Genomic DNA, 111,101 nt, shown 5'->3' with positions numbered 1-111,101 from the left:
CAGTTGTGGTGGAACCAGAGCGCGGCCCCGTGGTCGATCAGCCAGGTGTCGCGGTGCCAGATCAGCAGATTCGGGTTGCGCCAGCTCCTGTCGATGTTGTGGATGAGCCCGTCGAACCACACCACCCGCGCCGCGAACAGCGGATCCGCCGCCCACGCCAGCGGCTCGAACCCGAGCGCGCCCGGCAGGAAGTCGACCGCCAGGTTGAGCCCGGTGCTGGCCTTGAGCAGGTCCTGCACCTCCTCGTCGGGCTCGCGGACGCCGAGCTGCGGGTCGAGGTCGATGAGCTTCAGCTCAGGAGTCCTGAACCCGAGGCGGCGGCCCAGCTCGGCGCAGACGATCTCGGCGACCAGCACCCGCCTGCCCTGGCCGGCCTCGCGGAACTTCACGACGTACGTGCCCAGGTCGTCGGCCTCGACGACGCCGGGCAACGACCCGCCCTCCCGCAGCGGGGTGACGTAACGGGTCGCTGCGATCTTTTCCAGCACGAGACGAGGCTATCGCCCCCGGCCACCTGCCCTGATCGGGGCGAAATGGACACGGCTGTCGGATGGTCGCGCGTCACCGTAAAGTGGGCCCCGATGAGGGGATCGAGGGATCGATGCTCAGGATTCACTTCACCGGCGACGACCTACGGCGCACCCGTGTGGCGGAGACCGCCGACCCGTTCTGGGAGATGGTGTTCAGCAGGCACCGGCTCGCCGACCCCGCTCCACCGGCGACCCTGCGCCCCTGGCTGGAGAGCATGCGGCGCGAGGGGCCCATGCTGCACCGCTACGAGCGGGTGGTGGCGGCGCTGACGCCGTTCGGCCCCTACTTCCCCGACTTCATCACACCCGTCGAAGGGCTCCAGGGGCTCGACGCCGGCCTGCAGTCGATACTCGCCACCCCTCGCACGCGGCTGCGCCGCGAGATGGAGACGATGGCCCGCACCTCGCCGCTGCCCGGATGGGGCAGGCGGCTGGCCGAGGGGGAGACGGCGACGCTGATGAACCTGGCGGCCACGCTCCGGTCGTACCATGCCATCGCCGTCGAGCCCTACCGCGCCACGATCGGTGCCGCCATCTCGGCGGAGGCCGCACGCAGGCGCCGCGACCTGGCGGAAGGCGGCGCCGACGGCCTGCTGCGCGGGCTGGCGCCGCTCATGCGCTGGCGGCCGCCGCTGCTCGAGGTCGACTACGACGTCGAACGCGACCTGCACCTCGGCGGTCGCGGGCTGCTGCTGATCCCGTCGTACTTCTGCAGGCGTGTCCCCGTCGCCCTGGCGGACCCCGACCTGCCGCCGACGCTGGTGTACCCCATCGACTGCCACTCCCACTGGGAGGCGCGGCGCACGGAGTCGCTGATCGCCCTGCTCGGCGCCACCCGCGCCACGGTGCTGGCCGCCATCGACGGCGGCGCGACCACCACGCAACTGGCCGAGCGCGCCGCCACCTCGCCCGCCTCCGTCAGCCGCCACACCCGGGTGCTGCGCGACGCCGGCCTGATCGAGACGCACCGCCACGGCACGGCCGTGCTGCACGTGACGACCCCGCTGGGACGGAACCTGCTGTCGGCCGGCCGGTAGGCGTGTCCACCCTTTTCACCCACGTGCAAAGGCTGGCCGCGCTCCCGGCCCCGCCTCGATACTGAACTCCTCGCTGCGGAGCCTTCCATACGGTCACGTATGGAAGGCTGAGCGCGTGGACGGCGGGCCGCCGGCGCGGTGCGGCCGGGAGTGGGCCCTACTGGGGCGGGCCTTCGGTGATCGGGCTCACATCTTCCCGATGACCTCCTCGGCGAAGCGCTCCATGGTGGCGAGCTTCAGTTCGAGCGTGCCCTCGCCGTACCTCGACTTCTCCTCGGGGGTGGCCAGCCACCACGGCGCGGCCATCGTGCCCGTCACGCCCTTGGCCTCGAAGCGGCGGTAGGTGTCCGCGTCGGGGAGCACCGCGAGCGGGGCGATCACCTCGAAACCGTCCAGGGACCTGCCGTTGGCGTCGAGATGACCGCGCAGGGCCTCCAGGACCTCGTCGAACTGCTCCTCGGTGTAGATGCGGTTGCCGATCCAGCCGTCGCCCAGCCGGGCCGCGCGGCGCAGGGCCGCCTCGCTGTCACCGCCCACGTAGACCGGGATCGGCCGGGCGGGAGTGGGGGAGATCGACAGCGGCGGCAGGCCGTCGAGCGCGACCGTCTCGCCCGCCCACAGCGAGCGCAGGACGGGCAGCATCCCGTCCAGGCGGCGGCCCCGCGTGTGGAAGTCCTGCCCGGTGCCGACGAACTCCTCCTTGCACCAGCCCACCCCGACCCCGAACGTCACCCGGTCGCCCGACAGCACCGCCGCCGTGGAGACCTGCTTGGCCACGGTGAACAGGTCGCGGGCGGGGGCGATGTAGACGTTCGGGGAGAAGCGCAGGGTGGTGGTGACGGCCGCCATGGCGCCGATCGTCACCCAGACGTCCGGCCAGTGCGTGCCGGCGTCCCAGCGGGGCCTGCCCGACTTCGAGTACGGGTACGGCGAGGCGAAGTCGGCGTAGAAGAGGTGGTCGGAGAGCGTGAGCGTGTCGAACCCGCACCGCTCGGCCGCCCGCGCCAACTCCACGAACTGCCCGGTGTCGACGAACGAGGCTCCCAGCCAGAATCTCATCGGAACTCCGGGGCTACCTTGGTGGCGAACAGTTCCAGGTTGCGCTTGACCGTGTCGAGCGGCAGGACGCCCTGCTGGCCCTGCATGTACAGGCCGAACCACTCCAGGTCGGGCATGCGGTCGAGCATGCGCTGGATGCCGCGCTTGACGTCGTCGGGGGTGCCGAACAGGGCCATCTCGACGTCGTTCATGCGCTTGGCGTCGCCCTTCTCGGGGGAGATGGGCTTGTGCTTCTCGTCCTCCTTCTTGCGCAGCACCTCCAGGTAGCCGAACGGGCCGAAGAAGGCGGCGAAGTCCTTGGGGATGCTGCGGCCGAAGGTGTTGATGGCCTCCTCGGTGGTGTCGGCGATGCCGACGATCTTGAGGATGCCGGTGTGCTCGCCCAGCTTGTAGTGGCGGCCCTGCTTGGCGGACTCCTCCTGGTACAGCTTCGCCTTCTGGGCGTGGTCGTCCGGGTTGGGGGTGAACATCCACGGCATGATGTCCTCCTGGGCGGCCCTGATGACCGACCGGTCGGAGATCGTGAACGGCTGCCACAGCTCGGGGTGCGGGTTCTGGTACGGCCTGGGGCAGACGGAGACGGCCTTGATGGTGCCGCTCTCGTCCATCTCGTCCGGGGCGCCGAACGTGCGGGTCCACTCCTGCGCCGGCCAGCCCTCGATGCCCTCGTACGGGTAGGGCACCTGGTAGTCGAGCACGTCGGACCTGTAGCGGAGGGTCTCCTGTGTCCACGCCAGCTTCATGATCTTCAGCACCTCGCCGAAGACGTCGAAGTTGCGCGTGTCGGACGCCGAGCCGTCGGAGCGGGCGGCGGCGGCGTGCCAGCGCTGGCCCAGGACGTTCATCCAGCGGTTCTGGTAGCCCCGCGCCACGCCCAGCCGCAGCCGTCCCCTGCTGAACTGGTCGAGCAGCGCCACGTCCTCGGCCGCTCTGATCGGGTCCCACGCGGGCAGCACGAGGCCGAGTGGCGCGAGCAGGATGCGCTCGGTCCTGGCGGCCAGGTCGGTGAGGAACATCAGCGGGTTGACCGAGAACTCCATGCCTTCCGAATGGAAGTGGTGCTCGGTCATCATCAGCGCGTCGAACCCGATCTGGTCGGCGTGGACGGCTATCTCCCGTACCTCGTGCAGCAGTCTCTGGTACGACTCGGTGTCCCGCCCGATCGGGCGCTTGGCCCTGGCGTTCTCCTCGGCGGCGTAACCAGAGCCTGGAATTTGCGGATTCAGGAAGATAGAAAACTTCACCGGGGACCTCTTTCCGCGGGATGGTCTTCTGCAAGGTACTCTGGAAATCTTAACCGAGCAATCGCTTGGTTCGCTGTGGGGAGTGTCATATGAGGCTCGGCGTCACGATGTTCGCGACCGATCTGGCCATGCCCGTCCACGAGCTGGCCAGGGCGGCCGAGGAGCGCGGCTTCGACTCGCTGTACGTGCCCGAGCACACCCACATCCCCGTCTCGCGCCGCACCCCGTACCCGGGCGGGGGCGAGCTGCCCGAGGAGTACAGGCGCACGCTCGACCCCCTGGTCGCCCTCTCCTACGCGGCGGCGGTGACCAGCACGCTGCGGGTCGGGACCGGCATCCTGCTCGCCGCCCAGCGCGACCCCATCGTCACCGCCAAGGCCCTGGCGTCCCTGGACCACCTCTCCGGCGGGCGGGTGGTCGTCGGGGTCGGGTTCGGCTGGAACGTGGAGGAGATCGAGAACCACGGTGTCCCGTACGGGCGGCGCCGCGAGGTCGCCCGGCGGAACGTGCTGGCCATGCAGGCGCTGTGGCGTGACGAGGTGGCGGACTTCGAAGGGGCCGAGCCGGCCTGGTCGTGGCCCAAGCCCCTCCGGATGCCGCCCGTCTACCTGGGCGGAGCCCCTGGGCCGAAGCTGTTCGCGCAGGTGGCCGAGTACGCCGACGGGTGGATGCCGATCGGCGGGCACGGCATCAAGGCGGCGCTGCCGGCGCTGCGGGAGGCCTGCGAGAAGGCGGGGCGGCCGCAGGCGGGCGAGGTGATCCCCTTCGGCACCCGGCCCACCCGGGACAAGCTGGACTACTACGCCTCGCTCGGGATCGGCCAGGTGGTGGCCAACCTGCCGAGCGGGCCCGCGGACGTGGTGCTGCCTCTGCTGGACGAGTACGCCGCACTGCTCTGACGAAACGACGAAACGACGAATGGCGGAGCGAGGCCGCCGATTCGGGGAAGGTCTTCCATGGTTCCTGAGCAGGAGCGCCCTGGCCGAGCGGCATAATGGGAGGATATGTCCGAGCTACGTGCCGATGACCCACAGCAGTTGGGTGCGTACCGGCTGACACGCAGGCTCGGTCAGGGCGGCCAGGGCATCGTCTACCTGGGCGAGTCACCGCACGGGCCGCCGGTCGCGGTCAAACTGCTGCATGCCAGCCTCTCCGGGGATCCGGACGCCAGGCGGCGGTTCCTGGGCGAGGTCGAGGCGGTCAGGAAGGTGGCCGCGTTCTGCACGGCGCAGCTCCTGGACGCCGACCTCGACGGGGACCGGCCGTACCTGGTCAGCGAGTACGTCGACGGGCCCTCGCTGCGCGAGCTCGTGGTCGAGGAGGGGCCCAGGCAGGGCGGCTCCCTCGAACGGCTGGCCATCGGCACCGCCACCGCCCTGGGGGCCATCCACCGGGCCGGGGTGGTGCACCGCGACTTCAAGCCGGGCAACGTGCTCCTCGGCATCGACGGGCCCAGGGTGATCGACTTCGGGGTGTCGCGGCTGATGGACACCGCCACCACCACGACCCACCTGCCCATGGGGACGCCCGCCTACATGGCGCCCGAGCGGATGAAGGGCGAGCCCGCCGGGCCGCCCGCCGACCTGTGGGCCTGGGGGCTGACCGTCGCCTACACGGCCACGGGGCGGCCCGCGTACTCGGCCGACACCCATCAGGAGGTGCTGGCCCGCGTCCTGTACGGCAAGCCCGATCTCGGGTCGCTGAGCGGGCGGCTGCGGGAGATCGTGGAGGCCTGCCTGGCCGCCGAGCCGGGGGAGCGGCCGGACGCCGAGGAGGTGCTGCGGCGGCTGCTCGGGCAGGACGCGGCCGAGGGGGACGTGCTGTCCACGGGGGCGATGGCCGCCGTCGGCGAGGCGGGCCGCAGGGCGGACGGGCGGGCGCGCAGGCCGTCCGGCACGGGCTCGCTGAGTGCTGTCGTGGGGCTGGGGGCGGCCGAGGCCGAGCCGGGTGTGATCACCGATCCCGATCCGACGACCAGCTTTCCCGCGATCACCGCGCCGCTGCTGGCGGCGCGCGCCGAGGCGAAGGCCCGCGAGCAGGCCACCGCGTCCGAGGAGACGCGTGACCAGGCGGGCGCGTCCGAGAAGGCGCGCGAGCGGGCCGCCGCGTCCGGGGCGCCGGCCGAGGGCGGGGACGGAGCGAGCGCTGACGGCGACGGCGACGGCGTCGGAGGTGGAGACGACGACGGAGGCCGATCCGGCGGGACCAGGCCTGCGGCCCGGGCCGCGGGGGCCGTCGAGCCCGAGGGACTCACCCGTGAGGTGGGGCGGCGGCGGGTCCGCCGGTGGCAGGTGGCCGTGGTGGCGGCGGGGGTGGCGATGGCCGTGGCCGGCTTCCTGCTCTGGATGCGCGGGACGGCGGCGCGGGGGCTGGAGGGCACGTGGACGGGCTCGGCCGAGCACTTCACCGCCGGCCGGGTCTTCGCCGTCGAGCTGCACCTGACCAGCGACGACGGCGGGGCGATGCGCTGGGGCGCCGACCTGCACTGCTCGGGCCGCCTCGGCCGGACGGGCGGCGGCATGGTGTTCGCCCTCGACCAGGTCCAGGGCGAGGAGTGCCATCCCGGGACACTCCGGATGTTCCCCACCGCCGACGCGAACCAGATGGACATCAAGGTCACACGCCAGGGTGAGGACGAAGTGACGTATTCGGGCAAGGTCGCACGTACGTCCTGACCGGCTGTGTCACGTTCAGGCGGCGATTGGCCTGAGCACCGTTGACTGTTCGCGGCCCGTTGCTTTCAGTAGAGAGCAGAAAGAGTGGCGGCGAGGGGAGGCGCCTGTGCCAACGGCGCAGCCGCTCAGAACGGGGGACCCGCAGCGACTCGGCGATTACGCCCTCTCCGGGCGCCTGGGTGAGGGTGGACAGGGCGCTGTGTTCCTCGGTTCGCGGGGCGGGGAGACGTACGCGGTCAAGCTTCTGCACGGGCCCGTGGGGGATGAGCGGGCGGCGTTCCTGCGGGAGGTGGAGCTGGCCAAGCACGTGGCGAGGTTCTGCACGGCGCAGGTGATCGACGCCGGGTTCGACGAGGGGCGACCGTACATCGTGAGCGAGTACGTGGACGGCCCTTCGCTGGCGCGCGAGGTCGCGCTCACGGGCCCCCGGCACGGCGGGGCGCTGGAGCGGCTGGCGGTGAGCACGGCGACGGCGCTCGCGGCCATCCACCGGGCGGGCATCGTCCACCGCGACTTCAAGCCGCAGAACGTGCTGCTCGGCTCCGACGGCCCCCGCGTGATCGACTTCGGCCTGGCCAAGGCTCTGGACGCGGCGGCCACGGTGAGCGGGCGCGGGGTGGGCACGCCCGCGTACATGGCGCCCGAGCAGATCACCGCCTCGGCGGTCACGGGCGCGGCCGACGTCTTCTCGTGGGGCGCGACCATGTGCTTCGCCGCCAACGCCACGGCCCCGTTCGGCCAGGACTCCGTGGCGCCCGTGCTGCACCGCATCCTCACCGCCCCGCCCGAGCTGGGACGGCTGGACGGGCGGCTGCGCACGCTGGTGGCGGCCTGCCTGGACAAGGACGCCCGCAACCGGCCCAGCAGCCGGGAGTTGCTGTTCGAGCTGCTGGGGGAGTCGACCGAGGGCGTGCCGCCGGAGGTGCTCCGCTCGCCGCCGCCGCCGCACATCCTGCGGGCGCCGCCGCTGATCCCGGAGCAGCGCTCGCCCGAGCCGGGGCGCTCCGGCGACGAGCCGCCGGGCGTCCCGATGGCCGAGCCGGAGGCGACCGGAGCGGCGGGCGGCGCCTACCGTCTGCCCCAGGCCGCGTCCGTCCCGCAACCCGCCGGCGACCACCACTTACCGGCTGCTTCCGGACCGGGCGGCACAGCCCCCCGCTTCGGCACCGGCCCGCCGGCGGAACAGGACCCGGCCCGGGGCCGGGGCTGGCCGAGGGCGGCCGTCGCGGTCTGCGCGGCCCTGCTGGCGACCGCCGCCGTGCTGCTCGTCGTGATCATCCCCACGATGAGCGGGAACGACGCCGAGACTCCGGCCCCGCAGGCAGGCGGCGGCCCGCTGACCTCCCTGCCCACGCTCCCCTCCTCCGCCCCACCGGCTCGGGAGTCCCCGCCGCGGAGCACCGCACCCGAGCAACGATCCCAGGGCCCGCAGCAGCCCACCACCAACCCGCCGTCGGTGGCCCGCCCGGCCACGGTGGCCATCCCCCCGCTGGTCGGCATGGACAAGGCGGCCGCCACCAAGGCGCTCAGGCGAGCCGGGCTCGCCGTCGGCGCCGTCACCGAGCGCGACGCCCCCCAGAGGATCGGCCAGGTCCTGACCGCCAAGCCGGCTCCCGGAACGGTCGTGAACCAGGGCAGCAAGGTGTCCCTCCAGGTGTCGGCGGGCCTGACGGTGCCGGAGCTGACCGGCATGCAGCGCAAGGCCGCCCAGGCGGCGCTCACCGGCGCGGGCCTCAAGCCGGGGGCCGTCACCCGCTCCTGCTCCCAGCAGCCGAACGGCCAGGTGCTCGCCACCCGGCCCGAGGCGGGCAGCCGCGTCCAGGGCGGCACCACGGTGGCGCTCACCGTGGCCCGCAACGGCACCCCCGTCCCCTCGGTCGTCGGCCGGTCGCGCGAGGACGCCCGTTCCGCGCTCGCCGCCGCGGGCCTGTCGGTCCAGGTGCGGGAGCAGATGGTGGAGGACGAGTCCCGCGTCGGCACCGTCCTGGCCCAGAGCCTCGCGCCGGGGACCTGCGCGGGAGGCGCCGCGCAGATCACCATCACGACCGGCGTGGCCCCGCAGTCGGGCCCCGACCCCGGCGAGTCCCCGCCGACCCAGACCCCGACCGGCCCCGTCGCCGGCGACTGACCGCGTCCGTCGCCCCGGGAAGGCGTGGGCCGCGCTGCCAAGGGAGAGGCGTGGACCGCGCTGCCAAGGGAGAGGCGTGGGCCGGTCCTGTCCGGGGGAGGCGTGGGCCGCGTTGCCCGGGAGAGAGGCGTGGGCCGGTCCTGTCCGGGCAGTGGCGAGTGCATGAAGAACCTGTTCAAGCTGCTGCTCGCCCGCCGCATGGCCGGGACACCCCTCGGCCTGGCCGCCCTGGTCCTCGGCTGGTTCCTGGCCCGCCGCAGGAAGCGCCGGCACGCCCATGAGGCTGAGCGCGAGACCGAGCGCGTGGGCCGTCGCTCCGGCGTCGCCCCGCCCGCCCGCGGCGCGGGCCGCCCGGGGGTCGCTCCGCGCAGGTAGGCGGCGACCGTCACCATGGCGCCGCCTATGATCGGGCCATGCCCCTGACCGCGAACGACGTCGACCGGTTCGTCACCTCCAGGCCGCGGCTGGAGGCCATCGCCTACCGCCTGCTCGGCTCCGCCGCGGAGGCCGAGGACGCCGTGCAGGAGACGTTCCTGCGCTGGCAGGCCGCCGACGTCGAGCGCATCGAGGTGCCCGAGGCGTGGCTGACGAAGGTGCTCACCAACCTGTGCCTCAACCAGCTCGGCTCCGCGCGGGCGCGCCGCGAGACCTACGTCGGCCGGTGGCTGCCCGAGCCGCTGCTCGCCGGCGACCCGATGCTCGGGCCGGCCGACACCGCCGAGCAGCGCGAATCGGTCTCGTACGCGGTCCTCACCCTGATGGAGCGGCTGTCGCCGAACGAGCGGGCGGTGTACGTGCTGCGGGAGGCGTTCGACTACCCGCACCGGGAGATCGCCGAGATCCTCGACATCACCGAGGCCGCCAGCCAGCAGATCTTCCACCGCGCCAGGAGGCACGTCGCCGACGGCAGGGCCCGCACCGAGATCGACGAGGCCGCCGCCCGGCGGATCGTCGAGGAGTTCCTGGCGGCGGCCACGAGCGGCCAGACCGAGCCGCTGGTGCGGCTGCTGACCGAGGACGCCGTCTCGGTCGGCGACGGCGGCGGGAAGATCCCGGCCCGGGTCAAGCCGTTCGAGGGCGCCGCCGCGGTCGCCACGTTCCTGCGGGGCCTGTTCAAGCCCGCGGAAGCCAAGCGGACCATGATCGGCGGGAGACCCGAGATCCACATCACGACCGCCAACGGTGACCCCGCCGTGGTGGCCGTGCTGGACGGCCGGGTCGTCGCCGTCATGTGCCTGGAGATCACCCCCGAGGGCATCGCCGCGTGCCGCAACCAGGTCAACCCCGACAAGCTCGTCCGCGCGAGCGCCCAGTGGGCGGCGGCCGAGCACGGGGAGCCCCTGTTCACGGCGTTGTGACAAGGTGTGACGCGGATCACATCGCCTTCCTGTCAGGAAACGGCGGGCCGCCCGGTTCAAGGGGCGAAACCGCGCAAGACAGGAGCGAGCACATGCAGCACCGCATCGTCGTCCTCGGAGCCGGATACACCGGAGCCTTCGCCGCCGGCCGCCTCGCCAGGCGGCTCCACCGCCAGGATGTCGCCATCACGCTCGTCAACGCCGAGCCCGACTTCGTGGAACGCGTCCGCATGCACCAGCTCGCGACCGGCCGGCAGCTCAAGCCGCGGCCCTTCAGCGAGATGTTCGCGGGCACGGGCGTCGACGTGAAACTGGCCAAGGTCACCGGCGTCGACGCCGACCGCAAGATCGTCACCGTCGGCGACGTCCACGGCGCGGGCACGACCGAGGAGCTTCCCTACGACACGCTCGTCTACGCCCTCGGCAGCGCCTGGAACCCCCAGGACGTCCCCGGAACCGCCGAGCACGCCTACGAGATCGCCGGCCGCCCCGGAGCGACCCGCCTGCGCGAGCGCCTGGCGAGCCTCGACGCCGGCCGGACCGTGGTCGTCGTCGGGGGCGGCCTCACCGGTGTGGAGGCGGCGACCGAGATCGCCGAGACCCGTCCTGACCTCGACGTCGCCCTCGTCGCCCGGGGCGCCTTCGGCGACTGGCTCTCCCCCAGGGGCCGCGGGCACCTGCGCAAGGTCGCCCGCAACCTCAGGATCACCGTGCACGAGCACGCCGCCGTCGCCGCCGTCGAGCCCGGCCGCGTCACCACCGCCGACGGCCGGGCCATCCCGGCGGAGGTCACCGTCTGGACCGCAGGCTTCGCGGTCCACCCGATCGCGCAGGCGACCACCCTGGAGCTGGGCGGCAACGGCCAGATCGTGGTGGACGGCACCATGCGCTCGGTCTCGCACCCGGACGTCTACGCCATCGGCGACGCGGCCCTGGTGGCGGGCCCCGGCGGCAAGCCGCTGCGGATGTCGTGCGCCTCGGGCATCCCCACCGCCCAGCACGCCGCCGACGCGATCGCGGCCCGCCTGACCGGCGGCAAGCTCCCGCACGGGTCGCCGCGCTACTTCAATCAGTGCATCTCGCTGGGCCGCAAGGAGGGCCTGATCCAGTACGTCACCGCCGACGACCGCGCCGTGCCGGCGGCCCTGACCGGCAGGTTCGCCGCCGTCTACAAGGAGCTGATCTGCAAGGGCGCCGCCTGGAGCGTCGCCAACCCGATGTTCGGGCTGCCCGCCCGGCGCCGCCGCGTCGCGCGGGACCGCGCCGCGGCGGGCTCGGCCGTCAAGGCGGCGGCGTAGGCCACGATTCCCTGCCGGGAATTGCCAGGTCTCCGTACGTCTTCGGAGGATTCCGGCATGCGTACCTATCGACTGCAGCGGCCGGAGATCGTGCCCGTGGAGGCGCCGGTGCCCGAGCCCGGGCCCGGTGAGGTCCTGGTCCGGGTGCACGCGGTCTCGCTCAACAAGCGCGACCTGCTCATCCTGGACGGCTCCTACTCGCTGCCCGCCCGGCCGGGCGTGATCCCCCCCGGCGCGGGCCGGGGACCTGACCGGCCTGCCGCCGGCCTACATCGCCACCGCCGAGTTCGACCCGCTGCGCGACGAGGCCATCGAGTACGCGCTGCGGCTGCTCCGGGCGGGAGTGTCCGTCGAGCTGCACCAGTGGCCGGGCACCTTCCACGGGTCGCAGGCGATCGTGTCGGCCGAGGTGTCGCAGCGGCAGGTCGCCGAGCTCGCGGGAGCGCTGCGCCGGGCGCTCGCCGCCTGACCCGCTGAACGGTCTCTACAGCCGGCGCTTCCTGCGGGCGGGCCGGGCGCCCGTGCCGGTGCCGGGGATGAGGCGCAGGAGACGGCCGCGCAGGGGCTCGGCCACCAGCTCACGCAGCTCCGCCAGGCCGGCCACGTCGTGGTGGCCCGAGTCCAGGATCGCCGCCGCGAGCTCGTAGGCGTCGTCGCCCGCCATCGACCTGAGCTGCTCGACGAGGACCCGGGGGCCGCCGAGCTCCAGCAGGGTCAGGAAGTTCTCCGCGCCCAGCAGCAGATGCTCGCGCCGGTCGAGCGCCGCCGGGTCCACCTCGCCCGCGTCCACCAGGAAGGTCAGCGCGGTGGGGGCGAGCACGGGGTCGTGGCGCAGGTCCCGGACCAGAGCCCGGCCCTGGGGGAGGACCTCCGCGAGCACGGCGAGCATGGCGGCGGCGCGGGTGCGGAAGGGGCAGTCGCGGATCGCCCGCAGCAGCGTCTCCACGTCCTGGCCCGGATGGGAGAGCCACGAGTTCAGCTCGACGGCCGCCTCACGGGGCGGGTAGTGCTGGCTGAGGACGCCGAGCAGCTCCGCCGCCGGACAGTCGGCCAGCTCGCCGATCAGCGGGGCGTCGCGGCCCTGCGCCAGAAGACGCTCGCGTACGGACCGCAGGGCCAGCGGGGTGAGCCGGGCCAGCAGGAGGCCGGGCTCGGCCAGACGGCGGCGCAGGCGTTCCACGGCGTCCGGCGGCAGCGCCTGGTCGTCGTGGCCGAGGTCGCTGGAGCAGAGCTCGTCCGCGGGGCCGCGGGTGAGCTCGACCGCGCCCAGAGCGGCCAGCACCTCCAGGGCGCACTCCAGGTCGAGGGCGCTGCGGCGGCGCCAGAGGTCCTTGAGCCGCTCCGGCGCGCCGTCCATGACCACGTGCTCCTGGCATGCCAGCCAGACCGTCTCAGCCAGGCGGGCCACGGGCAGGTCGTCCATGCCGTACAGGGCGTTGAGCACGTCGGTGAGGACGTCGTCGAAGCAGCGGCCGAGCACGGCGGCCCGGCCGCTCATCGTGATCGATTCGCCCAGGCCGGGAAGAACCTCGAAGGCGCGCGCCCACAGCGCCGGCGGGTCGCGCAGCAGCGGGGCGGCCCTGGCCACCTGGAGGAGGCGGCCCCTGCCGGTGCGGACCAGGCCCAGCCGCCCGGCCCAGGCCAGCAGCAGGCTGAGCTGCGGCAGGTCGGCGGAGCTGCGGACCTGCAGCGCCTCCTCGCCGGTGCCCAGGAGGACCGACAGCTCGCGGGCGTCGGCGAGCGTGAGGTGGCCCTGCCTGGTGAGGGGGCGGCCCACCTCGCCCGCCCAGCCGGCCAGCGCGCCGAGGCGCCGCACCGTCGTGCTGCGGGCGGCGGCCACCGCCAGGTCCGCCGGCGCGGGCAACTCGACGGGCGGCTGGAGGAAGTCGCGCTCCTCCTCCAGGTCCGGCTCCGTCCGGGTGAAGCGGGCCTCCAGGAGCTTGCCGAGCAGCTCCTGGTCGTAGCGGATGCGGCCGGCGTCGAGATCGAGCTGGAAGTCCCGCAGCGCGCCCGGCCCGGCGAGGTCGTTGCCGTGGTCGAGGGCCGTCTGGGCCCAGAACTTGGCCAGCCCCAGCAAGGACGGGTCGTCGAGGGCCTTGCGGAAGTCGGGCAGGGCGCGGGTGATGGCGTCGTCCGCCTCCGCCGGTGTGGCGCCCCGCGGGTCGCGCAGGCCGGCCGCGGAGAGGTAGTGCAGGAACGTGCGCAGGATCTCCGGCGCGATCTCCACGATCTCCCTGGGGGTCACGACGTACTTCGGGATCCAGGCCAGCAGGTAGCGCCTGATCTGGTGCTCGTCCCAGTAGGCGAGGCGGCCGTCGCGGCTGTGGTGGCGGGCGTCCAGGGCGGCGGCGAGCAGGAGGTCGTCGGCGGGGCGGCCGTGCTCGTCCGCCCAGGTGAGACAGCGCCTGATCAGGACGTTCCTGGTCGCCTCGTACTCCTCCGTCTCCTCGGGTTCGAACCACGTACGCAACGTGGCCCCCCTCCGTCGGTGAGGTCTGGCACTTCAGTATTCCGGGTGCCGTGCCGCTAATGGGGCTACTTGCGCTACTTCAGCGCTCCCGCCGTCAGCCCCGCCACGATCCGGCGCTGGAAGAACAGCACCAGCAGCACGAGGGGAAGGGTGACCAGCACCCCGGCGGCCATCTGCGTGCCGAAGGGGGTGTCGAACTTGGCGGCGCCCGTGAACTGCGCGATCCGGACGGTCGCCGTCTGCCGCGCCTGATCGTTGATCATGGTGACCGCGATGATGAACTCGTTCCAGGTCGCGATGAACGCCAGGATCGCCGTGGTGAAGACGCCGGGCGCGGCCAGGGGCAGCATGACGCGGCAGAAGGCGGCGAACGCCGTGCAGCCGTCGATCATGGCGGCCTGCTCCAGCTCGTACGGCAGCTGCCGGAAGAACGTCGTCAGGTTCCAGATGGTCAGCGGCAGCGCGAACGACATCGACGGGACGATCATCGCCTGGTACGTGTTGATCCACCCGATCGTCGTGAACAGCTCCAGCAGCGGCACGATGAGCAGCGCCCCCGGGAACATGGAAACGGCGATGACCAGGGCGAGGACGACGTTCTTGCCGCGGAAGGCCAGCCGGGCCAGCGCGTAGGCGGCCAGGGTGCCCACGACCAGGGTCACCGTGGTGGTGACGCCGGCCACGACGAGGCTGTTGAGGAGCGACTGCCCGAAGCCGAGGTCCGGGGCGAACACCGCCTCGTACGACTCCAGCGACCACGGGCTAGGAAATGGCGATTTGTCGTAAATATCGGCGGTGCGGCGGAAGCTCGACACCACCATCCAGTAGAACGGCACCAGGCAGTACAGCGCGATGCCGATCATTCCCGCCCTACGCCACACGGGCGCTCCCCTCCCGCCGCCGCACCCGCACGTCACTCAGCAGGTCGGCCCCGAGCAGCTTCACGAACACGAACGCGATCACCGCGATGTAGACGAACAACGCCGTCCCGTAGGCCGACGCGGGCCCGTAGTGCACCCGGGTCGCCTCGTCCCAGATCAGCCCGGACAGCGTCTCCACGGACTGCTTGCGCGGCCCCACCATCACGTACGGCAGGTCGAAGACGCGCAGCGCGTCCATCAGCCGGAACAGCACGGCCACCAGCAGAGCGGGCTTGACCAGCGGCAACGTGACCCGCCAGAACGTCTGCCACGCCCTGGCCCCGTCCACCCGGGCCGCCTCGTACACCTCTGCGGGGATGATCTGCAGGCCGGCCAGCACGAGCAGCCCCACGAACGGGGCCGTCTTCCAGGTGTCGGCGAGGACCACCGCGAGCTTGGCCCAGGGGCCGTCGGCCGTCCAGAGGATCCCGGTGCCGAGCAGCGCGTTGGCCACCCCGTCCGCCTGGAAGATCCACTTCCACATCAGGCCCGCCACGGCGGTCGGCACCGCCCACGGGATGAGGATGCTGGCCCGCAGGAGCGCCCGCCCCCTGAACGCGCGCCGCATGACCAGCGCCATCGCCACCCCGAGCACGACCTCCAGGCAGACCGTCACCACGGTGAAGAGCGTGGTGTTGAGCGCGGCGTTCAGGAAGCGCTGCTCCACCACGCCGGCGTAGTTCGCCAGCCCCGCGAACCACTCGCCCTCCACCACGAACCCGTCGGCGTCCAGGCGCTGCCCGCTCTCGTAGAACGACTGCCGCAGGGCCGCGACCAGCGGGTAGAAGACCACGAGAGCGAGCACGAGCATGGTGGGCGACAGCAGGGCGGCGGCCGGCCACCACGACGATCGGGGCCTCACTTGAGCAGGGGCCCGAGCGCGGCCTGGAGCTCCGACAGGCCCTGCTCGACCGGCTTGGCGCCGGTGACGATGGCGTACGCGGACTCCTGGATGGCGGCGGTGACGTCACCGTACCGGACCGCCGCGGGGCGGGGCCTGGCCGCGAGGATGCCCTCCTTCAGCGCGGGCAGGTACGGATACTTCTCGATCATCGCCGGGTCCTCGTAGATCGCGGTGCGGGGCACCGGCATCGAGCTCGTCCGCGCGAACGCCGCGATCTGCTCGGCGCTGGTCATGAACGCGACGAAGTCCTGCGCCGTCTGCTTGTGCTTGGAGAAGGCGGAGACGGCCAGGTTGTTCCCGCCGAGCGTGCCCGCGCCCGGCCCGTCGAGCCCGGGGATGGGGGCGACGTCGAACCTGCCGTTCACCTTGCTGGAGCCGTCGGTCTTCTGCGCGGCCTCGTAGCCGTAGGCCCAGTTGCGGTAGAAGAGCAGCTTGCCCTCCTGGAAGGCGACCCGTCCCTCCTCCTCCTTGTACGTGATCGCCTCCTTCGGGATCATCCCGCTCCTGAACCCGTCGGCCAGGAACCGTGCGGCCTGCTTGGCCGCCTCGCTCGTGAGCTGCGGCTGCCCGGAGGAGTCGAGGAGCTCGCCGCCGGCCGAGGCGACGGCCTCGGAGAAGTTCACGGTCAGGCCCTCGTACTTGTCGAACTGGCCGCCGTAGCAGCTCATGCCCTTCTGCTTCGGCAGGACCTCGTCGCAGATCCGCTTCATCTCGGCCCAGGTCCTGGGGGGCTCCTTGACCAGGTCGGTGCGGTAGTAGAGCAGGCCGGTGCCGGTGAAGACGGGCATCGCGTACAGCTTGTCGCGATATTTCGCCGTCTCGATGGTGGTGGGCAGGAAGCCGGTGGTGTCCAGCTTCAGCTCCTCCACCCACCGGTTCGCGGCGAACTCGCTGGTCCACACCGCGTCGATGAGCATGACGTCCCCGGCGTCGGACTTGGTCTGCGCGTTCTGGATGAGCTTGCGGCGCTGCTCGTCGGCGCTCTCCGGCAGCAGCACGACACTGGCCTTCTCGTCCGGGTGGGCGGCGTTCCAGGCATCGACGATCTTCTGCACGGACTCGGCCTCGAACTTGCCGCCGAGGAACGTGATGGGTCCACGGGCCTGTGCCGGCGCTTCCGGCGCCGGCGAGCCGCAGGCGACCAGGCCCGCGCCGAGTGCCAGCGCGGCGGCGGTGACGTGCATGGCCTTCATTGGGGGGTTCCTTCCAGGGGTACGGTCTCGCCGGTCAGCCGCGAGCGCTCCGCGGCCCAGGCGATGAGGTGGCTGTGCAGGCTCTCGGCCGGCGAGGAGAGGATCGGCGTGCGGTCGCGCGTGGCCACCGCCGTCAGGAACGCCTCCACCAGCGCTTCGTCGCCGCCCCCGTGCCCGCCCCTGGCCGTGCCGTCGCCGCTCGGGCGGGTGTCGACGACGGAGGAGCGGCCGGTGACGAAGTCGTGGACGGTCAGGCGGTCGCCGTCGCCGTCGATGGAGCCGCGGGTGCCGAAGATCCGGGTCTGCCGGTGCTGCGCCGGCGTGAACCCGGTCATCGTGAACGACGCGGTCGTGCCGCCCTCGAACTCCAGGTTCACCACCTGGTGGTCCACCACGTCGTTGTCGCAGGCGTAGACGCACCTGCCGTACGGGCCGGTCCTGAGCGCCTCCCGCACCCCGGCCTCGGAGACGTCGTCCGTGAGCACGGACAGCGGCCAGGCGTGCTCGCCGGCGAGCGGGAGGTAGATGCGCGCGGCCGAGTACGGGCAGCCGGGCTCGACGGAGCAGTCCAGGCAGCGGTCCGCGGCGCCCGCCGGGCGGTTCTCAGGCCGGAAGTGGTGCAGGCCGCCGAACGAGGAGACGCGCCTGACCTGCTTGCCCGTGAGGTGGACCAGCCAGTCGAGGTCGTGGCACGACTTGGCCAGCAGCATGAACGTGGCCTCGTCGGCCCGCCGCCAGTTCCCCCGCACGTACGAGTGCGCCTGGTGCCACCATCCGACCGGCTCCAGGTGCTGGACGCTGACGATCTCCCCGATCCGCCCCGCGTCGAGCAGGCCCTTCAGAGCCCGCGTGTACGGGGTGTAACGCAGCACGTGGCACACCGCGAACACCGCGCCCGAGCGCTCGGCCGCCGTCACGATGGCGCGGCAGTCGTCCTCGGAGACGGCCATCGGCTTCTCCAGCAGGATGTCGTAACCCAGTGCGGCGAAGCGCACCGCGGGCTCGACGTGATCGCGATCCTGCGTGGCGATGACCACCGCGTCCGCCTGCCGGGGCAGCGCGGCCAGCTCCCGCCAGTCCGCGTACGGCACGGCGTCCGGGAACCTGTCGCGACGGTTGCCGAGCGGATCGGCCACCGCGACCACCCGGGCCCTGCCGGTCGCGGTGGCGTGGCGGCCGTAGGAGGTCCCCCGCGAACCCGCCCCGACGACGGCGAGCGTCACCATCCGAGTGCCTCCCACATATGTAACCAATTCACGTATGTCGGCCGATGCTAGGATCCACGCTGGTAGCCGTCAATAGGGAAGTTATGGGAAAGGGTCTCATAAGTGACCGAGCTCCGGCCGGGTGACGCGTCGCTGCTGCGGAAGGTGAACACCCAGGTCACCCTCGCGGCGCTGCGCCGCGCCGGCGTGGCCACGCTGACCCAGCTCGGCCGAGTCACCGGCCTGTCCCGGCAGACGGTGGAGGCGGTGCTCGACGAGCTGGGCGAACGTGGCTACGTCCGCGAGGTGCCGCCCGACGAGGGCGTGATGGGGCGGCCGGCGCGCAGGTTCGGCTTCCGGGCGGACGCCGGGTACGTCGTGGGCGTGGAGGTCGGCGGCGAGGCCATCGTGGCGGCGCTGGCCGACCTCAACGGCGAGGTGATCGCCTGGGAGCGGGCCGAGGTCTCCGGCGACGCCGCGGCCCACGAGCGGCTGGAGGCCGCCGAGCGCGCGGCGCTGAGGTGCGTGGACGGCGCGGGCGTCGCACGCAGGCGGATCTGGACGGTGGCCGCCGGCACCTCCGGCATCGTGGACAGGACGGGCCGCGTGTCACTGTCGATCACCCTGCCCGGCTGGACGGGCGTGGACCTGGCCGGGCTGGCCGGCCGCTGGTTCGGCTGCACCGCGCTCGCCGCCAACGACGCGAACCTGGCCGCGCTCGCCGAGCACTGGCGCGGCAGCGCCCAGCACGCCGCGGACGTCGTGTACGTGCTGATCGGCCACCGGGCGGGCGCCGGCATCCTGATCGGCGGCCGGCTGCATCCCGGGCGTAGCGGCGCGGCCGGCGAGATCGGCACGCTGCGGCAGGTCGGCTGGGAGGACGCCGCCCGCGAGCTGGTCAAGGACGCCTCGGCGGCGGAGGTCTTCGAGGCGGCGCTGGGGGGTGAGCGCGACGCGGTGCGCCGGGTGGACCGCTACGCCGAGAACCTGGCCATCGGCGCCTCGGCGCTCGTCCTGGCCGTCGACCCCGACCTGCTGGTCCTCGGCGGGGGGTACGCGCGCGCCGGCGACGTGCTGCTCGAACCGCTGCGCCGGCACCTGGCCGAGCTGTGCGTGAGCGCGCCGGAGGTGGTGACCTCCACGTTCGGCGACGAGGGGGTGGCGATCGGCGCGGTACGCCTGGCGCTCGACCACGTCGAACGCGAGATCCTGGGGCTCTGAAGGCTCCGGCGATCCTTCGAGCTCCGGGGCACCAGAAGGCTCCGGTGATCCTTCGAGCTCCGGGGCACCAGAAGGCTCCGGTGATCCTTCGAGCTCCTGGGCACTAGAAGGCTCCGGCGATCCTGAGGAGGACGTCGCGCACCTGCTCCTCCGGCAGGTCCATCGTCTTGACCGCCCCCCACTGCAACGCGCCGAGCAGGGCCCAGCTCTTGAGCCTGATCTCGGGGCCGGGGTCGTCGCCGACGAGCTTGGCGTAGATGGTGTCCCTGAACGTCCTGATCTGGTCGCGTTCGGAGCCGGGCGCCGTCGTGGCGTCGTCCGCGGCCAGGTCCTCCATGAACAGCCGGATCACCGACCGGTAACGCACCGCGAACTCCACCAGCGCCTCGACGAACTCGGCCCGGCTCGCGTACGGCGCGTCGAGCAGCGCCAGCATGTCGCCCGCCACCGGGGACAGCAGCTCCAGCGCCAGCCGGTCCTTCGGATGGAAGTGGTAGGCGACCGCGGTCTTGGTCAGCCCGACCGCGGCGGCGATGTCGGACAGGGAGGTGGCCGCGTAGCCGCGCTCGGCGAACAGCTCTCGGGCGGCCGCCAGGATCCGGGTGCGGGTGTCGTCGGATGATGTGGTCATCGTCTCATTTCCCTGCGGGAGCGAGCCTTCCGGACACCTCCCGTTTTATCGTATGGCCTGTACGACCGTACAGGACGGCCGTCGAGTGGGGGCTGAGCGATGACGCGGTTGCTGGGACGGCTGGGCGGCTGGTGCGCGCGGCACGGTTGGATCGTGCTGGTCACCTGGGTGATCGCCGCAGCGGCCCTGATGGGCGGCAGCCTCGCCTTCCCCAGCCCCACGAACAGCGACGCCAGCATCCCCGGCACCGACGCCCAGCGCGCCCACGACCTCATGAAGGAGGGCTTCGGCGCCGGCTACGCCACCGGCGGCACGGTGCAGCTCCTGCTCTACTCCGCCGACGGGCCGCTCATCGAGGACGAGCGCAAGCAGGCCGTGGAGCGTGCCATGGACCGGCTGCGCACCATGCCGCACGTCACCAAGGTGGAGACCCCGTTCCGCGCCGGCGGCATCTCCTCCAACCTGCAGATCGGCCTCATCACCGTCCGCATGGAGGGCAACGACAGCGACAAGATCGCCCAGACCACCCAGGAGCTGTCGAAGGCCGCGCAGCCGGCGCGGGAGGCCGGGCTCGAAGTGGTGCCCGCCGACAGCTCGACCCCCGCCGACAAGGAGATCAAGACGGGGCCGAGCGAGATCATCGGCATCGTCTGCGCGCTGCTCGTGCTCGTGTTCGCCTTCGGCACGCTCGTCGCCGCCACCGTCCCCATCTTCGCCGCGCTGATCAGCGTGGCCTCGGGGCTCGGCGTCATCGGGCTGCTCGGCTGGGTCGTGGACATGCCCAAGCAGGCCGGCATCATGGCCACGATGATCGGCCTCGGCGTCGGCATCGACTACGCGCTGTTCCTGCTGTCGCGCCACCGCCGCCTGCTCGCCGAAGGGGTGCCGGTGGTGGAGTCCGTACGCCGCACCGTGGCCAGCTCGGGCGGGGCCGTCGTGTTCGCGGGCGGCACCGTCATCATCGCGTTGAGCGCGCTGCTGCTGGCCGGGTTCCCGCTGCTGGCCACGCTCGGCTGGGTCACCGGCATCTCCGTCGTGGCCGCCGTGCTCACCTCGGTCACGCTCGTGCCCGCCCTGCTCGGGCTGCTCGGCCACCGCATCAACTCGCTCAAGGTCCCGCTCCTGCGCAGTGCGGGAGGATCCCACGCCGCCGGCTCCGGCTGGGCGGGCCTCGGCGCGTGGGTGGCGCGCCGCCCGTGGCGGGTCCTCATCGGCAGCACCATCGTGCTCGGCGCGCTCGCCGCTCCCGCGCTGGCGCTGCAGCTCGGCGCGCTCGACGAGGGCTACGGCACGCAGGGCTCGGAGCCGCGGCGCGCCTACGAGCTCATGGCCACCGGCTTCGGCCCCGGCTTCAACGGGCCGCTCATCGTGGTCGCCGAGCTGCCCGCCAAGGTGCCCGACGCCGACGACCCCCGGGTGAAGGACCTCGCCCGTGAGGTGGAGGACGTCGACGGCGTGAAGTTCGTCTCCGACCCCAAGCTCAACACCTCCGGCCGCTCGGTGCTCATCCAGGCCATCCCCGAGTACGCGCCCAGCGACGAACGCTCCGCCCAGGTGGTCAGGGACGTGCGCGCCATCTCCCTGCCCGGGGTCGACGTGCACGTCGGCGGCAAGGTCGCCGGCCTGACCGACGCCGGCGACCGCATGAACGAGCGCACCCCGCTGGTCATCGGCGTCGTGGTGCTGCTCAGCGCGCTGCTCCTGCTGCTGGCCTTCCGCGCGCCGATCGTCGCCGTCAAGGCGGCGGTGATGAACCTGGTGTCGCTGGGGGCCGCCTTCGGGGCGCTGGCCATGGTGTTCTCGATCGGGCTCGGCAGCGGGCTCGTGGGCATGGACCCGCCGGTCAACTCCTCGTTCGTGCAGACGATCTTCTTCTCGGTGCCCATCGAGAGCTACGTGCCGCTGATGCTGTTCGCGGTGTTGTTCGGGCTGTCGATGGACTACGAGGTGTTCCTGCTGACGGCGGTGCGGCAGTCGTACCTGCGGCACGGGAACAACGCGCGGGCGGTCGCCGAGGGGCTGGGCTCCACCGGGCGCGTCATCACCTCGGCCGCCCTGATCATGGTGGCGGTGTTCGTGGCGTTCATCGCCTATCCGGACGCCATGGTCAAGACGTTCGGCGTGGGGCTGGCCGTGGCCATCGCCGTGGACGCCACCATCATCCGCGGGTTTCTGGTGCCGGCCACGATGGTGCTGCTGGGCCGGCTCAACTGGTGGTGCCCGCGGTGGCTCGACCGGATCCTGCCCAACCTGTCGGTGGAGGGGCACGAGGAGGACGAGCCCGCGGAGGTGGAGCGGCGCGAGCCGGTCACGGCCGGGGTGTAGAGCGGCGCCGGCACCCGGCGGGCCCGCCGGCTCTCCGGGAGGCTCCTCCAGCATCCGGACGAGCTGCGCGGCCAGATCTCCGGCGCCCCGGGGCACCGCGGCCCGGGAGGCGTGGGCGCGGTCAGCCGGTCTGGACGCAGTCCTGGAGGGTGACCTCCCCGGGCACGTCGGCCGCCCCGCCGCCCGTGCACCTGATCCTGAGCGGGACCCGGCGGGCGACGCCGACCGCCTCGCCGGTGAAGCCGCCGTTGGTGACGGCGCCCAGCGAGGCCGAGCAGTCGCCGAACAGCACCGTGCGGCCCGGGTCGCCGCGGACGGAGTCGCAGGTGTAGGTGGGAAGGAGGATCGGCGGCAGCACGCCCGCGCCGCTCGCGTGGGCGGGGAGTGGTGCGTACAGGGTGAGGGCGAGGGCGGCGGTGGAACCGAGGCTGATCAACGGCGGTGCCTCCGTCAGTCGGAGTCGGTGAGGTTGCAGGCGGGGACCCAGCCGACGATGCCGGTGGTCGCGTTGGTGCCGTGATGCCACAGCGTGCTCTCGAAGGGCCCGCAGCGGTAGAGCCCGTGCTCCTCCGACCGGTCGGACTCGAAGCCCTGCCCCGCGTAGCCGAGCCCGTTGCGGCCGGAACCGGCCCGCGGCTCGCTCCAGATGATCACGCCTTGCGCGCCGAAGTCGTACGGGCGCCTGGCCTGCGCCTGCGTGGCCCCGGCGGCGACCAGGCCGCTCAGCGCGACGAGCGTGAGCAGGCCGGCCGTGGTGGCTCGTGTGATGCGCACCGTGCCTCCTTCCATGAGTTGCCTTGCTCACGGTAAGGGTCCGATCACTCAACGTGCCAGCGATTTTCCGCCGCGTCGCCAGCCGAGGTAACCGCCGTCCAGCGGGCGCGCGTCGAAGCCGTGCTCGCGCAGCAGCCGTACCGCCTCGGGAGAGACCACGCAGTAGGGCCCGCCGCAGTACGCCACGATCCGCGCGCCGGCTGGCAGCTCGTCCAGCCGGTCGCGCAGCTCCTCCATGGGCACCGAGATCGCCCCCGGCACGTGCCCGGCGGCGTGGTCGGCCGCCGGGCGCACGTCCACGACGATCGTGCCGGGGTCCTCCAGCCGGGCGGCCAGCTCCTCGACGCCCACCCCTTCGAGGCTCCCCAGCCGGTCGCGCACGGCGTCGCGGAGCTCGGCCAGCCGCCCGCCCGCGAACGCCTGGAGCTCCCCGAGAAAGCGCGACACCCCCTCGTCGGCCAGCCGGTAGTAGATCCGCGTGCCCTCCCGCCTGCCGCTCACCAGCCGCGCGGCGCGAAGCTGCTGGAGCTGGGCCGAGGTGTTCTTGAGCGGGATCCCGGCCGCCTGTGCCAGCTCCTCCACCGTGCGCTCCCGCTGGTCGAGCACGTCCAGCAGGCGCAGCCGCACCGGGCTGGCCAGCGCCTTGCCGACGCGGGCGAGCTGCGCGTAGATCGGCTCCTCCGGGAACATCAGACCATGTACTGGTCGTGCCGCAGGTACACGTCCGTCCACTCCTCCGGGCTGAGCTGCCTGCCGCTCTCGGCGATCGCCGCCAGCTCCTCGAAGTACGACTCGCGCGGGGCGCCCGGGGTGAACAGGATGAGCATCGTGGCCGGCTCGCCCGACTCGTTGCGGAAGGCGTGCACGCCGCCCTCCGGCACGAACAGGAAGTCGCCCGGCTTGCCCTCGGCCCACCTGTCGCCGTTGAAGAGCCTGATGGTGCCGGACAGGACGTAGAACGACTCGGTCATGGTGCGGTGGAAGTGCGCGCCGGGCCCGCCCGGCTTCGGGCCCATCTCCCAGCGGTACAGGCCGTAGGCGCCGTTGGTGGAGCCGCCGGTGGCCAGGTAGTGGACCTGCGTGTTGGTGCCGATCGTGAGGTCGGGGGCGCGGTCCGCCAGGGCGAAGGTGCCGCTGTGCTCGCCGTGCTCGGCGAAGTAGCGGGGCTCGGGGTAGGACATGATTCCTCCTGATCTAATATCCTAAGGAACCTTAGAACAGAAGGGCCGGGATGTGAAGCGAGCGGTCGCCGCCCCATGCGCGCTGAAAGAGCGGGGCTGGACGGAAACCGGTTCAGGTGCGACTCGCCTCACCACGAGGCCCGCCAAGTGGGACGACCTTCAGCCCGACGCCGGCATCCCGAGCCTGCTCTCACCATTTCCCATGGCGGGCATGTCAGCGTCGCGCGCCCGCGGATGGTGAAGCGCGGGACAGCGGGCGCGCGACGGTCGTAGGATTCCGGTCCTGTCCGGAATGGCGGGCGACCGGGACGAGTGAGGACTACGCCATGCACATGCGGGCCAAGGTGCTGGGGCCGTGGGAGCTGACCGCGGGAGGCGAGGCTCTGCCGCTGCACGGCAGCCGGCGCGTGAGCCTCCTGGCCAGGCTGGCGCTGAGCGCGGGGCAGGTGGTCACCGCCAGGCAGCTGCTGGCGGACGTCTGGGGTGACGGTCCGGCGGCGACGGCGCCCAAGCAACTGCACATCGTGGTGTCCAAGATCCGCGAACATCTCTCGCCGTACGTCGGCGACGACGTCCTGGTGACCACGGCCGGCGGCTACCGCCTGGACCTGCCACGCGATCACGTCGACGCGATCGAGTTCCCGCGCCTGGTCCGCGCCGCGCGCGCCGCCCGGCGGCAGGGCGAGCTCGCCGCCGCCGACCGGACGTTCCGGCAGGCGCTGGCCCTGTGGCGCGGGGAGGCGCTGACCGACGTGACGGGTGGATGGGTGCAGATCGAGGCCGCCCGCCTCACCGAGGAGCGCCTCACCGCGATGGAGGATCACGTCGACGTGCGGCTGGCGCGGGGTGACCACAACGCTGTGGTGCCGGAACTGATCGCCCATCTCACGGAACACCGGCTGCGGGAGCGTCCGTCCGGCCAGCTGATGCTGGCGTTGTACCGGGCCGGACGCGCGTCGGAGGCGCTGGAGGCCTATCAGGAGACCCGGCGCGTCATGCTCGCCGAGCTCGGCCTGGAGCCGGGGGTGGCGCTACGGCGCCTCCAGCAGGCGGTGCTCCGCCGCGATCCCGCCCTCGACCTGACCACGCCCGTCCAGCGGGTCACGCTCGGCAGGCCCGCCACGCCCGCCGAGCTGCCCGCCGGCACCCCCGCCTTCACCGCGCGCGACCTGGAGGTGGAGCAGCTCGCGAAGGCGCTGTCCAGCGTCCCGGCGATCGTGGCCGTCGACGGTCCTGGCGGGATCGGGAAGTCGGCGCTGGCCGTGCACCTGGCGCACACCGTGGCCGACCGCTTCCCCGACGGCACGATCTACCTGGATCTGCGCGGTTCGACTCCCGGCCTGCAGCCGCTGTCGGCGCTCGACTGCCTCGGGAGGCTGCTGCGATCGCTCGGTGTGGGCGGCTCGGCCGTGCCGAGTGACGTGGACGAGGCCGCGGCCCGCTTCCGCTCCCTCACCGCGACGCGGGAGCTGCTGCTCATCCTGGACAACGCGCTGGATGCCCGCCAGGTGCGCCCGCTCCTCCCGGCCGGGCCGGGGTGCGCGGTCGTGGTCACCAGCAGGCAGGCCCTCACCCCGCTCGACGGCGTCCACCATCTGAGCCTGACCGGGCTCGACGCGGCCGAGTCCACCTCGCTCCTGGCCCGGATCGTGGGCCCGGAACGGGTTCACGGCGAACCCGAGGCGGCGGAGCGGATCGTGGCGCTCTGCGGGGGCCTGCCCCTGGCCCTGCGCGTCGCGGCGGCCCGCCTGGTGGCGCGTCCCGACTGGAGGCTGTCCCATCTCGCCGAGCGGCTCGGCGACGCCACCCGCCGGCTGGACCTGCTGCAGCACGCGGATCTGGCGGTACGGGCCAGCCTCTCCGTGAGCCTGCGCCACCTGCGGGAGGAGCCCAGCGGACAGGACGCCGCCCACCTGTTCGCCCTGCTCGGCCTCCTCGACCTGCCCACCCACTCCGTGGCCGCCACCGCCGCGCTGACCGACTGGCACGAGCATCGTGTGGAGGAGGCGCTCGACAGCCTCCAGAACGTCCGCCTGCTCGAACCGGCGGGGCCGGCCCGTTACCGGATGCACGACCTGGTCCGCATCCACGCCCGCGAGCAGGCCGGAGACCTCTCCGAGCCCGGACGCCACGCCGCCGCCGTACGCGGCGTGCTGCACCACTACCTGGCCACCGCCAAGACCGCCAGCCTGCTGCTCGACCCCGCGGCCGCCCTGGCCCTGTCCGGCTACGAGGCCGACCGCCCCGGGATCGCGCTCGGCACCGCCGACGACGCCAGCGACTGGACCGAACAGGAACGCGACAACCTCGTGGCCGCCTGCCAGCAGGCCATGGCCGTCCAGGACGACCCGCAGACCGCGTTCGGCCTGGTCGCCACCGTCTACTGGCCCTTGGTCAGCAAGGGCCTCAACCACGAGGTGATCGAGCTCCAGACGCGCGCCATCGGGATCGCCGTCGCGTGCGGCGACCACGCCGCCGAGGCGATGGGCAACCACCTCCTCGGGTGGAGGCACCAGGCGCTGGGACGGTTGCCGGACGCGACGCGGCACCTGGAGCGGGCGCTCGTCTGCTGGGAACGCGCGAACCGGCCGGAACGGATGATGTCCACCTACAACGGCCTCGGCATCGCCTACGCCCAGATGGGGCGCTTCGACGACGCGCTCGACGCCATGGAGAAGGGCCGCACCCTGGCCGTGGCCAGCGGGAGACGGGAGTTCCAGGCCGCCTTCCTGGGCAACACGGCCATGATCTACGTGAAGCTGGGCCGGCTCACCGAGGCCATCTCGACGGGGCAGGCGGGCGTGGCCCTGTGGGCCGGGCTCGGGCACGCGTATCGCGAGGGGGCCGCCTACGACACGCTGGGGAACGCCTATCGGCGGGCGGACCGGATCGACGACGCCGAGTCCGCGTACCGTACGGCCATCGAGCTCCAGCGCCAGGGCCGCTACCCCTTCGGTGTGGCCGCCTCCGAATGGGGTCTCGGGCAGACGTACCACGATCAGGGGCGCCGGGCGGAGGCGTGGGCATGCTGGCGGCGAGCGCTCGGCATCCTCCGGGACATCGAGCTGCTGACCCAGGAAGAGGTCGAACGGCTCCTGTCACAGGACGTGCCGGAGACCCCTGCGCCGATCACGAACTCCTTGTGAGGGGGCCGGCGGGGAGCCAGGGCCTTCAGAAGGTGATGACGGTGCGGGCCACCGTGCCCTGGCGGACGTGGTCCACGGCCTCGTCGAGGTGGTCGAGGGGAAGGCGTTCGGAGATGAGGGCGTCGAGGTCGAGGCGGCCGCGGACGTACTGGGCGGCCAGCATGGGGAGGTCGCGGCCGGGAGAGGCGTCGCCGCCCTGGGTGCCCATCAGGCGGCGGGAGGCGAACAGCAGGCCCGTGTCCAGCTCCATGGGGTGGCCCGCCGGTGGGCTGCCGACCATGACCGTGGTGCCGCCGGGCTGGGTGGAGGCGAAGGCCTGGGCGAGGACGCCGGGGGCGCCCGTGGCGTCGAAGGCGTAGTCGACGCCGCCCCTGACCAGCTCGCCGACCTGGCGGGGGAGGTCGGAGGCGAGGAGGAGGTGGGTGGCGCCGAGGCGTTCGGCCTGTTTGAGTTTCTGCTCGGCCACGTCGGCGGCGATGATGGTGGTGGCGCCGGCGAGGAGGGCGCCCTGGATGACGTTGAGGCCCACCCCGCCGCAGCCCACCACGAGGACCGTCGCGCCCGGCGGGACCTGGGCGACGTTGAGGACGGCACCCACGCCGGTGATGACGCCGCAGGCCAGCAGGCACATGGCGGCCAGGGGGAGGGCTTTCGGGATCTTCACGCACATGGGCTCGGGGACCACGGCGTACTCGGCGAAGGAGCCGATGCCGATGAAGCGGCGGACCTCCTCGCCGCCCAGGGTGATCCGGGGCAGGCCGCCCATGATGGTGGGCAGGCGCGCGGGGCCGGAGCACAGGTGGAAGCGGCCCGAGCCGCAGGGCCGGCAGCGGCCGCAGGGGCCGTTCATGGCGATGATGACGTGATCGCCGGGCTTGACCGCCGTGACGCCCGGGCCCGCCGACTCCACCACGCCGGCGCTCTCGTGGCCCAGGATGTAGGGGAGCTTGCTGACCACGGGGCTCTTGCCGTCGATGGCCTTGAGGTCGGAGCCGCACACGCCCGACGCCTTGATCTGTACGCGGACCTCGCCGGAGCCCGGCTCCTGGATCTCGACCTCGCGGATCTCCATGGGCGAGTGGAACGCGGTGAGCACGGCGGCGCGCATCAGCATGCGTTTCACGCTAGCCCCGGCACTGTTCACAAACAAGCGGTTGCTAGGTAAATCCGATCACGCCCGTTGACGACCCCGGCGGGCGAATTTACGCTTCTGAACCAAGCGAGCGCTAGGCCAAGTGCAGTGGGAGGCCGTCATGGTGCGGAAAAAGTCGGCGGCGTTCGTGGCCGCGATGCTGGCCGCCGCCGGATGCGCGGCACAACAGCAGGGCGGCCAGGGAAGCGGTACGGGACAGGGCGCCCCCGGCGTCACCGACACCACGATCACCATCGGCGGCGTGCTGACCAAGACCAGCGCCAGCGGCTACTCCACCAAGGACGCCGAGATCGGCGCGAAGGCGAGATTCGAGCGGGCCAACGCCGAGGGCGGCGTGCACGGCCGGAAGATCGAGTTCCTCGGCGCCGAGGACGACGGGCAGGACGCGGCCAAGGGCGACGCGGCGGCCAAGAAGCTCGTCCAGAAGGACCAGGCGTTCGCCCTCGTGCCGGTGCACGCGCCCAACTTCGGCGGCGCCACGTTCCTGGAGCAGCAGGGCGTGCCGTGGTTCGGCTGGGCGACCGGCCCGCAGTGGTGCGGCACGAAGACGGGCTTCGGCTACAACGGCTGCCTGGCGCCCAAGCAGGGAGCCGGATCGCAGACGTGGTGGGGCAGGCAGATGGCCGACCTGCTCGGCGGCTCCGCGGGCAAGAGCGTCTACGTCCAGACCTCCGACTCCAGCGGCAGCAAGTACGGCGGCACGACCATCTCCCAGTCGTTCACCGCCGCCGGGTTCGAGCTGGCCGGCGTGAACTCCGGCCTGCCGGCCGCCGCCCCGCCGCCCGACTGGCTGCCGTACGTGAACAAGATCATGACCTCGGACGACGGCGGCCCCCCTGACGTGGTCGTCTCCGTGATCGCCGGCACGAAGTTCAACGTCGGCCTGTACGCGGCGCTCAAGCGGGCCGGCTACCAGGGCGTGCTGACCGACGCCACCAGCTACGACGTCGCCATCCTCAAGGACCCGGCCAGCGCCCAGGCCCTGGAGGGCGTGATCGCGGCGCCCATGTTCGAGCCGTTCGAGTCCACCGCCCCCGAGATCGCCGAGCTGAAGGCGGACGTCGAGAAGGTCGCCCCCGGCACCCAGCTCACCCAGCACCTGGCCATCGGCTACTGGGCCGCCGACATCTTCCTCGACATGCTGAACAAGACCGGCAAGGACCTGACCAGGGAGAAGTTCCTGGCCACGGGCAACGGCTCGTACCTGTACGAGAACCCGGGCTTCGGCCGGATCGAGTACCCGAAGGACCACAGCGAGCCCAACGGCTGCGGCGCCCTGGTCAAGCTGGAGGGCGGCGCCTTCCAGGTGGCCAAGAGCATGAAGTGCTTCGACAACGTGCCGCTCAAATGATCCTGGACTACGTGCTCAGCGGCCTGGTCACCGGGGCCGTCTTCGCGATCATGGGCTCGGGCCTCACGCTCTCGTACGCGGCCACGGGCGTGTTCAACTTCGCCCACGGCGCCATCGGGTTCCTCACCGCCCTGCTGTTCTACCAGCTCACCCAGGCCGGAATGCCCGCGTGGCCGTCGGCGCTGCTGGCGGTGGCGATCTTCGCCCCGGCGCTCGGCTACGCCCTGCACAAGGCCATGTTCCGGGGCCTGGCCCAGGCCGGGGAGACCGCGCAGATCGTGGCCACCATCGGGCTCACGATCGCGCTGCCCGCCCTCGGCCTGCTGGTGGTGGACCTGGCGGGGCTGCCCCCGGCGGACGCGACCGCGTTGCCGCGCGGCGTCGGGCCGCATCCGGCCCAGGCGTTCGACGTGCTCGGCGTGCGGCTGGACAGCGACCAGCTCATCACGTTCTGCTTCTCGGCCGTGGCGGCGGCCGGGCTGTGGGCGTTCATCCGGCACACCCCGTACGGCCTGCGCATGCGGGCCTCCGTGGACCGGCGGCGCCTGGCCACGTTGCGCGGCATCGACGTGGACGCCACCTCGGCGCTGGCCTGGATGCTCGGCTCGGGGCTGGCCGGCCTGGCCGGGGTGCTGGCGGTGTCGGTGCTGGGGCTGGACGCGACCGCGTACACGGTGCTGCTGTTCGCCTCGGCGACGGCGGCGGTGTTCGGGCGGCTGCGCTCGATCCCCTGGACGTTCGCGGCGGGCCTGGCGCTCGGCGTCGTGCAGAACCTGGTCGCCGGCTACACCGACTTCCTCGAAGAGGTGACGGGGCTGCGCACGGCGGTGCCGGTGATCCTGCTGTTCGCGGGGCTGGTGCTGCTGAACAGGTCGCGCGAGCGGGTGGCGGGCAGCGCGGCCGAGGACGTGCCGCCGCCCGATCACCTGGCCGGGCTGCCGCCGTGGCGGCGCAGGCTGCCGTGGGCCGCCGGGGTGGCGGCGCTGGTGGTGTTCGCGTTCGCCGGGTCGGAGTACTACGTCGGCGTCGTGGCCCACGGGCTGGTGCTGGCGCTGATCTTCTGCTCGTTCGTGGTGGTGACCGGGATCGGCGGCATGGTGAACCTGGCCCAGGCCGCCTTCGCCGCCATGGCGGCGCTGACCTGCGGGTGGGCGTTCGCGTCCGGGCTGCCGTTCGTCGTGGCGATCCTGCTGGGCGTGCTGGCCGCCGCGGCCGTGGGGATGCTGGTGGCGCTGCCCGCGCTGCGCCTGGGCGGGCGGGTGCTGACGCTGGCCACGCTGGCCCTGGCGCTGCTGGCCGATCAGGTGCTGTTCCAGGTGGACGCGTTCAGCAACGGGACGATCGGGTGGCCGATCCCCGCGCTGGGGTTCGGGTTCGCCGACACCTCCGACGCGCGGGTCCGGGTCGTGGTGCTGCTCCTGCTGATCGGGGCGGTGGCGCTGCTCGTACGGAACCTGGAGCGCTCGGCCTCGGGGCGGGCGATCCTGGCCGTGCGCTCGGCCCCGGCGGCGGCCACGACGTCGGGGCTGTCGGCGCCGCGCACGAAGATCACGCTGTTCGTGCTCGCGTCGGCCGTCGCCGGGCTCGGCGGGGTGCTGTTCGCGATCTCCAAGGGATCGATCACCGCGACCGATCTGCCGGCGTTCTCCGGGTTCGTCTGGCTGGCCGTGGTGGTGCTGCAGGGAGTGCGGCGCATCGGCGGCGCGGTGCTGGGCGGGCTCATCGCGGTCGCCGTGCCCGAGCTGCTCGCCACCTGGGACGTCTCCGCGCACGTCGGCGCCATCCTGTTCGGGCTCGGGGGCATGATCCTGGCCAAGCACCCCGACGGGGTGCTCACCCAGCTCGCCGAGCTGCGGCGGCGCCGCGAGAAGCCGCCCGAGCAGGAGCCCGCGCCGGCGGTGGCGCGCGAGCCGGCGCTGTTCTCCATGGAGGGGGTCGTCGCCGGGTACGCCGACGTGACCGTGCTGCGCGGCGTGGACCTGCACGTCAACCCCGGCGAGGTCGTCGCGCTGCTCGGCGCGAACGGCGCGGGGAAGTCCACCGCGTGCGCGGCGGCGGCCGGGGACCTGCCGGTGACCGGCGGCCGGATCCTGCTGGACGGCCAGGACGTCACCGCCTGGCCCGCCCACCGCAGGGCCCGCGCCGGTATCCTGCTCGCGCCGGAGGGCAGGGGCGTCTTCCCCGGCCTCACCGTGGAGGAGAACCTGCGGACCTGGCTGCCCGACCCCGAGCCCGTCTACGAGCGCCTGCCCCACCTCGCCGAGCGGCGTACCGTGCTCGCCGGCGCCCTGTCCGGCGGAGAGCAGCAGCTCCTCACGCTCGCCCCCGCGCTGGTGCGCCCGCCGCGCGTGCTGATCGCCGACGAGCCGTCGCTCGGGCTGGCCCCGATGGTGGTGCGGCAGGTCTTCGACGTCTTCGCCGAGCTGCGCGAGCGCGGGGTCGCGCTGCTGCTCGTCGAGGAGAAGGCCACCGAGGCGCTGGCGATCGCCGACCGGGTGGCGTTCATGCGGCTGGGCCGGGTCACCTGGTGCGGCCCGCGGGCCGAGGTGGACAGCGAGCGGCTGACCGCCGCCTACCTGGGGGTGCGATGACCGTGCTGGCCGTGGACGGCGTTTCGGTGGCGTTCGGTGGGGTCAGGGCGCTGGACGGGGTGACGTTCGAGGTCGGGCGCGGCCTCGTGTGCGGGGTGATCGGGCCGAACGGGGCCGGCAAGACCACGCTGTTCGACGTGGTCTCGGGGCTGCGCAGGCCGGACGAGGGCCGGGTCCGCCTCGACGGCCGTGACGTCACGGGGATGCCGGCGGTCAGGCGGGCCAGGGCGGGGCTGCGCCGCACGTTCCAGCGCACCCAGGTCTTCGGCCGGCTCACCGTGGCCGCGAACGTGCTGGCCGCGCTCGACTGGCACGGCGGCGGGGGCGGGCTCGCCGCCGACCTGGTCGGCTGGCCGGCCCGGCGGCGGCTGGAGCGCGAGCGGCAGGAGCGGGTGGCCGAGGTGCTGGAGCTGTGCGGGCTCGCCGAGCTGCGCGACGCCTACGCCGCCGCGCTCCCCGTCGGCCGGCGCCGGCTCGTCGAGCTGGCCAGGGCCCTGGCCGACCGGCCCCGCGTGCTGCTGCTCGACGAGCCCACCTCCGGGCTGGACAGCGGGCAGAGCGCCCGCCTGGGCGAGGTCGTCAGGGCGTTGGACACGACCGTGCTGCTGGTCGAGCACGACATGGGGTTCGTGATGGACACCTGCGACCGGATCGTCGTGCTGGACCTCGGCAAGGTCATCGCCACCGGCACGCCCGCCGAGATCCGGGAGGACCCGGTCGTCAGGGCCGCCTATCTGGGTTGAGCGTGCCGCTCGGTGAAGGACAGGATGCGGCGCCAGGCGTCCTGGCAGGCGTCGGCCCACTCGCCGTAGCTGCGGTCGAAGAACGAGTGCGGGGCGCCCTCGTAGACGTGCGTCTCGTGCTCGGTGCCCACCCGGTCGAGCGCGGCCTCGTACGCGGCGAACTGCTCGGGCGTGGACGCCGTGTCGGCCCCGGCCCGCAGCAGGAGCAGCGGCGCGCCGGGCCCCGACTCCGGCTCCTCGATGAAGCGCAGCGCGCCGTAGAAGCCGATGCCGCCCGACAGGCCGTTGCCTCCGGCGGCCAGCCACCAGGACAGGGCGCCGCCCATGCAGAAGCCCGTCGTGAACACCGGGCCGCCCAGCGCCTCGGCCGCGGCCCGGGCGTCGGCCCGCGCGCCCTCCAGGGTGATCTGCTTGACGTGCGTCATGAAGTCGAAGTCGTCGCCGCGGTCGCCCAGGCCCGCGGTGCGGCCGAAGTAGTCGATCGCGATCGTGCGGAACCCCGCCTCGGCGAAGCGCCGGGCCAGGTCCCGGTAGAAGGGGTGCAGGCCGCGCACGTCGGGCAGGATGACCATGGAGCGGCCGTTCGGCTCGGCGGGCTCGGCCCGGTAGGCGAGGAGACGGTTGCCGTCGGCGGCGGTCAGCTCGATCTGCTCGTGTGCGGCCACCTCGCCCTGGACGGGCGGTGCGGGCGGCCTGCTGTCGGTGGAATGGCACATGCGCATCAGCATGCCCCCGCGCGGCCCGCCCTATCCAGGCGGCCCCCGGGGAGGCTAGAACGACGCGGCGGCCCGCAGCTCCCGCACCAGGTGCTCGCGTACGCGGGCCACCGCGGGCCTGGCCTGCGCGCCGGAGCGTACCGCGAGATGGCCGGTGTTGATCGGCGGCTCCTCGGGCTCGGCCAGCGTCACGAGCGTGCCCGCCGCCAGGTCGCGCCGGCACAGGTACGCGGGCAGCACCGACACGCCCATGCCCGCGCGGACCGCGCTCAGCACGCCGCGCAGGTCCGGCATGACGACCTGGGCCGCCATCGACGGGCGGCGGCCGTACACGCTGCGCCAGTAGCGCCGCACGATCGGCAGGTCCTCGGCGTAGGCGACCAGGGGCTCTGACGGCCCCACCCCCGGGGCGGCGACCAGCAGGAACTCCTCGTCGTACACCGGGTCGGACTGCACGCCGCGCAGCCGGGGCCGGATCGTGGACAGCACGAGGTCCAGCCGCCCGGCCGCCAGGTCGTGCAGGAGGTCGTCGGACAGCCCCAGCGTGACGCGCAGCCGCAGCCCGTCACGCACGAGCGGGGCCAGCATCGGCATGACCACCTCGCTCAGGAACTCGGCGGGCCCGCCCAGGTGCACGGCCTCGCCGGAGGGCAGCTCCGCGGCCACCACCTCGTCCAGCGCGTCGAGCCCCGGCGCGACCCGGCGGGCCAGCTCGTCGGCGGCGGGCGTGGGCGCGACCCCGCGCGGCAGGCGGTCGAACAGCGGCCGGTCCAGCGTCGACTCCAGCGTCTTGACCTGCGCGGTCACGGCGGGCTGCGAAAGGCCGAGCGTCTGTGCGGCCGCGGTGATGGAGCCGGTCCGGTGGACGGCCAGGAAGGTGCGCAGCAGGTCCAGCGAGAGAGGCGACATATCACTATTCTGATGGCTCATGGCATCTTTCGTTATTTGTTGCTGATGGCTCGCCGGAGGCATCCTGGGCGCATGACCAAGCGCGTACTGATAGCTCTGACCAGCCATGACGACCTCGGAGGCGTGGAGCGGACCGGGTACTACGTGCCCGAGGCCGCCCACCCGTGGGAGATCTTCCGCAAGGCCGGCTTCGACGTGGACGTCGCCAGCGTGCGGGGCGGCGAGCCGCCCCAGGACGGCTACGACCCCGCCGACCCCGCCCAGGTCGCCTTCGTCGCCTCCCCCGAGCAGCGCGACACCGCCCGCCTGGCCGACGTGGACGCCTCCCGCTACGACGCCGTGCTCTACGCCGGCGGCCACGGCACCATGTGGGACTTCCCGGACGACCCCGACGTGATCAGGATCGGCCGCGAGGTGTACGAGCGGGGCGGCGTCGTGGCGGCCGTCTGCCACGGCCCGTCGGCGCTGGTGAACCTGACGTTGTCCGACGGGTCGCACCTGGTGGCGGGCAAGCGGGTGGCGGCCTTCACCAACGCCGAGGAGGAGCTGCGCGGCGTGGCGGGCGTGGTGCCGTTCCTGCTGGCGGACGCCCTGGTCGCGCGGGGCGCCGAGCACGAGCCCGGCGAGAACTGGCAGCCCCGGGTGGTGGTGGACGGCCGCCTGGCCACCGGGCAGAACCCGGCCAGCGCCGCGCCCCTGGCCGAGCGGGTCGTCGAGCTGCTCGCCGAACGTCGGGTCTGAGCCGGGCAATCGCCGCCGGATGGCGGTTGTGCGCCGGAGGTGCGGGCTTCGACTATCAAGGGGTAGCACCACCGCCCCCACGGAAGGAACCTCCATGGCCCACCCCAACCTGGATCCGGAGCTGCGTGCCGGGATCGAGCAGTTCCCGATGCCGCCCGGCGACATGTCCGCGGTGTTCGCGGACCTGCCCGGAGCGCGGGCGCAGGTCAACGCGATGATGGCCGCCGCGCCCGCGCCGGACACGCGGATCTCGATCGAGAACCGCATGATCCCGGGGCCCGAGGGGGCGCCCGACCTCCGGGTACGCGTCTACCAGCCGGAGGAGCCCGGGGAGGACCGGCCGGCGCTCTACTGGATCCACGGCGGCGGCATGGTCATGGGCATGCCCGAGGGTGACGACGGGCCGATGATCGAGTACGTCGAGCGGCTCGGCGTGGTCGTGGTCTCCGTGGACTACCGCCTCGCGCCCGAGCACCCGCACCCGGCCCCCGTCGAGGACTGCTACGCCGGCCTCGTCTGGACCGCCAAGAACGCCGCCGAGCTGGGCATCGACGTGAGCAGGCTGGCCGTGGGCGGCGCCAGCGCGGGCGGCGGGCTGGCCGCCGGGACCGTGCTGCTGGCCAGGGACAGGGGCGGGCCCGACGTGGCCTTCCAGCTCCTCGTCTGCCCGATGCTGGACGACCGCAACACCACGCCGTCCAGCCACGAGTTCGCCGAGGCCGTGGTGTGGGACAGGCAGGCCAACCTCTTCGGCTGGACGGCGCTGCTCGGCGACCGGATCGGCACCGGCGACGTGCCCGTGTACGCGGCTCCGGCCCGTGCCACCGACCTGTCGGGGCTGCCCCCGGCGTTCGTGGACGTGGGGGAGCTGGAGGTGTTCAGGGACGAGTGCGCCGGCTACGCGCTGCGGCTGGCGCAGGCCGGGGTGTCGACCGAGTTCCACCTGTATCCGGGGGCCTTCCACGGGTTCGACATGCTGGTGCCCGGCGCGGCGCTGAGCGTCAGGGCGCGGCAGGCCCGTGAGGCGGCGCTCAGGCGGGCGTTCGGGCTCTAGCCGCGCTCTAGCCGGGGCTCTCGGTCCGGTTCGCCAGCAGCCGGACCAACGCCAGGGCCAGGTGGGCGCGCATGCGCCCCGGCTGGTCGCCCAGCGAGAAGCCCAGCGCGGACTCCGCGCGGGCGATGCGGGCGGCCAGCGAGCTGTGGTGCAGGTGGACGGCCTGGGCCGCGCCCCGGATCGACCCGGCCAGGCACAGGGAGCGCACCGCGAGCAGCGACTCCTCGCCCAGCCGGGACATCGCCCGGACGTCGGGCAGGCCCGCGATCGCCTGCTCGGGCAGGTCGGCGAACAGGGCCAGCGCGCCCAGCTCCGACCAGCGCAGCACCCGGTCGTGCGGGCCGGTGAACCGCAGCGCGGTGCGGGCGCCGGCCCACGACTCGGCCGCCCGTGCGCCGGGCACCTCGGGGCCGATGCCGGCCCTGGAGATGCCGGGCAGCCCGGCCTCCAGGGGGGTCGCGACCAGGACGGCCGCCGTGTCGCCGATCGTGGCGGCGCGCACGTGGTGGCCCATCGCCCGCAGCCCCGCGGCCAGCCCCTGGTCGGGCAGCGCGATGGCCAGGGCCTGCAGCGGCGTGGCCGGGTCGAGGCCGAGCAGGCGCAGGGCGCGGGCGCGCTCGGCCTCGCCGGTCCCGTCCGACAGGACCAGCTCGACCAGGGCGGGGTCCTGCCCCGTGCGGGCGAGGGCGGCGGCGCGTTCGAGGGTGACCTCGGCCGCCGCGGCGTAGCGTTCGAGCACGATCTCGTCGAGCCCGTGCGCGGGCCCTTCGCGTTCCATCCAGACGGCGCCGAGGCCGGAGCTGAGCTCGCGCGCGGAGGAGGGGACGGCCGGCGTGTCGGCCGAGCCGTCGGCGCGGACGCGGGTGCGCCGGCCGGTGGCGGCGTCGAGGAGGCCGACCGGGCACTGTGTCAGCCGGGCCGTGGCCTTGAGCAGCACCGGCACGCTCACGTGGTCGCGCAGCAGCGAGTCGAAGTAGGCGATGACCCGCACCGCGCTCTCCGCGTCGGCGTCGAGCGTGGAGAGCCGCAGCAGCAGTCCCTGCACGAGGTCCACACTAGCCTGGCCGCGATACCAAGCGTGCGCTAGGTTGGTAGATGTGGATCTCGACTTCTCCCCGGCCGAGCGGGCCTTCCGGCTGGAGGTTCGCGACTGGCTGGCCGGGCACAAGCCGCCGCCGCTCCCGTCCATGGACACCGCGCAGGGCTTCGCGGCGCACCGCGCCTGGGAGGCGGAGCTGGCGGGCGCGCGGCTGTCCGCCGTCTCCTGGCCCGAGGAGTACGGCGGGCGCGGCGCCTCCCTCATCGACTGGCTGATCTTCGAGGAGGAGTACTGGGCCGCCGGCTGCCCCGCCCGCGTCACCCAGAACGGCATCTTCCTGCTCGCCCCCTCCCTCATGCGCCACGGCACTCCCGAGCAGCGCGAGCGCCTGCTGCCCAGGATGGCCAGGGGCGACGACGTGTGGGCGCAGGCGTGGTCCGAGCCCGAGGCCGGCAGCGACCTGGCCGCCCTGACCTCCCGCGCAGAGCCCTGCCCCGGCGGCTGGCGGCTGTACGGGCACAAGACGTGGAGCTCCCGGGCCGCCTTCGCCACCCACGGCTTCGGCCTCTTCCGCACCTCCGGGGCGCGGCACAAGGGGCTGACGTACTTCATGTTCCCCCTGACCGACGTCGCCGTCCGCCCGATCGCGCAGCTCGACGGGCTGCCCGGCTTCGCCGAGCTGCGCTTCGACGGGGTGTTCACGCCGGACTCGATGGTGCTCGGCGAGGTGGGCGAGGGCTGGCGGATCGCGATGGCCACCACCTCCTCCGAGCGCGGCCTGACCCTGCGCAGCCCCGGCCGCTTCCTGGCCACCGCCGACCGGCTCGCCGAGCTGGCCCGCGACGCGGACCCGGCGCTCGCCGACCGCGCCGCCAGGTGCCGGGTGGAGGCGGAGGCGTACCAGTTGCACACCTTCGGGACGGCGCGGCGCATCATGGCGGGGGAGGAGATCGGGCCCGCCGCCAGCCTGGGGAAGATCTTCTGGTCCGAGCTCGATCTGCGCATGCACGCGCTGGCCCTGGAACTGCTGGGGGACCGCGCGGAGGACTGGCTGGACGGGTTCCTGTTCTCGCTGGCCGGCCCGATCTACGCGGGCACGAACGAGATCCAGCGCAACATCGTCGCCGAGAGGGTCCTGGGGCTGCCGCGATGAACTTCGGCTTCGACGACGATCAGCTCGCGCTGGCCGCGACCGTGCGGGACGTGCTGCGTACGCACTGCCCCCCCGGCTCCCTGCGGGCGGAGCGGCGGCCCGCCTGGGAACAGCTCGCCGCGCTGGGGTTCTTCGGGCTGCTGCTGCCCGAGTCGGCCGACGGGCTGGGGCTCGCGCTGGTGGACGTGCTGCCCGCCCTGGAGGAGACCGGGCGCGCGTGCCTGCCGGGGCCGGTCGTCGAGACCGCCGTGGTGGCGCCGTTCCTGATGGCCGAGGTGCCCAAGCTGGCCTCCGGCGCGGTGTGCGTCGGCGTGCTGCCGCCGGGGCAGGCGTACCTGGCCGACGCCGACCTGGCCGACCTGCTGGTGGTGGTGCGGGACGGCGGCGCGCGGGTGATCTCGCGCCAGGACGCGCGGCTCACGCCCCGGCGCGGCGTCGACCCGTGCCGGCCGCTGTTCGAGGTGGCGTTCTCGCGCTCCGAGGCCCTGCCGGGGCCCGTGGGGCCGGCGCTGGCGCGGGCCGCGGTGGCCACCGCCGCGCAGCTCGTCGGCGTCGCCAGGGAGCTGCTGGCGGTCACCGTCGCCTACGCCCGCGCGCGCACCCAGTTCGGCGCGCCGATCGGGTCCTTCCAGGCCGTCAAGCACCAGCTCGCCGACGTGGCCGTGGCGGTGGAGTTCGCGGCGCCGCTGGTGTACCGGGCGGCCCTGACCGTGGAACCGGACGGCGACGAGCGGGACGCCGGCGCCGCCAAGGCCGCCGCCGGCGAGGCCGCCGTGCTGGCCGCAAGGGTCGCGCTGCAGGTCCACGGCGCGATCGGCTACACCGAGGAGCTGGACCTGCGGTTCTGGCTCGCGCGCGCCTGGTCGCTGTCCGCCGCGTACGGCACCACGGCCGCCCACCGCGAACGCCTGCGCGCCGCGATCACGGGGAGGCGCCCGTGAAGTTCGGCGTCCCCCTCGGCCTCGTGCATCCCGCCGCCTGGAAGGACGTGGCGGTGGCGGCCGACGAGCTGGGGTTCGAGTCGGTGTGGCTGCCCGAGCACCTCGTCTTCGCCACCGACCTGTCCCTGGCCGTCTACCCGGGCACCTCCGACCCGGGGATCAAGCCGCAGACGCCGCTGTTCGACGCGCCCGCGTACCTGTGCTGGCTGGCCGCCCTGACCACCCGCGTCCGGCTCGGCACGGCCGTGCAGCTCCTCGCGCTGCGCCATCCGTTCGTGTCGGCCCGCGCGTTCGCCACCCTGGACGTGGTCTCCTCCGGACGCGCCATCTGCGGCGTCGGCGCGGGCTGGTACCGGGGGGAGTGGGAGGCGGCCGGGGTGCCGTTCAGGACCAGGGGAGCTCGGCTGGACGAGGCGATCGAGGTGGTCCGGCGGCTCTGGAGCGAGCCGCTGGTCGCCCACTCCGGGCGGTTCTACGCCTTTCCCGAGGTCGCCTTCGAGCCCAAACCGGTGCAGCGGCGGCTGCCCGTGCTCGCGGGCGGTGAGTCGGCCGCCGCGCTGCGCCGGGCGGCCACGTTGTGCGACGGGTGGATCAGCATGCCGCACACGATCGAGTCGATCAGGCCCCAGCTCGCCCGGCTCGGGGCGGGGGTGGCGGTGACCGCGCACGCGTACGAGCTGGCCTCGCCCGGCGAGGTGGACGACTGGGCGGAGCTCGGGGTGGAGCGGCTGATCGTCCGCCCCTGGACGCGCAGCAGGGACGCGGTGTCCGGGCTGGCCGCCTTCGCCGGCGAGTACGACGTCGGGAACCCGTCCTGAAGGCGGGGTTCAGGCCCGGTGGCGGCCCCCGCCGACCAGCTGCTGCTCGTGCGTCCTGCGGTGGCGGCGCCCCCTGAGCGGGACGTCGGACGGGGCGTGCTCCTCCACGCGCGCGCCGCTCCTGCGCCGCCCCCGGTAGGAGGGGCCGGACGGGTCCAGGATGTCGCCGCCCCTGCGCCGCGGCGGGCTGAAGGCGTCGAACGTGCTGGTCGCGCCCGGGATGACGATGCGCTCGAACGGGCTGGTGTCCACGAAGCGCTGGAGCGGGCCCGTGTCGAGGACGACCTCCACCGAGCCGGTCGCGTCCGTGAGGGTGATGCGCCGCAGCGGGCCCGTCTCGTCCGTGAAGGTGATGCGCTCCAGGGGGCCCGTCTCGTCGGTGAAGGTGATGCGCTCCAGGGGCGCCGTGTGCTCGGTGAACGCGAAGCGGCTCTGGTCGAAGTCCGGCTCGTAGGGCTGGTCGTCGAAGGCGGGGGTGAACGAGCCCGCACCGGTGACGCGGCGGTGATGGCCGGGGGCGTGGCGGCGCGTGGGGTGCCCGGTGGCGTGGGGGTCCCCCGCATGATGATGCCGGCGCGCGTCCGTGGTCAGGTCGAACGGCCTGGTGTCGAGCGGCAGCTTGCGGTGCCGGGCGCCGCCGGAGCGCACCGCGTCCCTGGAGGCGGCCCTGGACGTCGCGCGGTGCCGGACGTCGGAGGCGGTCACGGAGCTCAGGACGTCGGACGCGGCGTCCGCGGCGCCGAGGGAGCGCAGGGCTGCCGACGTGGCGAGGCGGTCGGCGTTCTCCTGGAGCTCCACCGCGGTGAGGTCGGCGGTGACGAGGCGCTGGACCGCGGTGGCGTCGGCGGTCACGGGCGCGGGCCCGCGGCGACGGCGGCGGCCCTTGGCGCGGGACGGGCGCGCCGGCTTGCCGGCGGTGGCCGGGCTCAGGCGCAGGCGGCGGGTCTTGGCCACGGCGAGCAGCGCGAGCGCGGCGACCAGGGCCGAGCCGATCAGCGTCGGGGAGTCGATGGCGGGCAGCGGGCCGGTGGCGGAGGCGTCGGTGTGGGACGGCAGCGGCTCGGCCGTGGCCGCCTCGGTGCCGGCCGTGGCGGGCTTGGCGTGCTTGCCCTTCTTGATGGCGCCGGGCGCGGGGGACGCGCCGGCCTGCGGGCTCTGCTGAAGGGTGGTCGAGTGCGAGCCGGAGCGGGGCGCCGCGGTGGCCGCCGGCGCGGAGGCCGAGTCGGAGCGGGGGGTCTCGTTCCTGGGCTGGTCCTGGGTACGGCCCTGGGCCTCGGCCGGGGTCTGGCCCTCGACCCGCCCCGTGGACGGCGGCTGCTCCCTGGTGGGGTCCTGCGACTGGATCCGGCCCGCGTCGATGGGGGCCTGGGCGGACCGGCCGCCCTCCGCCCGGGGGATCAGCGAGCTGAGCGACTCCTCGGGGATCTGGATCGTTCCGGCCTCGGCCTGTTCCTTGGCCTTCTTCTTCGCCGCCGCCGCGTCGAGCCGCTCCTTGACGCGTTCGGGGTAGCCGTAGCCGACCACCTTGCTGGTGTCGCGCTCCTTGCGCTTGGCGACGCCTCCGTCGATGTTGCCCTCGATCGTGTGGATGGTGTCGCCCTCGACCCTCGTCACGATGCCGACGTGGTCGATCCTGTCGATGTCGTTGGAGCCGCTCCAGTCGTAGAAGACGAACGCGCCCGGCTTGGGCGTCTTGCCCCACGCCCCCTGCTCCTTGAACCACTCCGCGTGCGCCACCGTCCACGCGAACTGCCCGATCCACTCCTCGTAGCCGAGCTTGTGCGCGGCCCAGGAGAGGTACATGTCGCACCACGGCGCCGAGCTGTAGTCGGCGTCGAACTCGACGTTCTTGCCGTACCAGTCGCCGAACTTGGTGTACGACCCGGACTTCTCCGAGTACCCGAGCTGGCTCTCGAGCAGTTCGATGTACTTCTGGATCTCTGGCGTCATGGAGGTATGGGGGCACCTTCCGGGCAAGACCGGGTTTATCCACGCAGCACTGGGTAAGGAGGGGAACCCGGGACTGGTGTGACAAAACCGGAGGCCTGTCGTCTTCCGTGCTGAGTGAGGTTACCAAGTCGTAACCCCAGGTTGCGCACGTCCCCGGGGGCGATCATGCCCTCCGGGGCTGGAAACCGCAGGTCAGTGATGTTGCCAGAAATGTCCGAGGCTAGGCGGTTTAACACTAAAAGATCTACCTTGGGGTAAGGTGTCAGTACCCTGCGCCGGTCAGCAGGCCCCCGTCCACCGTCACCTCGGTGCCCGTGCAGTAGCTGGCCCGGTCCGAGGCCAGGAACGCCACCACGTGCGACACCTCCACGGGCTTGGCGAACCGCTTGATGACCATGGACTTCACGAACGCGTCGGCGTCCACCTCGGCCACGATGTCCGGGTCCAGCGCCATGGCGGTGTTGATCGCGCCGGGGTGCACCGAGTTCACCCGGATCTTGAACCTGGCCAGCTCCCGCGCCGCCGACTTCGTGATGCCGCGGATGCCGAACTTCGAGGCCGAGTACGCCGACAGCCCCTCGGCGCCGACGTAGCCCTCGATGGAGGAGATGTTCACGATCGAGCCGCGCCCGGCGGCCTTCATGGGCTCGATGACCGACTTGACGCCCAGCCAGGTGCCCTTGAGGTTCACGCTGATCACGCGGTCGAAGTCGTCAAGCGACATGTCCTGGATGCGGCGAAATTTCAGGATTCCGGCGTTGTTGACCAGCACGTCGAGCCTGCCGTGCACCTCCACGGCCGTCCCCACGGCCCGCTCCCACTCCTCGGGGCTCGTCACGTCGTGCCGCAGGTACGTGGCGCCCGTCTCCTCCGCCAGCGCCTTTCCCTCCTCGTCCAGCACGTCCCCGAACACCACCCGCGCGCCCTCCTCCAGGAACAGCCGCACGTGCGCCGCCCCCATGCCCCGCGCCCCGCCGGTGATCAGCGCCACCTTGCCGTCAAGCAACCCCATGCCGTCCTCCTGCCGCGACGGCCACGGCGGCCGCCTCCATGGTGCGGTAGACGGGGATCCCCGCCGCCGCCGCGATCCGGCCGACCTCGTCCTCGACGCCCGCGGGGGCGCACTCGCCGTTCCTGGTGACCAGGATGATCCGCACGCCGGGGCGCGCGGCCTGGGCGGCTGCCAGCGCGTGCGTGTAGTCGTACAGGGGCTCGGGGGCGGTCCCGTACGTGAAGAAGGCCTGCACGTTCACGTGCGCCACCACGTCCCGGTACGGCCCCGCGAGCGCGTCGATCACGTCGGTCACGAGCCCGGCCCTGCCCAGCGGCCCCACCGGCACCTCCAGCGGGTTGCCCGTCGCCACCACCCCGAGCCCGCGCAGCGCGTCCAGGCGGTCGCCCGGCAGCGGGCCGAGCCGCACCCCCGCCCGGTCGAACGCGTCCGCGGCCAGCACACTCGCACCCCCGCTCGGCCCCACCACCAGCACCTGCTCCCCGCCGGCGGCCCGCGAGCCGTGCGCCTGGAAGTACGCCAGCACCCCGATCAGGTCGTCCTGCCCGGACACCAGCGTCGCCCCGGTCTGCTCGGCCACCGCCTCCCAGATCCGCCGGTCGCTCACCAGGCCGCCGGTGTGCGAGGCCGCCGCCCGCTGCCCCTGCCCGCTGCGCCCGCCGACCAGCAGCACCACGGGCTTGCCCGCCGTTCGCAGCGCCTCGTACAGCTCGCGGCCGTCCCTCGGGTCCTCCAGGTACATCCCGATCGCCCGCGTCTGCGCGTCCTGCGCCAGCCAGCGCAGCAGCTCGGCCGGGGTGACGTCGGCCGCGTTCCCGACGGTGACGACCCGGCTGAACGCCAGCCCCCGCCGCTCCCCGACCTTGATCACCTCGCCGGCCAGGCCGCCGCTCTGCGAGATCAGCGCGACCGTGCCCGCCGGGCCCATCCCGCCGCCGACGAACGTCTGGCGTCCCCTCGGGCAGTACACGCCCATGCAGTTGGGGCCGAGCAGCCGCGTCCCGGCAGCCCGCGCCGCCCCGGCCAGCTCCCGCTCCAGCTCCTGCCGCCCCGCCTCGCCGAACCCGCCGCTCATCACCTGCGTGAACGGCACCCCGCGCGCCTCCCGCACGACCTCGGCGCAGCGCTCGGCGGGCACGGCGACCAGGGCGTAGTCCACGTCGGCGTGCGCGAGCGAGGGCACGGCGGGCACCCCGGCCACCTCGGCCGCCGTCGGATGCACGGCCACCAGCGGCACGCCCGCGTCGCGGTAGAAGCCGAGGAACATGTTCCCGAAGTTCGGCCGGGACGTGGACGCCCCGACGACGGCCACGGCCTTGGGCTCGAAGAGCGCCAGAAACCCTCCCGCACGTCCCGCCGCCTCGGGTGACGGGCCGGCTGCGGACGTCTCCGGTGGGAGCTCGGCCACGCGGACCGCCGGGGCGGCCGGGAGGTGGCGGGCGTCGACCGCGATCGCCCCCGAAGGGCCCGCGATGACCGGGTTCAGCTCGAACTCGCCCAGCTCCAGCCGCTCCCACAACCCCCCAGGCCCGCCCACCGCCATGATGACCTTGACCACCGCGTCCACGTCCACCGGCGGCCCGCCGCGCCAGCCGTCCAGCAGCGCGGCGCCGCGCAGGGACGCCAGCGCGCGCCGCACGTCCGTCTCCGTGACCGGGCAGAGCCGCAGCGCCGTGTCACGCAGCGCCTCCGCCCACACCCCGCCCAGCCCGACGAGCAGCACCGGCCCGAACGCCGGATCCCGCACCAGCCCCACGATCAGCTCGACCCCGGCCTCGGCCTGCTCCTCCACCAGGAACCCGGCGGGCTCCAGCCGGGCCCGCATCCCCGCCGCCGCGGCCCCCAGCTCCTCGTGCGCCAGCCCCAGCACCACGCCCCCGGACTCGGACTTGTGCGTCAGCCCCGGCCCGAACGCCTTCAGCACCAGCGGCCCGGCCAGCTCCCGAGCCGCGCCGAAGTCGTCCCCGCGCACCACGACCCCGCGCGGCACCGGCACCCCGGCCTCCGCGAGCAGCGCCTTGACCTCGTGCTCGTACGGCCCGACGGTCCGGCCCACGCTTGTGCCCCGGCCCGCGCTCACCCGAGCAGCTCGCGGATCTTCCTGCGGAGCAGCTTGCCGGGCCCGCCGGAGGCGTCCTGGGAGTGCGGCAGCTCGTCCGCGACCACGATGTGATCGGGCCGCTGGTGCGCGGGCAGCAGGTCCGCCAGAGCCAGCGCCAGCTTGGAGGCGTCCAGCGAGTGCCCGGCCCTGGGCACCACGGCCAGCAGGACCTGCTGCTCCGCCGCCTCCTCGGGCACCCCGACGGCGCCGGCCTCGGCCACCCCGTCCAGCGCCGTGGCCGCCTCCTCGATCACGGACGGCTGCGTCCAGATCCCGCCCTTGAGTATCGAGTCCTCCCGCCGCCCGAGCACCCGCAGCACGCCGTCGGCGGAGAGCGTCCCGAGGTCGCCGCCCACGTACCACTCGCCGCGCAGCACCTCCGCCGTCCGGTCGGGCAGCCCGTCGTACTCGGCCATCCGGTGCGGCCCCGTCAGGTTGATCTCGCCGACGGCGTCGACCACCGGCTGCCCCTGCGGGTCGGTGACGCGCACGGCGTTCCCCGTGCGGGCCCGGCCCGAGGACCCCAGCGGGATCGTGCCGTCGTCCACCCTGCCCATGCACGTGTACGGCGCCTCGGTCTGCCCGTAGTACGAGTACACGCCGGCCTGCGGCAGCCTGGCCTTGATCCGGTCCAGCATGGTCGCGGTCAGCGGCTCCCCGCCCAGCATGATCACCTGGATCGACGACAGGTCCACGCCCTCGTGCTCGGGCGAGGCCAGCAGCGCCGAGTAGAACGAGGGGATCTGCGACAGGTGCGTGACCCGTTCGCGGGGCACGACCCGCAGGAAGTTCGCCGGCCCCCAGTCCTGCTCCAGCACCAGCCGCATCCCGGCGTAGAGTGCGGGCCCGACGATGGCCGGGAAGCCGATGCCCCAGATGATCGCGCCCGTCCCGAACACCGAGTCGGGCCCGCGCGGCACGTCCAGCCAGATCTGCGCCGTGGCCAGCGACGACGCGTGCGTGTGCACGACGGCCTTGGGCAGCCCGGTCGTGCCCGAGGTGAAGTAGAGCGCCAGCGGGTCGTCGTGGAAGGCGCCCAGCGGCGGCTCCTCCTCGGAGCCTCCCTCCAGGTCCCGCACGTGGATCCAGGCGGTCACCTCCGGCAGGGACGGCCTGATCTGCTCGACCACCGACTCCACCGTCGCGTCGTACACGAACGCCGTGCACCCCGCCGCCGCCACCACGTCGCGCAGCGTCTCCATCGGCCAGTACGGGTTCAGCGCCGCCGTGACCGCCCCGATCTTGGCCTGTGCCAGGTACACCTCGGCCACCCGCAACGTCTCGTTCAGCAGCGCCGCCACCCGCCTGCCCGGCGTGACGCCGGCGGCGAGCAGGGCGTGGGCGCGGCGGTTGACGTTCCTGTTGAGCCGGTCGTAGGTGAAGCTCTGCTCGCCGCAGTACGTCAGCGCCACCCGGCCGGGCGTGCGCAGCGCTCCGGCGGTCAGGATCGCGTGGCCGTAGTTGCCGTAGGGTGATCGGGGCATGGGGGTGCCTCCCTTGGGGCTGGTCAGAGGGGCGAATACAGCACGAAGACGTTCCCCGAGGGATCGCGCAGCACGGCCCGCGTCTCGTGCGGCCCCGCCTCGGGCGCCCGCACCACCTCGGCGCCGCGCGCCGTCATCCGGTCCACGGTCGCGGGCACGTCGTCCACCTTGTACGACGGCGCGGCCGAGTCGGTGACCTGTTCGGCGGGGCCCGCCAGCGCCACGGTGACCCCGCCCCCGTCGAGCGCGGCGAACCGGTCGCCGTCGCGGAACTTCACCGGCAGCCCGTAGAAGGCGATCGCCTCGTCCAGGTCGGCGACGGGGATCAGCACGTTGCCCAGCTTCACGCGGGCCTCCAATGGGGCAGGTCGTCTCGGAACGTCACACGTACCGGCAGGCCGATGCGCACCTGCTCGGGCGGGCACTCCACCATGTGCCCGAACGCCCGCACCCCCTCCGGCAGGTCCACCCAGGCCATCACGTACGGCTCGCGCCCCCGGTACGCGGGGGCGAACGAGCGGTGCACGACCGTGTACGTGTGCACCAGGCCGTCGCCGGAGGCAGGCTCGAAGACCAGCTCGTGGCCGCCGCACCAGGGGCAGGCGGGCTCGGGGAGGTGGATGCGGCGGTCGCAGGCCGTACAGCGCTGGATGACCAGCTCGCCGCGTGCGCAGGCGGCCCAGTAGGGGGAGGTGTCACCGCTCATCGCTGCCAAGCTAGCGCACGCTTGGTTGCCGGACAAGGCCCGCGATGATCCCGCCCCGCGGCCGGTCACTCCGGTGCGGACGGCTCCGGGGCGGCGGGCAGGAGCGGCGCGCGCGACGGCTCCTCGGAGAAGCGCGGCATCCCTTGGATCGGGCCGTCGGAGGACGCGTCCGGGGGAGGCCACGCGACCGGGGCGTCCGAGGGCTGCGCGGCAGGGGCGCCGGAGAGCTGGGAGCCAGGCGGGTCCGGGGGCAGCGCGGCCGGGGCGTCGGAGAGCCGGGAGACCGGGGCGTCCGAAGGGCGGGCGGCCGGGGTCTCGGAGGCGGGTGGCGGGGCGATCGGGGAGTCCGTGAGCGACGGTGAGGGGGTCGGCTGCGGGGCCGGCGTGGCGGAGCGGGTCGGGGACGGTGCCGGGCAGGCGGGGCCGCTCACCGCGGCCTCGCTCACCTGCGGCCCGTTCGCGGCCGCGGGCTCCGTCATCACCAGGAGTCCGAGGTGCACCCGCTCGCCGCACCCCGGCTCGCCGGGCGCGTACGAGACCGCGCTGGTGTACGAGGTGCGCCCGCGCAGGGTGCGGGTCTCACGGCGGACGGTCGTGGCGGCCCCGCCGTCCGCGTCCCGCCGCGTGTACGCGATCAGCAGCCGCACGGGGCCCGTGCCGTCCACGGAGACGGAGATCGAGCCCGTGGCGCCGTTCCAGGCGACGATGCCGGCCGCGCGTACGGCGGGGAGCGACACGGAGGTGCCGCCCTGCGGGGTGGGCGGGGGAGGCGTGGCGGTGCCGGGCGGCGCGGTGGTGGGGCGGGCGGCCGGGCCGGAGGTGCGGGTCGTGGGGGCGGGCTCGGAGGAGCGGGGCTCCGTCTGGGCCTCGGTCCGGGTCTCGGTCCGGGCCTGAGGCGGCGGCATGAGGATCGTGCCCGGCCCCGCGGGCAGGTGGCCGCCGGACAGCAGGATCGCGATCAGCGCGGCCACCACGGTCGCGCCCGCCACCCAGAGCTGCGGCGGCAGCCGGGGCACCCGGTCGCGCAGGCCGGCCGCGACGGAGGTGCGGCTGTCGGTCCTGGCCAGCGGGAAGCGCAGGGCCAGCAGCGTGGCCTGCTCCGCCAGGTGCCGCCGCCCGCGCTTCTCCCAGTCGGGGCCGTACCCGGCGACCGCGTCCTCCTCCAGCTCGGCCGCGAACTGCCGGGCCGAGGCGTACCTGCCGGCCGGATCCTTGGCCAGCCCCCGCCTGAGCAGGTCGCGCAGCGCGTCGGGCGCGACCTCCAGCGGTAACGGCTCCTCGACGTGCTTACGGCGCAGCGCGGGCACGTCCGGCGCGCGGTCCCCGCCCGCCTTGCCCGCCAGGTACGGCCCGCCCGTCATGTGCGGCCCGCCGTCTGTGCCCGCCATGAACGGCGTGCCGCCCGCACCCCGTCTTTCCGCCACGTACGGCGGTCGTCCCCTGACCGCCTCGAACAGCACGCACGCCGCCGCGTACAGGTCCGCGGGTGGCCCCGCCGCGCCGCGCGTCCACAGCTCGGGCGACATGTACCAGGGGGTGCCGGCCGGCACGCCGGGCTCCTCGGCGTGCACCACGACACCGAAGTCGCCCAGCTTGGTGCTGCCGTCGGCCTGCACCAGGATGTTGTCCGGCGTGACGTCCCGGTGCGGCACGCCGCGCTCGTGGGCGGCGGCCAGGGCCAGCAGCGTGCTCTTGAGCACGGCCAGCGCCGCCTCGGGGGTGACGTGGCCGTGCTCGGCCAGCAGCGTGCGCAGCGACACGCCGTCCACCAGCTCCATGACCACGGCGGCCCTGGTGGGGGTCTCGACGTACTCGTACAGGCGCACCACGTCGGGGTGGTCGAGCTCGACGAGGTGCGGGGTGTCCGACCGGAAGCGGTCCATGAACTCGGCGTCCCGGCGCAGGGTGGCGTTCAGGTACTTGATCGCCACGTACGCGCCGGTCGACTGATAGGTGGCGAGGAAGACGCGGCCGGTGCGGCCGGCGCCGAGCTGGCGCACTTCACGGTAACCAGGGACCAAGTCCTACCCCCATCAGGCAGCCGTCTTGAATTCGACGGTCTCACCCGGGGTTCCGGTTGTCACGAGGCGGGAGATTTCACCCGGTGTTATGCTGGCCCGGATACCAAGCAAGCGCTCGGCTAGAAGCGTGGAGGTCGCCGGTGGAGCGCGTGGCGGTGCTGGTCATGGAGATGCAGCGGGGCGTGGTCGGCGATCTGACGAAATTTCCGGAGCTGGTGGAGGCGTGCGCGCGCCACGACGTCACCGCCAACGCCACCCGCCTGCTCCAGGCGGCCAGGCAGGCCGGGCTGCCCGTGATCCACTGCACGGCCGCGTTCCGGCCCGGCCGGGCCGGCTCCCACACCGCGAACTGCCCGTTCATCGTCTCCCTGCTCAAGGACCCGCGGCACATGCTGGAGGGCACGCCCGCCATCGAGGTGCTGCCCGAGCTGCGCGAGGACGGCGATCTGGAGAGCCGGCGCCACCACGGGTTCTCGCCGTTCACCGGCACCTCGCTCGACATGACCCTGCGCTCGCTGGGCGTCACGTCCGTCGTCGCGCTCGGCGTCTCGCTCAACCTGGGCATCCCCGGCCTGGCGCTGGAGGCCGTGAACCTGGGCTACCGGGTGACCGTCGTCACGGACGCGGTGGCGGGCATGCCCGAGGAGTACGCGCGGGCCGTGCTGAAGCACACGATCAGCCTGCTCGCCACCCGGGCCACCGCCGCCGACCTGGTCGAGGCGTGGAAACGATGATGGACGGGCTGCGCCTGGACGGGCGCACGGCGGTGGTGACCGGGGGAGCGGGCGCGATCGGCATGGCCATCGCCGCCGACCTGGCCGCGCTCGGCGCCGAGGTCGTGATCGCCGACGTGGACCTGGCCGGCGCGGAGCAGGACGCGGACCGGGCGGGCGCGGGGAGGCGGGCGATGCGCGTGGACCTGGCCTCACCGGCTTCCGTGGCGGAGTTCGCGGGCGCGGTGGGCGAGGTGGACATCCTGGTGCACAACGCCGGGGTGGCGATCGTGGAGCCGTTCACCGAGAGCGACCCCGCGGGCTGGGACCTCATGTGGCAGGTCAACCTGCGCGGGCCGATGCTGCTGACCAAGCTGCTCCTGCCCGGCATGATGGCCAGGGGATGGGGGCGGCTGGTGTTCGTCTCCTCCGACGGGGCCAGGGCCGGGTCGGGGGGCGAGGGGGCGTACGCGGCGACGAAGGCGGGCCTGTTCGGCCTGGCCAAGACGCTCGCCCGCGAGGCCGCCCGGGCGCACGTGACCTCCAACGTGGTCTGCCCGGGCCCGACCGACACCCCCATGCTCCGCCGGGTGTCCGCGGCGGAGCCGGGGCTGGTGGACAGGATCGCGCGGGGCATCCCGCTGCGCCGCCTCGGGACGCCCGCCGACGTCGCCGGGCTGGTCGCCTACCTGTGTACGGAACGCGCCGCGTACATCACCGGACAGACCCTGTCGGTGAGCGGCGGCGTGACCATGCACTGAACGGTCATGCGGTCACAACGAGTCGTAGACGGCCTGCAGCAGGCGCATCCCGCGCAGGTTGCCGGAGATCGCGTTGGCCATCCTGTTCATCACGTACCCGACGGCCAGGCCGCGCCCGGGGTCGCCGACGCCGATCGAGCCGCCGGCGCCCGAATGACCGAACGCGCTCGGCGAGGGCACCAGGAACGTCCCCGACGGCCGCATGAAGCCGAGGCCGAAGGAGGTGTCGAGATGCAGGACCCGGTCGGGGCCGTTCACCCGGGGCCGCAGCGCCTCCCGCAGGGTCTCGGGGCGCAGGATCTCGCCGGCGATCAGCGCGCGGTAGAACCCGGCCAGCCCCCGGGCGGTGGTGACCATCCCGGCGGCCGGCCAGCCCGCCCGCAGGATCACCGGGTTGTTCGCGCCGCCCTTGAGCAGGTTGATGGCGGGGTTGCCGAGCGCCCGGTTCATCAGGCTGCCGGGGTCGAGCGCCGCCCTGGCCATCTCCTCCAGCACGTTCGGCGCCCGCCCGCCCCCTGCCGCCGGGGCGGCCTCGCCTCCTGCTCCCGCCGGCTCGGGCCCGGAGGGCGCCGGCTCGGTGACGGCGGTGACAGCGGTGGGGGTGGCGGTCGCGGCGGGCCGGTCGTCGCGCGTACGCTCGCCGGCCGTGAGCCGCGCCGCCCGCTCGATCACCGGGTCCGGCGCCCCCACCCACAGCTCCAGCCCCAGCGGCCCGGCGATCTCGGCCGAGGCCAGCTCGCCCACCGACTTGCCCGTCACCCGCCTGACCACCTCGCCCACCAGGAACCCGTACGTCAGCGCGTGATATCCGTGCGCCGACCCCGGCTCCCACAGCGGCGCCTGACCGGCGAGCCTGGCCGCGATGGCCGGCTGGTCCTCGAACTCCTCGACGGGCACCGGCTCCTCCAGCGCGGGCAGCCCGGCCTGGTGGGACAGGAGGTGCTCGACGGTGACCGCCCCCTTGCCGGCCGCCGCGAACTCGGGCCACACCTCGGCGACCGGCGCCGTGACGTCCACCTGCCCGCGCTCCACGAGCTGCAGCAGCACGGCGGCGGTGACCGCCTTGGTGCAGGAGTAGGCGAAGGCGGGCGTGTCCCGCTCCCACGGCCGCCCCGTGTGCCGGTCGGCGACGCCGTCCCACAGGTCCACGACCAGCTCGCCGTCCAGGTGGACGGCGAAGGCCGCGCCCAGCTCCTCGCCGTCGGCGAAATGCCGCTCGAACACCTCGCGCACGCGGGAGAACCGAGGATCGCAGTGCATCAGACCTCCGCAGAGAAAGGGAGCGCTTACTTGGTCACCGAGCCTAACAACTGGGGACGATTCGGCCCAGACGATCAGCGGGGCACCCTGAACCTGCTCACCCCGTCCGTCGTGCTCGACGCCCTGCGCAGCGCCGTCTCCGGCGAGGTGCTCAGCCTGGCCATGCCGATCAGGGGCGCCACCTCCTCGCCCGCCCCCGGCACGGTGCCGCACCTGCCGGGCAGGCCGCTGCCGCAGCACTTCATGTCCGTGGACGGCGGCGACTACGCGGCCGGCGCCCGGCCGATCGGCGCCGGCCTGCGGGTGGCCGACGACGCCCTGATCGTCACCCACCACGGCACCACCACGCACATGGACGCGCTGTGCCACATGTGGTCCGGCGACGAGCTCTACAACGGCCACCCGGCCGCCAGGGTGCGCTCGTACGGGGCCACCCGGTGCGGGATCGAGCACGTGGGCGGCGTGGTGGCCAGGGGAGTGCTGTACGACGTGCCGCGGCGGCTGGGCCTCGATCACCTGCCCGCCGGCCACCGGATCCCCGCCGAGCTGCTGGAGGAGATCGCCGTGCCGCGGGCCGGGGACGTGGCGGTCATCCGTACGGGCTGGCCGCTGGTGTGGGAACGCTCGCGCGAGGAGTACTGGTCGGGCCAGCCCGGGCTGTCGGCGGAGGCGGGGCGGTGGCTGGCGGCGCACGACGTGGCCGCCGTGGCCTCGGACAACGCCGCCATCGGCGGGCTCGACGCGCGCGGGCTGGCCGAGGAGCCGATCGAGGACGACCTGCACCTCCTGCTGCTGCACCGGCACGGCGTGCACCTGATCGAGATGCTGTGGCTGGAGGAGCTGGCGGCGGCGGGCCGCACGGAGTTCGTGTTCGTGGCGGCGCCGCTGCGGATCGAGGGCGGCACGGGAAGCCCGCTCACCCCGCTCGCGATCCTGTGACATGGAGGGTGGCACGGAGAGCCCGCTCACCCGCTCGCGATCCTGTGCTCCGGCCCCTCAGTCCCAGGCGACCGGCAGGCACGTGACGCCGAACACCGCGCTGTCCTGCTTGAGCGGCACCCGCGCCGCCGGCACGGCCAGCCGCAGGCCGGGGAAGCGCCCGAACAGCGCGCCGTAGCCGATGCGCAGCTCCATCCTGGCGAGCTGCTGCCCGAGGCACTGGTGCACCCCGTGCCCGAACGACAGGTGCCGACGGGCCTCCTCGCGGCCCGGGTCGAGCACGTCAGGCCGGTCGAACACGGCGGGATCCCGGTTGATCACCGGCAGGGACAGCGCCACGGTCTCGCCCTTCCTCACCAGCGTGCCCGCCACCTCCACGTCCTGCCGGGCGGCCCTGCTGGGCGCGCCGTGCTGCACGATCGCCAGCCATCGCAGCAGCTCCTCCACCGCGCCCTCCTCGTACGGGAGCCCCGACTCCAGCAGCGCGAACACGCCGAGGGCCAGCATGTTCGCGCTCGTCTCGTGGCCGGCGACGAGCAGGATCATCGCCACGTTGATCAGCTCCTCGTCGGCGAGGTCGCCGGTCAGCCCGCTGATCAGGTCGTCACCGGGCTCGGCCCGCTTGCGCCGTACCAGCTCGCCCAGATAGGCCCCCAGGTCGGCGGACGCCTTCTCCACGTCGCCGCCCACCGCGACGAGCTGCAGGCCGCGTTCCTGGAAGAACTCGTGATCCTCGTACGGCACCCCCAGCAGCTCGCAGATGACCATCGACGGGATCGGCAGCGCGTACGCGCTCACCAGATCCACCGGCGGCCCCGCAGCGGCCATCGCGTCGAGCCGGCCGGCGGCGATGCGCGCGACGCGCGGCTCCAGCAGGCGCATGCGGCGCAGCGTGAACTGGCCGGTGAGCAGGCGGCGGTAACGCGTGTGCTCGGGCGGGTCCATGGCGCCGAAGAAGCCCGGGGGCGCGGGGCGTCCCGGCTCGCCGGGCGTGGTGAACCGTACGGGGGCGTGCTTGAACTCGCGGCGCGCGCTGAACCGGGGATCGCCGAGCACGGTCCTGGCCGCCTCGGCCGTGGTGGCCAGCCAGCCGAGATGGCCGTCGGGGAACTCCAGCCTGCTCATCGCGGGCAGTTCGCGAAGCTCGGCAGGCGGGTCGAAGGGGCATCGGGGGTCGCGGGACGTGGGAAGTCGCATAATTTTGAGAGTAGAATCTCAAAAGAGAGTTGTATAGCTGTTCGTGGCAGACTCCTGGAAGTGGACGTGAGGCGCCGTACCCCCGAGAATGCGGAGACATGAGTGATCGACCGGGCCTGCGCGAGCGGAAGAAGGCCAAGACGAGGGCGCTGATCCAGAAGGAGGCGCTGCGGCTGTTCCGAGAGCAGGGGTACGCGGCCACGACGGTCGAGCAGGTGGCGGAGGCGGCGGAGGTGGCGCCCAGCACCGTCTTCCGCTACTTCGCCACCAAGGAGGACCTGGTGATCGTCGACCAGTTCCCGCCGTTCGTGGAGGCGCTCGACCAGGTGCCGCCCGACGTGCCGCCCGTGCGGGCCGTGCGCATGGCCATGCGGGCCATGATCGAGGCGCAGACGCCGGAGGAGCGCGCCGACAGCCTGGAGCGGGAGGTGCTCATGCTCACGGTGCCCGAGCTGTGGGCGGCGAGCATCGACAACGTGACCGGCGTGGCCTCGACCCTTCGGCAGCGCCTCGCGGCCCGGGAGGGCCGCCCGGCGGACGACCCGGGGATCCGCAACGTCACCGGGGCGATCATGGGCGTCCTGGTCGGGATCTGGGCCGACTGGGTGAAGGACCGCGACCTCGACGCCCCGGCCCTCCTCGACGACGCCCTCGCCCACCTCGAAGCAGGCCTCCCCCTACCCCGCCCGTAGCCGCTCCGCCCGTGTCGCGCGCCGCTCCGCCCGCGTCGCGTGGCCCGCTGCGTGTGGCCCGCGTCGCCCGCGCCGCTCCGGCCACTCCTGCCGCGCCGCCCGCCGCTCGCGGGACTTCGCGGGTGGCGCTGCACGCGTCAGCGCTCCGCTCAGGTGCGTTCCGCCCGTGAGCGCCCGCACCCGAGCGCCCGTCCGACCAGAGCGCCCGTCCGCACCCGAGCGCCCGTCCGACCAGAGCGCCCGTCCGCGCCCGAGTGCCCGCGCCCGAGTGCCCGCGCCCGAGTGCCCGGTTCGCGTGCGCTTCGTTCGGATCGTGCTTGCGTGGCCCGGCGGGCCGTGCGGCCGGTGGGTGGTCAGGTGCCCGGGTAGTTGCCGCCGCCGTGGGCGGCGTCCAGGGCGTCGTAGTCGGGGGTGAAGCCGCGCTTGGGGACGGCGTCCACGAACGTCACGTGCCGAGGCCGCTTGTACGCCGCCAGCACCCCCCTGACGTGCTCCACCAGCTCGTCCGCGGTGGCCTCGGCCCCGGGCTTCAGCGCCACGACGGCCTTGACCGCCTGGTGCCAGTCGGGGTCGGGGACGCCGATGACGGCGGCGTCGGCGACGGCGGGATGCGACTTCAGCGCCCGCTCCACCTCGGCCGGGTAGACGTTCTCGGCCCCGGATTTGATCATCCGGAGCTTGGGGCCGATGAAGGTGATGGTGCCGTCGGGCTCGCGCCGGCCGAGGTCGCCGGTGTGGTGCCAGCCGTACGCCGTCTTTTCCGCATTTAAGTCGGGTCGGGCGAAATATCCGGAAAAGAGGGTCTTGCCGCGGGCGCAGATCTCCCCGGTCTCGCCCACCGGCACCTCGCCGCCGTCCGGAGCCAGGATCCGCACCTGCGCCAGCGGCGACGGCCGCCCGGCGAACCCCGCCCCGCCCTCCGCCAGCCCCAGGAACGTCAGCATGCCGCCCACCTCGGTCTGCCCGTACCCGCCCATCCTGGACCGGCACCAGGGCGAGTCGTCCACGGTGATCATGTCGTCCCACTCGGCGGAGTGGGCGACGAACCGCAGTGACGACAGGTCGTACTTGCCGCCCGCGTTCGCCTTGGCCACCGCGTCGATCATGCCCCCGAACAGGAACGCCTGCGTCACCCGCTCGGCGTCGACCAGCTGGCACACCTCCTCGGGGTCGAACGCGGGCGTGAACACGTTCGTGCCGCCGATCTGCAGGGTGGCCAGGCAGAACATCATGGTGCCGACGTGGAAGAGCGGCCCGTTGTTGAGGAAGGTGAAGCCAGGCTCCATCTGCCGTACGACCAGGAGCGACGTGGCGTGCGCGACGAGCGCGGCGTTGCTGAGCAGGGCGGCGCTCGGGCGGCCCGCGAAGGCGGCGGTGTAGAGGGCGAGGACGGGCTCGGTGTCGGCGACCTGGGGGAAGTCCCGCGCGGGCGCCTCGGCGATCAGGCGCTCGTACTCCTCGCCCGCCTGGACCCAGCTCTCCTCCCGCAGCTGCTCGGTGGTCTCCGAGCGCTCCCAGAAGACGGCCGCGGGGGTGAGGTCGGAGAGCACGAAGCGCAGCTCGTCCGCCGACTGCCGCCAGTTCGCCGGGCAGCAGATCGCGCCCAGCCTGGAGCAGGCGAGCAGCAGCTCCAGCACCGCGTACGCGTTCTGCCCCAGCCACAGCACCCGGTCGCCGGCGGACACCCCCAGCCGCTCCAGCGCCGCGGCCAGCCGGGTCACCCGCTCGTCCAGCTCGGGGTAGGTGAGCCGCAGCTCGCCGTCCACCACCGCCGTCACCTCGGGGCGGCTGCGGGCGTGGTCGGCGAGCACGTCTGACAGGGACAGGCTGTGGATCATCTTCAGTCTCCTTCAGGAGCTCCAAAGGCCGGCATGACTTCGGCGGCGAAGAAGCGCATGACCCGCTTCATGTCCTCCAGCGGCATCGGCCTGGTGCTGCCGAAGTCGCACAGGAGGTTGCCGAACCCGGCGTCCCTGAGCAGCGAGATCTGCTCGATCACGCGCGCCGGGTCCCCGATCACCTCCAGCTGCTCCCACCGGAAGTCGGCGGAGAGCGCGCCGCCCTTGAGGTATCGGTCCTGGTAGTACTCGAAGCCCTGGGCGGCCCTGCCGGTCCTGGGGTCGATGGGGGCGCTGCGCTCGTTGAAGATGCGCGAGCGGTCGAACGACGCCTCGAACCGCTCCTGGTCGGCGCGGGCCTGCTCCAGGGTGGGGGCGACGTACACGCTGCGGGCCACCACCAGGTCCTGGGGGTCGGTGTGCCCGGCCCGCGCGGCCGTCTCCCGCCACGTCTCGGCCGCCTGCACGACCTTCCTGAACGGCGCCGCCGGATCGGCCAGGATGGGCAGGCCGCGCTCGGCGTACATGGTCACGGTCTCGGGCGAGACGGCCGCCACGTGCAGCGGCGGGTGCGGGCTCTGCAGCGGCCTGGGCACGAGCGACACCTCGGCGCCGGTCCGGTAGAACTTCCCCTCGTGCTGGTAGACCTCCTGCGTCCAGAGCCCGACGATCACCTCCAGCGCCTCGTTGAACCGGTCGCGCGCCTCGGCCAGGTCGATCCCGAACCCCTCGAACTCGAAGCTCTGGTACCCCCGCCCGATCCCCAGCTCCAGGCGCCCGCCCGAGAGCACGTCGACCTGCGCGGCCTCCTCGGCGACGTGGACGGGGTTGTGCAGCGGCAGCACGACGATGCCGGTGCCGAGCCTGATCCTGGAGGTCCTGGCGGCGGCGTGGGCCAGCATGGTGAACAGGTTGGGTACGACCCCGTAGTCCCTGAAGTGGTGCTCGGCCAGCCGCACCCCGTCGAACCCCAGCTCCTCGGCCAGCTCGATGAGCTCCAGGTGGTAGTCGTAGACCTCCTTGAAGCTCTGCCCGTCGAACCGGTGGAAGAGATGGAAGGTCGAGAACTTCATACGGCAACCCCTCAGCAGGTAAACCAAGCGCTCGCTTGGGAGCGTATCAGCCGAAATGCGGTTTCGCATCACCCGGCGCAGCCCTTACCGTGGCGCTGTGACCCAAGTGATCGTGCTGAACGGCGGTTCCAGCGCCGGCAAGTCGGCGATGGCCAGAAGCCTGCAGGTCGTCCTGCCGGAGCCGTGGCTCAGCATCTCCATCGACGACCTGGTGGACGCGATGCCCGCCGCCATGCAGACCTCGGGCTCGGGCATCGAGATCGGCTCCGACGGCGAGGTGAACGTCGGGCCCGGCTTCCGTAGGCTGCAACACGCGTGGCGGGAGGGGATCGCCGCGATGGCCCGCGCGGGCGCGCCGGTCATCGTCGACGACGTCTTCCTCGGCGGGCCGTCGTCCCAGCAGGAGTGGGACAAGGCGCTGACCGGCCTGGACGTCCTGTGGGTCGGCGTCAGGTGCGACGTCGCGGTCGCCGCCCGGCGCGAGCTGGCCCGGCAGGACCGGCCGCAGGGGATGGCCGAGCTGCAGGCCGAGGTGGTCCACCAGGGCGTGCGTTACGACGTGGAGGTGGACACCACGGACCAGGAGCCCCTGGAGGCCGCGCGGGCCGTCGCCGCGCACGTCCGGTAGGGGCTCAGTCCCGCGTCCCCACGAGCGTGCCCCCGGCGGAGAGCTGCCGGGGCGTGCCACCCGAGGGCCGTACGACCCGGGCGAGCAGCGTCATCGCCACCACCACACCCGTGATCACCGTGAACGCGGCCGGATAGGACAGCGTGCCGGCCAGCCAGCCGGTGACCGGCGGGGCGATCATGCCCGACATGTACGTGATCGTGGCCACCCCCGTCACTCCCTCGCTCGCGTTGGTCACCGCGTTGCCGGCGGCCGCCAGCACCAGCGGCATGACCACGGCCACTCCCAGCCCGATCAGGGCGAACCCGGCCATGCCGAGCGCGGGCGTGCGGGCCGTCACCACGGCGACGCCGCCGAGCGCCGCCACGATCCCGCCCGCCCTGACGGTCGTCACGGGGCCGAGCAGCCGGATGACCCGGTCGCCCATCAGGCGGGTGCCCGCCATGCACAGCATGAGGACGGTGTAACCGGCGGCGGCCACGCCGGGACCGGCGTCGGTGACGTGCGTGAGGTAGACGGCGGCCCAGTTCGCGCTGGCGCCTTCGGCGAACACGGCGCAGAAGCCGACCAGGCCGAGCGGCAGGATCGCCCGCGAGGGCAGCGCGAAGCGCCGGGGCGCGGGGGCGTCCGGGGCGGCACCGCCGGCCTCGCCGTCCCGGAGCAGGCCGCGCCCGGCCAGCCCGTGCACGACGAGCAGGACGGCGGCGGCCACACCGAGGTGGATCCGGGCGTCGACGCCGGCCTGCGCGGCCAGGGTGCCCACCCCGCCGGCCGCCAGGCTGCCCACGGCCCACATGCCGTGCAGCCCGGACATGATCGAGCGGCCGAGCCGCCGTTCGAGGACGACGGCGTGGGCGTTCATCGTGATGTCGGACATCCCCGCGCCCACCCCCGACACGAAGAACACGGCGAACAACCAGACGGGCGACGGCGCGAGCGCGGGCAGGGTCAGGGTCACGCACCACATCGCCAGCAGGACGCGGGTGGCGGCCCGGCTGCCGAAGCGGTACGCCACGCGCCCGGCCATGGGCATGCCGATGAAGGCGCCGATCGGCGGGCAGAGCAACGCCAGGCCGAGGGTGCCGGGGTCGAGGGCCAGATGATCCTGGATCCAGGGGATGCGCGTGGACAAGGTCCCGGCAATGGCGCCGTGCACGGCGAAAACGGTGGCGATCGCACGATGATGGCTCATGTGTGAAGAAACTATCAGGCAGGCTTCCTGATGAAAAGAGCTTTCAGGCAGGCTCCCTGCTTATTATGGGAACCGTGAAGACCGCGACCCCTGCCATGGCCCGCGCCATCAACGACCGCCTGGCCCTCGACCTGCTGCTCGAACGCGGCCCGCTCACCGCCCCCCAGCTCCGCGAGCTGACCGGGCTGTCCAGGCCCACCGTCTCCGACCTGATCGAGCGCCTCACGCAGGGCGGGCTGATCGAGATCACGGGCGAGTCGGGCGAGACCAGGCGGGGGCCGAACGCGCGCGTGTACGGGCTGGTGGCGGGTCGTGCCCACGTGGCGGGGGTGGACCTGCGCCGGGAGACGATCTCCGTGGCGATCGCCGACATCACCGGGCGGGTGGTGGCCAGGACGAGCCGGGCGGTCACCGGCGACCTGGTGGACCTCGTCGCCGGCACGCTGGCCGAGGCCGCCGGCGACCGGGTGATCGACAACGTCGTGGTCGGCGCGCCCGGGCTGGTGGCGCCGCGCGACGGCGAGCTGGTGACGGCCAACGACGTGCCTGGTTGGCGGGCCGGGCTGGTGACGGCCTGGCGCGAGCGGCTCGGCCTGCCGCTGGTCCTGGAGAACGAGGTGAACCTGGCCGCCATCGCCGAGCTGCGCACCGGCGCCGCTCAGGGGGCCGAGGACTTCGTGCTGATGTGGGTGGGCGACGGCGTGGGGGCGGCCGTCGTGCTCGGCGGCCGGCTGCGCCGCGGGGCGTCAGGCGGCGCCGGCGAGGTCGGGTTCCTCCAGGTGGACGGCACCGCGTTCTGCAACCTGGTGACCGAGAGCGTGGCGCGGGGCCTCGACCGCGCCCGGTTCGCCGACCGGATCGCCCAGGGGGTCTTCGCGTTCGTCACGCTGCTGGATCCCGGCCTGGTGGTGCTGGGCGGAGAGGCCGGGCAGGCGGGCGGCGACGAGCTGGCCGCCGAGGTGGCCGCCCGCCTGCACGAGCTGTCGCCGGCCCCGACCGAGGTGCGCGCCAGCACGGTGGAGGGCAACGCGGTGCTGCAGGGCGCCGTCCTGACGGCCCTCGACCTGGCGCGCGACCACGTCTTCGGCTGAGGGTGAGAGCGCTCTCACCCACCGGGCCGCTCACCCGTCACACGGGGCCGGCAGGCGCCCCGCGCGCTCAGGCGGTGGCCGCGGGCTCCCTGAGCGGCAGCCGTACCTCGAACCAGGTCTCGCCCGGCACCGAGCGCACCTTGATCTCGCCGCCGTGCCGGCCTGCCACGATCCGGTAGGAGATGTCCAGGCCCAGGCCCGTGCCCTCGCCGACGCTCTTGGTGGTGAAGAACGGCTCGAAGATGCGGTCCTTGATCGCCTCGGGCACGCCGGGGCCGGTGTCGCCGATCTCGACGATCGCCTCGTCCTCGTCGTACGCGGTGCGGATGGTCAGCGTGCCCTCCTGCCCCATCGCGTCGAGCGCGTTGTGGATGAGGTTCGTCCAGACCTGGTTGAGCTCGCCCGCGTAGCAGGGGAGGTCGGGCAGCGTGCGGTCGTAGTCGGTGACCACGCTGATGCCCGGCGGGATCTTGCCGCGGAAGATCGCCACCGTGCTGTCGAGCAGCTCGTGCACGTTCACCTGCTGGAACGGCGCCCGGTCCATCTGGGAGTACTGCTTGGCCGAGCGGATCAGCGTCGTGATGCGCTCGGTCGCCTCGGTCACCTCGTTGAGCATCTGCGAGATCTCGATGGCCTCGGCCAGCCAGTGCAGCGCCTTCGGCGTGTGCTCGGCGCCCACCTTGGTGCGGATCTTCTGCAGGTACGCGCTGGTGAAACCGGCGTTGACCAGCGCCGGGGCCAGCTCCCACGCGTCCTCGACGCCCACCTCCTCCAGCGCCTCGCCCAGCTCGTCCTCGGCGTCGGAGATCTCCAGCGGCGAGCGCTGGTCCGGCTGGCCCAGGTTGCTCGTGCACGCCTCCTGCGCCTCGATGAGCGCGCGCAGCTTGTCGGGCGGGATGCCGTCCTCGGCGAGCTGGGCGAGCTGGAAGCGCGAGGTCTTGATCAGCGAGCGCAGCTCGCTCACCGCCCGCACGGCCGCCGCCGCCGGGTTGTTCAGCTCGTGCGTGAGCCCGGCCGTGATCGTGCCGAGCGCGGTCAGCCGCTGCCGCCGGTCGATGATCTCGCGCTGCATGCGCCCGCCGGACAGCAGCCCGTCGAGCAGGTGCATCGCCATCGGGAACCACTCGGCCACGATGTAGGCGAACTTCTTGGCCGGCAGCATGAACATCCGCGACGGCGCGGTGGCGCGCAGCGTGTGCTGGTAGGTCTGCGGTGCCCGGTCGCCGAGGTAGGCCGAGGTGGCGCCGCCGTAGACGCCGGGCTGCGAGGTGCGGGGCATCGCGACGGTGCCCGCGCTGACCGTCTCGCTGATCATCTGGATCTCGCCCTCCAGCAGCACCGCGAAGCACTCGGCGGGCTCGCCCTGCCGGACGATGTCCTCGTCCTGCGCGTAGGTCTGCACCGCACCGCTCGTCGCGAGCTTGGTGAGCTGCTCGTCGGACAACCGCTCGAAGAGGAAGAGCTTGCGCAGCTGGTCTATGTCGATCATTGCTTCTCCAGGTACCGATGCACGAGCGCGACGGCCATCGCGCCCTCCCCGACGGCGGAGGCCACCCTCTTGATCGATTCGGCGCGCACGTCGCCCGCGGCCAGCACTCCCGGCACGTTCGTCTCCAGGAAGTACGGCTCGCGCCGCAGCGGCCAGTTGCGCGGCCGCCGCCCGCCCTGCACCAGGTCGGGCCCGGTCAGCACGAACCCGCGCGCGTCCCGCTCGATCGTCTCGCCCAGCCACTCGGTGTACGGCTGCGCGCCGATGAACACGAACAACCACTGCGCGTCCACCGTGCGCTCCTCGCCCTTCGTGGACAGCGTCAGCCGCTCCAGGTGCCCGTCACCGCTCCCGGCGACGACCTGCGTGTCCACGTGCACCTCGATGTTGGGGATCGCGGCGATCTGCTCGATGAGGTAGTGAGACATGGATTTCTCCAAACCATCACTTCTCACCAACAAGTGGACCTTGCTCGCGAATCCCGACAGGTAGACGGCCGCCTGCCCCGCCGAGTTGGCCGCGCCCACGATGAACACCTCGGTGTTCTTGCAGGCCGGAGCCTCGGTCAGCGCGGCGCCGTAGAAGACGCCGCGCCCCACGAACTCGTCCAGCCCCGGCGCGTCCAACCGCCGGTAGGTCACGCCCGTGGCCAGGATCACCGCGTGGGCCGCGATCTCCCCGCCGTCCTTGAACCCGATCACCCGCGCCTGCCCGCGCGGCTCCAGGCTCGTCACCTTCCGCGCCGTCAGCAGCTCCGCCCCGAACTTCAGCGCCTGCCTGCGCGCCCGGTCGGCGAGCTGCTGGCCGGAGACGCCGTCGGGAAAGCCCAGGTAGTTCTCGATCCTGGAGCTCTGGCCCGCCTGCCCGCCCGACGAGTACGCCTCCACCAGCACGGTGTTCAGCCCCTCCGAGGCGCCGTACACGGCCGCGCCCAGCCCGGCGGGGCCGCCGCCCACCACGATCAGGTCGTAGAAGTCGGTGGCCGGCGTCGTCGACAGCCCCACCGCGGTGGCCAGCGTCGCCTGGTCGGGCGACTCCAGCGTGGTGCCGTCGGACGTCACCACCAGAGGCAGGTGACAACCCTCGCCCGCCGCCTTCACCAGCTGCGCGCCCTCCGGGTCCTCCGCCAGCATCCACTGGTACGGCACATGGTTGCGGGCCAGGAAGTCACGCACCCGGTACGACTGCGCCGACCACCGGTCGCCCACCACCCGCAGCTCCGACCGCTCCACCCGGTCGGTGCGCAACCAGGCGTCGAGCTGCCCGTCGATCACCGGATAGAACTTCTCCTCCGGCGGGTCCCACGGCTTGAGCAGGTAATGGTCCAGATCGACGACGTTGATCGCCTGGATCGCCGCGTCGGTGTCGGCGTAGGCGGTCAGCAGCACGCGGCGCGCGTACGGATACATGTCCATCGCGGCTTCCAGGAACTGCACGCCGTTCATCTGCGGCATCCGGTAGTCGGCCAGGATGGCCGCCACCTCGTCGCCGCGCAACCGCATCTCCCGAACCGCGTCGATGCCGTCCCTGGCGGTCTCCGCGCGCACGATCCGGTATTCCTGCCCGTAACGGCGCCTCAGGTCGCGGGCGACCGCCCGAGAGACACCTGGATCATCATCCACCGTCACGATGACCGGCTTGTCCATGCCCCACGCCCTTCTTCAAGGTCTTCCTCCTCAGAGGATGTCATGTACCCCCGTGTGGGTGAGCACGCGCTCATATCATGGGCGGATGGGCACACGCGACCGCATCATCGACGCGGCTGAGCAGGCGATTCACGAGTACGGCATCGCGGGGGCCACCACCAAACGCATCGCCCAGCGGGCGTCCTGCTCCGAGGCGCTGCTCTACAAGCACTTCGCCGGCAAGGAGGAGCTCTTCCTGGCCGTGCTGCTGGAGCGCATGCCCGCGCTCGGCCCGGCCCTGACGAAGCTGCGGCTCGGCGTGGGGGAGAGGGATCTCAGGGCCGGCCTGGTCGAGTTCACCCGCACGGCCCTGGAGTTCTACACCAGGGCCGCGGCCGTCGCCGGGGGCGTGCTGGGCGATCCGCCGCTCATGGCCGGGTTCAGGAGCATGCTGGCCAAGAACGACCTCGGCCCGCACCTGCCCGTCCTGGCGCTGGCCGAGATCCTGCGGGCCGAGCGGCAGGCGGGCCGGATCGGGCCCGGCCTCGACCCGGGCGCCGCCGCGTCGCTGCTGATGGGCGCCTGCTTCCACCGGGCGAACCTGGCGCACTTCGTCGATCTGCCCGACGACGACGCCACCTGGGCCGCCTCGATCGTCGACACCCTGTTCAGGAGATGACGCGGCTCTCCCCGCCGTCCACCAGCAGCGAGACCCCGTTCACGAACGACGCCCGCTCGCTGGCCAGGAACGCGACCACGTCGCCCACCTCCTCAGGCCGCCCGATGCGGCCCACCGGCACGCTCTCGCCCCGCTCGCGCAGTGCCTCCGCGCCGCCCGACAGCTCGCGCAGCCGGTCGGTCTCGATGGGGCCGGGCATGACGTTGTTGACCCGCACGCCGTCGCGCCCCACCTCGCGGGCCAGCGTGCGCACGACGCCGGCGACCGCGGAGCGCATGGCGTTCGACAGGGCCAGGTTGTCCAGCGCCTCCCTGGCCGACCTGCTGGTGATCGTGACGATCCGGCCCCAGCCGCGCGAGCGCATCTCCGGCAGCACCGCGTGGATCAGGCGTACGGTGCCGAGCAGGTTGCGCTGGACGGCGACGTCCCAGTCGTCGAGCCCGACCGCGTCGAACCGGCCCGCCGGCGGCCCGCCCGCGTTGGCGACGAGGATGTCGACCGGCCCGAGCACGTCGCGCGTCTCCTCGGCCAGCCGGCGGGCCGCGGCCGGATCCTCCACGTCGGCCAGCACCGCGTGCACGACCTTGCCGAACTCCTGCAGCTCCACCACCGCGTCCGCGAGCTTCTCCGGGTCGCGGGCGCTGACGCACACGTCGCAGCCCTCCCGCGCCAGGCTCTTGGCGGCGGCGAGCCCGATGCCCGCGCTGCCTCCGGTGACGAGTGCGACCTTGCCAGAGATGCCGAGATCCATAGGGGCGACTATAGATCGCCCGCTCAGGTCAGGCGCACGTGTGCGAGCTTGTCGGGGTTCAGGACGCCGTAGATCTCGCTGATGTGCCCGTCGCGGATGCCGATCATGACGAGCTGCCGGTGCCCGCCCACCTGGGTGGCGAACGCGGGCAGGCCGTTGACCTCGACCATCCGCACGTCCTTGAAGTCGTAGCGCGCCACCAGCCCGAGCAGGAACGAGGCGACCTTGTCGCGCCCGAGTATCGGCCGCAGCGCCGCCCTGACCTTGCCGCCGCCGTCGTTGTAGGCCACGACGTCCTCGTGCAGCAGCTCGGTGAGCGCGGCCAGGTCGCCGCCCCCGGCCGCCCGCATGAACGTCGTCAGCAGCTCGGCGTGCTCCTCGCTGGACGGCCGGAACCGGTCACGCCCCTCGGACAGCCGCACGGAGGCCCGGTGGTGCATCTGCCGGGCGTTGGCGACCGAGGAGCCGACGATCTCGGCGATCTGGTCGTACGGCAGCTCGAACGCCTCCCGCAGCACGAACACCGCCCGCTCCGGCGGCGAGAGCCGCTCCATCATGTGCAGCGTCGCGTACGACACCGTGTCGCGCAGCTCCGCCGTGTCCAGCGGCCCCGCCTGCGCGGTCTCGACCGGCTCCGGCAGCCACGGCCCGGTGTAGGCCTCCCGCTTGACCCGCGCGGAGCGGAGCTGGTCGAGCGCGAGCCGCGAGACCACGGTCACCAGGAACGCCCGCGGCTCCCTGATCCCGGCGTGGTCGGTGGCCTGCCAGCGCAGCCAGGCCTCCTGCACCACGTCCTCGGCGTCCCACATGCTGCCGAGCAGGCGGTAGGCCAGCCCGAGCAGCATCGGCCTGTGCTCCTCGAAGTCGTCCACGCTCGGCATCATGCCCTGTCACCGAGGCGGGGGGCGTGCCGGGGGGCCGCTGGTTTCCCCGCCAACGGGTGGAAAACCAGCGACAAGCATGATGAGCTGGGCGAGTGGCGAGAAATCTGATCCTGTCAGGAGGCCTGTTCCACGACTTCGCCGCCACGTCGGCCGCGCTCGCGGAGGTGCTGGCCGAGGTGGGGGTCGAGTCGGAGATCACCGAGGACATCGCGGGCGCGCTCAGCGAGCCGTCGGAGGTCCAGCTCATCACCGTCAACGCGCTGCGCTGGCAGATGACCCAGGACCGCTTCGCCGACCTGCGCGACCAGTGGCGCTTCGCCTTACCGGCGCAGGCCCGCACCACCCTGCTCGACCACCTCGACCGGGGCGGCGGGCTGCTGTGCATGCACTCGGCGTCGATCTGCTTCGACGACTGGCAGGGCTGGCCGCGCGTCCTGGGCGGCTGCTGGACCTGGCCCAAGTCCCACCACCCCCCGCTGGGCTGGACCGGCGTGCGGGTGCACGGCGAGCATCCGGTGGTCGACGGGCTGCGCGACTTCGACGTGGTGGACGAGGTCTACAGCGACCTCGACGTGCTGCCCGACGTCGAGCCGCTGGCCTCCTCCAACGGCCAGCCGCTCATCTGGGCGCGGCCGGTGCGGCGCGGGCGGGTGTTCTACGACGCGCTGGGGCACGACACGCGCTCCTACGACAACGAGGTGCACCGGACACTGCTGCAGCGGGCGGCGCTGTGGCTGCTCAAGCGGCCGGTCACGATCACGGAGTAGCGGACCAGCCGCTCCACCTGGTCACCTCGACGAGGATGACGGGGCCGGCGGGCCGGCGCTCGCGGTACTGCGCGTACTTGGCCACCAGCGCGTCGAGCGCCCGCTCGCGGTCGTCCCCCTGCTCCAGGACGGCGGCCTGCCCGTCGGCCCGCACCCACCACAGCCGGGTCCAGTCGTCCTCGTAGTGGTCGGCGAGCACGCTCACGGCGGGGTTGGCCCTGATGTGGCTGAGCCGCCTGAGCCGCGTCGTCGTCTTCGGCTTGTGGTCGACCGCCGTCACGATCCTCGTGCCGAGCAGCGCGAACGTGATGGGCACCAGACGGGGCGCGCCGTCGGGGCCGATCCAGGCCAGCCGCGCCACCCGCTGCGCGCCGAGCCGCTGGAGATCGCAGGTCATGCCGCCATGGTGGCACCACCGGCGCGTCCGGACCCCGCGGCGTGTCCGGAACCTACAAGACCGACCGGCGCCGATCTGGGCACGATGACCGCATGAACGTGAACCTTTCCCTGATCCCAGGTTTCCTGGCCGGGCACGGGCGGGTCCTCGACCGCCGCCGCTACGACCTGCTCACCGGCGCGGGCGACGCGGCCGGCGCGCTGGCGGCCCTGGAGGGTTACCGCAACGCCGACGGCGGCTACGGCTGGGGGCTGGAGCCGGACCTGCGCTCGCCCGAGAGCCAGCCGGGCGCCGCGCTGCACGCCTTCGAGGTGTTCGAGGAGGCCGCCCCGGTCACCTCGCCGCACGCCGCCGCGCTGTGCGACTGGCTGGACACGGTGACGCTGCCCGACGGCGGGCTGCCGTTCTCGCTGCCGCTGACGCTCTCCACGGCCACCGCGCCCTGGTGGTCGGGCGGCGACGCGACCACCTCGTCCCTGCAGATCACCGCCATCACCGCGGCCGTCGCGCACCGCGTGGCCGCCCACGACCCGGCCGTGGCCGCGCACCCGTGGCTGGGGCGGGCCACCCGGTACTGCCTCGACACGATCCAGGCGCTGGAGGAGCCGCCGCCCGCGTACGTGCTGCTGTTCGCGGTGCGCTTCCTCGACTCCGTGTACGACACCCAGCCCCGCGCGGCCGACCTGCTCAAGCGGCTCGGCGGCCTCATCCCCGAGGACGGCCGGGTGCCCGTCGCCGGCGGCACCGAGAACGAGGCCCTGCGCCCGCTGGACTTCGCGCCGTTCCCCGGGCGGCCGACGCGCGACCTGTTCGACCCCGAGGTGATCGCGGCCGACCTCGTCAGGCTGGCGGGGGAGCAGCGGGACGACGGCGGCTGGACCGTGGACTACGCGCGGATCTCACCTGCCGGATCGCTGGAGTGGCGCGGCGCCGCCACGGTCAGCGCCGTGCGGATCCTGCGGGCGAACGGGCTCGTCTGAACGCCGGGCCCGGCCCGGTCGGGCAGGGGTCCGGCCCGGTCGGCGTCCGGCGGCCCGGTCAGCGTGCCAGGCGTTTGGCCGACTCGGACTCCTGGGCCATGCGGCGCAGCGTGTCGAGCGCCCTGCCGTACAGGACCGTGCCGAGCACCAGCGCCTCCACGGCGGCGTCGCGCGGGCCGTCGAACGGGATGCTGTCCATCTCCACCTCCGCCACCAGCCTGCGCGCCACCTCGACGTACGGCGCCAGGTCGACGGGCACGCCGAGCTGGCGCATCCTGACCAGCGTCTGGGCCAGCTCGTCCCGGGTGGGGGCGTCGGGGTGCACGTCCCAGCCCAGGTCCGCGACGAACGCGTCCACCTCGGCGCGGGCGGCCTGCCACTCCTCGCCGGGCTCGGGCTCGACGGCCGGGCTGAGCGCCCAGTGAGCAGTCCCGAGCATCTGGTGCACGGGCAGCGACTCGTCCTCGACGGCGGCCACGATCTTCTTGATCGAGGCCACGGAGAGCCGGCCCACGTCGAGCAGGGCCCGGATCAGGCGGAGCCTGCGCAGATGCGTCTCGTCGTACTCGGCTCTGGTGGCGGCCGTCTGCTCGCCCTGGTGGAGCATGCCTTCGCGCAGGTAGTACTTGATCGTGGGGATGGCCACCCCGGACCTGGCGCTGAGTTCGGAGATCCGCATCGTTAGATAATAGAGCTATCCAGATCGTGCCAGGTGCCGGGCCGCGCTCACGAGCTCGTGCACGTCGGCCTGACGGTTCCACAGGAAGACCACCTCCAGCGGCGGCACGTCCTCCTTGATCGGGACGAACACCAGGGTGTCGGGCACCGTGGTGCCCTCGCGCACGCACAAAGCGTAGCCCGTGCCCTCCTGCACCATGTTGACGACCAGGTCGTGGCCGGCCGCCGACGGCCCCAGGCGGGGGTGCAGGCGCTGGCGGACGAACGCCTCCAGGAACCGGCGGGCCCCGGCGACGGCGTCGGACTCCGGCATGAGCAGCGGCTCGCCCGCCAGGTCCGACAGCGACAGCGCCTCGTACTGGGCCAGGGGATGCTCGCGGTGCAGCAGCGCGCGCACCGGGAATCGGTGGATGAGCATCCGGCCCACCCCGCGCGGCAGCGAGCCGGGCGCGTAACCGAGCCCCGCCTGCAGCGCGCCGTCCGCGATCGAGACGATCTGCTCGGCCGTGCCCATGGGCGCCATGCGCAGGCGGCTGGAGTGGAGCTGGGAGAGCAGGCGGGCGGCGACGTCCGCCAGGCCGTCGGCCACGCCCAGGCGGGCCGTCTCGCCCGTGCACCTGGCGGCGGCCACGGCCCGCTCGAAGGCGTCGAGGGCGACGGTCGCCTGGGCCAGGAAGGCCTCGCCCGCCTCGGTCAGCGTCACCCCGCTCGACGAGCGGCTGAACAGCTCGACGCCGATCTCCTTCTCCAGCGCCCTGAGCTGTTCCGACAGCGTGGGCTGCGCGATGTGCAGCGCGGCGGCGGCCCGGCGAAGGCTGCCTGCGCGTGCGATTGCCATCGCATACCGGACATAGCGTAGATCCATCGCTCACCTCGGCGTCATGATGATGAGCTATCGGGAGATCACACCTCCGTATTACAAGAGGGGCTAGCTTCCGTGAAGATGCCCAGTCACCCATATGTATGGATATTTCCTGCTTTTAGCAGCTCTGTGCAGGTCAGGCGGACGAGGCGGCGATGAGCCGGAATGCGCGGCGAATGTCGTGGAGCGGGAAATATCGCTATTAGGGCCGCCCGAAATTCGGCCGGGTGAAACAGGGCGGATGCTCATCCGTAGCCAAGCAAGCGCTTGCCTAGCGTCGTCCATCGGGCTAGCGTGACGGGCGATCAGTCGCGCGCGGGCGGGAGGAAGGGTCATGCAGCCTTTCGCGGGGCGGGCGGCCGTCGCCGGGATCGGGATGACGGCCCTGAGCAGGGAGTCGGGCCGCAGCGAGCTGGAGCTGGCGACCGAGGCGTGCCGGGCCGCGTGCGCGGACGCCGGGATCGCGCCGCGCGAGGTGGACGCCGTCCTCAGCTACCACCTGAACGACTCCGCGCCCGTCGTCCAGGTCGCCAGGGCCCTCGGCGTCGAACGGCTCGGCTGGCACAACGACATCGCCGGCGGCGGCACGCAGGCGGCCTCGATCCTGGGCGACGCGGCCATGCTCGTCCACTGCGGCCTGGCCCGCAACATCCTCGTCTACCGGGCGCTCAACGGCCGCTCGGGCAGGCGCATGAACACCGTCTCCACCGGCCCCCAGGAGCGCTACACGTACGGGCTGGCCGGCCCCGTCCCGCTGTTCGCCCTGGCCGCCACCCGCTACCTGCACGAGACCGGGCTCACCGCCGAGCACCTGCACGCCGTCGTCGCCCAGTCCAGGCAGAACGCCAAGGCCAACCCCCGCGCCCTGCGCCGCGAGCCGCTCGAACTCGCCGACTACCTGTCCAGGCCGTACGTCTGCACCCCGCTGCGCACCGCCGACTGCTGCCAGGAGACCGACGGGGCCTGCGCCCTGCTGGTCAGCGGCGTGCTGGACGGGCCACGCGTGCGGGCCGTGGTGCGCGGGGGCGGGCCGGGCTGCTCGTCGATGGACCGCGCGCCCGACGTCACGGCCGTCTTCTCGGCGTACGTGGCCCCCATGCTCTGGGAGGCGTCCGGCATGCGGCCGTCGGACGTGGACGTGGCGCTGCCGTACGACGCGTACTCGTGGCTGGTGCCGCGGCAGCTGGAGGACTTCGGGCTGGTGACGCGGGAGGAGCTGGGGGCGTACCTGCTGGAGCGCCGCCACGCGTGGGTGAACCCGCACGGCGGGCTGCTGTCCGAGGGGTACGTGCACGGGCTGAACAACGTGGCCCAGGCCGTGCGCGAGCTGCGCTCGGCGGGCGAGGTGGCGCTGGTGACGGGGTTCGGCGGCAGCTACGGGAGCGCGGCGTTGCTCGTACGGTGAGATCAGCTGAAATGCTGATGGTTCCCTCGACATGTACGGGGTGTTCCAACCCCGAGCCCGAGGAGGCCGACCATGGGGACCGCCCGTGGATGACGACCGGAAGCACCGGTTCGAGGCCGTCTACAAGCAGACGTACGAGCACATACTCGGCTACGCCGTACGCCGCTGCGAGTCCCCCGAGGACGCGGCGGACGTGGTGGCGGAGACGTTCGCCATCGCCTGGCGCCGCTTCGACGCGCTGCCGGCCGGCGGCGAGGCCAGGCTCTGGTTGTACGGCGTCGCGCGGAACGTGCTGGCCAACCACCGCCGCGGCCTGGCCAGGCACCGGCACGGCAGCGTCCCGCTCGACACCGACGTCGCGGACCTTTACGCCCGCTCGCCCGAGGACAGCATCGAGGTGAGCGCGATCGCCCGCGCGTTCCGCGAGCTGTCCGACGACGACCGCGAGCTGATCTCGCTGGTCGCCTGGGAGGGGCTGGACCGCGGGGAGATCGCCCGGGTGCTGGGCTGCTCGCGCAACGCCGCGCGCATCCGCCTGCATCGCGCCCGCAAGCGCCTGTCCAAGGCCCTGTCCAACGCCGGGATCACGGCCGACGGCTTCGCTGTGGAGTTCATATGAACGAGCTGAGCAACCTCGCCAGGATCCGGGACGAGGAACTGTCCGGGCAGGCGTCCGGCGCGGGGGCGCGGGCACTGTTCGAGGCGATCACCGCCGAGCACCCCGGACCCCGGGCCGCCCGGCCGCCGCGCCGGGGCGCCAGGCGTCTGCTGCTGAGCGTCGCCGCCGCCCTGGCCCTGGCCGCCGGGGCGACGGTCGTGAACGTGACAGGGGGGGCCACCGTGTCCTACGCCAGCGCCGAGCTGGACATCACGCAGGAAGGCGGCGAATGGGTGGCCCGGATCAAGGACCCCTACGCCGAGCACGAGAAGTACACCCGGGGGTTCGCGGCGGTGGGGCTGGACGTCCAGGTGCGGATCGTGCCCACCGCGCCGAGCCGGGCCGGGCAGATGCTCCAGATGGGCGGGTCCGGCGCGAGCATCTCGACCGCCACCGAACCCGAGGGTTGCGAGCCGGGTCCGCCCGGATGCGCCCTGGTGATCCGGGTGCCGGTCGGGGCGGACGGCGGGGCGTGGGTCAAGTTCGGGCGCCTGGCCAGGCCGGGGGAGGCGTACGACCTGCCCGGGCGGGCCAACGCCAAGGGGGAGCCGCTGGAGGGCGTCAAGGTCAGCGGGCGCACCGTGGGTGAGCTGAACGAGGAGGCCCGCAGGCGGGGCGTGCGAACGACCTTCCAGGTGATCAGGCCCCATGAGAACCACGAGGGCTACTCCGTCAGGCCCGGCGACAGCTCGGCCGGGGTCCGGGACGACTGGTTCGTCTGGGAGGCCGAGTCGGTGGCCGCCGGTGTGGTGCGGCTGCTGGTCACCAAGGAGCGCCTGCCGAAGAACCCCGTCTACGGGGACGTCGAGCCTCCGGTGGGGTGAGGGGCCTCGCATCACCCTGTGGTGGTGAAGGCCGCGTGCAGGGCTTCGGCCTGCGCGGCGGGTGACACCGCGCGGGCGGCCAGCCACGCCGCCGCTCCCGCGGTGTCGCCCGCTGTGCTGACGGTCGTGCCTGCCAGCAGTTCGGTGACGGCCTGGCGTACCGGGCCGTCGCTGGTGAGCACGCTCCCGGCCAGCACCGCCGGACCGGAGTCGTGCACGCCGCGCAAGGTCGCCACCAGGCGGGCCGCGGCCTCGCGTACGATCTTCACCGCCGCCGGGTCGCCCGCCGCGGCGGCCCGGCTGACCAGCGGCGCCAGCTCGGCGAGCGCGAGCGGCGGCCGGGCGTGCACCGCCGCCGCGAGCCGCGCCACCGGATCGGCGCCCAGCCCGTCGGGCAGCAGGTGCTCCACCACGAGCGCCAGCAGCCCGCCCTGCCCTTCACCCCTCACCTCGCCGTGTCCAGCCGGGAGCCCGTCGCCGCCTACGCTGCCGTGCCCCGCCGCGAGCCCGTCGCCGGTCACGCTGCCGTGTCCGGCCGCATCCCCAGGCGCGGACGCGAGGGCACGGATGGTGGCGCGGGCGGCGGCGCGGCCGAGCCAGAAGGCCGAGCCCTCGTCCCCGAGCTGCCACCCGAACCCGTCGGCGGTGGCGACCGCCCGATGGCCGATAATTTTTGCCGCGATCGCCCCCGTCCCCGAGATCAGCACGCTCCCGGACACCGCGGCCGTACCGGCGGCGAAGGCCGTCACGATGTCACCGACGGACGAGACAGGAACGCCGGGCAGCACCGGGCGGAAGACCTGTTCCACCAGCTCCGCACACGCCTCCGGACTGCCCGCGATTCCCACCACCACGGACTCCACCTGCGCCGGAGCAACCCCCTCCAGCGCGGCCCGCACGGCCGCCGTCAGATGGGCGGCGGCCTGATCGCGCCCCAGCGCCCCCGGATTGCCCCCGCCCGCGCACCCGCGCCCCACCGGCGCGCCCGCTACGGTGAACAGCGCCGCCCGCGACGACGTGCCGCCGGCATCGACACCCAGAACCAGTCGCATGTCAAAAATTATTGCCCACATGCCTTGACGACACCAGACTCTGAGCATAATTATCACCGCGTGGAACTCCTCAACCGCATCAGAGCCGACCAGCCCGACATGCCCGAGGCCCTGCGGAAGGTGGCCGACGCCATCCTCGAAGGCCCCGGGGAGGCCGCCCGGCTGACCATCGTCGACCTGGCAGAGCGGAGCGGGACGTCCACGGCCACCATCACCCGCTTCTGCCGCGCCCTGGGCTTCGCCGGCTACGCCGAGCTGCGCGTGGCGCTCGCCACCGAGACCGGCCGGGTCGCCCAGCAGACGTGGGAGACCGACATCGGCCAGGAGATCCTGCCCGACGACAGCCTCGAACGGGTGCTGGGCGTCGTCTCCGGCAACGACATCCGCCTGATCCAGGAGACCCGCGACCAGCTCGACCTGGCCGTGGTGGAGAAGGTCGCGCAGGCGGTGGCCAGGGCGGGGCGGGTGCTGCTGTTCGGGGTGTCGAGCAGCGCCGCCGTGGCCAGCGAGATGGAGTACCGGCTGCAGCGCATGCGCGTGCCGACCTGGAGCAGGTCCGACGCCCACAGCGCGCTGACCGACGCGGCGCTGCTCGGCCAGGGTGACGTGGCGATCGGGATCTCCCACAGCGGCAGGACCCGCGAGGTCATCGAGGTGCTGGCGGAGGCCGGCAGCCACGGCGCGATCACCGTGGCGGTCACCTCGCAGCCGAAGTCGCCGCTGGCCGAGGTGGCCGAGCTGGTCCTGACCACGTCCAGCAGGGCGACGAGCTTCCGGTCGGAGGGGTTCGCCGCGATCCACTCGCAGTTGCTGGTGCTCGACGTCGTGTACGTGTCGGTCGCCCAGCGCACCTACGAGCGTACGAAGCAGGCCTTCGACGTCACTGTCAGAGCAGTGGCCGGGCACCGCTTGCCGGAAGGGGATATATGACCATCAACCCGAGAGACTTCGCCGACCACATCGCCCGCCTCGTCCAGGTGATCCCGGACGACCCCGAGATCACCCGCGCCGCCGACCTGTTCACCAAGTCCCTGACCGCCGGCGGCGTCATCCAGGCGTTCGGCTCCGGCCACTCCGAGGCCGTCGCGATGGAGATCGCCGGCCGCGCCGGCGGCCTCGTCCCCTCCAACCGCCTCGCCCTCAGGGACATCGTCCTGTACGGCGACGCGCCCCGCTCCGAGCTCGACCGCTACGACCTCGAACGCGACCCCGCCATCGCCCGCACCCTGCTCGACCTGGCCCCCGTCCAGCGGCACGACCTGTTCGTCATCATCTCCAACTCCGGCGTGAACGGCGTGGTCGTCGAGCTCGCCACCCTGGTCAAGGAGCGCGGTCACGACCTGATCGCGATCACCTCCCGCGCCCACGGCGAAGCCGCCGCGCCCCGCCACCCCTCGGGCCGCAAGCTCGCCGACCTGGCCGACGTCGTCCTGGACAACCACGCCCCGTACGGCGACGCCGTCCTGTCCCTGCCCGGCGGAGGCGCGACGGGGGCCGTCTCCACGATCACGTCCGCGCTGCTGGCCCAGCTCGTGGTCACGCAGACGGTACGCAACCTGCTCGAAGCCGGCGAAGTGCCGCCGGTGTACCTCTCGGCCAACGTCCCCGAGGGCGACGAGCACAACCTGCGCCTGGAGGCCCGGTACGCGGGCCGCATCCGCCGCGGCGCCTGACTCCTCTCACACCACCACTTCACGGCACGACTGCTCTCTTCGGCATGCACGCATTCGGGGGTCCGCACAACCTGCAAGGAGAACCCCACCCATGTCCCGAAATTTCGGAAAATTACTCGTCTCCTTAGCCCTCCCCGCCGTCCTCGTCGCGGTGACCCTGGCCGCCGCCCCGGCCAGCGCCGCCCAGGCCGTCCGCCTCCAGTACCGCACCAGCGCCCCCGGCGCCACCACCGCCCAGGCCGAGCCGTGGCTGCGCCTGTTCAACGACGGCACCACCACGATCCCGCTCAACCAGATCAAGATCCGCTACTACCTCACGGGCACGGAGACGTACCGCTTCGCCTGCTCCTGGGCCGTGGTCGGCTGCGCCACGATCACCGGCCGGTTCGCCCCGCAGGAGGGCGGCAAGCAGTACCTGGAGGTGGGCTTCACCTCGGGCAGCCTGAGCCCGGGCCAGAACACCAGCGACATGCAGCTCCGCTTCTACCGCGCCGACTGGCAGACGTTCGCCCAGAGCGACGACTACTCCTACGGGCCGAACACCGCCTACACCAACTGGGACAAGATCGCCGTCTACGTGAACGGCCAGCTCGCCTGGGGCAAGCCCACCGGCGCCGACCCCGACCCGGACCCCGATCCGACCAACCCCCCGGGCGGCATCGGCGAGCTCTTCGACGACTTCACCTACTCCGGCTCGGCCGACCCGCTCCTCGCCCAGCGCGGCTGGACCGTGCGCTCCAGCTCCGGCGGCCCCGGCGTGCCCGGCGCCACCTGGTCGCCCTCCGCCGTCTCGTTCCCCGGCGGCCTGCTGACGCTCGACTCCTCCACGAACGGCACCGCCGCCGGCACCGTGCAGACCGAGCTGTCCACCGCGAGCCGCAAGTTCCACGAGGGCACGTACGCGGCCCGCGTCCGCTTCAGCGACGCCCCCACCGGCGGCCCCGACGGCGAGCACGTGGTGCAGACGTTCTTCACCATCACCCCGCTGCGCTTCAACCTGGACCCCGACTACGGCGAGCTCGACTTCGAGTACCTGCCGAACGGCGGCTGGGGCGAGCCGGCGAACATCCTGTACGCCACGAGCTGGGAGACCTACCAGGGCGAGCCGTGGCAGGCCGTCAACACCCACACCGAGGAGCGCACGAGCTTCGCCGGCTGGCACGACCTGGTCATCCAGGTCTCCGGCGGCCGGATCAAGTACTACGTGGACGGCCGCCTGTTCGCCGACCACGGTGACATCCACTATCCCGAGACCCCGATGTGGATCATGTTCAACCAGTGGTTCATCGATCTGCAGGCGGCCACCGGGACCCGTACGTACCGGCAGCAGGTCGACTACCTCTACCACAGCAAGAACGAGGTCGTCCCGCCCGCCACCGTGCTCAGCCGCGTCGCCGCGCTGCGCGCCGCCGGCACCGCGTTCAAGGACACCGTCCCCAACCCGTGATCGAACCCCGCGCCCGCCTCGCGCGGGCGCGGGCACCCCCCCGTGAAGAGGAACGCCATGAAACACCGCATCCTGGCCCTGGCGGCCGTGCTGGCGCTGACCGCGTGCGGCACCCCGGCCGAGGAGCCCAAGGCGAGCGGACCCGCCGAGCCGACCAAGCTGACCGTCTGGATCATGGACGGCAGCGTCACCGAGGAGCTGCTGAAGAAGTTCGAGACCGAGTACGAGGCGGCGCACCAGGGCATCGACCTCGACATCCAGATCCAGGCGTGGGACGGCATCGGCGAGCGCGTCACCGCGGCCCTGGCCAGCACCGACGCCCCTGACGTGATCGAGGTGGGCAACACCCAGGTCGCCCAGTACTCCGCCAGCGGCGGCGTGAGCGACCTGACCGCCAAGGTGGGCGACCTGAAGGGCGCGGACTGGCTGCCCGGCCTGGCCCAGCCGGGGAACATCGACGGCAAGCAGTACGGAATCCCCTGGTACGCCGCCAACCGTGTGGTCGTCTACAACAAGGACCTGTTCGCCGCGGCGGGCATCTCGGAACCCCCCGCCACCCGCGACGAATGGCTGGAAGTCACGAAAAAGCTCAACAAGGACGGTAACCAGGGCATCTACCTCACCGGCCAGACCTGGTACGCCCTGGCCGGCTTCGTCTGGGACGAGGGCGGCGACCTGGCCGTCCAGGAGGGCGGCAAGTGGAAGGGCGCCCTCGACACGCCGCAGGCCCTGGCCGGCATGGAGTACTACAAGCAGCTCCAGGCCCTCGGCAAGGGCCCCAAGGACGCCGACGAGGCGAACCCGCCCCAGCACGAGGTGTTCGCGCAGGGCAAGGTCGCCCAGATGATCGCCGTCCCCGGCATCGCCGCCCGCGTCCTGGAGGTGGACGCGAAGCTCAAGGACAAGATGGGCTTCTTCCCCATCCCGGGCAAGACGGCCGACAAGCCGGGCACGGTGTTCACGGGCGGCTCCGACCTCATCATCCCGGCCGCGTCGCAGCGGCAGGAGGAGGCGTACGAGCTGGTCAAGGCGCTGGCCGGCGAGCAGTTCCAGACCGAGCTGGCCAAGGCCATGAGCTTCGTGCCGAACCGCACCTCGCTGGCCGGAGTGCTGTCGGGCGACGAGGGCACCGCCGCCATGGCCAAGGGCGCCGCCAACGGCCGGGCCACCCCGAACACCCCCAACTGGGCCGCCGTCGAGGCCACGTCCGTCATCAAGCAGTACATGACGGCCGTCCTCACCGGAGCCGACCCGGCGGCGGAGGCGCGCAAGGTCTCGGAGTCGATCACCTCGACCCTGAACAGCGGATCCTGATGCGGACCCGTTCCCCCTGGCCCTACCTGCTCATCGCCCCCACGGTGGCAGGCGGGGCCTTCCTCCTGCTCTATCCGCTGCTCAAGGCGGCGGTGATCTCGTTCCAGCACTTCCGCATGGGCGAGCTGATCAGAGGCGGGGCCGCGTTCATCGGCCTGGAGAACTACGCCGAGCTGCTGTCGGGCGAGGAGTTCTGGCAGGTGCTGGCGCGCACCCTGGCCTGGACCGCGATCAACGTGGTGCTCATCGTCGTGCTGGCCACCGGGATCGCGCTGATGCTCCCGCGCCTGCGCCGCGGCCTCCGGCTGGCGCTGATGAGCGCCCTAGCCCTGGCCTGGGCCACGCCGATCATCGCGGCCACCACCATCTTCCAGTGGCTGTTCCAGTCGGAGCTGGGGGTGGTGAACTGGCTGCTGGTCACGCTCGGCTTCGACTCCTTCCGCGGCTACACCTGGTTCGCGGACGGCACGGCGACGTTCGCCGTGCTCGTGGTCCTCGTCGTGTGGCAGTCCGTCCCGTTCGCCGCGCTCACCCTCTACGCCGGGCTCACCACCATCCCCGTGGAGCTGTTCGAATCGGCCAGGATCGACGGCGGCACCGGCTGGCAGGTGTTCTGGAAGGTCACGTTCCCCATGCTCAGACAGCTCTTCGCCCTCGTCGCCTCGCTGGAGGTGATCTGGGTGGCCAAGTGTTTCCCGCAGATCTGGGTGCTCAGCCAGGGCGGCCCCGACGACGCCACGACCACCCTGCCGGTGTACGCGTTCAAGGTCGCCCGGGTCCTGCACCGCTACGACCTCGGCTCGGCGGTCGCCATGCTGACGGTCGTCCTCCTGGCCGTCGCCCTGGTCGCCAACCTGCGCCGGATGGTGCGCTCATGAAGCGACTGCTGCTGAACGCCTCGGCCGTGGCGATCCTCATCGTGACGATCTTCCCCGTCTACTGGATGTTCCTGACCGCGTTCAAGCCCACCCGCGACATCCAGTCGGACACCCCGACCTTCTGGCCGTCCGATCCCACCCTCGACCACTTCGTCACCGCCGTGAACGCCCCGGACTTCTGGACCTACTGGCGCAACAGCCTGCTCGTCACCGCGGGCGCGGTGCTGGTCGCCCTGCTGGTGGCGCTGATGGCGGCCTTCGCGGTGGCCCGCATGCGGTGGCGGGGCCGGGGCGCGTTCGTGGTGGCGGTCTTCGCGGCGCAGATGGCGCCGTGGGAGGCGCTGCTGGTGCCGGTCTTCATCATCGCCCGCGACACGGACCTGCTGGACTCGCTGGCCATGCTCACCGGCGTCTACTTCATGATCACGCTGCCGTTCACCATCGTCACCCTGCGCGGCTTCCTGGCCGCGATCCCGCCGGAGCTGGAGGAGGCGGCCCAGGTGGACGGCTGCAGCCGCCTGGTGGCCTTCCGGCGCGTGATCTTCCCGCTGCTGGCGCCTGGCCTCATGGCCACCTCCCTCTTCGGCTTCATCACGGCCTGGAACGAGTTCGCGTTCGTCAACGTGCTGATCATCAAGGATCAGGACAAGCGCACGCTGCCGGTGTGGCTGTCGTCGTTCAGGGACGTCTTCGGCACGGACTGGGGCGCCACCATGGCCGCCGCCAGCCTCTTCGCCCTGCCGGTGCTGCTCCTCTTCCTGTTCCTGCAGCGCCACGTCGGGACGGGGATGACGGCGGGAGCGGTCAAGGGGTGAGACCGGGCGGCCGGGCTCATGGCTGCGGCCATGACTCCTTGGGGGAGACGTAGCTGCCGCGCTGGGCGACCGTGTAGATCCAGCCCTGCTCCCGCAGCATCGCCATGGCCCGCCGTACCGTCTCGCGCGCCACGCCGTACTGCTTCACCAGCGCCGTCTCACCCGGGATGGGCCGCCGGGGCTGGTACTTGCCCGCCTTGATCTGCTCGGCGAGCTCCCGCGAGATCTGCACGTAGAGCGGCTCCTTGCGCTTGATGCGCGGCCCGTCCGCCGACGGCCCGACGAAGGCGCCCTCTCCCTGGACGGTGTAGACCAGCCCCTCCTCGCGCAGCACGTGGACCGCCCGCCGCGCGGTGGTCCTGGCCACGCCGAACTCCTCCTGGATCTCCGCCTCGCTCGGTATCGGATGCCCGGCCGAGAGCCCGGCGACCCGACCCCGGAGGATGTCGGCGATCTGGAGGTAGATGTGGGTGTCCCCTTCGTAGTCGAGCACGTAAGAAACATAGGCCAAGGCGGGGCAAGAGCGCTCAAATCAAATCATCTATTCAGACGAAGCAGGCCCGGCATGAAGACAAGCCCAGACGACCAGTCATGAGGTCCGGTTGTACGATCCCTCCATGAGCAGCGCGGACGACGCGGTGGACGGGCAGGACGTGCGCCGGGTGCTGGCCCTGGCCGTCGACACCCTGAGGCACGGGGATCCCCGATCGTGGGACGCCCGGGCCGGCACGCTCAATGGACGTGCTGGGAGACCATCGAGCACCTGGCCGACTGCCTGTTCACCTACGCCGCGAGGTTCGGGCTCGCCAAGCCCCCGGCGTCCTCGTTCCTGCCCTGGCGGGCGAGCAGCGACCGGGAGGACGGGCCGGCGCGGGTCCTGGCGGCCGACCGGTCCGCGGGCCCGGAGGGCCTGCTGACCATCGTGGAGGCGTGCGGCGGCCTGCTCGCGTCCGTGGAGCGTACCGCCGATCCGGCCGCCGTCGCCCACCACGTCTTCGGGCCCGCTGATCCGGCGGGCTTCGCCGCGATGGGCGTGGTCGAGACGCTCGTGCACACCCACGACGTCGCCCAGGGGCTGCGCCTGGAGTGGTCGCCGCCGGGCGACGACTGCGAACGGGTGCTGCGGCGGCTCTTCCCGCACGTCACCATCGACGGGGACGCGTGGCGGTCGCTGCTGTGGGCGACGGGGCGCATCGCGCTGCCCGGCCGCCCGCGCCTGACCGGGTGGCGCTGGTACAACGAGCGGTCAGGCGCCGGCGGTGAAGGCCGGGTGCAGGGCCCTGGCCTCGGATGACGGCAGCAGCGGGCGCGCCGACAGCCAGGCCGCCGCTCCCGCCGCGTCCCGCGCCCTGGTGACGGTCTCGCCCGACAGCAGCTCCAGTACGGCCTCCCGTACGGGACCGTCGCTCGTCAGCACGCTGCCCGCGAGCACCACCGGCCCGGACACGTGCACCCGCCGCAGGGTCGCGACCAGATGGTCGGCGGCCTCCTGCGAGATCTTCACGGCCAGCGGGTCGCCCGCCGTGGCCGCCTCGTTGACCAGCGTGGACAGCGCGGCCAGCCGCATGTGGTCGGCCTGCGCGAGCCGGACGATGCGGGCGGCGGCGGCCCGCGGCGTGGCCGGCCGCTCGGCGCCCAGGAAGTGCCGTCCGACGAGGGAGGCGAGCGTGCCGGCGGGCTCGTCGGGGAGCAGGGACGACAACGGCATGCCCCGGTCGAGGGCGTCGATCACGGCCTTGGCCGCCTGGCGCCCGATCCAGAAGCCGGAGCCCACGTCGCCGAGCAGCCAGCCCAGCGCGTCCGCCACCTGATCCAGCTCGAAGCCGACGATCCGCGCCGCCCCCGCGCCCGTGCCGGACAGCAGCAGCGACCCCTCGGGCTCGGCGGATCCGGCGGCGTAGGCCATCGGCACGTCGCCCCCGTAACGCGGCCCGTCGGCGATGCCGTGCGCGGCCCAGAGGCGGTTCAGCTCGGGCACCATCTCCGCGACGTACCCCGCCACCCCGGCCATCGACGCGACCACCCGCGGCCCGCCGTCCGGCGGCAGCGCCGCGGCCAGGGCCTCGCCGACGGAGGCCACGGCCCTGGCGACCCCGTGGGCGCTCGGATTGCCCGCTCCGGCGCGCGCGTACCCGACCCGGGTGCCGTCCAGCGCGTGCACGGCGACGCGCGTGGAGGTGGCGCCGGCATCGACGCCGACGACTAGCGATTGCGTCACGGTCCGAGTCTGGGGGTTGACGTGACCAAGAAGCAAGAATAATTTTCGCCTGAAGACCGGGTATTCGGAAGGAATATTCGTGACTTCAGGAGCGCTCGCGCGCGTCGAAACAGAACTACCCGGCTTGCCGGAGGCCCTGCGCAGGGTCGGCGAGGTCATCCTCGGAGATCCCGCCGAGGCCGCCCGGTCGACCATCATCGCGCTGGCCGAGCGGGCGGGCAGCTCGCCCGCCACCGTGACCAGGTTCTGCCGCGCCTTCGGGTTCTCCGGGTACGCCGAGCTGCGCGTGGCCCTGGCCACCGAGACGGGCCGGGCGGCCCAGGCGGGCTGGGGCGCGGGCGTCGGGCACGAGATCGGCCCCGACGACCCGCTCGACGCCGCCATCGAGGTGATGGCCGCCGCCGACACCAGGCTCATCCAGGACACCGCCGCCGGGCTCGACCCCGACGTCGTTGCCCGGGTGGCCGACGCCATCGTGGCCGCGCCCCGCGTCCTGCTGGTAGGGGTCTCCACCAGCGGGAACGTCGCGACCATGCTGGAAGGCCGGCTGCGCCGCATCGGCATCCCCGGCTGGAGCGCGGGCGACGCGCACGTGGCCCTGTCGGAGGCGGCGCTGCTCAAGGACGGCGACGTGGCCATCGGCATCAGCCACCGCGGACGGACGCGCGAGGTCATGGAGGCGCTGGCCGAGGCGGGCAGCCACGGCGCGCTCACCGTCGCCGTCACCTCCTTCGCCCGCTCGCCGCTCGCCGAGTTGGCCGACCTGGTGCTGACGACCGCGAGCAGGGAGACCACGTTCAGGCTCGGCGGGCTGGCCGCCGTGCACTCACAGCTGTTCGTGCTGGACGCCGTCTACGTGGCGGTGGCGCAACGCACCTACGAGCGCACGAACGAGGCGTTCGAGCGCACGATCAGCGCCGTGGAGAGCCATCGGGTGGAGAGGAGCCCATGACGTACGCAACCAAGGTCCTCGATCTGGCGCGCCAGGTCGCGGAGAGCCAGGCGGAGCCGGTGAGCCGGGCGGCCGCGCTGTTCGTCACGTCCATCAGGGCAGGCGGCGTCGTAAACGCTTTCGGTTCGGGGCATTCCGAGGCCATCGCCATGGAGATCGCCGGGCGCGCGGGCGGCCTCGTCCCGAGCAACCGCCTGAGCCCCAGGGACCTCGTGCTGTACGGCGGGCAGCCGCCGAGCGTGCTCACCCCCGAGCTGGAGCGCGACCCGGCGGTCGCGAGGCAGATCTACGACCTGGCGCCGGTCGCGCCCGAGGACGTGTTCGTGCTCGTGTCGAGCTCCGGCGTGAACGGCACGGTCGTCGAGCTGGCCAGGATCGTCAAGGACCGCGGCCACCCGCTGATCGCGATCACCTCGGTCGAGCACAGCACCCGCATGACCTCCCGCCACCCGTCGGGCGGCAAGCTGCTCGACCTGGCGGACGTCGTCCTCGACAACGGCGCGCCGTACGGGGACGCCATCCTCGACCTGCCCGGCGGCGGCAGCTACGGTGCGGTTTCCACGATCACCTCGGCGTTGCTGGCGCAACTGGTGGTCACCGAGGCGGTGGACGCGCTCGTCGCGCTCGGCGAGACGCCGCCCATCTACCTGTCGGTCAACGTGACCGGCGGCGACGAGCACAACAAGGCTCTGGAGACCCGCTACGCGGGGCGCATCAGACGCGGAAAATGAAAGGTCAGGAATAGTCACCATGCCTAACACCCCCCATATCAGCAGGCGCGAACTCCTCCGCGGCGCGGCGCTCGTGCCCGTCGCGGGCGCGCTGGCCGCGTGCGCGACGCCGGCGGCCCCGCCCGCGGCGTCGAGCTCGGCGGCCCCCGTCGCGACCAGCGCCGCCAACCCCTTCGGCGTGGACGCCAAGAAGCCGCTGGAGGTCTGGATCTTCGACGGCGGCTTCGGCCAGCAGTACGCCACCGACATCCACCAGCCGCTGTTCAAGAGCAAGTACGCCGGCATCGAGGTCAAGCACAACTCGACCAAGGAGATCACGAAGGTCCTCCAGCCGCGCTTCGCCGGCGGCAACCCGCCCGAGGTCATCGACAACTCCGGCGCCAACAAGATGGACTTCGGCGCCCTGGCCCAGGACGGCCAGCTCCAGGACCTGAGCCCCCTGCTCGACGCGCCCTCCTGGGACGACCCCAACGTCAAGGTGCGCGACACCCTCGACCCGTCCGTCATCGAGATCGGCACCTACGACGGCAAGTTCAGCGTCGTGGGCTACGTCAACTACATCCACGGCATCTGGTACTCGCAGAAGGTCTTCAAGGACAACGGCTGGGAGATCCCCAAGACCTGGGACGCGTTCCTGGCCCTCTGCGAGACCATCAAGAAGTCCGGCAAGATGGCGCCCTTCACCTACGCCGGCAAGCACCCGCAGTACGCCTACGAGCCGCTGCTCACCATGGCCGCGAAGATCGGCGGCAAGGAGGTGCTGCTCAACCTCGACAACCTCGAGGACGGCGCCTGGAAGCAGGAGGCCATCAAGACCGCGGCCGAGAACATGGCCGAGATCGGCTCCAAGTACCTCCTCCAGGGCACCGCCGGCCTCGACCACGTGCAGACGCAGACCGCGCAGAACAAGTACCAGGTCGCCATGCTGCCGTGCGGCTCCTGGCTGGAGAACGAGCAGAAGTCGACCACGCCCGAGGGCTTCGACTACGCGATGTTCCCCATCCCGGACATCACGGGCTCCGACGCGATGCCGTACGGCACGCTGCACACCCAGCCGGGCGAGGAGTTCATGGTCTCCGCCAAGAGCGCCCACCCGCAGGCGGGCATGGAGTACCTGCGCGCCATGCTCTCCAAGAAGGCGGCCGGCGAGTTCAGCACCCTGGTCAAGACGGTCACCGTGGTCAAGGGCGCCAGCGAGGGCCTGACCATCTCGTCCGGCGTGACCAGCGCCTCCGCGGCGGTCGCGGCGGCGGGCGCCAACACCGTCTACTACCGCGCCTTCGGCTGGTACGGCCCCCTCAACGACGAGGCCAAGGCCGCCACCGGCGAGCTGATGACCGGCGGCCTCACCCCTGACGCCTACCTCGAGCGCATGCAGAAGAAGGCCGACGAGATCAAGAGCGACTCCTCGATCAAGAAGTACAAGCGCTGATGCTCTTCAACAGATATCGCCGTGGGCTGTTCATCGCCTCGTTCCTGGCAGCCCCGGTGATTCTCTACGCCATCTACGTCATCTCGCCGAACATCCAGGCGTTCTACATGGCGATGACCGACTGGCGCGGCGTGTCCGCCACGCCCAACTTCATCGGTCTGGAGAACTTCCAGCGGGTGCTCGGCGACAGCGTCTTCTGGAAGGCCGTCACCCACAACCTCGGCCTGCTGGTGCTGCTGCCGGCGATCACCATCATCATCGCCCTGTTCTTCGCGTACCTGCTGAACCTGGGCGGCAGCAAGGGGGTCTCCGGGATCCGCGGGTCCACCTTCTACCGGGTGGTCTTCTTCTTCCCGCAGGTCCTGGCCGTCACGATCGTGGCGGTCCTGTTCCAGCAGGTGTTCCGGCCCGACGGCAGCGGCATGCTGAACGGGCCGCTGATGGCGCTGGGCATCGAACCGGTCGGCTTCCTGTCGAACTCGGGCATCGCGTTCTGGTCGGTGCTGGGCGTCCTGGTCTGGCAGGCCGTCGGCTTCTACGTCGTGCTCTTCTCGGCCGGCCTGGCAGGCATCCCGCGGGACGTGTTCGAGGCCGCGCAGATCGACGGGGCCAACCGGTTCACCCTGTTCTTCCGCATCACGCTCCCGCTGCTGTGGGACACCGTCCAGGTCGCCTGGGTCTACCTGGGCATCCTGGCCATGGACGCCTTCGCGATCGTCTGGGTGATGACCCTGCAGCAGGGCGGCCCCGACTGGTCGACCACGGTCATGGCGGCCGAGATCTACCGGAACGCCTTCGGGTACTTCCGCTTCGGATACGCCTCCGCCCTCGGCGTGGTGATGTTCCTCTTCACGGTGGGCTTCGCGATCCTGTCGCTGCGCCTGTCGCGGCGCGAACGAATCGAGTACTGAGAGATGGCAACGACGACCCCAGTGACGTCCGCGGCGACGCCGTCGAGGAGCGCCGCCCGCGAGGAGCGCAAGCGGCGCCTCGGTCCGCTGGGTGTGCTGACGCACCTCACACTGGTGATCTGGACCCTCCTGGTGATGGTGCCGATCATCTGGACCTTCCTGGCCTCGGTCAAGAGCGAGGACGAGATCTTCGGCGCCGCGTGGTCGCTGCCGTCCACGCTGCACTGGGACAACTTCGCCAGGGCCTGGGAACAGGCGCGCATCGGTCAGTACATGCTCAACAGCGTCATCATCGTGTCGTTCAGCACGTTCGGCACGATGCTGATCGGCTCGATGGCGGCGTACGTGCTGGCGCGCTACCCCTTCCGGGGCAACCGCGTCGTCTACATGCTGTTCGTCGCGGGCATGGCCTTCCCGTTCTTCCTGGCGCTGAGCCCGCTGTTCTTCGTGGTGCAGAACATGGGCTCGGTGCCGGTGATCGGGCCGTTCATCGGGCTGAACACGTACGCGGGCACGATCCTGGTCTACATCGCGTACTCGATGCCGTTCACGATCTTCTTCCTGTCGGCCTTCTTCCGTACGCTGCCGACGGGGGTCGCGGAGGCGGCGATGGTCGACGGGGCCTCGCACACCCGGGTGTTCTTCCAGATCATGTTGCCGATGGCCAGGCCGGGCATCATCAGCATCACGATCTTCAACATCCTGGGGCAGTGGAACCAGTACCAGAAGCCGCTGATCCTGCTGCAGGACCGCGACAAGTGGGTGCTCACCCAGGGCATCGCCGACATCTCCACCGCGGCCGGCTACGACGCCGACTGGGCGGCCCTGTTCGCCGCCCTGACCCTGGCCATCCTCCCGATGCTGGTCGTCTACACCGTCTTCCAGCGCCAGATCCAGTCCGGCCTCACCGCCGGCGCCCTTAAATAGTGCGCACGCCGGACATCTCCGGCTTAGGGTGCGGAGTGTGACTGGCGACATCCGCGCGTTGCTGGCCCGCCACCTGCCCGACTACCGGGTGCGCTCCATCAACCGGCTCGGCCACGGCCTCGACAACTTCGTGTACGAGGTCAACGACGAGCTGCTCGTGCGGCGGAGCAGGGTGGCGGACCCGGAGGCCAACCGGCAGGAGGTCGCCCGCCTGGCGGCCGTCAGGGAGCTGTCCCCGCTCCCCGTCCCCGAAGTCGTCTTCGCCGACGACGAGACCGGCACGATCGCGTACCGCAAACTGCCCGGCACCCCCCTCAACCAGCACCGGAACGGCAACCTCGACCCGGCGCGCCTCGCCGGGCCGCTGGGCGCCTTCCTCAGCGCCATCCACGGCGCCATCCCCGGCACCATGCGCGACCTCGCCCCCCTCGACGTCTACCCCGCCCCCACCCTCCTCCAGGACGCCGCACTCGACTACCGCGACGTCGAGCGGCACGTCCCCGAAGCCCAGCGCCCGCTCGTGGAGCGCTTCCTCCAGGAGACCCCGCCCGACGAGCCCCGCTCCCTGCGCTTCTGCCACAACGACCTGGGAGCCGAACACGTCCTGGTGGACGCGGGCACCGGCACGATCACCGGCATCATCGACTGGACGGACGCCGCCATCACCGACCCCGCCCACGACTTCGCCCTGATCTACCGCGACCTCGGCCCCGACCTCCTCGACCGCACCCTGACCCACTACGAGTTCCCGCTCACGAGCGAGGACCGGGCTCGCATCCGCTTCTACGCCCGCTGCGCGTTGATCGAGGACCTGGCGTACGGCCTGAGCACCGGCCCCCGCCACTACGCCGACGCCGCCCTGTCCCACCTGGCCTGGACCTTCGAGGAGTAGGCCGTCGCGCGCCCGCCCGTCGCCCGTCGGCGTCGTCGCCGGCCTGCTCCTCGCGGTGGTCCAGTTGAACGACAACCGGGACCCGCTGTGGGTGCTGTTCTTCCTGGCCGTCGCCGCGATAGGCGCCCTGATCAGGATCGAGGCAGCGATCCGCGACAGGAGGCGTTGAAGAGGGCGGTCAGGCGGGAGCGTCACACGCGCGGCGTGAACTGGTTCAGGTCGTAGATGCCGAGTGTCCTCTCGATGTCGGCCACCTGCCCGACGACGCCGGTGAACCCCGCGGCGCCGAACCTGCGGTGCTCCTCGTCCTCGAAGGTCTCGGCCATCTCGGTGAACTCCTTGGGCGGGATGACCTCCCGCATGGCGGGGAAGACCACGGTGTCCTCGCGGGCCTCGTGCGGCTCGTACATGCGGACGAACGCGTCCATGTCGCCGGACAGGCCGCGGCGGGCCTGCAGCGGGGTGGGCTTGGCGGTGGCGTCCAGGATGCGGCCGGTCAGCACGCGTCCGCGCTGGTGCTGGCGGACCAGAACGGGGATGATGTCGGTCAGCTTGCCGGCCTTGACCAGGCGCGGGAAGACGTAACGCTCTTCGAGCCGCTCGTGGTACTGCTCGATGAAGGTGCGGATGATGCCGGCCCCGGCGTGCAGGGGCTGGGCGGGCACCTCATCGCCGGAGGAGATCCGGCGGATGCCCTCCCGGTAGATCAGCAGGACGCGCTTGAGCACCCCGTGCTCGCGCATGAGGTCCTCCGGCGGAGTGACCGGCACCTCATCGGCCTCTCCGGGGGCGGGGGAGGGAGGCGTGGGTGTGGCGGCGCTGCTGGCCTGACGGGTGGTGCCGCAGCCGGTCAGGACCGCCGAGCCGCAGGCCAGGGCTACGGGCAGGCCGAGCAGGTCGCGGCGGCCCACGTTCGGCGCTTCGCGGTCGTGACGTGGTTCGTTGCTCAACGTCGGCCTCCCGGTTCGTCCGGACCAGTCCCGGTGCGGGCTGGTCGGACCGCATCACCACGGAGGCCTGCCCGGCTGCCGGTGATGTGACGCGATAGCCGGGGTAATGCTTGCCTCTGCCCGGCGGCCGGGGCGTGGACCTGTGGGTGAGCTGCTGATCAGGACAGGAGGCCGCGCCAGCGCTCGGTGGACTGCAGCATGTCCAGGCTGATGCGCTCCAGGAACGTGCCGCCCCGGGCCAGCCGGCGCCCCACGGGAGTGTCGTTCCCGAACAGGTGCGCCGCCGCCTTCGCGGCCTGCGCCGCTTCGAGCGTCTGCCGGGCGCCGGTCATGATCGAGTGGTACCAGGTGTCGTCGTCGATCACGTAGATGTCGCGCCGCCGCCGCTCGTCGCGCTCGCGCCTGATCAGCTCCTGCTGGATCAGGTACCGCACGGCCATCGAGACGGACGCCGGGCTGACCTTCAGCCTGCGCGCCAGCTCGGCGGCGGTGAGGCGGCCCTCCTCGGACAGGAGCAGGCCGATGAACACGCGCGCCATCATCTTCGGCAGCCCCATCCTGACCGCCATCTCGATGACCTCGGCCTCCGCCTCGGCCGCGCCCGGTGCGCCGGCCGCGGGCCGGGGTGCGGGGGTGCCGCGCCGGGCCCGCCGTTCCGTCGCCCGGTGCGCCTGCTCGGGCCGGTAGCGGCCGGGGCCGCCGTTGCGGCCGATCTCCCGGCTGATCGTCGAGGTCGATCGGCCGAGGCGTCTGGCGATCTCGGCATAGGAGAGCCCGTCCGTGAGGCCGGCCGCGATGCGGTGGCGATCGCGCTGGCTCAGTCTTCCTCCTGGCATGAGGCCATTGTTGCGTTCGCGAATACCTTCTTGCAACGCGGCATTGCGTTCATGTGCACGGCTGATGCATCAAAATAGCCACTTCTAACTGGGATAACGTGATTCAGAAATTGACAGTAATTTCTGAAGCAACGTAGCTTTCAATATATGTCAAACACGTACTGTCGCGAGCGGCCCGCCAGCCGGGCCCCCGCCATCTCGGTGACGGGACTGCGCAAGTCGTACGGCTCGCACCGCGTCCTGGACGGCATCGACCTCACCATCCCCCAGGGCACGATCTTCTCCCTGCTCGGCCCGAACGGCGCGGGCAAGACCACGACCGTGCAGATCCTGTCCACCCTGATCAAGGCCGACGCCGGTGAGATCCGGGTGGCCGGGCACGACGTGGCCGCGGAGCCCGACAGGGTGCGCGCCGCGATCGGCGTCACCGGCCAGTTCTCCGCCGTCGACAGCTTCCTCACCGGTGAGGAGAATCTGCGGCTCATGGCCGACCTGCTCCACCTCGGCCGCACCAGAGGGCGCGAGCGTGCCCGCGAGCTGCTCGAACGCTTCGACCTCACCGACGCCGCACGCAGGCCCGCGGCCACCTACTCCGGCGGCATGCGCCGCCGGCTCGACCTGGCCATGACCCTGGTCGGCACGCCCGAGCTCATCTTCCTCGACGAGCCGACCACCGGCCTGGACCCGCGCAGCCGCCGCACCATGTGGCAGATCGTCAGGGACCTGGTCGAGCAGGACGGCGTGACCATCTTCCTGACCACGCAGTACCTGGAGGAGGCCGACGTGCTCGCCGACCGCGTAGCCCTGCTCAGCCAGGGCGAGCTGGTGGCGCAGGGCAGCCCGGAGGAGCTCAAGCGCATGGTCCCCGGCGGCCACATCGCCGTGCGCTTCGCCGGCCCCGACGGCTACCGCAGGGCGCTGCCGCACCTCGGCGCCACCGCGCACGACGACGCGGCGCTCACCGCCCAGATCCCGGGCGCCGGCGGCGTCAGGACGCTGCGGAAGCTCCTGGAGCTGCTGGACGCCCACGCCGCCGACGTCGCCGAGGTGACGGTGCACACCCCCGACCTGGACGACGTCTTCCTCGCCCTGACCAAGGAGCCCGCCCGATGAGAGCGATCACCGACTCGGCGACCATGCTGCGCCGCCAGATCATCCACATCTGGCGTTACCCGACGCTGATCCTCACCTACACCGCCGTCCCCGTGGTGTTCCTGCTGCTGTTCGTCTACGTCTTCGGCGGCGCCATGGGTGCGGGCATCGGCGGCGACCGTGCCACCTACGTCGGCTACGTCGCCCCGGGCATCATGATCACGACGATCGCCGGCGCCGCGCAGGGGACCGCGATCTCGGTGGCCATGGACATGACCGAGGGCATCGTCGCCCGGTTCAAGACCATGGCCATCGCCCGGGTCTCGGTGCTCACCGGGCACGTGCTCGGCGCGCTGGTGCAGAACTTCATCGCGATCGCGGTGGTGACCCTGGTGGCCGTGCTGGTCGGCTTCCGCCCGTCGGCCTCGGTGCCGGGCTGGCTCGGCGTGGCAGGCGTGCTGGCCATGTTCGTCTTCGCCCTCACCTGGCTGTCGGTGGCGCTGGCCATGGTCACCAAGAACGTCGCCACGGCCAGCAACCTGCCGATGCCGCTGATGGTGCTGCCCTTCCTCGGCAGCGGCTTCGTCCCGACCGAGTCGATGCCGGCCCCGCTGAGCTGGTTCGCCGAGCACCAGCCGTTCACGCCGGTCATCGAGACCCTGCGCGCGCTGCTGGCCGGGCGCCCGGCCGGCGCGAGCCTCGCGGAGGCGGCCGCGTGGAGCGCGGTCATCGCCCTCGGCGGATACCTGTGGGCCCGCAGGCTCTACAACCGGTGACCGTCACCCGCGCCCGGCGCCCCTACCGCCGGGCGGCCCGAAAAGCATTCGCGAAGCCCCGAGCCGATCTGCTTGGCTGCCTGCCATGACATCGTCCGCCTGGGTAGGAGAGCGCGTCCGCTTGCGAGGCAGGGAGCCGGAGGACTGGGAGGCGTTCCACGCCTTCGACGAGGATTCCGACGCGGTCAGGAACGGCTGGCGGCTGACACCGCCGCAGTCGGCCGCGCGGGCGAGGAAGGAGACGGCCGAGCACGCCGAGAGGGAGCTGGACCTCGACGAGTTCTCCCTGGTGATCGCCGCGAAGCAGGACGACGCGCCGGTCGGGTCGGTCAACACGCACGCGGTGGACCGGGTGCACGGCACCTTCGCCTACGGGATCTCCGTCGGCACCCCGCACCACCGCAAGGGGTACGCCCGCGAGGCGATCGTCCTGCTGCTGCGTTACATGTTCTTCGAGCGCCGCTTCCAGAAGGCCGAGGCGTGGGTCTACAGCTCCAACGAGCCGTCCCTGGCCCTGCACCGGCGGCTGGGGTTCGTGGAGGAGGGCCGGCGGCGCAGGAGCCGTTACGCCAACGGCCGTTATGACGACGAGGTGCTCTTCGGGATGACGGTCGAGGAGTACACCGAGCGTTACGCCTGAGCGGCCGGCGGGTTCGTGCCGCGGGCCCACACGGGGGTGCCGTCGACGCGTGACAGGCGCCAGCCCTCGGGGGAGCGGGTGGCCTCGTAGTGGAAGCGCTCGCTGAGGGTGTAGCGGGGCTCGGGGGCGGTGCGGCCTTCCGGCGTGTCGGCGGAGGTGAAGGTCACGACCACGTCCGCCCGCACGGTGGCGTGGTCGCCGTCCACGTCCACGAGCGGGTTGTGCACGAAGTGCTGGACCCGCTCGGTGGTGGAGTGGTTGCGGGAGGCCTGGGCGATGACGGCGTCGCGGCCCGCGGCCAGGCCGCCGGGGGTGCGGACGCTGATGTCGTGCGCGAAGACGGACGGCAGGTCCGTGAAGCGGCCCTCGTCCATGCAGGCGTAGAGGCGGTAGACGAGCTGGGTGACGTCCGTGCGGTCGGTCTCGGTGGCGGGCATGGGACTCTCCCTAAATCTGTTGGTTGTACCAATGTTTATGACACTAACGATACAGGGAGATTGTGGGTCGCGCCAATGGAGTTGGTACCGTTGATCGCGTGGAGAGAGCCGAGGACCCGATCCCGCGGAGGCTGCGCGTCCTGCCCAGCAGGCTGGTCAACCAGGTCGCGACGTCCGCCAACCGGCTGGTCGACCAGGCGCTCGCCGAGCCGGGGCTGCGCCGCCACCACTACTCGCTGCTGGCCGCGCTGGAGGAGTTCGGGCCCGCCAGCCAGGCCGCGCTGGGGCGGCGTACCGGCATCGACCGCAGCGACATCGTGGCGGCCGTGAACGAGCTGGCCGGGCGCGGGCTGGTCGAGCGCAGCCCCGACCCCGACGACCGGCGGCGCAACGTCGTCACCGTCACGCCGGCGGGCGTCCGGCAGCTTGAAGAGCTCGACCGGCTGCTCGCGGGGGCGCAGGAGGAGCTGCTCGCGTCCCTGACCGGGGCCGAGCGCGAGCAGCTCGTCGGCCTGCTCACCAGGGTGGCCGACCACCAGCGCTCTCAGTGAGGCAGGGCTGAGCGCAGGCGGCGCGTGGCCGTCACCACGTTGGCCAGCGACGCCTCGACCTCCTCGTACGTACGCGTCTTCAGCCCGCAGTCCGGGTTGACCCAGACCCGCTCCACCGGCAACGCCTCAACGGTGCGCCGCAACAGCGACTCCACCTCCTCGGCGGACGGCACCCGCGGCGAGTGGATGTCGTACACGCCGGGCCCGAGCCCCCGCCCGAACGCCGACACCGCCCCCAGGATGCGCGCCCCCGACCGGGCCGACTCGATGGTGGTGACGTCGGCGTCCAGGCCGTCGATGGCGGCGAGGATCTGGTCGGCGTCCGAGTAGCACAGGTGGGTGTGGATCTGGGTGCGCTCGCTCGCCCCCGACGTGGCCCGCCGGTACGCCGCCACCGCCCACTCCAGGTACTCGGCCTGCGCGGACCGGCGCAGGGGCAGCAGCTCGCGCAGGGCCGGCTCGTCCACCTGGATGATCGACAGCCCGGCCGCCTCCAGGTCGCGCACCTCCTGCCCGATGGCGTCGGCCACCTGGAGGACGACGTCCCGCAGCGGCAGGTCGTCGCGCACGAACGACCAGGCGACGATCGTGACGGGCCCGGTGAGCATGCCCTTGACCGGCTGGGACGTCAGCGACTGCGCGTACCCGGCCCACCGCACCGTGATCGGCTCGGGGCGGGCGACGTCGCCGTGCAGGATCGGCGGCCTGGTGCAGCGCGACCCGTACGACTGCACCCAGCCGTTCGTGGTGACCGCGAAGCCGTCGAGGTGCTCGGCGAAGTACTGCACCATGTCGTTGCGCTCGGGCTCCCCGTGGACGAGCACGTCGAGCCCGAGCCGCTCCTGGACCCTGATCACCCGCTCGATCTCCGCCTCTACCCGCCGCTCGTAGCCGGCCTGCGACAGCGTGCCGGCGGCCACGGCCGCGCGGGCCGCGCGCAGCTCGCCGGTCTGCGGGAACGAGCCGATCGTGGTGGTCGGCAGCGGCGGCAGCCGCAGGTGCGCGGCCTGGGCGGCGGCGCGGACGGCGTACGGGGAGCGTTCCTGCGACGGCGACGGCTCCGGCGGCAGCGCCACGGACGGCTGGTCGTCACCGGGCAGCACGCCGGGCGCCGAGCCGAGGGCGTGGGTAGAGGCACGGGCGAAGGCACGGGCGGAGGCACGGGCGGAGGCACGGGCGGAGGCACGGGCGGCGGCGTGGGCGGCGGCCAGCGCCACGACCTCGGCCACCTTCTCCTCCGCGAACGCCAGCCGCCCCCTCAGCTCCGGCTCCAGGCCGGGCTCGCCGGCCAGCGAGTACGGCACGTGCAGCAGCGAGCACGACGTGCTCACCACCACCCGCGCGGCCCGTACGGCATCCAGGGCGGCCAGCGCGCGCCCGGGGGAGGTCCGCCACACGTCCCGCCCCGACACCACGCCCGCCACCACGGTCTTGCCCGTCAGGTCGGCCACGGGCACGCCGCCCCGCACGAGGTCCACCCCGATGGCCTCCACCGGCGTGCCGGCCAGCACCGGCAGCGACTCCCCGAGGTCGCCGAAGTACGAGGCCACGAACAGTCCCGGCCGCGCCGCCGCCGAGCCCAGCCGCTCGTAGGCCGCCCGCACGGCGGCCAGCTCGCCGGGTGTCCGGTCGCCCACCAGGGCCGGCTCGTCGAGCTGCACCCACGCGACCCCTTCCGCGGCCAGCGCGGCCAGCAGCTCCTCGTAGCAGCCGAGCACCTCGTCCAGCCGGTCCAGCGCCGAGCCCAGCAGCAGGAACGTCACCGGCCCGACGACCACGGGCCGCGTCTCGAACCCCAGCGCCCGGGCCTCCCGCACCTCGCCCAGCGGCTTGCTCGCGTCCAGCTTGAACACCGTGTCAGGGCCGATCTCGGGCACGATGTAGTGGTAGTTCGTGTCGAACCACTTCGTCATCCGCAGCGGCGCCAGCCCCTCGGTGCCGCGGGCCATCGCGAAGTAGGGATCCGCGGCGTCCCGGTAGCGCTCAGGCACGGCGCCGAGCAGCACGGCCGTGTCCAGCACCTGGTCGTACAGGGAGAACGTGTTCGACGGCAGCCCGTCCAGCCCGAGCTCCGCCAGCCGGCGCCAGGTCCGCTCCCGCAGCCCGGCGCCCACCCGGTCGAGGTCCGCGCGGGTGGAGCGCCCGCTCCAGTACGACTCCAGCGCCCGCTTGAGCTCCCGTCGCGGCCCGATGCGCGGGTATCCGAGCACGGTGGACGTGGGGAAGGAGGACATCTCTTCAGCTCCCTAGATCTGGATCAGGTCGCTGGCATCCTGCCGACCGCCGCGGAGGTGGTGCACCATGGATTGGTGCTGCTTATGCTCAGGGAGATCCACTGCTTCGCCAGGGTCGCCGAACGGCTCAGCTTCTCGGCCGCCGCCGCCGACCTCGGGATGTCCCAGCCCGCCATGAGCCAGGCCATCACCCGGCTCGAACGCGCCACCGGCTCCCGGCTCTTCGAGCGCTCGGCCCGGGAGGTGCGCCTCACGGCGGCGGGCAAGGCGCTGCTCGCGCACGCCGAGCAGGTGATCGAGTCGGTCGAGGCGTTCGGCGCGGAGGCGGCCAGGCTGGCCAGGCCGACCATTCATCTGGCTTATCCGTCGCTCGTGGGCGTGCTGGCGGCGCGGATCGTCAGGCGGCTGGCGGGCCGCACCCCGGCGATCGGGGTGGAGCTGCGCGCGGCGGGCCGGAGCGCGGCGGCGCGGGCGCTGTCGGACGGGGAGGTGTCGGCGGCGATCCTCGCCACGCCGGCGCCCGCGCAGTTCGTCACGGCGGCCAGGTTCCACGTCACCGTCGATCACCTGGCCGTCCCCGCCGGGCACATGCTGGAGTCGCGCCCCCGGGTGACGGCCGGCGAGCTGGGCGGCCACGTGCTCCTCGCCCCGGGCACCCGCCCCTGGCCGGGGCTGCCGGGCCGCTCCCGGCTGGTGGCCGACGACGACTTCGGCGCCGCGCTCGACCTGGTGGCGGCGGGCGCCGGGCTGCTGCCGATCCCGCAGCTCCTGGCCAGGACCATCAGGCGGGACGACGTGCGGTTCGTGCCGCTGGAGGCGGGGGACCTGCGCATCACGTACGCGCTGGCGTGGTCGCGGGAGCGCGTCACGCCGGAGCTGATGGCCCTGGTGCAGGCCGTGCAGGACGCCCTGTGGACTAGGTGACGGGGATGTTCTTCAGCGCCTCACGGCGGCTGAGCCCCGAGATGCCCTTGGCCCTGACGTACCGGACGACCTCGCCGGGGTTGGTCTTGGCGTATTCGCGTAAGGCCCATCCGATCGCCTTGCGGGCGAAGAAGTCGTTGTCGGACAGGCTCGGCTCGATGCACGCGTACAGCAGCGCCGTGTCCGTGCGGGACCTGAACCGGTTCTGGCACAGGATCGCGGTGCGCCGCTTCCACAGGTCGCCGTCGTGCGCCCACTCCAGCATGAGCGGGCGCATCGAGTCGGGGTAGGCGGCCAGCAGCCCGCCGACGCGGTGCGTGGCGAGCTCGTCCACCAGGTCCCACCAGGCGCCGGAGACGATCATCTCCTCGTACATCGGCACCGTGTAGAGGGTCTGGAACTCGCGGTACAGGTGGTAGCCGGACAGCTCGACGGCGGCGTAGCGCTCCTCGCGGTACTCGGCCTCCCGCCACAGCGTCAGCACCGCCCGCCGCCACTCCGGCGCGCTGTCCAGCCGGTGCCCGGCGAAGACGCGCCGCAGCGCCGCGCGCCTGGGCACGGCCTGCACGCCCAGGAACGGCATCGTGGACTTCATGTAGGCCTGCATGGCCTCGGCCTTGCCGGGCTCGGCCGCCTCCTGCAGTGCCAGCCGCACCGCCTTGCCGAGGCTCATCCCTTGTGGGTGGTGCGCTCGCCCGTCGCGAGCCCGTCGAAGAGCACCGTGATGTAGTGCTCGGCCAGCGCCGTGGTGTTGAGCCTGCCGCCGGGGCGGAACCAGCGCACCGCCACCCAGATCGTGTCGCGGATCATCCGGTAGGTCAGCTTCGGGTCGACGTCGGACCTGAACAGCCCCGCGGCCTGGCCGGCCTTGATCTGCGAGACCCAGATCTGCTCGACCTCGTCCTCGGCCTTGACGAGGTAGTTGAAGCGCTCGAACTGGCGCAGGTAGTTCCAGTCGTTCTGCATCACCGTGATCGCGGCGCGGTGCGGCTCCAGCGTGCCGAAGCCGATGCGGACCATCTCCGACAGCACCGTGCGGGCGTCGGAGCTGGTGTCGACGGCGGCGCGGTAACGGGCGATGAGGTCGTCGAGGAAGGTGGACAGCACCTCGTCGACGATCGTCTCCTTGGAGTCGAAGTGGTGGTAGAGACTTCCGGAGAGGATGCCGGCCTCGTCGGCGATCTCGCGTACTGTCGTGGCTTGGAAGCCCTTGCGCGCGAAGAGCTCCGCGGCGAGCTTGACGAGGTGGTCACGGCGCTCGGACGCCGACCCCGACGAGGTCGTGCGCTGACGCTTGGCCGGGGTGGTGGCCGTGCCGGAGTTCTTTCGCGTGGTCACGTTCCCATTATGGGCCCTCAGACAATCGCTTGTTCGCCTAACTGCCCCTGCTCATACGGCATTCCCGTGTAGACCAAGCGCTTGTTACGATGCGGGGATGAGTGAGGCGTACATCGTCGGCGCCGTCCGCACCCCCGTCGGGCGCAGGAACGGCGGACTGGCCGCAGCCCACCCCGCCGACCTCGGCGCGCACGTGCTCAAGGAGCTGATGTTCCGCGCCGACGCCGACCCCTCCGCCGTCGAGGACGTGATCTTCGGCTGCGTGGACACGATCGGCCCGCAGGCCGGGGACGTCGCCCGCACCTGCTGGCTGGCCGCCGGGCTGCCGGAGGAGGTGCCCGGCGTCACGATCGACCGGCAGTGCGGCTCCTCCCAGCAGGCGCTGCACTTCGCCGCCCAGGCCGTGCTGTCCGGCACGAGCGACCTGGTGGTGGCCGGGGGAGTGCAGAACATGAGCATGATCCCGATCTCCTCGGCGATGCTCGCGGGCCGCCCGCTCGGCCACGACAGCCCCTTCTCCGGCTCCAAGGGCTGGACGGAGCGGTACGGCACGCAGGAGGTCTCCCAGTTCGCCGGCGCCGAGATGATCGCCGCCCGGTGGGGCATCGCCCGGGAGGAGATGGAGGCGTTCGCGTACGAGTCGCACCGCAGGGCGCTGCACGCCGTCGACGCCGGGCGCTTCGGCCGCGAGATCGTCCCCTACGAGGGCGTCACCACCGACGAGGGCCCGCGCAGGGACACCACCCGCGAGAAGATGGCCGCGCTCAGGCCGCTCACCGACGGCGGCACCCTGACCGCCGCCCTGGCCTCCCAGATCTCCGACGGCGCCGCCGCCCTGCTCATCGCCTCCCCCCGCGCCGTACGCGAGCACGGCCTGACCCCGCGCGCCCGCGTGCACCACCTGTCGGTGCGCGGCGACGACCCGATCATGATGCTCTCCGCCCCGATCCCGGCGACCGTGCACGCGCTCGGCATGACCGGCATGTCCATCGAGGACTTCGACGCCATCGAGATCAACGAGGCGTTCGCCCCCGTCGTGCTGGCCTGGATCAAGGAGACCGGCGCGAACCCGGCCAGGGTCAACCCGAACGGCGGCGCCATCGCGCTCGGCCACCCGCTCGGCGCGACCGGCGCCGTGCTCGCGGTCAAGCTGCTGCACGAGCTGGAGCGTACGGGCGGCAGGTACGGTCTGCAGACCATGTGCGAGGGCGGAGGACAGGCGAACGTCACCATCATCGAACGCCTGACTCCCGCACCATGAAGACATGGCGAACCCGTTCACCCTCGGCGTCGCCTCCGGCGAGCCGCTGCCCGACGGCGTGGTGCTCTGGACCCGATTAGCCGCCGACCCCCTCGGCACCGACCCCCGGCGGCCCGGCGGCATGGCGCCCAGGGCCGTGGAGGTGAGCTGGCAGCTCGCCGAGGACGAGCGCTTCACGCGCGGCCTGCGCCAGGGCACCGCGCAGGCGCTGCCGGTCTGGGCGCACAGCGTGCACGTCAGGGTCGCCGGCCTCAGGGCGGGCACCGACTACTTCTACCGGTTCAAGGCGGGCAGCCAGCAGAGCGCGGTGGGGCGCACCAGGACGGCCGACCACCCGGAGTCGGCGCGGCCCGTGCGGTTCGCGGTGGCCGGCTGCCAGCGCTACGAGCACGGCTTCTACACCGCCTACCGCCACCTCGCCGACGAGCGGCCCGACGTCGTCTTCCACGTGGGCGACTACATCTACGAGTCGCGCCAGTCGGCCCGGGTCGTGCGGGCGCTCGGGCCGTTGCCGGGCGAGACGAGCCGGCTGCACGAGTACCGCCAGCGCTACGCCCGCTACAAGACCGATCCCGACCTCCAGGCCGCGCACGCCGCCGCGCCCTGGGTGCCGACCTGGGACGACCACGAGGTGCTCGACAACTACCGGGGCCGGGGCGACGGGTCGGCGGCGTTCCTGCGCCGCAGGGGCGCGGCCTACCAGGCGTACTACGAGAACCAGCCGATCAGGGTGCGCCCGGAGGACGGGAACCTGCAGATGTACCGCCGGCGCACGTACGGGACGGTGGCCGACTTCATGGTGCTCGACGTGCGGCAGCACCGCGACGCCGGCACCATGCTCGGGGCCGCGCAGGAGCAGTGGCTGCTCTCGCGCCTGGTCACCAGCCCGGTCCGGTGGCGGGTGCTGGTGCAGCCGCTGTTCTTCGCCCGCCGTTTCGTGCCCGGGCCCGCGCCGAACCTGCGCCCCGACTCCTGGGACGGCCACCAGGCGCAGCGCGGCCGCATCCTGGGGGTGAACGCGCCGGGGCTGGCCGTGTTCAGCGGGGACGTGCACAACGCCTGGGCCGGCGAGCTGAAGGCCGACTTCCTGGATCCGGACTCGGCCACGGTCGGGGTCGAGTTCGTGGGCAGCTCGATCACCAGCATGCCCCCGGAGACCGACGGGCCCGCCGTGCTGGCGGCCAACCCGCACCTGAGGTTCTTCGACGACCGGCGCGGTTACTTGTCGTGCACCGCCGGCTCCGAGGAGTTGCGGGTGGCCTTCCGCGCGGTGGACTTCGTGGACCGCAAGGGGGCGCCGGTGCGTACGGTGGCGGAGTTCGTCACGAAGGGGAGCGGGCTGACATCAGAAAATGCCTCTAGCAAATAGGAAACTTTCCTATTAGATTTCGGGTCATGCCCCTGAGCGGTGACCTGCTTCGCCTTGCCGACGCCGTGCTGTTCCCCGGTTTCGCCGGCCGCACGCCCCCCGACTGGCTGCGCCGCCGGCTCGGCGACGGGCTGGCCGGCGTCGTGCTGTTCTCGCGCAACATCGCGGACCCGGGCCAGGTGGCCGAGCTCACCGCGGCGCTGCGGGCGGAGAACCCGTCGGTGCTGGTCGGGACGGACGAGGAGTCGGGCGAGGTCACTCGGCTGGAGGTGGCGACCGGCAGCAGCCGCCCCGGCGCGTACGCGCTGGGCGTCGTGGACGACGTGGCGCTCACCGAGTCGCTGGCCAGGGATCTCGGGGGCGACCTGGCCAGGGCCGGCATCACCATCGACTTCGCCCCCTCCGCCGACGTGAACTCCAACCCGGACAACCCGGTCATCGGCCTGCGCGCGTTCGGCGCCGACCCGGTGCTGGTGGCCCGGCACACCAGGGCGTTCGTGCGCGGGCTGCAGTCGGCCGGGGTGGCCGCCAGCGCCAAGCACTTCCCCGGGCACGGCGACACCGCCGTCGACTCCCACCACGGCGTGCCCGTCGTCGCCGAGAGCGGGATCGAGGACGCCCTGCACCCTTTCCGCGAGGCGATCGACGAGGGGGTCAAGGTCGTCATGACCGGGCACCTGCTCGTGCCGTCGTACGACGCCGAGCGGCCCGCCACCCTCAGCCCCAAGGTGCTGACCGGGCTGCTGCGGGAGGAGCTCGGGTTCGACGGGCTGATCATCACTGACGGCATCGAGATGGCCGCGGTGTCGGGGGCGTACGGCATCGGGGGCGCCTCCGCCCGCGCCATCGCCGCCGGCGCGGACGCGATCTGCGTCGGCGGCGAGCGTGCCGACGAGGCCACCGCCGCCGGGATCCGCGACGCGATCGCGGCGGCGGTGGCCGCAGGACTGCTGCCCGAGGAGCGTCTGGCCGACGCCGCTCGAAGGGTCCGCGAGCTGGCCTCATGGGCCACCTCCTCGGGCAGCCCCGTGCCCGCCGACGGCCGGATCGGCCTGGCCGCGGCCCGCCGGGCGATCCGCGTCACCCGCCGCTCCACCGCGCCGGTGCTGCCCATCGAGGAGGCGCCGTACGTGGTGGAGCTGGCCCCGGTGATGAACCTGGCGATCGACAAGAACACCCCGTGGGGCGTCGGCGAGCCGCTGCGCCGCCTGCTGCCCGGCACCGAGGTCGCCCGCCTGTCCGCCGGCCAGGCCACGGGGCCGGCGCTGGAGCGCGTGATCGGCCTGGCCGCCGGGCGGCCGCTCGTCGTGGTGGTCAGGGACGTGCACCGCTACGCCTGGCAGTCCGAGGCCCTGCGGCACCTGCTCAGCGCCCGCACGGACGCCGTGGTGGTGGAGATGGGCCTGCCCGCCCGGTCGGATCTGGGCGCCGTGCACCTGGCCACGTACGGGTCGGCCGGCGTCTGCGGGCAGGCGGCCGCGGAGGCGCTGACCGGTAGGCTCTAGCCCGTGAACTTCGACGGCGAGGACCTGTCCCGCAAAGCGCTGGGCGACCGGCTCCCGCCGGGGGAGACCCACGTCTTCCGGGAGTGCGACCTCACGGAGACCGACCTGTGGGGCGCCTCGCTGGCGGGCGCGCGCTTCGAGTCGTGCGTGCTGGAGCAGACCGACTTCCGCAAGGCCGACCTCGACGGGGCGGTGTTCAAGGGCGGGGGCGGCATGCGCGCCCGGTTCAACGACGCCGACCTCATCGACGCGACCTTCACGGACGTGGACCTGTCGTCGGCGCAGTTCGCGGGCGCGCTGCTGACGGACGTGTCGTTCACCGGCTGCCGCATGATCGGCGCCGCGCTCACCGGCTCGCGCGGCACCGGCTTCAAGCTGAGCCGCTCCAACCTGACGCTGGCCAACCTCGGCGGCTGCTCGCTGCGCAAGGAGCACGTCGAGGGCGTGCGCTTCGACGACGCGGACCTGTCGGGCTGCGACTTCACCGAGGCCACGCTGAGCGACTGCCGGCTGCGCGGCACCCGGCTGCTGAACACGAAGTTCGCCAAGGCCGATCTGCGCGGAGCAGACCTGGGCGAGCCCGACGACGCCAAGCTGCGCGCGTTCGCGGGCGCGATCATCAACCAGGCCCAGGCCAACGCCATCCTCGCCGCCCGCGGCATCACCGTCCTGTGACGGGCAGGCGGGCCAGCGCCGTGTCCGCCTCGGCCATGACGCGCTCGATCAGTTCCTGGCACGACGGCAGGTCGCCGAGCACGGTCACCACCTGACCCGAGGCCATCACGCCCAGGTCCGCCCGGCCCTCCACCATGGCCGCCCGCAGCAGCACCGGCGTGTTCGCCGCCTGGAGCACCTGGGCCCAGGTCAGCTCCCGCCCTCGCCGCATCCGCCGTCCCTCGCGCAGCATCGAGCGCCAGGACAGCCCCGACAGGCGCTTGAAGCGAGCCCCGTTCACCACCGCCCTGACCAGCCGCGCGCGTTCGAGCGAGGCCACGAACGGCGTGCTCAGCACCCGGTGCGGCACCCCGTCCACGTTCCTGGTCACCACCGTCTCGCCGGCCGCCAGGTAGAACTTCTTCACCTCGTCCGGCACCGGCGAGTCGCTGGTCAGCAGGAAGCGGGTGCCCATGGCGATCCCGCAGGCCCCGTACGCCAGCGCCGCCACCAGCCCCCGGCCGTCGAAGAAGCCGCCCGCCGCGATGACCGGGATGTCCACCGCGTCCACCACCTGCGGCAGCAGCAGCGTGGTCGCGACCGGCCCGGTGTGCCCGCCGCCCTCGCCGCCCTGCACGATCACCGCGTCCGCGCCCCACCCGGCGACCTTCTCCGCGTGCCGCCGCGCCCCCACCGACGGGATCACCACGATCCCGGCGTCCTTGAGCCGGGCGATCAGCTCCCGGCGTGGCGCCAGCGCGAACGACGCCACCCGCACGCCCTCGGCGACCAGCACCTCCACCCGCTCTGCGGCGTCGTCGGCGTCGGCCCGCAGGTTCACGCCGAACGGGGCGTCCGTGCGCTCCTTCACCCGCCGGATCGCCGCCCGCATCTCGGCCACCGACATGGTGGCCGCGCCGATCACCCCCAGCCCGCCCGCCCGCGAGGTGGCCGCAGCCAGCCGGGCGCCGGCGACGTACCCCATGCCGGTCTGCACGATCGGGTGCCGGCAGCCCACGAGCGAGGTCAGCGCGGTCCTCACGCCGCCACCTCGCGGTCGCGCAGGCGGCCGGGGTCGAGCCGGTCCAGGACGCGCAGCTCCTCGCCGGTCGGCTCCCGCGTCCGGGCGACGTGTCCGGAGACGTTGTCCAGTTCGAAGCCCGTGGCCGCCACCACGTCGTCCACGCTCACCCCGGGATGCACGGACACCAGCCGCATCGACCCGTCGGCCGTCCCGAAGTCCAGCACGGCCAGATCCGTCACCACCCGCCGCAGCTCGAACGCGCCCCGATCCGTGCCGAGCCCGCTCACCACGTCCACCTCGGGGACGAACACGCGGCTGGAATGCCGGGGGATCCAGTAGCTCGTCGGGTCGCACCGGGTGTTCCCCGGCGCCCCGCGCACCCCCAGCAGTTGCGCCTTGGGCCGCGCCCAGTCGCCGATGCAGGAGATGTTCGTGTTGCCGTACCGGTCGATCTGGCTCGCGCCGAGCATGACGTGCCGCCGCCCGTTCAGCACCAGCCACAGGTGCTCGCGGAACGGCAGCCAGCCCTCCACTACCCCGGGCGCCTGTCCGAGCGCCGGCACGTCGCCGGTGAGCAGGCAGACGCCGTCGTGCGTGAGCAGGTCCGGCTCGAACGTCAGCCGCGCCAGCCGCGCCGCCAGCACCGTGATCGCCCCGCCGATCCCGGCCGCCAGGATCTCCCCGTCGCCCCTGAACGCCTCCGCGCACGCCACCACGCAGATGTCAGCCCTGCTCACGAAAGCCCTCCACGTACCTCCGCTGCGCCGCCTCGTCACGCCCGTAGTCGGGCTCGCACGAGGTGAATCCGGCGCCGCCCGGCGCCTCCACCACGCCCGCCACCATCGACCGGCTGATCAGCAACGACTGCACGGGCCCCTCCTTGAGCAGATCCGCCGTGTCCACCACCCGCTCGCACGAGACGTAACAGCGCCCGGCCGCCTTGGCGTACAGGTCGTCGAAGTACGGATCGGGCCCCAGGTACTGGGCGTTGCCCCGGGCGTCGGCCCGGTTGAGGTGCACCAGCGCCACGTCCATCCGCAGCGCGGGCACCGCCACCAGCTCCTCCCCGTCCTCGTAGGGTGAGCGCACCGTCCGCAGCCCCGGGTTGACCCGCAGCACGTCCGAGCCCAGCCCCGCCCGCGTCGGCAGGAACGGCAGCCGGTGCGCCGCGGCCAGCAGCCCGAACATGAACATGCCCTCGTCCCACTCGGCGAACTCGATCGCCCCCGCCTGCCGGGCCCGCCTGAATCCGGGCTCCAGGGGGATGGAGTCGAGCGTGACGAACGGGGCCACGACCTTGCGCACCTTCCCGGCCGCGCAGAGCATGCCGACGTCCGGGCCGCCGTAGGAGACGATCACGAGGTCGCGGGCCGGGGCCTGGATGAGGGCCTCGACCAGGGCCATCGGCTTGCGGCGCGAGCCCCAGCCGCCGATCCCGACCGTCATCCCGCTCTCCACCGAGGCGGCCACCTGCCCGGCCGTCATCACCTTGCCCGTCACCTGAAGCGCTCCCGGTGCTCGTCGCCGATGCCCATGAGGTTCAGCTCGAAGGTGAAGCCCTGCTCGAAGCGGTAGCTGCGGTTGACGTCGACGGGGTCGATGCCGTTGAGCGACTCCTTGGCGCGGCGGATCACGTACGGGTCCTTGTCCGCGATCTGCCCGGCCACCCGCATGGCCGTCTCGTGCAGCTCCTCCCGGGGCACCACCTCCAGCACCGAGCCGAACGCGTGCAGCTCGGCGGCGGTGACGTTCCTGCACGTGTAGACCATCGCCCGCACCAGGTGCCGCGGCACCAGCCGCGCCAGGTGCGTGGCCGCGCCCAGCGCGCCCCTGTCCACCTCGGGCAGGCCGAAGTACGCCGCCTCCTCGGCCACCACGATGTCGGCGTTGCCCGCCAGCCCGATGCCGCCGCCCAGGCAGTGGCCGTGCACGGCCGCGATCACGGGGACGGCGCACTCGTACACGGCGGCGAAGGCCGCGTAACACGCCCGGTTGGCCCCGACGAGGGCGGTGAAGCCGTCGGTGTTCCGCATCTCCTTGATGTCCACCCCGGCGTTGAAGCCGCGCCCCTCGGCCCGCAGCACGACCACCCTGGTCGCGGGGTCCTCGCCGGCCGCCCGCACCGCCCCGGCCAGCTCCTCCCAGGCCCGCACCGGCAGCGCGTTCACCGGCGGCACGTCCACGACCACTTCGGCGATCGGCCCTTCCCGCAGTGAGATGCCCAATGTACCTCCCTAACGCTTGCTTGGTACGGTAGCACCCGTGACCGTGACTTACGACTACGCGGGCAAGTCCGTCCTGGTGACGGGCGGCACGAGGGGCATCGGGGCGGGCATCGCCGCGGCCTTCCACGCGGCGGGCGCCGACGTGACCGTCTGCGCCCGCACCGGGCCCGGGCGTCCGGGGCACCGGTTCGTGCAGGCGGACGTGCGCGACCCGGAGCAGGTCGAGCGGCTGATCGGCGGGTTCGGCCGGCTGGACGTGGTGGTCAACAACGCGGGCGGCTCGCCGCACGCCCCGCTGGAGGGCACCTCGCCGCGCCTGCACGCCCGCGTCATCGAGCTCAACCTGACGGCCCCGCTGCTGGTCTCGCAGCGCGCGTATCCGCTGCTCGCCGCCTCGGGCGGGGCCGTCGTGATGATCGGCAGCGCGAGCGGCGCCCGACCCTCACCCGGCACGTCCGCGTACGGCGCCGCCAAGGCCGGCCTGCACCACCTGGCCCGCTGCCTGGCCGCGGAGTGGGCCCCGCTGGTACGGGTCAACACGGTCGTCGTCGGCCTGGCCGCAACCCAGGAGACCGCCGATCACTACGGCGGCCGCGCCGACCTCGACGGCCAGGCCATCCCCGCCGGCCGCATGGCCACGCCCGAGGACGTGGCCGCCGTGTGCCTGTGGCTGGCCGCGCCGGGCTACGTGACCGGCGCCGAGGTGCGGGTGGACGGCGGCGGCGAGGTCCCCGCCTGGCGGCACCTGATCTGAGCGGCCGGTCTGTGCGGGGCCCGTCTGCGCAGGCCCGTCTGCGCAGGCCCGTCTGCGCAGGCCCGTCTGCGCAGGGGCCGTCAGCGCAGGGCTGACCGGGCGGTGGGGCGCAGCCGCAGCCGCTCCGGGGGCGCGGTGAAGCGCGGCTCCAGCATGGGCAGCGCCACCTCGCGCTCCTCCTGCGGGGTCTCGAACCGGGCGAACCACACGAACACCTGCACGCCGGTCCTGACGGGCAGTCGCGGGAACGTGTTCTCCGCGTGCTCCGTCTCCAGGCAGGCGACCGGCGCGACCCCGGCCTCGGCCAGCGCGGGCACGGCCTCACGATGGAAGAGCCGGGCGAAGTCGTCCCCGTCCACGTGATAGACGGTGGCTACGTAGAGTGACGATGGAGGAGTCGCGCCGGCCGGGGGCCGCTCCCCGGAGGGGAACTCCGGGCCCGCCGGGCGCAGCAGCAGGACGTCGTCGGAGTCGGTCATGGTGGCGTTGGCGGCGTCGCGGTTGGCCAGCCACACCGGGCCGCCGTAGAAGGATTCCAGTGCCTTCTTCCTGCCGGCCATGTCGGGGAAGGCGCGTAGCCAGGGGAAGGTGTCCGGCTCGCCGACCTCGCGGAAGGTCCCCGTGATGCGCATGCCGGTGGCTTCCTGCGACTCGATGAACTCCCGCTCGAACAGCGAGATCAGCGTGTCCCTCCGGCCTGGCCGCATGGTGTAGCGCCGCAGCTCGTAGATCATGCGGGCGAAGGTAGGGGCGGGTCACTGACACCCCCTGTCAGCGTATGGTCCGAACTATGTTCTGACTACTCACCGCTACCGTTCGACCACAAGAAGTTATATGCTCGCACTGACCTTGATCCCTAGAGGTCAAAGGAAAGCCCAACGGGCGGCTGGTGCGTCTGGGCCCGGCGGCCGGCGTCCTGGAGGGCTTCCCCCCACTGGCGAAGGAGCAGAAGTGATCAGAAAGGTGTGCGCCGTCTCGGCCGTGCTGGCGGCGGTGGCCGGTGGCGCACTGCTTGCGGTTCCCGCTCACGCTGATGACGACTGGGCCGGTCCCCTGACCGGTGACACCTGGTCCGCCAACCGGAGTGGCAACAGTGACTCGTCCCAGTCGGGCAACAACTTCGGTGACGTCCTCGCCGGTAACCACGGCGAAGGTCGCTCGACCAACGTCAACAACGTCAACGGCTTCGCGACGACCGCCACGAACGGCGGGATCGCGGTGACGTACGTCTTCTACTGACCGGCTGACGTCCGAGCTCAGCACTCGAAAGGACATCGACATGATGAAGAAGCTCTGCATGACCGGCATCGTCGCCGCGGCGGCGAGCGTGACCCTGCTGTCGGCCCCCGCGTTCGCCGACACCAACGCCGGTAACTCCAGCTCCAACCGCGACTCCTCGCAGTCGGGCAACAACTTCGGCAACGTCTTCAACGCCAACGTCAACGGCCACGGCGCGACCGGGGTCAACAACGTCAACGGCAACTCCGTGACGGGCACCAACGGCAGCGACGTGGTCGTCGACGACGTGCACGACTGATCGGGGCCGGCTGATCGGGCGGGCGGGCGCGCGGCGCCGCTGAACGCCGCTGAACGTCACTGAACGTCACTGAAGGCTGCTGAAGGCGGCAGCGCGGCGCGCCCGTGACGCGTGCGGGCCGGGTCCGAAATGACCCGGCTCGCGCCACATTAATATCACTGCGTGACTATCTGTGCTTATGCGACTTTTGCCGATTTCGATACGGACGACGAGCGCGAGCCGATGCTGGCCGCCTGGCGGGAGGCCGGCATCGAGGGGCGCGTCGAGCGGTGGGACGACGCGACCGTCGACTGGAGCGCGTACGACGCCGTGGTCGTCCGCTCCGTCTGGGACTACATCCTCAAGCGGGAGGAGTTCCTGGCCTGGGCGCGCGGCGTGCAGTCGGTCACGAGGCTGCTGAACCCGTACGCCGTGCTCGAGTCCAACACCGACAAGACCTATCTGCGCGACCTGGGCGTGCCCATCGTGCCCACGCACTGGTCGTCGCTGGAACTGCCCGACTGGCCCGAGTACGTCGTCAAGCCGTCCGTCTCCGCCGGCGCCCGCGACACCACCAGGACCGCCGACCGTGCCGAGGCCGCGCGCCTGGCGGCGGAGCTGGAGGCCACGGGGCGCACGCCGATGGTCCAGCCCTACCTCGACATGGTCGAGTCGGAGGGCGAGACCTCGCTGCTGTACTTCAACGGCCGCCTCAGCCACGCCGTGCGCCGCAGCGCCATGCTCGCCGCCGGCGCGACGGAGGCGGACAACGCGCGGGCCCGGCTCCGCACCCCAGCCCCGGACCAGGTCGAACTAGCCGAGAAGGTGCTCACCGCCATACCCCATGTCCTTCTCTACGCCAGGATCGACCTGGTCCGGCTCTCCGACGGGCGGCCCGCCGTCATCGAGGCGGAGCTGACCGAGCCGTACCTCTTCCTGAACTACGAGCCGAAGGCGGCGGCCCGCTTCGCGACGGCGCTGCGCGAGCTGCTCTGATCAACAGGAGATGCCGCCGTCCACCGGGATGACCGTGCCGGTCAGGTACGCGCCCGCCCGCGACGACAGGTAGATCGCGGCGCCCGCCATGTCCTCGGGGCGGCCGATGCGGCCCAGGGGCACGTTGGAGGCGATGACCTCCCGCGTGGCGGGGTCGTCGAGCGCGAACGCCATCATCTTCGAGTCGAAGGGCCCGGGGGCGATGGCGTTGACCGTGATGTGCTCCTTGGCCAGGCGCTTGGCCAGGTGCCGGGTGAGCATGTGCACGGCGGACTTCGTCGAGGAGTAGGCGAAGCTCTCCAGGGCGGGCACCTTGATGCCGTCGATCGAGCCCACGTTGATCACTCGGGCCGGGTCGTCCGTGGTGGCGGCCTGCCTCAGCTGCGGCAGGAAGCGCTGGGTCAGGTAGAAGACGCCCTTGACGTTGATGTTCCAGAGCTTGTCGAAGGCCTGCTCCGGATATTCCTCCAGCGGGGCGCCCCAGGTGGCGCCCGCGTTGTTCACCAGCACGTGCAGGGGCCCGTCCACCGCCGACACCAGCCGCTCCAGCCCCTCGGGCGTGGACAGGTCGGCGGGGACGGCGAAGCAGCCCAGCTCGGCGGCCGTCTTCTCGACCTCGGCCGCCTTGCGGGCGGAGATGTAGACGGTCGCCCCCGCCTCCATGAACCCGGCGGCGATCATGCGCCCGATGCCACGCGACCCGCCCGTGACGACGACGGTCTTGCCTTCCACAGAGAACAGACTCATGTTCTGGGAGCATGCCATACCGACTGGTCGGTTGCCAGAAGTCAGACTCCCGGCAGCCGCCCGTTGCGGAACAGGTCCACGAACCGCTGGTGGTCGTCGCGGGCCTGCGCGCCGTACCGGTGGGCGAACTCCACCAGCGTCCCGACGAAGCCGGACCGGTCGTCGCCGATCACCGCCACGATCGCCTCCTCCGTCGAGAAGTCCACGAGGTCGTGGCTGGACTCGTCGTCGGCCACCGAGTGCATGCGCGCGACCGCCCGGCCCAGGTCCTGGATGATCGAGCGCAGCTCGTCCGGCTCGTTGACGTCGTCCCAGTCCAGGTCGGCCGAGTACGGAGACACCTCGGCCACGAGCTGCCCCACCCCGTGCAGCACGGTGTAGCCCAGCCAGGGGTCGGCGTAGGCCTGCAGCGCCCGCTGGCTCTCCGCCGTGCGGTGCCCCTGGTGCCGGAAGTAGGAGGCCACCTTCTCGTCGGTGACGTGCCGCGCCACGGCCGGCACCGCCGCCTGCTTCATGTAGAGGACGACGTCGTTCTCCAGCGCCTGCGAGCGCCCTTCGAGCAGCAGGTTGTACGACGGCAGCCCCGCCGACCCGATGCCCACGCCCTTGCGCAGCGCCACATCCTTGATCACGTGCTCGACCGGGCTGACCGTCACGGGCAGCGTGGTCAGGTAGTCGGCGAACGCGTCCAGCACCGACTGCCTGGTCGCCGTGTCCACCGCCTCGCGCCCCTCCACGAGCGCGAAGCGCCGGTCGTAGTCGTCGATCACGGTCTCGGCGTCCAGCAGCGCCACGCGGGTGCTGAGCCGGGCGCGTTGCAGCACCCGGTGCAGCATCCCGCTGGTGGTGCCGAGCGTGAGCGAGC

At 72.6% G+C, this 111,101-nt stretch carries 108 protein-coding genes and 2 pseudogenes (2 of these 110 only partly in view); 57 read left to right on the top strand and 53 right to left on the bottom strand.

All coding sequences use genetic code 11. From position 1 onward, the window contains the following. Positions 1-488, bottom strand: the 5' portion of a protein-coding gene (locus HD597_RS40145; RefSeq protein WP_253749560.1) for a HipA family kinase. 325 nt of this gene lie to the left of the window's left edge; only the first 488 of its 813 coding nucleotides appear in the window; it begins with the start codon at positions 486-488; the stop codon falls past the left edge of the window. Between the two features lie 113 nt (positions 489-601). Between HD597_RS40145 and HD597_RS40140 the strand changes: the two genes are divergently transcribed. Continuing rightward, a complete protein-coding gene (locus HD597_RS40140; protein WP_253749558.1) occupies positions 602-1,567 on the top strand; it encodes an ArsR/SmtB family transcription factor in 966 nt (321 codons plus the stop codon). A 186-nt stretch (positions 1,568-1,753) separates the two neighbouring features. On the opposite strand, the gene HD597_RS40135 is transcribed toward HD597_RS40140, so the two are convergent. Together HD597_RS40135 and HD597_RS40130 are read right to left on the bottom strand one after the other, a co-directional pair. After that, positions 1,754-2,626, bottom strand: a complete 873-nt coding sequence (locus tag HD597_RS40135) for a TIGR03619 family F420-dependent LLM class oxidoreductase (RefSeq protein WP_253749556.1) — start codon at positions 2,624-2,626, stop codon at positions 1,754-1,756. Next, the gene (locus tag HD597_RS40130) at positions 2,623-3,870 is read right to left on the bottom strand and encodes an LLM class flavin-dependent oxidoreductase (protein WP_253749554.1); all 1,248 of its coding nucleotides are present in this window, start codon (positions 3,868-3,870) and stop codon (positions 2,623-2,625) included. The genes HD597_RS40135 and HD597_RS40130 overlap by 4 nt, the downstream gene beginning before the upstream one ends. Before the next feature lie 89 nt (positions 3,871-3,959). On the opposite strand from HD597_RS40130, the gene HD597_RS40125 reads away from it, so the two are divergent. From HD597_RS40125 to HD597_RS65100, 7 genes and pseudogenes are all read left to right on the top strand, one after another. Then, the gene (locus tag HD597_RS40125) at positions 3,960-4,769 is read left to right on the top strand and encodes a TIGR03619 family F420-dependent LLM class oxidoreductase (RefSeq protein WP_253749552.1); all 810 of its coding nucleotides are present in this window, start codon (positions 3,960-3,962) and stop codon (positions 4,767-4,769) included. A gap of 105 nt (positions 4,770-4,874) precedes the next feature. Next, a complete protein-coding gene (locus HD597_RS40120; protein WP_253749550.1) occupies positions 4,875-6,545 on the top strand; it encodes a serine/threonine-protein kinase in 1,671 nt (556 codons plus the stop codon). A 106-nt stretch (positions 6,546-6,651) separates the two neighbouring features. Further along, entirely contained in the window at positions 6,652-8,673 is a 2,022-nt protein-coding gene (locus HD597_RS40115; protein WP_372513462.1) for a PASTA domain-containing protein, read from the top strand. A gap of 162 nt (positions 8,674-8,835) precedes the next feature. Further along, positions 8,836-9,048 carry a DUF6203 family protein gene (locus HD597_RS40110; protein ID WP_253749546.1) on the top strand — a complete coding sequence of 71 codons (213 nt, stop codon included), beginning with the start codon at positions 8,836-8,838 and terminating at the stop codon, positions 9,046-9,048. A gap of 38 nt (positions 9,049-9,086) precedes the next feature. Beyond that, positions 9,087-10,031, top strand: a complete 945-nt coding sequence (locus HD597_RS40105) for an RNA polymerase sigma-70 factor (protein WP_253749544.1) — start codon at positions 9,087-9,089, stop codon at positions 10,029-10,031. 92 nt (positions 10,032-10,123) lie between these two features. Continuing rightward, complete coding sequence (locus tag HD597_RS40100) at positions 10,124-11,329, top strand: NAD(P)/FAD-dependent oxidoreductase (protein ID WP_253749542.1); 1,206 nt, start codon at positions 10,124-10,126, stop codon at positions 11,327-11,329. Positions 11,330-11,570: 241 nt separating this feature from the next. Beyond that, positions 11,571-11,798, top strand: a pseudogene (locus HD597_RS65100) (alpha/beta hydrolase fold domain-containing protein); the annotation flags it as partial. Between the two features lie 15 nt (positions 11,799-11,813). On the opposite strand, the gene HD597_RS40090 reads toward HD597_RS65100, so the two are convergent. The 5 genes from HD597_RS40090 to HD597_RS40070 form a co-directional block, all read right to left on the bottom strand. Then, positions 11,814-13,799 (bottom strand): hypothetical protein, encoded by a 1,986-nt coding sequence (locus tag HD597_RS40090; protein WP_253749540.1) that lies wholly within the window; start codon positions 13,797-13,799, stop codon positions 11,814-11,816. Between the two features lie 74 nt (positions 13,800-13,873). Beyond that, positions 13,874-14,680, bottom strand: a complete 807-nt coding sequence (locus HD597_RS40085; RefSeq protein WP_253749538.1) for a carbohydrate ABC transporter permease — start codon at positions 14,678-14,680, stop codon at positions 13,874-13,876. Continuing rightward, entirely contained in the window at positions 14,670-15,581 is a 912-nt protein-coding gene (locus tag HD597_RS40080) for a carbohydrate ABC transporter permease (RefSeq protein ID WP_253749536.1), read from the bottom strand. Before HD597_RS40080 ends, HD597_RS40085 begins: the two co-directional genes overlap by 11 nt. Beyond that, positions 15,578-16,816, bottom strand: a complete 1,239-nt coding sequence (locus HD597_RS40075; RefSeq protein WP_253749534.1) for an ABC transporter substrate-binding protein — start codon at positions 16,814-16,816, stop codon at positions 15,578-15,580. Before HD597_RS40075 ends, HD597_RS40080 begins: the two co-directional genes overlap by 4 nt. Then, complete coding sequence (locus HD597_RS40070; RefSeq protein WP_253749532.1) at positions 16,813-18,042, bottom strand: Gfo/Idh/MocA family protein; 1,230 nt, start codon at positions 18,040-18,042, stop codon at positions 16,813-16,815. The genes HD597_RS40075 and HD597_RS40070 overlap by 4 nt, the downstream gene beginning before the upstream one ends. Positions 18,043-18,144: 102 nt before the next feature. On the opposite strand from HD597_RS40070, the gene HD597_RS40065 reads away from it, so the two are divergent. Further along, complete coding sequence (locus HD597_RS40065) at positions 18,145-19,242, top strand: ROK family transcriptional regulator (RefSeq protein ID WP_253749530.1); 1,098 nt, start codon at positions 18,145-18,147, stop codon at positions 19,240-19,242. 103 nt (positions 19,243-19,345) lie between these two features. Here the strand turns inward: HD597_RS40065 and HD597_RS40060 are convergent, their stop codons facing one another. Then, on the bottom strand, positions 19,346-19,873 hold the full coding sequence (locus HD597_RS40060; RefSeq protein ID WP_253749527.1) for a TetR/AcrR family transcriptional regulator: 528 nt from the start codon (positions 19,871-19,873) through the stop codon (positions 19,346-19,348). Positions 19,874-19,972: 99 nt separating this feature from the next. On the opposite strand from HD597_RS40060, the gene HD597_RS40055 reads away from it, so the two are divergent. Further along, positions 19,973-22,198: an MMPL family transporter gene (locus HD597_RS40055; RefSeq protein ID WP_253749525.1), complete on the top strand. Its 2,226-nt coding sequence runs from the start codon at positions 19,973-19,975 to the stop codon at positions 22,196-22,198. Positions 22,199-22,319: 121 nt separating this feature from the next. Here HD597_RS40055 and HD597_RS40050 read toward each other — a convergent pair whose 3' ends face one another. The 4 genes from HD597_RS40050 to HD597_RS40035 are packed head-to-tail and all read right to left on the bottom strand — an operon-like array spanning position 22,320 to position 24,153. Continuing rightward, positions 22,320-22,634: a hypothetical protein gene (locus HD597_RS40050; RefSeq protein WP_253749523.1), complete on the bottom strand. Its 315-nt coding sequence runs from the start codon at positions 22,632-22,634 to the stop codon at positions 22,320-22,322. A 14-nt stretch (positions 22,635-22,648) separates the two neighbouring features. Next, positions 22,649-22,972: a hypothetical protein gene (locus tag HD597_RS40045; protein ID WP_253749522.1), complete on the bottom strand. Its 324-nt coding sequence runs from the start codon at positions 22,970-22,972 to the stop codon at positions 22,649-22,651. Positions 22,973-23,020: 48 nt separating this feature from the next. Beyond that, a complete protein-coding gene (locus HD597_RS40040; protein WP_253749520.1) occupies positions 23,021-23,662 on the bottom strand; it encodes an ArsR/SmtB family transcription factor in 642 nt (213 codons plus the stop codon). Continuing rightward, complete coding sequence (locus tag HD597_RS40035; RefSeq protein WP_253749518.1) at positions 23,662-24,153, bottom strand: cupin domain-containing protein; 492 nt, start codon at positions 24,151-24,153, stop codon at positions 23,662-23,664. The genes HD597_RS40040 and HD597_RS40035 overlap by 1 nt, the downstream gene beginning before the upstream one ends. A 326-nt stretch (positions 24,154-24,479) precedes the next feature. Between HD597_RS40035 and HD597_RS40030 the strand changes: the two genes are divergently transcribed. Beyond that, positions 24,480-27,299, top strand: a complete 2,820-nt coding sequence (locus HD597_RS40030; RefSeq protein ID WP_253749516.1) for an AfsR/SARP family transcriptional regulator — start codon at positions 24,480-24,482, stop codon at positions 27,297-27,299. 25 nt (positions 27,300-27,324) lie between these two features. Here HD597_RS40030 and HD597_RS40025 read toward each other — a convergent pair whose 3' ends face one another. Continuing rightward, a complete protein-coding gene (locus HD597_RS40025; protein ID WP_253749514.1) occupies positions 27,325-28,413 on the bottom strand; it encodes an alcohol dehydrogenase catalytic domain-containing protein in 1,089 nt (362 codons plus the stop codon). 139 nt (positions 28,414-28,552) lie between these two features. On the opposite strand from HD597_RS40025, the gene HD597_RS40020 reads away from it, so the two are divergent. Genes HD597_RS40020 through HD597_RS40010 form a run of 3 tightly spaced genes read left to right on the top strand, consistent with a single transcriptional unit; the run spans position 28,553 to position 33,137 of the window. Continuing rightward, entirely contained in the window at positions 28,553-29,803 is a 1,251-nt protein-coding gene (locus HD597_RS40020; RefSeq protein WP_253749512.1) for an ABC transporter substrate-binding protein, read from the top strand. Further along, a complete protein-coding gene (locus HD597_RS40015) occupies positions 29,800-32,394 on the top strand; it encodes an ABC transporter permease subunit (protein WP_253749509.1) in 2,595 nt (864 codons plus the stop codon). Before HD597_RS40020 ends, HD597_RS40015 begins: the two co-directional genes overlap by 4 nt. After that, positions 32,391-33,137: an ABC transporter ATP-binding protein gene (locus tag HD597_RS40010; RefSeq protein WP_253749507.1), complete on the top strand. Its 747-nt coding sequence runs from the start codon at positions 32,391-32,393 to the stop codon at positions 33,135-33,137. The genes HD597_RS40015 and HD597_RS40010 overlap by 4 nt, the downstream gene beginning before the upstream one ends. Here the strand turns inward: HD597_RS40010 and HD597_RS40005 are convergent. The 3 genes and pseudogenes from HD597_RS40005 to HD597_RS67045 all read right to left on the bottom strand — a co-directional run. Continuing rightward, complete coding sequence (locus HD597_RS40005; RefSeq protein ID WP_253749505.1) at positions 33,125-33,853, bottom strand: dienelactone hydrolase family protein; 729 nt, start codon at positions 33,851-33,853, stop codon at positions 33,125-33,127. The two genes, HD597_RS40010 and HD597_RS40005, sit on opposite strands and share 13 nt — an antisense overlap. Positions 33,854-33,907: 54 nt before the next feature. Continuing rightward, positions 33,908-34,489 carry a LysR family transcriptional regulator gene (locus HD597_RS40000; RefSeq protein WP_372513642.1) on the bottom strand — a complete coding sequence of 194 codons (582 nt, stop codon included), beginning with the start codon at positions 34,487-34,489 and terminating at the stop codon, positions 33,908-33,910. A gap of 141 nt (positions 34,490-34,630) precedes the next feature. After that, positions 34,631-34,762, bottom strand: a pseudogene (locus HD597_RS67045) (LysR family transcriptional regulator); the annotation flags it as partial. 72 nt (positions 34,763-34,834) lie between these two features. Here HD597_RS67045 and HD597_RS39995 point away from each other — a divergent pair. Then, positions 34,835-35,503, top strand: a complete 669-nt coding sequence (locus tag HD597_RS39995; RefSeq protein WP_253749501.1) for a type 1 glutamine amidotransferase domain-containing protein — start codon at positions 34,835-34,837, stop codon at positions 35,501-35,503. A gap of 94 nt (positions 35,504-35,597) precedes the next feature. Beyond that, complete coding sequence (locus tag HD597_RS39990; RefSeq protein WP_253749499.1) at positions 35,598-36,557, top strand: alpha/beta hydrolase; 960 nt, start codon at positions 35,598-35,600, stop codon at positions 36,555-36,557. Between the two features lie 7 nt (positions 36,558-36,564). Here the strand turns inward: HD597_RS39990 and HD597_RS39985 are convergent, their stop codons facing one another. Further along, positions 36,565-37,602, bottom strand: coding sequence for a helix-turn-helix domain-containing protein (locus tag HD597_RS39985; RefSeq protein ID WP_253749497.1), 1,038 nt, complete (start codon positions 37,600-37,602; stop codon positions 36,565-36,567). A 52-nt stretch (positions 37,603-37,654) separates the two neighbouring features. Here HD597_RS39985 and HD597_RS39980 point away from each other — a divergent pair, with 52 nt between their 5' ends. Genes HD597_RS39980 through HD597_RS39970 form a run of 3 tightly spaced genes read left to right on the top strand, consistent with a single transcriptional unit; the run spans position 37,655 to position 40,508 of the window. After that, a complete protein-coding gene (locus HD597_RS39980; RefSeq protein ID WP_253749495.1) occupies positions 37,655-38,749 on the top strand; it encodes an acyl-CoA dehydrogenase family protein in 1,095 nt (364 codons plus the stop codon). Further along, complete coding sequence (locus tag HD597_RS39975; protein WP_253749493.1) at positions 38,746-39,690, top strand: acyl-CoA dehydrogenase family protein; 945 nt, start codon at positions 38,746-38,748, stop codon at positions 39,688-39,690. The genes HD597_RS39980 and HD597_RS39975 overlap by 4 nt, the downstream gene beginning before the upstream one ends. Continuing rightward, positions 39,687-40,508: a TIGR03619 family F420-dependent LLM class oxidoreductase gene (locus HD597_RS39970; protein ID WP_253749491.1), complete on the top strand. Its 822-nt coding sequence runs from the start codon at positions 39,687-39,689 to the stop codon at positions 40,506-40,508. The genes HD597_RS39975 and HD597_RS39970 overlap by 4 nt, the downstream gene beginning before the upstream one ends. Positions 40,509-40,517: 9 nt before the next feature. Here HD597_RS39970 and HD597_RS39965 read toward each other — a convergent pair whose 3' ends face one another. From HD597_RS39965 to HD597_RS39935, 7 genes are all read right to left on the bottom strand, one after another. Further along, positions 40,518-42,458: a CHAP domain-containing protein gene (locus HD597_RS39965; protein WP_253749489.1), complete on the bottom strand. Its 1,941-nt coding sequence runs from the start codon at positions 42,456-42,458 to the stop codon at positions 40,518-40,520. A 262-nt stretch (positions 42,459-42,720) separates the two neighbouring features. Continuing rightward, positions 42,721-43,470: a glucose 1-dehydrogenase gene (locus HD597_RS39960; RefSeq protein WP_253749487.1), complete on the bottom strand. Its 750-nt coding sequence runs from the start codon at positions 43,468-43,470 to the stop codon at positions 42,721-42,723. After that, the gene (locus HD597_RS39955) at positions 43,457-45,526 is read right to left on the bottom strand and encodes an acetate--CoA ligase family protein (protein WP_253749485.1); all 2,070 of its coding nucleotides are present in this window, start codon (positions 45,524-45,526) and stop codon (positions 43,457-43,459) included. Before HD597_RS39955 ends, HD597_RS39960 begins: the two co-directional genes overlap by 14 nt. Positions 45,527-45,546: 20 nt before the next feature. After that, positions 45,547-47,055, bottom strand: coding sequence for a class I adenylate-forming enzyme family protein (locus tag HD597_RS39950; RefSeq protein WP_253749483.1), 1,509 nt, complete (start codon positions 47,053-47,055; stop codon positions 45,547-45,549). Positions 47,056-47,078: 23 nt separating this feature from the next. Then, on the bottom strand, positions 47,079-47,402 hold the full coding sequence (locus tag HD597_RS39945) for a VOC family protein (RefSeq protein ID WP_308210788.1): 324 nt from the start codon (positions 47,400-47,402) through the stop codon (positions 47,079-47,081). Further along, positions 47,399-47,761: a Zn-ribbon domain-containing OB-fold protein gene (locus HD597_RS39940; protein WP_253749481.1), complete on the bottom strand. Its 363-nt coding sequence runs from the start codon at positions 47,759-47,761 to the stop codon at positions 47,399-47,401. Before HD597_RS39940 ends, HD597_RS39945 begins: the two co-directional genes overlap by 4 nt. Before the next feature lie 65 nt (positions 47,762-47,826). Further along, positions 47,827-49,761, bottom strand: coding sequence for a protein kinase domain-containing protein (locus HD597_RS39935; RefSeq protein ID WP_253749479.1), 1,935 nt, complete (start codon positions 49,759-49,761; stop codon positions 47,827-47,829). Positions 49,762-49,922: 161 nt separating this feature from the next. Between HD597_RS39935 and HD597_RS39930 the strand changes: the two genes are divergently transcribed. Together HD597_RS39930 and HD597_RS39925 are read left to right on the top strand one after the other, a co-directional pair. Beyond that, positions 49,923-50,516, top strand: coding sequence for a cysteine hydrolase family protein (locus tag HD597_RS39930; protein ID WP_253749477.1), 594 nt, complete (start codon positions 49,923-49,925; stop codon positions 50,514-50,516). Further along, on the top strand, positions 50,516-51,256 hold the full coding sequence (locus HD597_RS39925; protein ID WP_253759670.1) for an SDR family NAD(P)-dependent oxidoreductase: 741 nt from the start codon (positions 50,516-50,518) through the stop codon (positions 51,254-51,256). The genes HD597_RS39930 and HD597_RS39925 overlap by 1 nt, the downstream gene beginning before the upstream one ends. A gap of 12 nt (positions 51,257-51,268) precedes the next feature. On the opposite strand, the gene HD597_RS39920 is transcribed toward HD597_RS39925, so the two are convergent. Continuing rightward, a complete protein-coding gene (locus HD597_RS39920; RefSeq protein WP_253749475.1) occupies positions 51,269-52,516 on the bottom strand; it encodes a serine hydrolase domain-containing protein in 1,248 nt (415 codons plus the stop codon). Positions 52,517-52,546: 30 nt separating this feature from the next. On the opposite strand from HD597_RS39920, the gene HD597_RS39915 reads away from it, so the two are divergent. After that, complete coding sequence (locus HD597_RS39915; RefSeq protein WP_253749473.1) at positions 52,547-53,455, top strand: cyclase family protein; 909 nt, start codon at positions 52,547-52,549, stop codon at positions 53,453-53,455. Positions 53,456-53,512: 57 nt separating this feature from the next. Here the strand turns inward: HD597_RS39915 and HD597_RS39910 are convergent, their stop codons facing one another. Beyond that, a complete protein-coding gene (locus HD597_RS39910) occupies positions 53,513-54,652 on the bottom strand; it encodes a cytochrome P450 (protein WP_253749471.1) in 1,140 nt (379 codons plus the stop codon). Between the two features lie 98 nt (positions 54,653-54,750). Between HD597_RS39910 and HD597_RS39905 the strand changes: the two genes are divergently transcribed. Next, positions 54,751-55,344: a TetR/AcrR family transcriptional regulator gene (locus HD597_RS39905; RefSeq protein WP_253749469.1), complete on the top strand. Its 594-nt coding sequence runs from the start codon at positions 54,751-54,753 to the stop codon at positions 55,342-55,344. A 353-nt stretch (positions 55,345-55,697) separates the two neighbouring features. On the opposite strand, the gene HD597_RS39900 is transcribed toward HD597_RS39905, so the two are convergent. Both HD597_RS39900 and HD597_RS39895 read right to left on the bottom strand, forming a co-directional pair. Beyond that, positions 55,698-57,182, bottom strand: a complete 1,485-nt coding sequence (locus HD597_RS39900; protein ID WP_253749467.1) for an AMP-binding protein — start codon at positions 57,180-57,182, stop codon at positions 55,698-55,700. 2 nt (positions 57,183-57,184) lie between these two features. Further along, positions 57,185-58,255, bottom strand: coding sequence for an LLM class flavin-dependent oxidoreductase (locus tag HD597_RS39895; protein WP_253749465.1), 1,071 nt, complete (start codon positions 58,253-58,255; stop codon positions 57,185-57,187). Positions 58,256-58,352: 97 nt separating this feature from the next. Here HD597_RS39895 and cpt point away from each other — a divergent pair, with 97 nt between their 5' ends. Then, entirely contained in the window at positions 58,353-58,883 is a 531-nt protein-coding gene (cpt, locus tag HD597_RS39890; protein WP_253749463.1) for a chloramphenicol phosphotransferase CPT, read from the top strand. Positions 58,884-58,887: 4 nt separating this feature from the next. Here the strand turns inward: cpt and HD597_RS39885 are convergent, their stop codons facing one another. Continuing rightward, a complete protein-coding gene (locus HD597_RS39885; protein ID WP_253749461.1) occupies positions 58,888-60,075 on the bottom strand; it encodes an MFS transporter in 1,188 nt (395 codons plus the stop codon). Positions 60,076-60,149: 74 nt separating this feature from the next. On the opposite strand from HD597_RS39885, the gene HD597_RS39880 reads away from it, so the two are divergent. Then, a complete protein-coding gene (locus tag HD597_RS39880; protein WP_253749459.1) occupies positions 60,150-61,166 on the top strand; it encodes an ROK family transcriptional regulator in 1,017 nt (338 codons plus the stop codon). Between the two features lie 67 nt (positions 61,167-61,233). On the opposite strand, the gene HD597_RS39875 is transcribed toward HD597_RS39880, so the two are convergent. Both HD597_RS39875 and HD597_RS39870 read right to left on the bottom strand, forming a co-directional pair. Then, positions 61,234-62,655: an ATP-binding protein gene (locus tag HD597_RS39875; RefSeq protein ID WP_253749457.1), complete on the bottom strand. Its 1,422-nt coding sequence runs from the start codon at positions 62,653-62,655 to the stop codon at positions 61,234-61,236. Beyond that, positions 62,652-64,301, bottom strand: a complete 1,650-nt coding sequence (locus HD597_RS39870) for an NAD(P)/FAD-dependent oxidoreductase (RefSeq protein WP_253749454.1) — start codon at positions 64,299-64,301, stop codon at positions 62,652-62,654. The genes HD597_RS39875 and HD597_RS39870 overlap by 4 nt, the downstream gene beginning before the upstream one ends. Before the next feature lie 85 nt (positions 64,302-64,386). On the opposite strand from HD597_RS39870, the gene HD597_RS39865 reads away from it, so the two are divergent. Continuing rightward, entirely contained in the window at positions 64,387-64,959 is a 573-nt protein-coding gene (locus HD597_RS39865) for a TetR/AcrR family transcriptional regulator (RefSeq protein ID WP_253749452.1), read from the top strand. Here the strand turns inward: HD597_RS39865 and HD597_RS39860 are convergent. After that, positions 64,949-65,710, bottom strand: coding sequence for an SDR family NAD(P)-dependent oxidoreductase (locus HD597_RS39860; protein ID WP_253749450.1), 762 nt, complete (start codon positions 65,708-65,710; stop codon positions 64,949-64,951). The genes HD597_RS39865 and HD597_RS39860 overlap by 11 nt on opposite strands. Before the next feature lie 23 nt (positions 65,711-65,733). Further along, a complete protein-coding gene (locus HD597_RS39855) occupies positions 65,734-66,591 on the bottom strand; it encodes an RNA polymerase sigma-70 factor (RefSeq protein WP_253759668.1) in 858 nt (285 codons plus the stop codon). Positions 66,592-66,686: 95 nt separating this feature from the next. On the opposite strand from HD597_RS39855, the gene HD597_RS39850 reads away from it, so the two are divergent. Then, positions 66,687-67,361, top strand: a complete 675-nt coding sequence (locus HD597_RS39850; RefSeq protein WP_253749448.1) for a ThuA domain-containing protein — start codon at positions 66,687-66,689, stop codon at positions 67,359-67,361. On the opposite strand, the gene HD597_RS39845 is transcribed toward HD597_RS39850, so the two are convergent. Beyond that, entirely contained in the window at positions 67,351-67,758 is a 408-nt protein-coding gene (locus tag HD597_RS39845; RefSeq protein ID WP_253749446.1) for a TIGR03668 family PPOX class F420-dependent oxidoreductase, read from the bottom strand. The genes HD597_RS39850 and HD597_RS39845 overlap by 11 nt on opposite strands. Before the next feature lie 92 nt (positions 67,759-67,850). On the opposite strand from HD597_RS39845, the gene HD597_RS39840 reads away from it, so the two are divergent. Beyond that, positions 67,851-68,738, top strand: a complete 888-nt coding sequence (locus HD597_RS39840; protein WP_253749444.1) for a hypothetical protein — start codon at positions 67,851-67,853, stop codon at positions 68,736-68,738. 58 nt (positions 68,739-68,796) lie between these two features. Here HD597_RS39840 and HD597_RS39835 read toward each other — a convergent pair whose 3' ends face one another. Together HD597_RS39835 and HD597_RS39830 are read right to left on the bottom strand one after the other, a co-directional pair. Beyond that, the gene (locus tag HD597_RS39835) at positions 68,797-69,417 is read right to left on the bottom strand and encodes a MerR family transcriptional regulator (protein ID WP_253749442.1); all 621 of its coding nucleotides are present in this window, start codon (positions 69,415-69,417) and stop codon (positions 68,797-68,799) included. Between the two features lie 15 nt (positions 69,418-69,432). Then, positions 69,433-70,281, bottom strand: a complete 849-nt coding sequence (locus tag HD597_RS39830; protein ID WP_276083139.1) for a LysR family transcriptional regulator — start codon at positions 70,279-70,281, stop codon at positions 69,433-69,435. A 331-nt stretch (positions 70,282-70,612) separates the two neighbouring features. Between HD597_RS39830 and HD597_RS39825 the strand changes: the two genes are divergently transcribed. The 3 genes from HD597_RS39825 to HD597_RS39815 all read left to right on the top strand — a co-directional run bounded on the left by HD597_RS39825 (position 70,613) and on the right by HD597_RS39815 (position 73,165). Beyond that, on the top strand, positions 70,613-71,683 hold the full coding sequence (locus HD597_RS39825; protein ID WP_253749438.1) for a thiolase C-terminal domain-containing protein: 1,071 nt from the start codon (positions 70,613-70,615) through the stop codon (positions 71,681-71,683). A gap of 85 nt (positions 71,684-71,768) precedes the next feature. Continuing rightward, positions 71,769-72,302: an RNA polymerase sigma factor gene (locus HD597_RS39820; protein WP_253749436.1), complete on the top strand. Its 534-nt coding sequence runs from the start codon at positions 71,769-71,771 to the stop codon at positions 72,300-72,302. Further along, entirely contained in the window at positions 72,299-73,165 is an 867-nt protein-coding gene (locus tag HD597_RS39815) for a hypothetical protein (RefSeq protein WP_253749434.1), read from the top strand. Before HD597_RS39820 ends, HD597_RS39815 begins: the two co-directional genes overlap by 4 nt. A gap of 11 nt (positions 73,166-73,176) precedes the next feature. Here the strand turns inward: HD597_RS39815 and HD597_RS39810 are convergent, their stop codons facing one another. Then, on the bottom strand, positions 73,177-74,217 hold the full coding sequence (locus HD597_RS39810; RefSeq protein WP_253749432.1) for an N-acetylglucosamine kinase: 1,041 nt from the start codon (positions 74,215-74,217) through the stop codon (positions 73,177-73,179). 60 nt (positions 74,218-74,277) lie between these two features. Here HD597_RS39810 and HD597_RS39805 point away from each other — a divergent pair, with 60 nt between their 5' ends. From HD597_RS39805 to HD597_RS39780, 6 genes are all read left to right on the top strand, one after another. After that, positions 74,278-75,147, top strand: a complete 870-nt coding sequence (locus HD597_RS39805) for a MurR/RpiR family transcriptional regulator (protein ID WP_253749430.1) — start codon at positions 74,278-74,280, stop codon at positions 75,145-75,147. Beyond that, the gene (locus HD597_RS39800) at positions 75,144-75,890 is read left to right on the top strand and encodes a sugar isomerase domain-containing protein (protein WP_253749428.1); all 747 of its coding nucleotides are present in this window, start codon (positions 75,144-75,146) and stop codon (positions 75,888-75,890) included. The genes HD597_RS39805 and HD597_RS39800 overlap by 4 nt, the downstream gene beginning before the upstream one ends. A 91-nt stretch (positions 75,891-75,981) precedes the next feature. Beyond that, a complete protein-coding gene (locus HD597_RS39795) occupies positions 75,982-77,337 on the top strand; it encodes a cellulose binding domain-containing protein (RefSeq protein ID WP_253749426.1) in 1,356 nt (451 codons plus the stop codon). 57 nt (positions 77,338-77,394) lie between these two features. Beyond that, a complete protein-coding gene (locus tag HD597_RS39790) occupies positions 77,395-78,651 on the top strand; it encodes an extracellular solute-binding protein (RefSeq protein WP_253749424.1) in 1,257 nt (418 codons plus the stop codon). Continuing rightward, the gene (locus HD597_RS39785) at positions 78,651-79,529 is read left to right on the top strand and encodes a carbohydrate ABC transporter permease (RefSeq protein ID WP_253749422.1); all 879 of its coding nucleotides are present in this window, start codon (positions 78,651-78,653) and stop codon (positions 79,527-79,529) included. The genes HD597_RS39790 and HD597_RS39785 overlap by 1 nt, the downstream gene beginning before the upstream one ends. Next, entirely contained in the window at positions 79,526-80,344 is an 819-nt protein-coding gene (locus HD597_RS39780; RefSeq protein WP_253749420.1) for a carbohydrate ABC transporter permease, read from the top strand. Before HD597_RS39785 ends, HD597_RS39780 begins: the two co-directional genes overlap by 4 nt. A 16-nt stretch (positions 80,345-80,360) precedes the next feature. Here the strand turns inward: HD597_RS39780 and HD597_RS39775 are convergent, their stop codons facing one another. Next, on the bottom strand, positions 80,361-80,837 hold the full coding sequence (locus tag HD597_RS39775; RefSeq protein WP_253749418.1) for a GntR family transcriptional regulator: 477 nt from the start codon (positions 80,835-80,837) through the stop codon (positions 80,361-80,363). A 216-nt stretch (positions 80,838-81,053) separates the two neighbouring features. Here HD597_RS39775 and HD597_RS39770 point away from each other — a divergent pair, with 216 nt between their 5' ends. After that, on the top strand, positions 81,054-81,638 hold the full coding sequence (locus tag HD597_RS39770; protein WP_253749416.1) for a hypothetical protein: 585 nt from the start codon (positions 81,054-81,056) through the stop codon (positions 81,636-81,638). Here HD597_RS39770 and HD597_RS39765 read toward each other — a convergent pair. Continuing rightward, a complete protein-coding gene (locus HD597_RS39765; RefSeq protein WP_253749414.1) occupies positions 81,591-82,562 on the bottom strand; it encodes an N-acetylglucosamine kinase in 972 nt (323 codons plus the stop codon). The genes HD597_RS39770 and HD597_RS39765 overlap by 48 nt on opposite strands. A 79-nt stretch (positions 82,563-82,641) precedes the next feature. On the opposite strand from HD597_RS39765, the gene HD597_RS39760 reads away from it, so the two are divergent. From HD597_RS39760 to HD597_RS39735, 6 genes are read left to right on the top strand one after another with little or no spacing between them, the layout of a single operon-like run. Continuing rightward, on the top strand, positions 82,642-83,514 hold the full coding sequence (locus HD597_RS39760; protein ID WP_253749412.1) for a MurR/RpiR family transcriptional regulator: 873 nt from the start codon (positions 82,642-82,644) through the stop codon (positions 83,512-83,514). Further along, positions 83,511-84,245: a sugar isomerase domain-containing protein gene (locus tag HD597_RS39755; protein ID WP_253749410.1), complete on the top strand. Its 735-nt coding sequence runs from the start codon at positions 83,511-83,513 to the stop codon at positions 84,243-84,245. The genes HD597_RS39760 and HD597_RS39755 overlap by 4 nt, the downstream gene beginning before the upstream one ends. A 19-nt stretch (positions 84,246-84,264) precedes the next feature. Beyond that, on the top strand, positions 84,265-85,677 hold the full coding sequence (gene ngcE, locus HD597_RS39750) for an N-acetylglucosamine/diacetylchitobiose ABC transporter substrate-binding protein (protein WP_253749408.1): 1,413 nt from the start codon (positions 84,265-84,267) through the stop codon (positions 85,675-85,677). Continuing rightward, the gene (locus HD597_RS39745; RefSeq protein ID WP_253749407.1) at positions 85,677-86,588 is read left to right on the top strand and encodes a carbohydrate ABC transporter permease; all 912 of its coding nucleotides are present in this window, start codon (positions 85,677-85,679) and stop codon (positions 86,586-86,588) included. The genes ngcE and HD597_RS39745 overlap by 1 nt, the downstream gene beginning before the upstream one ends. Positions 86,589-86,609: 21 nt before the next feature. After that, on the top strand, positions 86,610-87,515 hold the full coding sequence (locus HD597_RS39740) for a carbohydrate ABC transporter permease (RefSeq protein ID WP_253749405.1): 906 nt from the start codon (positions 86,610-86,612) through the stop codon (positions 87,513-87,515). 37 nt (positions 87,516-87,552) lie between these two features. Further along, entirely contained in the window at positions 87,553-88,407 is an 855-nt protein-coding gene (locus tag HD597_RS39735; RefSeq protein WP_253749403.1) for a phosphotransferase family protein, read from the top strand. A 191-nt stretch (positions 88,408-88,598) separates the two neighbouring features. Here the strand turns inward: HD597_RS39735 and HD597_RS39730 are convergent, their stop codons facing one another. Continuing rightward, positions 88,599-89,357, bottom strand: a complete 759-nt coding sequence (locus tag HD597_RS39730; RefSeq protein ID WP_253749401.1) for a hemerythrin domain-containing protein — start codon at positions 89,355-89,357, stop codon at positions 88,599-88,601. A gap of 158 nt (positions 89,358-89,515) precedes the next feature. Further along, entirely contained in the window at positions 89,516-90,193 is a 678-nt protein-coding gene (locus HD597_RS67040) for a helix-turn-helix domain-containing protein (protein WP_372513459.1), read from the bottom strand. 147 nt (positions 90,194-90,340) lie between these two features. Between HD597_RS67040 and HD597_RS39710 the strand changes: the two genes are divergently transcribed. The 3 genes from HD597_RS39710 (at position 90,341) to HD597_RS39700 (ending at position 92,701) form a co-directional block, all read left to right on the top strand. After that, the gene (locus tag HD597_RS39710) at positions 90,341-91,306 is read left to right on the top strand and encodes an ATP-binding cassette domain-containing protein (RefSeq protein ID WP_253749399.1); all 966 of its coding nucleotides are present in this window, start codon (positions 90,341-90,343) and stop codon (positions 91,304-91,306) included. Further along, positions 91,303-92,061, top strand: coding sequence for an ABC transporter permease (locus tag HD597_RS39705; RefSeq protein WP_253749397.1), 759 nt, complete (start codon positions 91,303-91,305; stop codon positions 92,059-92,061). The genes HD597_RS39710 and HD597_RS39705 overlap by 4 nt, the downstream gene beginning before the upstream one ends. 121 nt (positions 92,062-92,182) lie before the next feature. Further along, complete coding sequence (locus tag HD597_RS39700) at positions 92,183-92,701, top strand: GNAT family N-acetyltransferase (protein WP_253749394.1); 519 nt, start codon at positions 92,183-92,185, stop codon at positions 92,699-92,701. On the opposite strand, the gene HD597_RS39695 is transcribed toward HD597_RS39700, so the two are convergent. Further along, positions 92,692-93,138, bottom strand: coding sequence for a nuclear transport factor 2 family protein (locus HD597_RS39695; RefSeq protein ID WP_253749392.1), 447 nt, complete (start codon positions 93,136-93,138; stop codon positions 92,692-92,694). The two genes, HD597_RS39700 and HD597_RS39695, sit on opposite strands and share 10 nt — an antisense overlap. A gap of 98 nt (positions 93,139-93,236) precedes the next feature. On the opposite strand from HD597_RS39695, the gene HD597_RS39690 reads away from it, so the two are divergent. After that, a complete protein-coding gene (locus HD597_RS39690) occupies positions 93,237-93,689 on the top strand; it encodes a MarR family winged helix-turn-helix transcriptional regulator (protein WP_253749390.1) in 453 nt (150 codons plus the stop codon). On the opposite strand, the gene metE is transcribed toward HD597_RS39690, so the two are convergent. After that, positions 93,683-95,923 (bottom strand): 5-methyltetrahydropteroyltriglutamate--homocysteine S-methyltransferase, encoded by a 2,241-nt coding sequence (gene metE, locus HD597_RS39685; protein WP_253749388.1) that lies wholly within the window; start codon positions 95,921-95,923, stop codon positions 93,683-93,685. The two genes, HD597_RS39690 and metE, sit on opposite strands and share 7 nt — an antisense overlap. Before the next feature lie 84 nt (positions 95,924-96,007). On the opposite strand from metE, the gene HD597_RS39680 reads away from it, so the two are divergent. Continuing rightward, positions 96,008-96,847 carry a LysR family transcriptional regulator gene (locus tag HD597_RS39680; protein WP_253759664.1) on the top strand — a complete coding sequence of 280 codons (840 nt, stop codon included), beginning with the start codon at positions 96,008-96,010 and terminating at the stop codon, positions 96,845-96,847. On the opposite strand, the gene HD597_RS39675 is transcribed toward HD597_RS39680, so the two are convergent. After that, complete coding sequence (locus HD597_RS39675; RefSeq protein WP_253749387.1) at positions 96,840-97,520, bottom strand: DNA alkylation repair protein; 681 nt, start codon at positions 97,518-97,520, stop codon at positions 96,840-96,842. The genes HD597_RS39680 and HD597_RS39675 overlap by 8 nt on opposite strands. Further along, the gene (locus HD597_RS39670; protein ID WP_253749386.1) at positions 97,517-98,185 is read right to left on the bottom strand and encodes a TetR/AcrR family transcriptional regulator; all 669 of its coding nucleotides are present in this window, start codon (positions 98,183-98,185) and stop codon (positions 97,517-97,519) included. Before HD597_RS39670 ends, HD597_RS39675 begins: the two co-directional genes overlap by 4 nt. A gap of 97 nt (positions 98,186-98,282) precedes the next feature. Between HD597_RS39670 and HD597_RS39665 the strand changes: the two genes are divergently transcribed. From HD597_RS39665 to HD597_RS39650, 4 genes are read left to right on the top strand one after another with little or no spacing between them, the layout of a single operon-like run. Next, a complete protein-coding gene (locus HD597_RS39665) occupies positions 98,283-99,446 on the top strand; it encodes an acetyl-CoA C-acetyltransferase (protein WP_253749385.1) in 1,164 nt (387 codons plus the stop codon). A 4-nt stretch (positions 99,447-99,450) separates the two neighbouring features. After that, a complete protein-coding gene (locus HD597_RS39660; protein WP_253749383.1) occupies positions 99,451-100,815 on the top strand; it encodes an alkaline phosphatase D family protein in 1,365 nt (454 codons plus the stop codon). Between the two features lie 26 nt (positions 100,816-100,841). Next, complete coding sequence (locus tag HD597_RS39655) at positions 100,842-102,320, top strand: glycoside hydrolase family 3 protein (RefSeq protein WP_253749382.1); 1,479 nt, start codon at positions 100,842-100,844, stop codon at positions 102,318-102,320. A 3-nt stretch (positions 102,321-102,323) separates the two neighbouring features. Continuing rightward, entirely contained in the window at positions 102,324-102,995 is a 672-nt protein-coding gene (locus HD597_RS39650; RefSeq protein WP_253749380.1) for a pentapeptide repeat-containing protein, read from the top strand. On the opposite strand, the gene HD597_RS39645 is transcribed toward HD597_RS39650, so the two are convergent. Genes HD597_RS39645 through HD597_RS39630 form a run of 4 tightly spaced genes read right to left on the bottom strand, consistent with a single transcriptional unit; the run spans position 102,982 to position 106,223 of the window. Continuing rightward, positions 102,982-104,016 carry an NAD(P)H-dependent flavin oxidoreductase gene (locus HD597_RS39645; RefSeq protein WP_253749379.1) on the bottom strand — a complete coding sequence of 345 codons (1,035 nt, stop codon included), beginning with the start codon at positions 104,014-104,016 and terminating at the stop codon, positions 102,982-102,984. The genes HD597_RS39650 and HD597_RS39645 overlap by 14 nt on opposite strands. Continuing rightward, on the bottom strand, positions 104,013-104,735 hold the full coding sequence (locus tag HD597_RS39640; RefSeq protein WP_253749377.1) for a CoA-transferase subunit beta: 723 nt from the start codon (positions 104,733-104,735) through the stop codon (positions 104,013-104,015). Before HD597_RS39640 ends, HD597_RS39645 begins: the two co-directional genes overlap by 4 nt. Then, positions 104,722-105,483 carry a CoA transferase subunit A gene (locus HD597_RS39635; protein WP_253759662.1) on the bottom strand — a complete coding sequence of 254 codons (762 nt, stop codon included), beginning with the start codon at positions 105,481-105,483 and terminating at the stop codon, positions 104,722-104,724. The genes HD597_RS39640 and HD597_RS39635 overlap by 14 nt, the downstream gene beginning before the upstream one ends. Positions 105,484-105,494: 11 nt before the next feature. Further along, positions 105,495-106,223, bottom strand: coding sequence for an enoyl-CoA hydratase family protein (locus HD597_RS39630; protein ID WP_253749375.1), 729 nt, complete (start codon positions 106,221-106,223; stop codon positions 105,495-105,497). 37 nt (positions 106,224-106,260) lie between these two features. On the opposite strand from HD597_RS39630, the gene HD597_RS39625 reads away from it, so the two are divergent. Further along, on the top strand, positions 106,261-106,977 hold the full coding sequence (locus HD597_RS39625; RefSeq protein WP_253749374.1) for an SDR family oxidoreductase: 717 nt from the start codon (positions 106,261-106,263) through the stop codon (positions 106,975-106,977). 80 nt (positions 106,978-107,057) lie between these two features. Here the strand turns inward: HD597_RS39625 and HD597_RS39620 are convergent, their stop codons facing one another. Continuing rightward, on the bottom strand, positions 107,058-107,711 hold the full coding sequence (locus tag HD597_RS39620) for an NIPSNAP family protein (protein ID WP_253749372.1): 654 nt from the start codon (positions 107,709-107,711) through the stop codon (positions 107,058-107,060). Between the two features lie 217 nt (positions 107,712-107,928). On the opposite strand from HD597_RS39620, the gene HD597_RS39615 reads away from it, so the two are divergent. The 3 genes from HD597_RS39615 (at position 107,929) to HD597_RS39605 (ending at position 109,489) form a co-directional block, all read left to right on the top strand. Further along, complete coding sequence (locus tag HD597_RS39615) at positions 107,929-108,216, top strand: hypothetical protein (RefSeq protein ID WP_253749370.1); 288 nt, start codon at positions 107,929-107,931, stop codon at positions 108,214-108,216. Between the two features lie 40 nt (positions 108,217-108,256). Then, positions 108,257-108,514: a hypothetical protein gene (locus tag HD597_RS39610; RefSeq protein WP_253749368.1), complete on the top strand. Its 258-nt coding sequence runs from the start codon at positions 108,257-108,259 to the stop codon at positions 108,512-108,514. Positions 108,515-108,676: 162 nt separating this feature from the next. Then, positions 108,677-109,489: an ATP-grasp domain-containing protein gene (locus HD597_RS39605; protein ID WP_253749367.1), complete on the top strand. Its 813-nt coding sequence runs from the start codon at positions 108,677-108,679 to the stop codon at positions 109,487-109,489. On the opposite strand, the gene HD597_RS39600 is transcribed toward HD597_RS39605, so the two are convergent. Together HD597_RS39600 and HD597_RS39595 are read right to left on the bottom strand one after the other, a co-directional pair. Next, positions 109,490-110,236 carry an SDR family oxidoreductase gene (locus HD597_RS39600; protein ID WP_253749365.1) on the bottom strand — a complete coding sequence of 249 codons (747 nt, stop codon included), beginning with the start codon at positions 110,234-110,236 and terminating at the stop codon, positions 109,490-109,492. Between the two features lie 41 nt (positions 110,237-110,277). Beyond that, positions 110,278-111,101: the 3' portion of a DUF2252 domain-containing protein gene (locus HD597_RS39595; protein WP_253749363.1), read on the bottom strand. It continues 472 nt past the right edge of the window; 824 of the gene's 1,296 nt are visible here — the last part of the coding sequence; its start codon lies beyond the right edge, outside the window; its stop codon occupies positions 110,278-110,280.

The organism is Nonomuraea thailandensis (assembly GCF_024172165.1).
Classification (GTDB): domain Bacteria; phylum Actinomycetota; class Actinomycetes; order Streptosporangiales; family Streptosporangiaceae; genus Nonomuraea; species Nonomuraea thailandensis.
This window is presented reverse-complemented; position numbering and strand designations above follow the sequence as displayed.

What these genes read in the sequence shown, in the direction of transcription:
- HD597_RS40140 (WP_253749558.1), top strand. Translation starts at nt 602, where the DNA reads ATGCTCAGGATTCACTTCACCGGCGACGACCTACGGCGCACCCGTGTG.
- HD597_RS40135 (WP_253749556.1), bottom strand. Translation starts at nt 2,626, where the DNA reads ATGAGATTCTGGCTGGGAGCCTCGTTCGTCGACACCGGGCAGTTCGTG.
- HD597_RS40125 (WP_253749552.1), top strand. Translation starts at nt 3,960, where the DNA reads ATGAGGCTCGGCGTCACGATGTTCGCGACCGATCTGGCCATGCCCGTC.
- HD597_RS40120 (WP_253749550.1), top strand. Translation starts at nt 4,875, where the DNA reads ATGTCCGAGCTACGTGCCGATGACCCACAGCAGTTGGGTGCGTACCGG.
- HD597_RS40110 (WP_253749546.1), top strand. Translation starts at nt 8,836, where the DNA reads ATGAAGAACCTGTTCAAGCTGCTGCTCGCCCGCCGCATGGCCGGGACA.
- HD597_RS40105 (WP_253749544.1), top strand. Translation starts at nt 9,087, where the DNA reads ATGCCCCTGACCGCGAACGACGTCGACCGGTTCGTCACCTCCAGGCCG.
- HD597_RS40100 (WP_253749542.1), top strand. Translation starts at nt 10,124, where the DNA reads ATGCAGCACCGCATCGTCGTCCTCGGAGCCGGATACACCGGAGCCTTC.
- HD597_RS40075 (WP_253749534.1), bottom strand. Translation starts at nt 16,816, where the DNA reads ATGAAGGCCATGCACGTCACCGCCGCCGCGCTGGCACTCGGCGCGGGC.
- HD597_RS40070 (WP_253749532.1), bottom strand. Translation starts at nt 18,042, where the DNA reads ATGGTGACGCTCGCCGTCGTCGGGGCGGGTTCGCGGGGGACCTCCTAC.
- HD597_RS40060 (WP_253749527.1), bottom strand. Translation starts at nt 19,873, where the DNA reads ATGACCACATCATCCGACGACACCCGCACCCGGATCCTGGCGGCCGCC.
- HD597_RS40055 (WP_253749525.1), top strand. Translation starts at nt 19,973, where the DNA reads ATGACGCGGTTGCTGGGACGGCTGGGCGGCTGGTGCGCGCGGCACGGT.
- HD597_RS40040 (WP_253749520.1), bottom strand. Translation starts at nt 23,662, where the DNA reads ATGTTCCCGGAGGAGCCGATCTACGCGCAGCTCGCCCGCGTCGGCAAG.
- HD597_RS40035 (WP_253749518.1), bottom strand. Translation starts at nt 24,153, where the DNA reads ATGTCCTACCCCGAGCCCCGCTACTTCGCCGAGCACGGCGAGCACAGC.
- HD597_RS40030 (WP_253749516.1), top strand. Translation starts at nt 24,480, where the DNA reads ATGCACATGCGGGCCAAGGTGCTGGGGCCGTGGGAGCTGACCGCGGGA.
- HD597_RS40025 (WP_253749514.1), bottom strand. Translation starts at nt 28,413, where the DNA reads ATGCTGATGCGCGCCGCCGTGCTCACCGCGTTCCACTCGCCCATGGAG.
- HD597_RS40020 (WP_253749512.1), top strand. Translation starts at nt 28,553, where the DNA reads ATGGTGCGGAAAAAGTCGGCGGCGTTCGTGGCCGCGATGCTGGCCGCC.
- HD597_RS40015 (WP_253749509.1), top strand. Translation starts at nt 29,800, where the DNA reads ATGATCCTGGACTACGTGCTCAGCGGCCTGGTCACCGGGGCCGTCTTC.
- HD597_RS40010 (WP_253749507.1), top strand. Translation starts at nt 32,391, where the DNA reads ATGACCGTGCTGGCCGTGGACGGCGTTTCGGTGGCGTTCGGTGGGGTC.
- HD597_RS40005 (WP_253749505.1), bottom strand. Translation starts at nt 33,853, where the DNA reads ATGTGCCATTCCACCGACAGCAGGCCGCCCGCACCGCCCGTCCAGGGC.
- HD597_RS39995 (WP_253749501.1), top strand. Translation starts at nt 34,835, where the DNA reads ATGACCAAGCGCGTACTGATAGCTCTGACCAGCCATGACGACCTCGGA.
- HD597_RS39990 (WP_253749499.1), top strand. Translation starts at nt 35,598, where the DNA reads ATGGCCCACCCCAACCTGGATCCGGAGCTGCGTGCCGGGATCGAGCAG.
- HD597_RS39975 (WP_253749493.1), top strand. Translation starts at nt 38,746, where the DNA reads ATGAACTTCGGCTTCGACGACGATCAGCTCGCGCTGGCCGCGACCGTG.
- HD597_RS39965 (WP_253749489.1), bottom strand. Translation starts at nt 42,458, where the DNA reads ATGACGCCAGAGATCCAGAAGTACATCGAACTGCTCGAGAGCCAGCTC.
- HD597_RS39960 (WP_253749487.1), bottom strand. Translation starts at nt 43,470, where the DNA reads ATGGGGTTGCTTGACGGCAAGGTGGCGCTGATCACCGGCGGGGCGCGG.
- HD597_RS39950 (WP_253749483.1), bottom strand. Translation starts at nt 47,055, where the DNA reads ATGCCCCGATCACCCTACGGCAACTACGGCCACGCGATCCTGACCGCC.
- HD597_RS39940 (WP_253749481.1), bottom strand. Translation starts at nt 47,761, where the DNA reads ATGAGCGGTGACACCTCCCCCTACTGGGCCGCCTGCGCACGCGGCGAG.
- HD597_RS39925 (WP_253759670.1), top strand. Translation starts at nt 50,516, where the DNA reads ATGGACGGGCTGCGCCTGGACGGGCGCACGGCGGTGGTGACCGGGGGA.
- HD597_RS39920 (WP_253749475.1), bottom strand. Translation starts at nt 52,516, where the DNA reads ATGCACTGCGATCCTCGGTTCTCCCGCGTGCGCGAGGTGTTCGAGCGG.
- HD597_RS39910 (WP_253749471.1), bottom strand. Translation starts at nt 54,652, where the DNA reads ATGCGACTTCCCACGTCCCGCGACCCCCGATGCCCCTTCGACCCGCCT.
- HD597_RS39905 (WP_253749469.1), top strand. Translation starts at nt 54,751, where the DNA reads ATGAGTGATCGACCGGGCCTGCGCGAGCGGAAGAAGGCCAAGACGAGG.
- HD597_RS39900 (WP_253749467.1), bottom strand. Translation starts at nt 57,182, where the DNA reads ATGATCCACAGCCTGTCCCTGTCAGACGTGCTCGCCGACCACGCCCGC.
- HD597_RS39895 (WP_253749465.1), bottom strand. Translation starts at nt 58,255, where the DNA reads ATGAAGTTCTCGACCTTCCATCTCTTCCACCGGTTCGACGGGCAGAGC.
- HD597_RS39885 (WP_253749461.1), bottom strand. Translation starts at nt 60,075, where the DNA reads ATGAGCCATCATCGTGCGATCGCCACCGTTTTCGCCGTGCACGGCGCC.
- HD597_RS39875 (WP_253749457.1), bottom strand. Translation starts at nt 62,655, where the DNA reads ATGATCGACATAGACCAGCTGCGCAAGCTCTTCCTCTTCGAGCGGTTG.
- HD597_RS39870 (WP_253749454.1), bottom strand. Translation starts at nt 64,301, where the DNA reads ATGGACAAGCCGGTCATCGTGACGGTGGATGATGATCCAGGTGTCTCT.
- HD597_RS39865 (WP_253749452.1), top strand. Translation starts at nt 64,387, where the DNA reads ATGGGCACACGCGACCGCATCATCGACGCGGCTGAGCAGGCGATTCAC.
- HD597_RS39860 (WP_253749450.1), bottom strand. Translation starts at nt 65,710, where the DNA reads ATGGATCTCGGCATCTCTGGCAAGGTCGCACTCGTCACCGGAGGCAGC.
- HD597_RS39855 (WP_253759668.1), bottom strand. Translation starts at nt 66,591, where the DNA reads ATGCCGAGCGTGGACGACTTCGAGGAGCACAGGCCGATGCTGCTCGGG.
- HD597_RS39845 (WP_253749446.1), bottom strand. Translation starts at nt 67,758, where the DNA reads ATGACCTGCGATCTCCAGCGGCTCGGCGCGCAGCGGGTGGCGCGGCTG.
- HD597_RS39840 (WP_253749444.1), top strand. Translation starts at nt 67,851, where the DNA reads ATGAACGTGAACCTTTCCCTGATCCCAGGTTTCCTGGCCGGGCACGGG.
- HD597_RS39835 (WP_253749442.1), bottom strand. Translation starts at nt 69,417, where the DNA reads ATGCGGATCTCCGAACTCAGCGCCAGGTCCGGGGTGGCCATCCCCACG.
- HD597_RS39830 (WP_276083139.1), bottom strand. Translation starts at nt 70,281, where the DNA reads ATGGATCTACGCTATGTCCGGTATGCGATGGCAATCGCACGCGCAGGC.
- HD597_RS39825 (WP_253749438.1), top strand. Translation starts at nt 70,613, where the DNA reads ATGCAGCCTTTCGCGGGGCGGGCGGCCGTCGCCGGGATCGGGATGACG.
- HD597_RS39815 (WP_253749434.1), top strand. Translation starts at nt 72,299, where the DNA reads ATGAACGAGCTGAGCAACCTCGCCAGGATCCGGGACGAGGAACTGTCC.
- HD597_RS39810 (WP_253749432.1), bottom strand. Translation starts at nt 74,217, where the DNA reads ATGCGACTGGTTCTGGGTGTCGATGCCGGCGGCACGTCGTCGCGGGCG.
- HD597_RS39800 (WP_253749428.1), top strand. Translation starts at nt 75,144, where the DNA reads ATGACCATCAACCCGAGAGACTTCGCCGACCACATCGCCCGCCTCGTC.
- HD597_RS39795 (WP_253749426.1), top strand. Translation starts at nt 75,982, where the DNA reads ATGTCCCGAAATTTCGGAAAATTACTCGTCTCCTTAGCCCTCCCCGCC.
- HD597_RS39790 (WP_253749424.1), top strand. Translation starts at nt 77,395, where the DNA reads ATGAAACACCGCATCCTGGCCCTGGCGGCCGTGCTGGCGCTGACCGCG.
- HD597_RS39785 (WP_253749422.1), top strand. Translation starts at nt 78,651, where the DNA reads ATGCGGACCCGTTCCCCCTGGCCCTACCTGCTCATCGCCCCCACGGTG.
- HD597_RS39780 (WP_253749420.1), top strand. Translation starts at nt 79,526, where the DNA reads ATGAAGCGACTGCTGCTGAACGCCTCGGCCGTGGCGATCCTCATCGTG.
- HD597_RS39755 (WP_253749410.1), top strand. Translation starts at nt 83,511, where the DNA reads ATGACGTACGCAACCAAGGTCCTCGATCTGGCGCGCCAGGTCGCGGAG.
- ngcE (WP_253749408.1), top strand. Translation starts at nt 84,265, where the DNA reads ATGCCTAACACCCCCCATATCAGCAGGCGCGAACTCCTCCGCGGCGCG.
- HD597_RS39745 (WP_253749407.1), top strand. Translation starts at nt 85,677, where the DNA reads ATGCTCTTCAACAGATATCGCCGTGGGCTGTTCATCGCCTCGTTCCTG.
- HD597_RS67040 (WP_372513459.1), bottom strand. Translation starts at nt 90,193, where the DNA reads ATGCCAGGAGGAAGACTGAGCCAGCGCGATCGCCACCGCATCGCGGCC.
- HD597_RS39710 (WP_253749399.1), top strand. Translation starts at nt 90,341, where the DNA reads ATGTCAAACACGTACTGTCGCGAGCGGCCCGCCAGCCGGGCCCCCGCC.
- HD597_RS39705 (WP_253749397.1), top strand. Translation starts at nt 91,303, where the DNA reads ATGAGAGCGATCACCGACTCGGCGACCATGCTGCGCCGCCAGATCATC.
- HD597_RS39695 (WP_253749392.1), bottom strand. Translation starts at nt 93,138, where the DNA reads ATGCCCGCCACCGAGACCGACCGCACGGACGTCACCCAGCTCGTCTAC.
- metE (WP_253749388.1), bottom strand. Translation starts at nt 95,923, where the DNA reads ATGTCCTCCTTCCCCACGTCCACCGTGCTCGGATACCCGCGCATCGGG.
- HD597_RS39680 (WP_253759664.1), top strand. Translation starts at nt 96,008, where the DNA reads ATGCTCAGGGAGATCCACTGCTTCGCCAGGGTCGCCGAACGGCTCAGC.
- HD597_RS39675 (WP_253749387.1), bottom strand. Translation starts at nt 97,520, where the DNA reads ATGAGCCTCGGCAAGGCGGTGCGGCTGGCACTGCAGGAGGCGGCCGAG.
- HD597_RS39665 (WP_253749385.1), top strand. Translation starts at nt 98,283, where the DNA reads ATGAGTGAGGCGTACATCGTCGGCGCCGTCCGCACCCCCGTCGGGCGC.
- HD597_RS39660 (WP_253749383.1), top strand. Translation starts at nt 99,451, where the DNA reads ATGGCGAACCCGTTCACCCTCGGCGTCGCCTCCGGCGAGCCGCTGCCC.
- HD597_RS39655 (WP_253749382.1), top strand. Translation starts at nt 100,842, where the DNA reads ATGCCCCTGAGCGGTGACCTGCTTCGCCTTGCCGACGCCGTGCTGTTC.
- HD597_RS39635 (WP_253759662.1), bottom strand. Translation starts at nt 105,483, where the DNA reads ATGACGGCCGGGCAGGTGGCCGCCTCGGTGGAGAGCGGGATGACGGTC.
- HD597_RS39620 (WP_253749372.1), bottom strand. Translation starts at nt 107,711, where the DNA reads ATGATCTACGAGCTGCGGCGCTACACCATGCGGCCAGGCCGGAGGGAC.
- HD597_RS39610 (WP_253749368.1), top strand. Translation starts at nt 108,257, where the DNA reads ATGATGAAGAAGCTCTGCATGACCGGCATCGTCGCCGCGGCGGCGAGC.
- HD597_RS39600 (WP_253749365.1), bottom strand. Translation starts at nt 110,236, where the DNA reads ATGAGTCTGTTCTCTGTGGAAGGCAAGACCGTCGTCGTCACGGGCGGG.